Origin of the sequence: Rhizobium redzepovicii (genome assembly GCF_019793435.1) — a bacterium.
Taxonomy (GTDB): domain Bacteria; phylum Pseudomonadota; class Alphaproteobacteria; order Rhizobiales; family Rhizobiaceae; genus Rhizobium; species Rhizobium redzepovicii.
In genome coordinates this window covers 112,533-225,338 of sequence record NZ_JAILYH010000004.1, presented here as the reverse complement: position 1 = coordinate 225,338, position 112,806 = coordinate 112,533, and the positions used below count along the sequence as shown (strand labels likewise).

Annotated in this window: 114 protein-coding genes, 3 tRNA genes and 2 pseudogenes (2 of these 119 running past the window's edge); 51 read left to right on the top strand and 68 right to left on the bottom strand. The window is 60.3% G+C overall.

Annotated features, from left to right (window positions below):
• The 6 genes from K6N12_RS08180 to K6N12_RS08155 form a co-directional block, all read left to right on the top strand.
• On the top strand, positions 1-746 hold the 3' portion of the coding sequence (locus tag K6N12_RS08180) for a DsbA family protein (protein ID WP_097625329.1). 13 nt of this gene lie to the left of the window's left edge; only the last 746 of its 759 coding nucleotides appear in the window; its start codon lies off the left edge, out of view; its stop codon occupies positions 744-746.
• A 160-nt stretch (positions 747-906) separates the two neighbouring features.
• Positions 907-1,344 carry a type II 3-dehydroquinate dehydratase gene (aroQ, locus tag K6N12_RS08175; RefSeq protein ID WP_003578965.1) on the top strand — a complete coding sequence of 146 codons (438 nt, stop codon included), beginning with the start codon at positions 907-909 and terminating at the stop codon, positions 1,342-1,344.
• Between the two features lie 20 nt (positions 1,345-1,364).
• Positions 1,365-1,838, top strand: a complete 474-nt coding sequence (gene accB / locus K6N12_RS08170) for an acetyl-CoA carboxylase biotin carboxyl carrier protein (RefSeq protein WP_097625328.1) — start codon at positions 1,365-1,367, stop codon at positions 1,836-1,838.
• Between the two features lie 4 nt (positions 1,839-1,842).
• Positions 1,843-3,198, top strand: coding sequence for an acetyl-CoA carboxylase biotin carboxylase subunit (gene accC / locus K6N12_RS08165; protein ID WP_179867103.1), 1,356 nt, complete (start codon positions 1,843-1,845; stop codon positions 3,196-3,198).
• A gap of 7 nt (positions 3,199-3,205) precedes the next feature.
• A complete protein-coding gene (aat, locus tag K6N12_RS08160; protein ID WP_097625327.1) occupies positions 3,206-3,820 on the top strand; it encodes a leucyl/phenylalanyl-tRNA--protein transferase in 615 nt (204 codons plus the stop codon).
• Between the two features lie 76 nt (positions 3,821-3,896).
• The gene (locus K6N12_RS08155) at positions 3,897-4,826 is read left to right on the top strand and encodes a DUF2167 domain-containing protein (protein WP_179867106.1); all 930 of its coding nucleotides are present in this window, start codon (positions 3,897-3,899) and stop codon (positions 4,824-4,826) included.
• A 37-nt stretch (positions 4,827-4,863) separates the two neighbouring features.
• Here the strand turns inward: K6N12_RS08155 and K6N12_RS08150 are convergent, their stop codons facing one another.
• The 5 genes from K6N12_RS08150 to gatB form a co-directional block, all read right to left on the bottom strand.
• Positions 4,864-5,304: a DUF2155 domain-containing protein gene (locus K6N12_RS08150; protein WP_097625325.1), complete on the bottom strand. Its 441-nt coding sequence runs from the start codon at positions 5,302-5,304 to the stop codon at positions 4,864-4,866.
• 115 nt (positions 5,305-5,419) lie between these two features.
• A complete protein-coding gene (locus tag K6N12_RS08145; RefSeq protein WP_003586900.1) occupies positions 5,420-5,818 on the bottom strand; it encodes an NADH:ubiquinone oxidoreductase subunit NDUFA12 in 399 nt (132 codons plus the stop codon).
• A gap of 103 nt (positions 5,819-5,921) precedes the next feature.
• The gene (locus tag K6N12_RS08140) at positions 5,922-6,395 is read right to left on the bottom strand and encodes a GNAT family N-acetyltransferase (protein WP_097625324.1); all 474 of its coding nucleotides are present in this window, start codon (positions 6,393-6,395) and stop codon (positions 5,922-5,924) included.
• Between the two features lie 3 nt (positions 6,396-6,398).
• Positions 6,399-6,902, bottom strand: a complete 504-nt coding sequence (locus tag K6N12_RS08135) for a GNAT family N-acetyltransferase (protein WP_097625323.1) — start codon at positions 6,900-6,902, stop codon at positions 6,399-6,401.
• Positions 6,903-6,905: 3 nt separating this feature from the next.
• Positions 6,906-8,408 carry an Asp-tRNA(Asn)/Glu-tRNA(Gln) amidotransferase subunit GatB gene (gene gatB / locus K6N12_RS08130; protein ID WP_097625322.1) on the bottom strand — a complete coding sequence of 501 codons (1,503 nt, stop codon included), beginning with the start codon at positions 8,406-8,408 and terminating at the stop codon, positions 6,906-6,908.
• Positions 8,409-8,676: 268 nt separating this feature from the next.
• Between gatB and K6N12_RS08125 the strand changes: the two genes are divergently transcribed.
• On the top strand, positions 8,677-8,853 hold the full coding sequence (locus K6N12_RS08125) for a hypothetical protein (RefSeq protein ID WP_003586904.1): 177 nt from the start codon (positions 8,677-8,679) through the stop codon (positions 8,851-8,853).
• A 6-nt stretch (positions 8,854-8,859) separates the two neighbouring features.
• The gene (locus K6N12_RS08120) at positions 8,860-9,234 is read left to right on the top strand and encodes a VOC family protein (protein ID WP_097625321.1); all 375 of its coding nucleotides are present in this window, start codon (positions 8,860-8,862) and stop codon (positions 9,232-9,234) included.
• 94 nt (positions 9,235-9,328) lie between these two features.
• Here the strand turns inward: K6N12_RS08120 and K6N12_RS08115 are convergent, their stop codons facing one another.
• Entirely contained in the window at positions 9,329-9,814 is a 486-nt protein-coding gene (locus K6N12_RS08115) for a GNAT family N-acetyltransferase (RefSeq protein ID WP_097625320.1), read from the bottom strand.
• A gap of 298 nt (positions 9,815-10,112) precedes the next feature.
• On the opposite strand from K6N12_RS08115, the gene K6N12_RS08110 reads away from it, so the two are divergent.
• Positions 10,113-10,370: a YjhX family toxin gene (locus tag K6N12_RS08110; RefSeq protein ID WP_003586907.1), complete on the top strand. Its 258-nt coding sequence runs from the start codon at positions 10,113-10,115 to the stop codon at positions 10,368-10,370.
• 48 nt (positions 10,371-10,418) lie between these two features.
• Here K6N12_RS08110 and K6N12_RS08105 read toward each other — a convergent pair whose 3' ends face one another.
• From K6N12_RS08105 to K6N12_RS08090, 4 genes are all read right to left on the bottom strand, one after another.
• Positions 10,419-10,694, bottom strand: a complete 276-nt coding sequence (locus tag K6N12_RS08105) for a hypothetical protein (protein ID WP_097625319.1) — start codon at positions 10,692-10,694, stop codon at positions 10,419-10,421.
• Between the two features lie 102 nt (positions 10,695-10,796).
• The gene (gene gatA / locus K6N12_RS08100) at positions 10,797-12,278 is read right to left on the bottom strand and encodes an Asp-tRNA(Asn)/Glu-tRNA(Gln) amidotransferase subunit GatA (RefSeq protein ID WP_097625318.1); all 1,482 of its coding nucleotides are present in this window, start codon (positions 12,276-12,278) and stop codon (positions 10,797-10,799) included.
• Between the two features lie 57 nt (positions 12,279-12,335).
• A complete protein-coding gene (gatC, locus tag K6N12_RS08095) occupies positions 12,336-12,623 on the bottom strand; it encodes an Asp-tRNA(Asn)/Glu-tRNA(Gln) amidotransferase subunit GatC (protein ID WP_003578934.1) in 288 nt (95 codons plus the stop codon).
• Between the two features lie 69 nt (positions 12,624-12,692).
• A complete protein-coding gene (locus K6N12_RS08090) occupies positions 12,693-13,397 on the bottom strand; it encodes a metal-dependent hydrolase (RefSeq protein ID WP_097625317.1) in 705 nt (234 codons plus the stop codon).
• Positions 13,398-13,624: 227 nt separating this feature from the next.
• Between K6N12_RS08090 and ruvX the strand changes: the two genes are divergently transcribed.
• Positions 13,625-14,116: a Holliday junction resolvase RuvX gene (gene ruvX / locus K6N12_RS08085; protein WP_097625316.1), complete on the top strand. Its 492-nt coding sequence runs from the start codon at positions 13,625-13,627 to the stop codon at positions 14,114-14,116.
• Here the strand turns inward: ruvX and K6N12_RS08080 are convergent.
• The 3 genes from K6N12_RS08080 to K6N12_RS08070 all read right to left on the bottom strand — a co-directional run bounded on the left by K6N12_RS08080 (position 14,056) and on the right by K6N12_RS08070 (position 15,347).
• A complete protein-coding gene (locus K6N12_RS08080) occupies positions 14,056-14,385 on the bottom strand; it encodes a DUF6105 family protein (RefSeq protein WP_097625315.1) in 330 nt (109 codons plus the stop codon). The genes ruvX and K6N12_RS08080 overlap by 61 nt on opposite strands.
• Positions 14,382-14,555, bottom strand: a complete 174-nt coding sequence (locus K6N12_RS08075) for a hypothetical protein (RefSeq protein ID WP_003586917.1) — start codon at positions 14,553-14,555, stop codon at positions 14,382-14,384. The genes K6N12_RS08080 and K6N12_RS08075 overlap by 4 nt, the downstream gene beginning before the upstream one ends.
• A gap of 132 nt (positions 14,556-14,687) precedes the next feature.
• On the bottom strand, positions 14,688-15,347 hold the full coding sequence (locus K6N12_RS08070) for a TetR/AcrR family transcriptional regulator (RefSeq protein WP_097625314.1): 660 nt from the start codon (positions 15,345-15,347) through the stop codon (positions 14,688-14,690).
• A 248-nt stretch (positions 15,348-15,595) separates the two neighbouring features.
• Here K6N12_RS08070 and map point away from each other — a divergent pair, with 248 nt between their 5' ends.
• Both map and radC read left to right on the top strand, forming a co-directional pair.
• Positions 15,596-16,432 carry a type I methionyl aminopeptidase gene (map, locus tag K6N12_RS08065; RefSeq protein ID WP_097625313.1) on the top strand — a complete coding sequence of 279 codons (837 nt, stop codon included), beginning with the start codon at positions 15,596-15,598 and terminating at the stop codon, positions 16,430-16,432.
• Between the two features lie 7 nt (positions 16,433-16,439).
• The gene (gene radC / locus K6N12_RS08060) at positions 16,440-17,267 is read left to right on the top strand and encodes a RadC family protein (protein ID WP_097625463.1); all 828 of its coding nucleotides are present in this window, start codon (positions 16,440-16,442) and stop codon (positions 17,265-17,267) included.
• Positions 17,268-17,331: 64 nt separating this feature from the next.
• Here the strand turns inward: radC and K6N12_RS08055 are convergent, their stop codons facing one another.
• The 8 genes from K6N12_RS08055 to iolG form a co-directional block, all read right to left on the bottom strand.
• Positions 17,332-18,204 carry a MurR/RpiR family transcriptional regulator gene (locus K6N12_RS08055; RefSeq protein ID WP_097625312.1) on the bottom strand — a complete coding sequence of 291 codons (873 nt, stop codon included), beginning with the start codon at positions 18,202-18,204 and terminating at the stop codon, positions 17,332-17,334.
• 118 nt (positions 18,205-18,322) lie between these two features.
• Positions 18,323-19,522, bottom strand: coding sequence for a sugar ABC transporter permease (locus K6N12_RS08050; protein ID WP_097625311.1), 1,200 nt, complete (start codon positions 19,520-19,522; stop codon positions 18,323-18,325).
• Between the two features lie 34 nt (positions 19,523-19,556).
• The gene (locus tag K6N12_RS08045) at positions 19,557-20,372 is read right to left on the bottom strand and encodes an ATP-binding cassette domain-containing protein (protein WP_097625310.1); all 816 of its coding nucleotides are present in this window, start codon (positions 20,370-20,372) and stop codon (positions 19,557-19,559) included.
• Positions 20,373-20,448: 76 nt separating this feature from the next.
• Positions 20,449-21,525 carry an ABC transporter substrate-binding protein gene (locus K6N12_RS08040; protein ID WP_097625309.1) on the bottom strand — a complete coding sequence of 359 codons (1,077 nt, stop codon included), beginning with the start codon at positions 21,523-21,525 and terminating at the stop codon, positions 20,449-20,451.
• 286 nt (positions 21,526-21,811) lie between these two features.
• Positions 21,812-22,780, bottom strand: a complete 969-nt coding sequence (locus K6N12_RS08035) for a hydroxyacid dehydrogenase (protein ID WP_097625308.1) — start codon at positions 22,778-22,780, stop codon at positions 21,812-21,814.
• Positions 22,780-23,589: an HpcH/HpaI aldolase family protein gene (locus tag K6N12_RS08030; RefSeq protein WP_097625307.1), complete on the bottom strand. Its 810-nt coding sequence runs from the start codon at positions 23,587-23,589 to the stop codon at positions 22,780-22,782. The genes K6N12_RS08035 and K6N12_RS08030 overlap by 1 nt, the downstream gene beginning before the upstream one ends.
• An 11-nt stretch (positions 23,590-23,600) precedes the next feature.
• Entirely contained in the window at positions 23,601-25,037 is a 1,437-nt protein-coding gene (locus tag K6N12_RS08025) for an NAD-dependent succinate-semialdehyde dehydrogenase (protein WP_097625306.1), read from the bottom strand.
• A 3-nt stretch (positions 25,038-25,040) separates the two neighbouring features.
• Positions 25,041-26,051 carry an inositol 2-dehydrogenase gene (gene iolG, locus K6N12_RS08020; RefSeq protein WP_206099934.1) on the bottom strand — a complete coding sequence of 337 codons (1,011 nt, stop codon included), beginning with the start codon at positions 26,049-26,051 and terminating at the stop codon, positions 25,041-25,043.
• 102 nt (positions 26,052-26,153) lie between these two features.
• Here iolG and iolD point away from each other — a divergent pair, with 102 nt between their 5' ends.
• The 7 genes from iolD to K6N12_RS07985 all read left to right on the top strand — a co-directional run bounded on the left by iolD (position 26,154) and on the right by K6N12_RS07985 (position 35,503).
• Entirely contained in the window at positions 26,154-28,004 is a 1,851-nt protein-coding gene (gene iolD / locus K6N12_RS08015; RefSeq protein WP_097625304.1) for a 3D-(3,5/4)-trihydroxycyclohexane-1,2-dione acylhydrolase (decyclizing), read from the top strand.
• A 1-nt stretch (position 28,005) separates the two neighbouring features.
• Entirely contained in the window at positions 28,006-28,824 is an 819-nt protein-coding gene (locus K6N12_RS08010) for an SDR family oxidoreductase (RefSeq protein WP_097625303.1), read from the top strand.
• A gap of 9 nt (positions 28,825-28,833) precedes the next feature.
• Positions 28,834-29,889: a sugar phosphate isomerase/epimerase family protein gene (locus K6N12_RS08005; RefSeq protein WP_097625302.1), complete on the top strand. Its 1,056-nt coding sequence runs from the start codon at positions 28,834-28,836 to the stop codon at positions 29,887-29,889.
• A gap of 8 nt (positions 29,890-29,897) precedes the next feature.
• The gene (locus K6N12_RS08000) at positions 29,898-31,073 is read left to right on the top strand and encodes a Gfo/Idh/MocA family protein (protein ID WP_239620335.1); all 1,176 of its coding nucleotides are present in this window, start codon (positions 29,898-29,900) and stop codon (positions 31,071-31,073) included.
• A 225-nt stretch (positions 31,074-31,298) separates the two neighbouring features.
• The gene (gene sthA, locus K6N12_RS07995) at positions 31,299-32,705 is read left to right on the top strand and encodes a Si-specific NAD(P)(+) transhydrogenase (RefSeq protein WP_054183296.1); all 1,407 of its coding nucleotides are present in this window, start codon (positions 31,299-31,301) and stop codon (positions 32,703-32,705) included.
• A 60-nt stretch (positions 32,706-32,765) separates the two neighbouring features.
• Positions 32,766-33,569, top strand: coding sequence for an endonuclease/exonuclease/phosphatase family protein (locus K6N12_RS07990; RefSeq protein ID WP_097625301.1), 804 nt, complete (start codon positions 32,766-32,768; stop codon positions 33,567-33,569).
• Between the two features lie 158 nt (positions 33,570-33,727).
• A complete protein-coding gene (locus K6N12_RS07985) occupies positions 33,728-35,503 on the top strand; it encodes a B12-binding domain-containing radical SAM protein (protein ID WP_097625300.1) in 1,776 nt (591 codons plus the stop codon).
• A gap of 52 nt (positions 35,504-35,555) precedes the next feature.
• On the opposite strand, the gene K6N12_RS07980 is transcribed toward K6N12_RS07985, so the two are convergent.
• From K6N12_RS07980 to K6N12_RS07960, 5 genes are all read right to left on the bottom strand, one after another.
• On the bottom strand, positions 35,556-35,993 hold the full coding sequence (locus K6N12_RS07980; RefSeq protein WP_097625299.1) for a nuclear transport factor 2 family protein: 438 nt from the start codon (positions 35,991-35,993) through the stop codon (positions 35,556-35,558).
• Between the two features lie 156 nt (positions 35,994-36,149).
• Positions 36,150-37,637, bottom strand: a complete 1,488-nt coding sequence (gene tig / locus K6N12_RS07975; protein WP_097625298.1) for a trigger factor — start codon at positions 37,635-37,637, stop codon at positions 36,150-36,152.
• A gap of 174 nt (positions 37,638-37,811) precedes the next feature.
• Positions 37,812-37,896: transfer RNA gene (locus tag K6N12_RS07970), tRNA-Leu, on the bottom strand.
• 152 nt (positions 37,897-38,048) lie between these two features.
• Positions 38,049-38,639 carry a GDYXXLXY domain-containing protein gene (locus tag K6N12_RS07965; protein ID WP_097625297.1) on the bottom strand — a complete coding sequence of 197 codons (591 nt, stop codon included), beginning with the start codon at positions 38,637-38,639 and terminating at the stop codon, positions 38,049-38,051.
• A complete protein-coding gene (locus tag K6N12_RS07960) occupies positions 38,636-39,739 on the bottom strand; it encodes a DUF2157 domain-containing protein (protein WP_097625296.1) in 1,104 nt (367 codons plus the stop codon). Before K6N12_RS07960 ends, K6N12_RS07965 begins: the two co-directional genes overlap by 4 nt.
• Positions 39,740-40,581: 842 nt before the next feature.
• Here K6N12_RS07960 and K6N12_RS07955 point away from each other — a divergent pair.
• The 3 genes from K6N12_RS07955 to trmFO all read left to right on the top strand — a co-directional run bounded on the left by K6N12_RS07955 (position 40,582) and on the right by trmFO (position 42,713).
• The gene (locus tag K6N12_RS07955; protein WP_003586937.1) at positions 40,582-40,728 is read left to right on the top strand and encodes a DUF1127 domain-containing protein; all 147 of its coding nucleotides are present in this window, start codon (positions 40,582-40,584) and stop codon (positions 40,726-40,728) included.
• Between the two features lie 300 nt (positions 40,729-41,028).
• Complete coding sequence (locus tag K6N12_RS07950) at positions 41,029-41,172, top strand: DUF1127 domain-containing protein (RefSeq protein ID WP_003539017.1); 144 nt, start codon at positions 41,029-41,031, stop codon at positions 41,170-41,172.
• Between the two features lie 107 nt (positions 41,173-41,279).
• Positions 41,280-42,713 (top strand): methylenetetrahydrofolate--tRNA-(uracil(54)-C(5))-methyltransferase (FADH(2)-oxidizing) TrmFO, encoded by a 1,434-nt coding sequence (gene trmFO, locus K6N12_RS07945; RefSeq protein WP_222148799.1) that lies wholly within the window; start codon positions 41,280-41,282, stop codon positions 42,711-42,713.
• 8 nt (positions 42,714-42,721) lie between these two features.
• Here the strand turns inward: trmFO and K6N12_RS07940 are convergent, their stop codons facing one another.
• The 5 genes from K6N12_RS07940 to yajC form a co-directional block, all read right to left on the bottom strand.
• The gene (locus K6N12_RS07940; RefSeq protein ID WP_097625294.1) at positions 42,722-43,189 is read right to left on the bottom strand and encodes a hypothetical protein; all 468 of its coding nucleotides are present in this window, start codon (positions 43,187-43,189) and stop codon (positions 42,722-42,724) included.
• Between the two features lie 71 nt (positions 43,190-43,260).
• On the bottom strand, positions 43,261-44,118 hold the full coding sequence (locus tag K6N12_RS07935; RefSeq protein ID WP_097625293.1) for a phytoene/squalene synthase family protein: 858 nt from the start codon (positions 44,116-44,118) through the stop codon (positions 43,261-43,263).
• A 2-nt stretch (positions 44,119-44,120) separates the two neighbouring features.
• A complete protein-coding gene (locus K6N12_RS07930; RefSeq protein ID WP_097625292.1) occupies positions 44,121-44,507 on the bottom strand; it encodes an Mth938-like domain-containing protein in 387 nt (128 codons plus the stop codon).
• A gap of 4 nt (positions 44,508-44,511) precedes the next feature.
• Positions 44,512-47,052: a protein translocase subunit SecDF gene (gene secDF, locus K6N12_RS07925; protein ID WP_097625291.1), complete on the bottom strand. Its 2,541-nt coding sequence runs from the start codon at positions 47,050-47,052 to the stop codon at positions 44,512-44,514.
• 44 nt (positions 47,053-47,096) lie between these two features.
• Positions 47,097-47,444, bottom strand: coding sequence for a preprotein translocase subunit YajC (gene yajC / locus K6N12_RS07920; RefSeq protein ID WP_003573534.1), 348 nt, complete (start codon positions 47,442-47,444; stop codon positions 47,097-47,099).
• A gap of 203 nt (positions 47,445-47,647) precedes the next feature.
• Between yajC and K6N12_RS07915 the strand changes: the two genes are divergently transcribed.
• On the top strand, positions 47,648-48,520 hold the full coding sequence (locus K6N12_RS07915) for an ATP-binding protein (protein ID WP_097625290.1): 873 nt from the start codon (positions 47,648-47,650) through the stop codon (positions 48,518-48,520).
• A 123-nt stretch (positions 48,521-48,643) separates the two neighbouring features.
• Here K6N12_RS07915 and K6N12_RS07910 read toward each other — a convergent pair whose 3' ends face one another.
• The 13 genes from K6N12_RS07910 to K6N12_RS07850 form a co-directional block, all read right to left on the bottom strand.
• Entirely contained in the window at positions 48,644-50,236 is a 1,593-nt protein-coding gene (locus K6N12_RS07910; RefSeq protein ID WP_097625289.1) for a peptidoglycan DD-metalloendopeptidase family protein, read from the bottom strand.
• A 139-nt stretch (positions 50,237-50,375) separates the two neighbouring features.
• Positions 50,376-51,029 carry a protein-L-isoaspartate(D-aspartate) O-methyltransferase gene (locus K6N12_RS07905; RefSeq protein WP_003573541.1) on the bottom strand — a complete coding sequence of 218 codons (654 nt, stop codon included), beginning with the start codon at positions 51,027-51,029 and terminating at the stop codon, positions 50,376-50,378.
• Positions 51,026-51,799 carry a 5'/3'-nucleotidase SurE gene (gene surE, locus K6N12_RS07900; RefSeq protein WP_097625288.1) on the bottom strand — a complete coding sequence of 258 codons (774 nt, stop codon included), beginning with the start codon at positions 51,797-51,799 and terminating at the stop codon, positions 51,026-51,028. Before surE ends, K6N12_RS07905 begins: the two co-directional genes overlap by 4 nt.
• 4 nt (positions 51,800-51,803) lie before the next feature.
• Positions 51,804-53,087: a serine--tRNA ligase gene (gene serS / locus K6N12_RS07895; protein WP_097625287.1), complete on the bottom strand. Its 1,284-nt coding sequence runs from the start codon at positions 53,085-53,087 to the stop codon at positions 51,804-51,806.
• A gap of 99 nt (positions 53,088-53,186) precedes the next feature.
• Complete coding sequence (gene tatC / locus K6N12_RS07890; protein ID WP_097625286.1) at positions 53,187-54,014, bottom strand: twin-arginine translocase subunit TatC; 828 nt, start codon at positions 54,012-54,014, stop codon at positions 53,187-53,189.
• A complete protein-coding gene (gene tatB, locus K6N12_RS07885; protein WP_097625285.1) occupies positions 54,011-54,637 on the bottom strand; it encodes a Sec-independent protein translocase protein TatB in 627 nt (208 codons plus the stop codon). Before tatB ends, tatC begins: the two co-directional genes overlap by 4 nt.
• Positions 54,638-54,688: 51 nt before the next feature.
• Positions 54,689-54,880, bottom strand: a complete 192-nt coding sequence (locus tag K6N12_RS07880; protein WP_003538990.1) for a twin-arginine translocase TatA/TatE family subunit — start codon at positions 54,878-54,880, stop codon at positions 54,689-54,691.
• 187 nt (positions 54,881-55,067) lie between these two features.
• Complete coding sequence (gene scpB / locus K6N12_RS07875) at positions 55,068-55,784, bottom strand: SMC-Scp complex subunit ScpB (RefSeq protein WP_097625284.1); 717 nt, start codon at positions 55,782-55,784, stop codon at positions 55,068-55,070.
• A complete protein-coding gene (locus K6N12_RS07870) occupies positions 55,781-56,638 on the bottom strand; it encodes a segregation and condensation protein A (RefSeq protein ID WP_097625461.1) in 858 nt (285 codons plus the stop codon). The genes scpB and K6N12_RS07870 overlap by 4 nt, the downstream gene beginning before the upstream one ends.
• Before the next feature lie 18 nt (positions 56,639-56,656).
• Positions 56,657-57,670, bottom strand: coding sequence for a beta-N-acetylhexosaminidase (gene nagZ, locus K6N12_RS07865; protein WP_097625460.1), 1,014 nt, complete (start codon positions 57,668-57,670; stop codon positions 56,657-56,659).
• A gap of 114 nt (positions 57,671-57,784) precedes the next feature.
• Positions 57,785-61,114: an SPOR domain-containing protein gene (locus K6N12_RS07860; RefSeq protein WP_097625283.1), complete on the bottom strand. Its 3,330-nt coding sequence runs from the start codon at positions 61,112-61,114 to the stop codon at positions 57,785-57,787.
• A 61-nt stretch (positions 61,115-61,175) separates the two neighbouring features.
• Entirely contained in the window at positions 61,176-62,933 is a 1,758-nt protein-coding gene (argS, locus tag K6N12_RS07855) for an arginine--tRNA ligase (protein ID WP_097625282.1), read from the bottom strand.
• Between the two features lie 64 nt (positions 62,934-62,997).
• Complete coding sequence (locus K6N12_RS07850; protein ID WP_097625281.1) at positions 62,998-64,215, bottom strand: deoxyguanosinetriphosphate triphosphohydrolase; 1,218 nt, start codon at positions 64,213-64,215, stop codon at positions 62,998-63,000.
• 222 nt (positions 64,216-64,437) lie between these two features.
• Between K6N12_RS07850 and erpA the strand changes: the two genes are divergently transcribed.
• On the top strand, positions 64,438-64,770 hold the full coding sequence (erpA, locus tag K6N12_RS07845; protein WP_097625280.1) for an iron-sulfur cluster insertion protein ErpA: 333 nt from the start codon (positions 64,438-64,440) through the stop codon (positions 64,768-64,770).
• A gap of 124 nt (positions 64,771-64,894) precedes the next feature.
• Entirely contained in the window at positions 64,895-65,686 is a 792-nt protein-coding gene (xth, locus tag K6N12_RS07840; protein ID WP_097625279.1) for an exodeoxyribonuclease III, read from the top strand.
• A 179-nt stretch (positions 65,687-65,865) separates the two neighbouring features.
• On the opposite strand, the gene exoR is transcribed toward xth, so the two are convergent.
• From exoR to K6N12_RS07805, 7 genes are all read right to left on the bottom strand, one after another.
• Entirely contained in the window at positions 65,866-66,669 is an 804-nt protein-coding gene (gene exoR / locus K6N12_RS07835) for an exopolysaccharide production regulator ExoR (RefSeq protein WP_097625278.1), read from the bottom strand.
• Between the two features lie 19 nt (positions 66,670-66,688).
• Positions 66,689-67,159 (bottom strand): hypothetical protein, encoded by a 471-nt coding sequence (locus tag K6N12_RS34065; protein WP_097625277.1) that lies wholly within the window; start codon positions 67,157-67,159, stop codon positions 66,689-66,691.
• Between the two features lie 231 nt (positions 67,160-67,390).
• Positions 67,391-68,656, bottom strand: a complete 1,266-nt coding sequence (locus K6N12_RS07825) for an OmpP1/FadL family transporter (protein ID WP_097625276.1) — start codon at positions 68,654-68,656, stop codon at positions 67,391-67,393.
• A gap of 399 nt (positions 68,657-69,055) precedes the next feature.
• Positions 69,056-71,899, bottom strand: coding sequence for a valine--tRNA ligase (locus tag K6N12_RS07820; RefSeq protein ID WP_097625275.1), 2,844 nt, complete (start codon positions 71,897-71,899; stop codon positions 69,056-69,058).
• A gap of 115 nt (positions 71,900-72,014) precedes the next feature.
• Positions 72,015-72,908 (bottom strand): DUF2497 domain-containing protein, encoded by an 894-nt coding sequence (locus tag K6N12_RS07815; RefSeq protein ID WP_097625274.1) that lies wholly within the window; start codon positions 72,906-72,908, stop codon positions 72,015-72,017.
• Positions 72,909-73,213: 305 nt separating this feature from the next.
• Positions 73,214-73,879 carry a protein-L-isoaspartate O-methyltransferase family protein gene (locus K6N12_RS07810; RefSeq protein WP_179867102.1) on the bottom strand — a complete coding sequence of 222 codons (666 nt, stop codon included), beginning with the start codon at positions 73,877-73,879 and terminating at the stop codon, positions 73,214-73,216.
• A 399-nt stretch (positions 73,880-74,278) separates the two neighbouring features.
• Positions 74,279-74,352 (bottom strand) — tRNA-Cys (locus K6N12_RS07805).
• Between the two features lie 192 nt (positions 74,353-74,544).
• Here K6N12_RS07805 and K6N12_RS34060 point away from each other — a divergent pair.
• Complete coding sequence (locus K6N12_RS34060) at positions 74,545-75,576, top strand: hypothetical protein (RefSeq protein WP_246645441.1); 1,032 nt, start codon at positions 74,545-74,547, stop codon at positions 75,574-75,576.
• A gap of 1,062 nt (positions 75,577-76,638) precedes the next feature.
• On the opposite strand, the gene ligD is transcribed toward K6N12_RS34060, so the two are convergent.
• Positions 76,639-77,688: a non-homologous end-joining DNA ligase gene (ligD, locus tag K6N12_RS07795; RefSeq protein ID WP_222148798.1), complete on the bottom strand. Its 1,050-nt coding sequence runs from the start codon at positions 77,686-77,688 to the stop codon at positions 76,639-76,641.
• A 134-nt stretch (positions 77,689-77,822) separates the two neighbouring features.
• On the opposite strand from ligD, the gene K6N12_RS07790 reads away from it, so the two are divergent.
• From K6N12_RS07790 to K6N12_RS35180, 6 genes are all read left to right on the top strand, one after another.
• Positions 77,823-78,053: a hypothetical protein gene (locus K6N12_RS07790; RefSeq protein WP_222148797.1), complete on the top strand. Its 231-nt coding sequence runs from the start codon at positions 77,823-77,825 to the stop codon at positions 78,051-78,053.
• Positions 78,040-78,549, top strand: a complete 510-nt coding sequence (locus tag K6N12_RS07785) for a hypothetical protein (RefSeq protein WP_222148796.1) — start codon at positions 78,040-78,042, stop codon at positions 78,547-78,549. The genes K6N12_RS07790 and K6N12_RS07785 overlap by 14 nt, the downstream gene beginning before the upstream one ends.
• 27 nt (positions 78,550-78,576) lie before the next feature.
• Complete coding sequence (locus K6N12_RS07780) at positions 78,577-78,951, top strand: thermonuclease family protein (protein ID WP_222148795.1); 375 nt, start codon at positions 78,577-78,579, stop codon at positions 78,949-78,951.
• Positions 78,952-79,214: 263 nt separating this feature from the next.
• Positions 79,215-79,520, top strand: a complete 306-nt coding sequence (locus K6N12_RS07775) for a hypothetical protein (protein WP_222148794.1) — start codon at positions 79,215-79,217, stop codon at positions 79,518-79,520.
• A gap of 261 nt (positions 79,521-79,781) precedes the next feature.
• Entirely contained in the window at positions 79,782-80,153 is a 372-nt protein-coding gene (locus K6N12_RS07770; protein ID WP_183782543.1) for a COG4315 family predicted lipoprotein, read from the top strand.
• A gap of 106 nt (positions 80,154-80,259) precedes the next feature.
• Positions 80,260-80,535: a sunset domain-containing protein gene (locus K6N12_RS35180; RefSeq protein ID WP_485064270.1), complete on the top strand. Its 276-nt coding sequence runs from the start codon at positions 80,260-80,262 to the stop codon at positions 80,533-80,535.
• A gap of 51 nt (positions 80,536-80,586) precedes the next feature.
• Here K6N12_RS35180 and K6N12_RS07765 read toward each other — a convergent pair whose 3' ends face one another.
• Positions 80,587-81,042, bottom strand: coding sequence for a hypothetical protein (locus tag K6N12_RS07765; protein WP_222148793.1), 456 nt, complete (start codon positions 81,040-81,042; stop codon positions 80,587-80,589).
• Between the two features lie 216 nt (positions 81,043-81,258).
• A pseudogene (locus K6N12_RS07760) lies at positions 81,259-81,411 on the bottom strand (DUF7940 domain-containing protein); the annotation flags it as partial.
• Positions 81,412-82,360: 949 nt separating this feature from the next.
• Between K6N12_RS07760 and K6N12_RS07755 the strand changes: the two are divergent.
• A complete protein-coding gene (locus K6N12_RS07755) occupies positions 82,361-82,618 on the top strand; it encodes a hypothetical protein (protein WP_222148792.1) in 258 nt (85 codons plus the stop codon).
• Positions 82,619-82,963: 345 nt separating this feature from the next.
• A complete protein-coding gene (locus tag K6N12_RS07750; RefSeq protein WP_097625273.1) occupies positions 82,964-83,296 on the top strand; it encodes a KTSC domain-containing protein in 333 nt (110 codons plus the stop codon).
• 1 nt (position 83,297) lies between these two features.
• On the opposite strand, the gene K6N12_RS07745 is transcribed toward K6N12_RS07750, so the two are convergent.
• Positions 83,298-83,636: a hypothetical protein gene (locus K6N12_RS07745; protein WP_097625272.1), complete on the bottom strand. Its 339-nt coding sequence runs from the start codon at positions 83,634-83,636 to the stop codon at positions 83,298-83,300.
• Positions 83,637-83,647: 11 nt separating this feature from the next.
• Positions 83,648-83,965, bottom strand: a complete 318-nt coding sequence (locus tag K6N12_RS34050) for a hypothetical protein (RefSeq protein WP_097625271.1) — start codon at positions 83,963-83,965, stop codon at positions 83,648-83,650.
• Between K6N12_RS34050 and K6N12_RS07740 the strand changes: the two genes are divergently transcribed.
• Positions 83,885-84,082 (top strand): hypothetical protein, encoded by a 198-nt coding sequence (locus tag K6N12_RS07740; RefSeq protein WP_165503884.1) that lies wholly within the window; start codon positions 83,885-83,887, stop codon positions 84,080-84,082. The genes K6N12_RS34050 and K6N12_RS07740 overlap by 81 nt on opposite strands.
• A tRNA-Asn gene (locus K6N12_RS07735) sits at positions 84,083-84,157 on the top strand.
• A gap of 319 nt (positions 84,158-84,476) precedes the next feature.
• On the opposite strand, the gene K6N12_RS07730 is transcribed toward K6N12_RS07735, so the two are convergent.
• Positions 84,477-84,791, bottom strand: coding sequence for a hypothetical protein (locus K6N12_RS07730; RefSeq protein ID WP_097625270.1), 315 nt, complete (start codon positions 84,789-84,791; stop codon positions 84,477-84,479).
• A 250-nt stretch (positions 84,792-85,041) separates the two neighbouring features.
• On the opposite strand from K6N12_RS07730, the gene K6N12_RS07725 reads away from it, so the two are divergent.
• The gene (locus tag K6N12_RS07725; protein ID WP_097625269.1) at positions 85,042-85,284 is read left to right on the top strand and encodes a hypothetical protein; all 243 of its coding nucleotides are present in this window, start codon (positions 85,042-85,044) and stop codon (positions 85,282-85,284) included.
• Between the two features lie 463 nt (positions 85,285-85,747).
• On the opposite strand, the gene K6N12_RS34045 is transcribed toward K6N12_RS07725, so the two are convergent.
• Positions 85,748-85,927 (bottom strand): hypothetical protein, encoded by a 180-nt coding sequence (locus tag K6N12_RS34045; RefSeq protein WP_003586986.1) that lies wholly within the window; start codon positions 85,925-85,927, stop codon positions 85,748-85,750.
• A gap of 340 nt (positions 85,928-86,267) precedes the next feature.
• Between K6N12_RS34045 and K6N12_RS07720 the strand changes: the two genes are divergently transcribed.
• The 3 genes from K6N12_RS07720 (at position 86,268) to K6N12_RS07710 (ending at position 89,943) form a co-directional block, all read left to right on the top strand.
• Positions 86,268-87,179: a hypothetical protein gene (locus K6N12_RS07720; protein WP_097625268.1), complete on the top strand. Its 912-nt coding sequence runs from the start codon at positions 86,268-86,270 to the stop codon at positions 87,177-87,179.
• Positions 87,180-87,336: 157 nt separating this feature from the next.
• Positions 87,337-89,451 carry a catalase gene (katE, locus tag K6N12_RS07715; protein WP_097625267.1) on the top strand — a complete coding sequence of 705 codons (2,115 nt, stop codon included), beginning with the start codon at positions 87,337-87,339 and terminating at the stop codon, positions 89,449-89,451.
• 141 nt (positions 89,452-89,592) lie between these two features.
• Positions 89,593-89,943, top strand: a complete 351-nt coding sequence (locus K6N12_RS07710; RefSeq protein ID WP_097625266.1) for a low affinity iron permease family protein — start codon at positions 89,593-89,595, stop codon at positions 89,941-89,943.
• 24 nt (positions 89,944-89,967) lie between these two features.
• On the opposite strand, the gene K6N12_RS07705 is transcribed toward K6N12_RS07710, so the two are convergent.
• Positions 89,968-90,375, bottom strand: coding sequence for a low affinity iron permease family protein (locus K6N12_RS07705; protein ID WP_097625458.1), 408 nt, complete (start codon positions 90,373-90,375; stop codon positions 89,968-89,970).
• A 210-nt stretch (positions 90,376-90,585) separates the two neighbouring features.
• On the opposite strand from K6N12_RS07705, the gene K6N12_RS07700 reads away from it, so the two are divergent.
• Positions 90,586-91,677 (top strand): extracellular catalytic domain type 1 short-chain-length polyhydroxyalkanoate depolymerase, encoded by a 1,092-nt coding sequence (locus K6N12_RS07700; protein WP_097625265.1) that lies wholly within the window; start codon positions 90,586-90,588, stop codon positions 91,675-91,677.
• 72 nt (positions 91,678-91,749) lie between these two features.
• Here K6N12_RS07700 and K6N12_RS07695 read toward each other — a convergent pair whose 3' ends face one another.
• Positions 91,750-92,049 (bottom strand): DUF6074 family protein, encoded by a 300-nt coding sequence (locus K6N12_RS07695; protein ID WP_003586992.1) that lies wholly within the window; start codon positions 92,047-92,049, stop codon positions 91,750-91,752.
• A 200-nt stretch (positions 92,050-92,249) separates the two neighbouring features.
• Between K6N12_RS07695 and K6N12_RS07690 the strand changes: the two genes are divergently transcribed.
• A complete protein-coding gene (locus tag K6N12_RS07690) occupies positions 92,250-93,515 on the top strand; it encodes a glycerate kinase type-2 family protein (protein WP_097625263.1) in 1,266 nt (421 codons plus the stop codon).
• Between the two features lie 5 nt (positions 93,516-93,520).
• On the opposite strand, the gene K6N12_RS07685 is transcribed toward K6N12_RS07690, so the two are convergent.
• The 5 genes from K6N12_RS07685 to K6N12_RS07665 form a co-directional block, all read right to left on the bottom strand.
• A complete protein-coding gene (locus K6N12_RS07685; RefSeq protein WP_097625262.1) occupies positions 93,521-94,468 on the bottom strand; it encodes an NAD-dependent epimerase/dehydratase family protein in 948 nt (315 codons plus the stop codon).
• Positions 94,469-94,564: 96 nt separating this feature from the next.
• Entirely contained in the window at positions 94,565-95,521 is a 957-nt protein-coding gene (locus K6N12_RS07680; RefSeq protein ID WP_097625261.1) for a lytic transglycosylase domain-containing protein, read from the bottom strand.
• Positions 95,522-95,670: 149 nt separating this feature from the next.
• Complete coding sequence (locus K6N12_RS07675) at positions 95,671-96,330, bottom strand: peroxiredoxin (RefSeq protein WP_049734242.1); 660 nt, start codon at positions 96,328-96,330, stop codon at positions 95,671-95,673.
• A gap of 289 nt (positions 96,331-96,619) precedes the next feature.
• Positions 96,620-97,618 carry a TRAP transporter substrate-binding protein gene (locus tag K6N12_RS07670; protein ID WP_097625260.1) on the bottom strand — a complete coding sequence of 333 codons (999 nt, stop codon included), beginning with the start codon at positions 97,616-97,618 and terminating at the stop codon, positions 96,620-96,622.
• 14 nt (positions 97,619-97,632) lie between these two features.
• On the bottom strand, positions 97,633-99,459 hold the full coding sequence (locus K6N12_RS07665; protein WP_097625259.1) for a TRAP transporter large permease: 1,827 nt from the start codon (positions 99,457-99,459) through the stop codon (positions 97,633-97,635).
• A 261-nt stretch (positions 99,460-99,720) separates the two neighbouring features.
• On the opposite strand from K6N12_RS07665, the gene K6N12_RS07660 reads away from it, so the two are divergent.
• From K6N12_RS07660 to K6N12_RS07635, 6 genes are all read left to right on the top strand, one after another.
• Positions 99,721-100,308 carry an ANTAR domain-containing response regulator gene (locus K6N12_RS07660; protein WP_037073146.1) on the top strand — a complete coding sequence of 196 codons (588 nt, stop codon included), beginning with the start codon at positions 99,721-99,723 and terminating at the stop codon, positions 100,306-100,308.
• Positions 100,309-100,342: 34 nt separating this feature from the next.
• Positions 100,343-101,626: a CmpA/NrtA family ABC transporter substrate-binding protein gene (locus tag K6N12_RS07655; RefSeq protein ID WP_179867101.1), complete on the top strand. Its 1,284-nt coding sequence runs from the start codon at positions 100,343-100,345 to the stop codon at positions 101,624-101,626.
• Positions 101,627-102,022: 396 nt separating this feature from the next.
• Positions 102,023-103,264, top strand: a complete 1,242-nt coding sequence (locus tag K6N12_RS07650; RefSeq protein WP_097625257.1) for an MFS transporter — start codon at positions 102,023-102,025, stop codon at positions 103,262-103,264.
• A 17-nt stretch (positions 103,265-103,281) separates the two neighbouring features.
• Complete coding sequence (gene nirB, locus K6N12_RS07645) at positions 103,282-105,732, top strand: nitrite reductase large subunit NirB (RefSeq protein WP_097625256.1); 2,451 nt, start codon at positions 103,282-103,284, stop codon at positions 105,730-105,732.
• Positions 105,733-105,736: 4 nt separating this feature from the next.
• Positions 105,737-106,072: a nitrite reductase small subunit NirD gene (nirD, locus tag K6N12_RS07640; protein ID WP_097625255.1), complete on the top strand. Its 336-nt coding sequence runs from the start codon at positions 105,737-105,739 to the stop codon at positions 106,070-106,072.
• Entirely contained in the window at positions 106,072-108,729 is a 2,658-nt protein-coding gene (locus tag K6N12_RS07635; RefSeq protein WP_097625254.1) for a nitrate reductase, read from the top strand. The genes nirD and K6N12_RS07635 overlap by 1 nt, the downstream gene beginning before the upstream one ends.
• A 22-nt stretch (positions 108,730-108,751) precedes the next feature.
• Here K6N12_RS07635 and K6N12_RS07630 read toward each other — a convergent pair whose 3' ends face one another.
• Both K6N12_RS07630 and K6N12_RS07625 read right to left on the bottom strand, forming a co-directional pair.
• Positions 108,752-109,429, bottom strand: a complete 678-nt coding sequence (locus K6N12_RS07630; protein ID WP_097625253.1) for an HAD family hydrolase — start codon at positions 109,427-109,429, stop codon at positions 108,752-108,754.
• Positions 109,430-109,560: 131 nt separating this feature from the next.
• Positions 109,561-109,980, bottom strand: a complete 420-nt coding sequence (locus tag K6N12_RS07625) for a DUF2000 domain-containing protein (RefSeq protein WP_097625252.1) — start codon at positions 109,978-109,980, stop codon at positions 109,561-109,563.
• Between the two features lie 138 nt (positions 109,981-110,118).
• Here K6N12_RS07625 and K6N12_RS07620 point away from each other — a divergent pair.
• Positions 110,119-110,598: pseudogene (locus K6N12_RS07620) on the top strand (Lrp/AsnC family transcriptional regulator).
• A gap of 55 nt (positions 110,599-110,653) precedes the next feature.
• Here K6N12_RS07620 and K6N12_RS07615 read toward each other — a convergent pair.
• Entirely contained in the window at positions 110,654-110,968 is a 315-nt protein-coding gene (locus K6N12_RS07615; protein WP_097625250.1) for a hypothetical protein, read from the bottom strand.
• 198 nt (positions 110,969-111,166) lie between these two features.
• Between K6N12_RS07615 and K6N12_RS07610 the strand changes: the two genes are divergently transcribed.
• Positions 111,167-111,493: a hypothetical protein gene (locus K6N12_RS07610; RefSeq protein ID WP_097625249.1), complete on the top strand. Its 327-nt coding sequence runs from the start codon at positions 111,167-111,169 to the stop codon at positions 111,491-111,493.
• A 183-nt stretch (positions 111,494-111,676) separates the two neighbouring features.
• On the top strand, positions 111,677-112,806 hold the 5' portion of the coding sequence (locus K6N12_RS07605; protein ID WP_097625457.1) for a cryptochrome/photolyase family protein. Its footprint extends 322 nt past the window's final position; only the first 1,130 of its 1,452 coding nucleotides appear in the window; its start codon is at positions 111,677-111,679; its stop codon lies beyond the right edge, outside the window.

The window sequence follows — 112,806 nt, the reverse complement described above, 5'->3', positions numbered from 1 at the left end:
CGAAAACCTTCACCGCACTGGCGCTTGCCGCATCGATCGCCCTTCCCTTTCCGGCAGCAGCGCTCGACGACCAGCAGAAGAAGGAGTTCGGTGAATTCATCAAGCAATATCTGATCGAAAATCCCGAGATCATGCTCGATGTCCAGGACGCTTTGCAGAAGAAGCAGGAAGCCCAGCGGCTGGTGAAGGCCAATATGGCGATCGAAGAGAACACCAACGACATCTTCGATTCGAAGAACGACGTCACGCTCGGCAATCCCAAGGGCGATGTCACCGTCGTCGAATTCTTCGATTATAATTGCAGCTACTGCCGTCACGCGCTTCCCGACATGCAGGCAATGCTGAAGAAGGACAAAAACGTCCGCTTCGTGCTCAAGGAATTTCCGATCCTCGGACCGGATTCGGTCGCTGCCCACAAGGTGGCCGACGCCTTCCGCAAGCTGGCGCCTGAAAAATATTCCGATTTCCATGTCGCCCTGCTCGGCAGCGAAGGCCGCGCTTCGGACGAAACGGCGATCGCGGTTGCCGCTTCGCTCGGCGTCAGCGAGGACAAAATCCGCGCCGAGATGGCGAAGAACCCGAATGACGGCATCGTCCAGGCTACCTACCAGCTCGCCTCCAGTCTCGGCATCAGCGGCACGCCGTCCTATGTGATCGGCACCGAACTGGTGCCGGGCGCCGTCGGGCTCGACGATCTCGAAACCAAGGTCAAGAACATGCGCAGCTGCGGCAAGACCGCCTGCTGAGCACGTCAGCCGCCGGACGGCTGCCCATCAAATCGCCAAAATCGAAGCGTTTCAACCATGTGGACAAATGTGGCGCGATTCCTGCCGGCAATCCGTAAGGGCTTTCATTCGGCCTTCGCGGAGTCTATAGGTTGCCGTCGTACATTTTACGGAACATTCGATGACGCAAACGATTTTTGTCCTGAACGGCCCTAACCTCAACATGCTGGGCAAACGAGAGCCCGGCATTTATGGCGGCAAAACGCTGAAGGACATCGAGGCGGACTGCAAAGCCGCCGGCCGCGAACTGGGCTTCGACATCGATTTCCGCCAGAGCAACCACGAAGGTACGCTCGTCGACTGGTTCCATGAGGCCGACGAGAAAGCCGCTGGCGTCGCTATCAATGCGGGCGCCTATACGCATACATCGGTTGCGCTGCATGATGCGATCCGCGCTATTTCCATTCCCGTCATCGAACTCCACATATCCAACGTCCATGCACGGGAAGAATTTCGCCACAAATCGATGATCGCGCCGGCATGCAAAGGCGTGATCTGCGGTTTCGGGCCTCACAGCTACATCCTGGCGCTGCAGGCGCTGAAGAACATCACGGCATAAGAAGAAGACAGGGCAACACCATGGTTGAAAAGAAATCGGGTATCGATCAGGCACTGATCCGCGATCTCGCCAATATCCTCAACGAGACCGACCTGACCGAGATCGAGGTCGAGCAGGACGACCTGCGCATCCGCGTTTCGCGCGCCGGCACCCAGCAATATGTCCAGGCGCCGATCGCAGCGCCTGCCTATGCCGCACCCGCAGCGGCCACTCCGGCAGCAGCAGGCGCTGCACCGGCCGCAGCTCCCGCCCGCAACCCCGCCAATACAGTCAGCGCACCGATGGTCGGCACCGTCTACATGGCGCCGGCACCGGGCGCGCGCCCGTTCATCGAAGTCGGCGCCACCGTCAAGGAAGGCCAGACGCTGATCATCATCGAAGCGATGAAGACGATGAACCAGATCCCTTCGCCGAAGTCAGGCAAGGTGACCGAGATCCTCGTCGATGACGGACATCCCGTCGAATACGGCCAAGCCCTCGTCGTCATCGAATAGGCCGATGCCCATGATTTCGAAAATTCTCATCGCCAATCGCGGGGAAATCGCCCTTCGCGTGCTCCGGGCCTGCAAGGAGCTCGGCATCGCCTGCGTCGTGGTGCATTCGACCGCCGACGCCGATGCCATGCATGTGCGGCTTGCCGACGAAAGCGTCTGCATCGGTCCGCCCTCCTCGCGCGAGAGCTACCTCAATATCCACCAGATCGTCGCCGCCTGCGAGATCACCGGCGCCGATGCCGTGCATCCAGGCTACGGCTTTCTGTCGGAGAATGCCAAGTTCGCCGATATTCTCGAAGCCCACGGCATAACCTTCATCGGGCCGACGGCGGACCATATCCGCATCATGGGTGACAAGATCACCGCCAAGACGACGGCGCTGGAGCTCGGCATTCCCGTCGTTCCGGGCTCGGACGGAGAAGTGAAGACCGAAGAGGACGCGCTGAAGACGGCCGCCGAAATCGGCTATCCAGTGTTGATCAAGGCAACGGCCGGCGGTGGCGGACGCGGCATGAAGGTCGCCAAGAGCGAGGTCGACCTGATCGAGGCCTGGTCGACGGCGCGCACGGAAGCGGCAGCCGCCTTCGGCAACGATGCCGTCTATATGGAAAAATATCTCGGCAAGCCGCGCCATATCGAAATCCAGGTGTTCGGCGACGGCGAAGGCAATGCCATCCATCTCGGCGAGCGCGACTGCTCGCTGCAGCGCCGCCACCAGAAGGTCTGGGAAGAGGCGAATTCGCCGGCGCTCAACGTCGAGCAGCGCATGAAGATCGGCCAGGTCTGCGCCGACGCCATGAAGAAGCTGAAATATCGCGGCGCCGGCACGATCGAATTCCTCTATGAGAACGGCGAGTTCTATTTCATCGAAATGAACACCCGCCTGCAGGTGGAGCATCCGATCACGGAAGCCATCACCGGCATCGATCTGGTGCACGAGCAGATCCGCGTCGCCTCCGGCGGCGGTCTCTCGGTGACGCAGGATGAAGTGCATTTTTCCGGTCATGCCATCGAATGCCGCATCAATGCCGAGCACCCGCGCACTTTCGTGCCCTCGCCCGGCACGATCACGCATTTCCACGCGCCGGGTGGTCTCGGCGTGCGCATCGATTCCGGCGCCTATCAGGGCTACAAGATCCCGCCCTATTACGACAGCCTCATCGGCAAGCTGATCGTGCACGGCCGTACCCGCGTCGAATGCATGATGCGGCTGCGGCGGGCGCTCGACGAATTCGTCGTCGACGGCATCAATACGACGCTGCCGCTGTTCCAGGATCTCGTCTCCAACCAGGATATCGCCAACGGCGACTACGACATCCACTGGCTGGAACACTACCTCGCCAACGAACCGGCGGCATAGGGCAGGAATGGCGGGATCGCGCAGGAAGTCACCAGGCATTACCCCTGAAATTCTCCTGCGCGCCTACTCCATCGGCCTTTTCCCGATGGCTGAATCCGCCGACGACCCGGAGATTTTCTGGGTCGAGCCGGAATTGCGCGGTGTGCTGCCGCTCGACCATTTCCACCTGTCGAAGAGTCTTGCCAAGACGGTGCGCAGGAAACCCTTCGAAATCCGTTTCGATCACGCTTTCGAGCAGGTGATCGCTGCCTGCGCCGAGGAGACATCCGGTCGCCCGAGTACCTGGATCAACAAGACGATCAGGTCCCTTTATGCGACGCTCTTCGACATGGGCCATGCCCATACCGTCGAAGCGTGGGACGGCGACGAGCTGGTCGGCGGCCTCTACGGCGTCTCGCTCGGCTCGGCCTTCTTCGGCGAAAGCATGTTCTCACGCCGCACGGACGCTTCGAAGATCTGCCTCGTGCATCTGGTCGAGCGACTACGGGAAAGAGGCTTCACGCTGCTCGATACACAGTTCACCACCGAGCACCTGAAGACGTTCGGGGCGATCGACGTTGCGAAGGCCGATTATGGCGTGCTGCTTGAAGCCGCGATGGTATCGCCACACCTGAAGTTTTAAGCGCGATCATTTCATCCCTGCGTTGATTTTCCAGCCGATTTGAATAGGTTCGGAAAATGCAATGGGGGATAGAATTTTGAGACGATATTTTGCGGCGGCGGTCCTTTTCGCCTTGTTCACAGGCCAGGCCGACGCCCGACCTTACCAGGAGATGTTCCCGGACAGGAGCGATTTTTCCGAAGCGGAAAAACCGTTGCTGGAGAAGCTCGATTTTCAGCAGGGTGCGATCAAGCTGCCTGAGGCAAAGGCGACGCTGAACGTGCCCCAAGGCTTCTATTACCTCAATTCCGCCGACACGAAAAAGGTGCTCGTCGATATCTGGGGAAATCCCGCGGCTGCGGCGGAGGGAAAGATGGGGATGATCTTCCCGGCGAAATACGCGCCGACCGATATCGAGGCCTGGGGCTCCGTTGTGGAATACAGCGCGGACGGCTATGTCTCTGACGCCGATGCCGCCACGACGAATTACGACGAACTGCTGCAGAACATCAAGGATTCCATCCGAGAAAACAACGTCGAGCGCGAAAAGCAGGGTTTCGAGAAGATCACGCTTGTCGGCTGGGCCTCGACACCGCATTACGACAAATCGGCGCATGCGCTGCACTGGGCGCGCGATCTGGTCTTCGGCGATGATGCACAGGGGCAGCACACGCTGAACTATTCCGTGCGTGCGCTCGGCCGCGAGGGTGTCTTTCAATTCAACTTCGTCGCTGCCCTCGACCAGTTGAAGGAGATCGAGGACGTCATTCCGACAGTCACGAAGCTCGTGCAGTTCGACAAGGGAATGGCCTATGCCGACTATGTCGAAGGCGACAAGATCGCGGCCTATGGGATGGCGGGAATGATCGCTGCGGGCGCCGGCGCCAAGATTGCCGCGAAGGTGGGATTGCTGGCCGTTGCCCTCGCCTTTTTCAAAAAGGCCGGCATCCTTGTCGTCATCGCGGCCGGCGCTGTGCTTCGCTTCGCCAAGGGCCTTTTCAACAGGAACAAGACGCCCACTGCATAGATCCTGCTAGGGCCAAGATCACCGCCGGCGACACGCGTTAGCGCGCTGTCGCCTTGGCGTTGTCAGGCGCGGGGACATCCGAGTTTGCCTTGCAGTCCTTCAGCCAGACGTCGTAGATCGGATGCTCGACGGCGTTGAGGCCGGGGCTGGCGGCAAACATCCAGCCGGTGAAGATGCGGCGGATCTTGCGGTCGAGGGTGATCTCGTCGACTTCGACGAAACCGTCGATCTTCTGCGCTTCGGCCTGGTCGCGCGAGTAACAGGCCTTCGGCGTTACCTGCAGCGCGCCGAACTGGACGGTCTCGTTAACGTAGACGTCGAAGGTGGTGATGCGGCCGGTGATCTTGTCGAGGCCAGAGAAAACGGCTACCGGGTTTTCAATGCGTGCAGCACGTGCCGCAACCGGCGGAAGCAGGACCGAGAGCGCCAGCAGCGACCCGGCGGCACGCAGCGCCCTGTTTCGCGTGAAGAGCTTCATGTGTACCCGTCTCCAGATATTCTTCGTTCACGGCCGCGGTCAAGCGCGGCCAACCTGCGGGTAAAGGTCAATTGTGGCCAAAAGCCGGGTTTGGGATTGCCCCGGTCGAGCCGTCTCAGTTGCCCGGCGTCCAGGCGTCGTAATCGCCGGTGACCCGCGGACGCTCGCCCGGAACGGCGATGGATCCTGGCGGACGGTAGGCCTGCGGAGAACCGGTGAAGTTGGGACGATGCGCCTTCTGCCATTCCTTGGCGACGTAGTTTTCCTTGGACGGCGGAACATCGGTGCGGTGATGCATCCAGCCATGCCAGCCCGGCGGGATGGCGGAGGCATCGGCATAACCCTTGTAGATCACCCAGCGCTTCGGCAGACCGTAGGACGACATGCCGCCTTCATAATAGACGTTGCCGAATTCATCCTCGCCGACGCGCTTGCCGAAACGCCAGGTCGCAAAACGCGTGCCCATCGTCTGACTGTTCCACCAGGTAAAGGTCTGAACCAGAAGATTCCACATGTCTTTTCCTTGTGCCCGCCAGATGCGGGCCAAACCAGAATTCGTTTTCTCGCTTATGCCGCCGCCAAGCCGAATTGTCCAGCGATTCCGCGACAGCCAAAGGTCATTTCAAAGCCATCTTGAAGCCGAGATGCGAGGGCTTGAAGCCCAGTCTTTCATAGAAACGATGCGCATCCTTGCGGATCGCATTCGAGGTCAAAGCTACCCGCTTGATCCCGCGGCTTTTTGCCTCGGCAATGGCGAACTCGATCATCCCGGCGCCGATCCCCTGCCCACGAATGTCGGCCCGCGTCTGCACCGCCTCGATGATCATCGCCGACGAGCCTCGGCCAGTCAGCGTGGTCGTGACCATCGTCTGGAACGTGCCGACAACCTCGCCGCCGCGCTCCGCGACATACAGCACCTGGTCGGGCGAAGCCTCGATGGCCGCGAAGGCCCTGACATAATCGGCAAAGGCCACTGGATCGGTGGTGTCGCCATGACCGCCGACGGCGTCGGCGGCAAATATTGACACGAGAGCGTGCAAATCCTCCCTGCGCGCCTGGCGAATGCGAATGTCGGGCAATTCGCCTTCCACGCCTCAATGCCCCTCGAGCGTTTTTTCGAGGATCACCGCCGGGATGCCGGATTGCCCAGGCGCGCTATTCTCGTTGCGTCCGACTTCGGCAAAGCCGTGCGCCTGATAGAAGGCGATCGCCGCTGCATTTTGCGGCTCGACTTCGAGGCGCATGATCTCCGCATCCGGAAAGCAGGTTTCGAGCTCGGCGAAGAGATCGCGGCCGATGCCCTGGCGCTGTAGCGCCGGAGCGACATAGAGCAGATGCAGCATGACCGTCTTCGTCAGCTCCTGCGACATCGCCGCATACCCCATGCCGCCGATTTTGCGGCCGTCGTCGGCAACGAGGAATTCGGCATCCTTGCGCACCAGGCGCGTTTTCAGCGCCTCCGGCGAAAACAGCTGGGCAGTGAGCTCCTCCACCCTGGCTCTGCCGTGGAGACTGTCATAGGTCGCGTGAAAACTTTCCACCAGCAGGGCGCGGACCTTCTCCAGGTCGCGCTCGCCGGCAGTGCGGACGAAATACACCGCTTATTCCTCGATGCCGAGCTTCGCCTTGACGAGCGCCTGGACGGCCTGCGGATTGGCCTTGCCGCCGGTCGCTTTCATCACCTGGCCGACGAACCATGCGGCCAAGGTCGGCTTCGCCTTGACCTTCTCCACCTGATCGGGATTGGCGGCAATGATCTCGTCCACGGCCTTTTCGATGGCGCCCGTATCCGTCACCTGCTTCATGCCGCGCGCTTCGACGATCTCGGCGGGATCGCCGCCCTCGGTCAGCACGATCTCGAAGAGATCCTTGGCGATCTTGCCGGAAATGGTGCCAGCCTTGATGAGATCGATGATGGCGCCGAGCTGGGCCGGCGAAACCGGCGTCTGCTCGATATCCTTGCCGGTGCGGTTCAGCGCGCCGAGCAGGTCGTTGATCACCCAGTTTGCCGCTGTCTTGCCGTCGCGGCCTGCAGCCACGGCTTCGAAATAATCGGCGATCGCCTTTTCGGAGACGAGCACCGAGGCGTCATAGATCGACAGGCCGAGCTCGCGCACGAAGCGCTCCTTCTTGTCGTCAGGCAATTCCGGCAGATCGACGGCGAGCGCCTGGACGAAGGCGTCGTCGAATTCGAGCGGCAGCAAGTCCGGATCGGGGAAATAACGATAGTCGTGCGCATCCTCCTTAGAGCGCATCGAACGCGTCTCGCCCTTGTTCGGGTCGAACAGCCGCGTCTCCTGCTCGATCGTGCCGCCATCTTCCAGAATGCCGATCTGGCGGCGGGCTTCATATTCGATCGCCTGGCCGATGAAGCGGATGGAGTTGACGTTCTTGATCTCGCAGCGCGTGCCGAAACCTTCGCCGGGGCGGCGGACGGAGACGTTGACGTCGGCGCGCATCGAGCCTTCGTCCATGTTGCCGTCGCAGGTGCCGAGATAACGCACGATCGAACGCAGCTTGGTCATATAGGCCTTGGCTTCGTCGGACGAGCGCATGTCGGGCTTGGAGACGATCTCCATCAGCGCGACGCCGGAGCGGTTCAGATCGACATAGGACATGGTCGCATGCTGGTCATGCAGCGACTTGCCGGCATCCTGCTCCAGATGCAGGCGCTCGATGCCGATCTCGATATCCTCGAACTGGCCCTGGCGGTCCGGCCCGAGCGAAATGACGATCTTGCCCTCGCCGACGATCGGATCCTTGAACTGCGAGATCTGATAGCCCTGCGGCAGGTCGGGATAGAAATAGTTCTTGCGGTCGAAGAGCGAGCGCTTGTTGATCTGGGCCTTGAGGCCGAGACCGGTGCGCACGGCCTGCCTGACGCATTCCTCGTTGATGACGGGCAGCATGCCGGGCATGGCGGCATCGACCAGCGAGACGTTCGAATTCTGCGGCTTGCCGAATTCCGTCGAGGCGCCGGAGAAGAGCTTCGAATTGGACAGCACCTGGGCATGGACTTCCATGCCGACGATGACTTCCCAGTCGCCGGTGGCGCCGGGGATGAAGCGTTTCGGATCAGGCGTGCGGACGTCGACAAGGGTCATCTGATACTCTTTGCAGGCTGTTCTTTTCCACTGGTGAGGTAACGGAAATGGGATGTCGGTGCAAGGCTTTCGCGGAATTGTGTAGCAGTGGCCGTTGCCCGCTTCCGCCCAGATCGAGGCGGCTTTGCACCTGAAGCGCGACGGCTCAATATTTGATCATGCTAATGGACATGAGTTTAGCCCGCTCCCGGTTGTCGTCAGCATCAGGATCTCTATCTTCAGCCACGATGCCGCTTTGATTTGAGATCTTCGCACGACGGAGGCAGTATTGAAGGATTATCTTCCCTATCTGGCCGGAGCCTTGGCGGGAGTGCTGATCGCGTTGACCATTTCCGCCCTGTTGACGCTGCAGGGAACACCACAACTCATTCTTTTCGCATTGCTGCCGGCAATCGGCGGAGCGATCTTTGAGCGCGTTCTCCAGCGTCGATCGGATAAGTTGTAAAGCGTTATGGCAAAGCTGAAAGAAATCGTGGTTGATTGCGACGTCCCCTCACGGGTTGCTCGTTTCTGGGCGGCTGCGCTCGATGGCTACGAAGTGATGCCCTATGACGATGCGGAGTTGGCCCGCCTCGCCGCGATCGGACTGACACCTGACACGGACCCGACCGTGATGGTCGATGGTCCGGGCCTGCGCTTTTGCTTCCACCTTCGTCGGGGAGAACGTCCCATCCGCAACCGCGTACATCTCGATATCGCCGCTCCAGATCGAGAAAAAGAAGTTCAGCGGCTCTTATCCCTCGGTGCGACATTCGTCCGCGAAACGAATAGCTACAGCGTATTGTATGATCCCGAAGGCAACAATTTTTGCGTGACGTCCGAATAGTCCGCTATGGGCTGAACACTGATATTCGCAAAGCGAGCAATCTTTCGCTTTCCGCCTGACTTTCGAAATGTCAGAATTCCTGCCCGTACCCACCCTAACCGTCCGAAACCAGCGATTTCGTCAGCCCGACCGAGGGCACGTCGCGGTCGAGCTTCGGATTATAGGCGACCGAGAGCCAGTGGATGCTGTAGCCGTGCTTGCGGAAGAAGCCGATCGCCTCGTTGTTGCCGGAATGGGTTTGCATCGCCGCCTTTTCCAGGCCCTGCTCGGCAATCTCCTTTTCGATCCGCTCGAGAAGGGCGGAGCCCAACCCCTGGCCGATGAAGGCCGGATCGATCCAGAAATCCGAGATGGTTTCGTCCAATCCCTCGCGCGCTGCCCAGCCTGCGACCTGGCCGTTCTGCTCGACGACGGTGATGGTCAGCCAGTCGTTTTCCACGAAGTTGCGAAAGGCGTTGCGGGCTGCATCGATCATCGCGTCCGATTCGCCGATCGACGCCATCGCTTTTTGCCAGGCCCTCAGCCCGATCTCGCTCAACAGCTCCGCTTCGCCGTCGCGGGCATTGCGAATGTGGATCAACGACACCTCCGCGTTACCCCGCAACTAGACCATTGAGTCGGGGAATTTACCAGTACCCCCCAGCGGGACGATGGCTGGAAACTGGAGTTTTCGACCGGTTTGATCGGCGATCGCGGTCTTGACCGCCTTTTGCGATCGAAATAATAAACTCCTTATGTTGAGCCAGTCACAGACCCGGTAAAGGCCCTGCCCGCAAGTCCGCTTGCGCGCATGGCCCGAAAAAACGAAGCCCTGACGTTCGAAGGAGCGCCAGATCGTTTTTGTGCGCCCTGCCGGGCGCGATACCGGATCTCAACAGATGGACATTTCCCGCACGGAGCAGCGCATCCTGCATCTCATGGCCCAAGGCGGCCGCATCGAAATTTCCCGCGACGACGACAGGAAGATCGAGGCGGTCAGCTGCTTCACCCGCGATGGCTGGCTCTATCCCGGCGTCGACCTCGATCTCTTCCGCAGGCTGAAGCGGCTGAGAGCGATCAAGTCCTCCAGTGGCCAGCCCTACCGGATCACCGAAAGAGGGCTGAAGCTGGTCAGGTCGCAGCTGAACAACAGATAGCAACCAACCATCCTGGCCGCGTCTCGAACGGCGCGGTCAGGACTAGTCTCAGGCCTTTGCAGAGAGTTCCGTCCGCATCGCCGACCATTCCTCGGCCATCGTGCCCGTGCCGCGTCGCTTGCCGGCGCGGCGATACCAGTAGTCGGCATTCCAGTCGTCGCCTTCGATGCGATGGCAGAGCGCATGGCCCCAATCGAACGGTTGCTCGCCCTCGTGGCGCTGACAGATTTCGTGAACCGCCTGCCAATCCGCGCCCATGGTGAAGCCGCCGGCTGCAAGGCGATCAGTTGCCTCGATCAATCGCGCAAGATCATTGGTCGCCACACGCTCCTCCTGATTCCCGTTATCGATCAGCCAACAGCTTCTTAAGATGCACCTTTTCGCATTCGACGCCCATGCTCTGGAAGAGCGGGATCGTGCGGCCTGTTACCACCACTTGGCCGGCGTGAACCGGCCGGCTGCCTGCTCGATGACGTGAGCAGTCTTGAAGAGGGTTTCCTCGTCGAAGGGCTTGCCGATCAGCTGCAGGCCGAGCGGCAGGCCCTTCTGGTCGAGACCGGCGGGCACGGCGATACCAGGCAGGCCGGCCATGTTGACCGTGACGGTGAAGATGTCGTTCAGATACATCTTCACCGGGTCGGCAGCGAGGTTCTCATCGGCGACGCCGAAGGCGGACGACGGGGTTGCCGGCGTCAGGATGGCGTCGACGCCGGCGTCGAAGGCGAGTTCGAAATCGCGCTTGATCAGCGTGCGGACCTTCTGGGCGCGGATATAATAGGCGTCGTAATAACCGGCCGACAGCACATAGGTGCCGATCATGATACGGCGCTTGACTTCCTGGCCAAAGCCGGCGGCGCGCGTCTTCTCGTACATGTCGACGATATCCTTGCCGTCGACGCGCAGGCCGTAGCGCACGCCGTCGTACCGCGCCAGATTCGATGATGCCTCGGCCGGAGCGACGATGTAATAGGCCGGAAGTGCGTATTTGGTGTGCGGCAGCGTGATGTCGACGATTTCGGCGCCGGCATCCTTCAGCCAGGCGATGCCCTGACGCCAGAGGGTCTCGATCTCCTCAGGCATGCCGTCGACCCGGTATTCGCTTGGAATGCCGATCTTCATGCCCTTCAGCGACTGACCAAGGGCTGCCTCATAATCCGGAACGGGCAGATCGACCGACGTCGTGTCCTTGGCGTCGACGCTGGCCATCGACTTCAGAAGGATGGCGGCATCGCGCACGTCACGGGCGATCGGGCCCGCCTGGTCGAGCGAGGAGGCGAAGGCGACGGTGCCCCAGCGTGAGCAGCGGCCATAGGTCGGCTTGATGCCGACGGTGCCGGTAAAGGCGGCGGGCTGGCGGATCGAGCCGCCGGTATCGGTTGCGGTGGCGCCGGCGCAAAGATGCGCGGCAACGGCCGCGGCCGAGCCGCCGGAGGAGCCGCCGGGAACGAGCTGCTGGTTGGACCCTGCTGCACGCCAGGGGTTGATCACCGCGCCATAATGCGAGGTCTCGTTGGAGGAGCCCATGGCGAACTCGTCCATATTCAGCTTGCCGAGCATGACGGCGCCGTCATCCCAGAGGTTCTGCGTGACGGTCGATTCATAGCGCGGCTCGAAACCATCGAGAATATGGCTGCAGGCTTGGGTGTGGACGCCTACCGTGGCAAAGAGATCCTTGATGCCGAGCGGGATGCCTTCGAGTTCGCCGGCCTTGCCGGCAGCGATGCGCTCGTCGGAGTTCTTCGCCATCAGGCGGGCGAGATCCGGCGTCACCTTGATATAGGCGTTAAGATGACCATTGGCCGCATCGATCGCCGAGATATAGGCCTCGGTCAGTTCGAGTGCGGTGATTTCCTTGGCGCGCAGCTTGCGGCGGGCTTCGGCAATGGTCAGGCTGGTGAGTTCGCTCATGATGTTTTCGCTTCAGATCTGAAAATGGCAACAGGGGTCGGAAAGAGGCTTGAAGCCCTATTCGACGACTTTCGGCACCAGGAAGAAATTGTGATCGGTGACGGGCGCATTGGCAACGATATCGGCGGCCTTGCTGCCGTCGGTCACCTCATCCGTCCGCTTCTTCATCGCCATCGGGGTGACGGATGTCATCGCTTCGACGCCATCGACATTGACTTCGGAGAGCTGCTCGACGAAGCCCAGGATACCGTTCAGCTCGCCGACCATGCGATTTGCCTCGTCCTCGGAGACGGCAATACGGGCAAGGTGGGCAACGCGCTTCACGGTGGCAAGGTCGACGGACATGGCATTCTCCGGATGGGATTTTTCCTACCCGCTATAAAGGCCATGTCCGCCCGGTGCAACGGGATTTCGTCAGATCGACAGGCTCTCCGCGGGCTTCAGCGCCTTCACATCCGTCTTCGATCCCTCCATGCCGGCAACGAATTTATCGGCCGTCTGCTCGATGATCGGGAAGGTGCCGTAATGGCAGGGAATCGCGGTCTTAAAGTTGAAATAGCGCCGGCAGGCAAGGGCCGCCACGGCGCCGCCCATGGTGAAGCGGTCGCCGATCGGCACGAGGCCGATATCGGGCTGGTGCAACTCATTGATCAGCGCCATGTCGGCGAAGATGTCGGTATCACCCATGGCGAGGATCGAGGCTTCATCCTCGAAATGCAGCATCAGGCCGTTGGCATTGCCGAGCGCATGCGAGACGCCGTCTTCGGTGATCTGGGCAGACGAGTGCAGCGCATTGGTGAAGGTCGCCGAGAAACTGCCGAGCGCGATCGTGCCGCCGGTATTGCCCATCTCGAGCCTGTCGAGACCCTTGGAGCCGAGCCAGGCGGCAAGATCGGCATTGGCGAGAACGACGGCGCCGGTTTCCTTGGCAAGCGCCACTGTATCGCCGACATGGTCGCCGTGCCCATGCGTCAGCAGGATATGAGTAACGCCTGCAGAGACATCCTTGATATCCTGGCCGGAGAAGGAAGCGTTATGGCTGAGGAACGGATCGAGCAGGATCGTCGCTTTTCCGATCTCGATGCGGAAGGCGGAATGGCCAAGCCAGGTGATCTTCATCAAATCTCTCCTTTATTACGTGATGCAAAAGCCCGTTCGGGAAGGTCCAGATGATTTCAGGCCGGATCTGCCTAAAATCTGAATCCGCATCTCAATCAAACAATTGGAGCATGATGTCATGAGAAAACCGCTCACACTTTTCGGCATCATGCTCTATGGACATATCTCATGCGGCCGCAAAGAAAAGCGGTGGCGACTTCAATTTCTTTTGACGGGATGAAATGGCGATGACGGTGCTGACGATCGAGGAAATGGCCGAGACGCTTGCCCCGCGGCAGGCCATTGCCGGCCTCGATCTCGGCACCAAGACGATCGGGCTTTCGATGTCCGATCTCGGGCGGCGTTTCGCCACGCCCCGCCCGGTGATCCGGCGCGTCAAGTTCACCATCGATGCGCAGGCGCTCATGGATTTTGCACAATCGGAAAAGGTCGCGGGTTTCGTCATCGGTCTGCCGATGAACATGGACGGATCGGCAGGTCCGCGGGTGCAGGCGACGCGCGCCTTCGTGCGCAATATGGAGCAGAAGACGGCGCTGCCCTTTGTCTACTGGGACGAGCGGTTATCGACGGTGGCGGCTGAACGGACGCTGCTCGAAATGGACGTCTCGCGCGCCAAACGGGCCGAACGGATCGATTCGGCCGCCGCGAGCTTCATCCTTCAAGGCGCGCTCGACAGGCTTTCCTTGCTGGCGAGATCCGATGGAGACGAATTCAGCTGACGCGCCTTCCACCAGGCGACGATCGACCTGCGTTTCCGGAAGCCGAGGATGGCGAAGACGACGAGACTGTCGACGGCGATGGCGCGGGCAACGAGCGGCGGAATGTTTTCCGGCGGAATGCCGAGCGCCTCGCCATAGAGCTGGAACGTCAGGTCATGGACCTGCCGCGACAGCATGAAGATGCCGAAATTCATGTCGTAATAGGAGAGCCAGTACCATCCGCCCAGAAAGACGATGGGGCCGGCCCAGAAGATCAGAAACCACTTCATGCGGCCTCACCTCCATGCTTGCGCGCGACGGGCAGATCGAGGGAAACCAACCGGGTCGACAATGCCATGATGCACAGCACCAGCGTCGGAATTGCGATATCCAGCGCCAGGACCGCGAAGAACATCATCGCAGTCACGAGAAAGGCGGCTTTGGCGATCCTGGTTCCCATTGATGTCAACTCGGGGGCTCTTACTCATTCCATCTCTGCTCCCCTTCACACTGTCGGGTTAACCCAGGCCAGGCAACGTAAACCATTCATTAAGGTTAACGCGGCAGCCGCTGCCTGTGGATGAATGAGCTGTCAGCCGTAGACGCCGCGCACGATGCGCTTCAGCGCCATCGCCGCCTTCTCCCAGTCCTTCGGCGTCTTCAGCGACAGACCGGCGCACTGCCCGCCGCTTGCTGCGGCAAGCACGAGATGCTGGATCGCGGCGATGATGACGGCATTGACGGCCGCGGCATCAACACCTTTCGGCGGCGCCAGCGAGCCGCGCATGCGCTCCAGCCAGAGAGCCAAAGCCTTCGAACGCGCTTCGGAAAGCCGCCTCACCTGCTCGGTGTTCTCAGATATCTCCCAGGCGAGGATGCGGCGCATCAGCGGATCGTTTCTCAAAGCGTCGAGCAGGAGAAGCGACAGCCGCTCCATCAGGTCGCCATAGGTCAACAGGAACATGCCGCCGGCATCTTCGGGAATGCGATCCTTCACCCAAGTGCCGAGATCGGCGCCGATCGCCTCGACCAGACCGTCAAGACCGCCGTAATAACGATAGATCAGCTGCTTGTCGCAACCGGCGCGGCGGGCGACCGCATTGATGCCGAAATTCTGGAAGCCCTCCTCGGCCAGCAATCCCTTGGCGGCGGCAAGGATGGCGCGCTCGGTGGCGCCCCGATCGCGCACTCGCCGCTCCGGCTCGCCGCCGGCCTCAGGCAAATTTTCAAGTTTTACCGCTTCATCAAGCACGAACGACCCTTCCCCACTGTCACCAATCGGTGAGTAGCGAGGAGGCTTCATGCAATCAATCCTATCCTCTTGAGAAGATTGTGGATATTCCATCCTGTCCGAGGATTTGACGATGAGCCGATGCGGGAGGCTGCCCGCTATGCGATTAGGATCTGCTGAGAAATCTCGTCCCGACGGTTGATCGCGATGGACGAACCCGGCATAGCTACATTATGAACAATTCTAATATTCTCCGCTAAGGCCCTGCAATGGTGAACTATATCGAAGCCTCTTCCGCGCCCTCGAAGAATACGGGCGCCATCCGGCTTTACGACGCGCAAGCATTCGAAGGCATGCGCAGGGCATGCCAGCTGACGGCGCGCTGCCTCGATGCGCTGGCCGACATCGTCAAGCCGGGGCTGGTGACCGATGACATCGACCGGTTCGTCTTCGATTTCGGCATGGATCACGGCGCCCACCCGGCGACGCTGAATTATCGCGGCTACACCAAATCGACCTGCACCTCGATCAACCACGTTGTCTGCCACGGCATTCCGAACGACAAGCCGCTGCGTGAGGGCGATATCGTCAATATCGACGTCACCTTCGTGCTCGACGGCTGGCACGGCGATTCCAGCCGGATGTATCCGGTGGGAACGATCAAGCGCGCCGCCGAGCGACTGCTCGAGGTCACCTATGAATCGCTGATGCGCGGCATTTCCGCCGTCAGGCCCGGCGCCCGCACCGGCGCAATCGGCGAGGCGATCCAGACCTATGCCGAGGCCGAGCGTTGTTCGGTGGTGCGCGATTTCTGCGGCCACGGCGTCGGCCGGCTGTTCCACGATTCACCGAATATCCTGCATTACGGCCGCGCCAATGAAGGGCCGGAACTGCGCGAAGGCATGATCTTCACCATCGAGCCGATGATCAATCTCGGCCGGCCGCATGTGAAGGTGCTGGCCGACGGCTGGACGGCGGTCACCCGCGACCGGTCGCTTTCGGCGCAGTACGAACACACCATCGGCGTCACCTCCGACGGCTGCGAGATCTTTACGCTGTCGCCAGGCGGGCTCGACCGCCCGGGCTTGCCATCGTTTGCCGGGTGACGATCCGATGGCGAAGAGGCCGGTTGCGACATCTTCCGACGACGAGCTGCCTTTTGAGACCGAAGAGCCTGTTGCCGCCGACGAACGCTCGTTCTTCGGCGGACAGCCGCAAAAACCGGCCGCGCCGAACGCCAAGGCCGCCCTGCCCGCTTCGCTCGCCGCTCAGGAGCATTATCACGGCCATCGCGAGCGGCTGCGTGACCGCTTCCGCGAACAGGGCGACATCGCCCTTGCCGACTATGAAATCCTTGAACTCCTGCTTTTTCGCCTGATCCCGCGGCGCGACACCAAGCCGATCGCCAAGGCGCTGATCGAACGCTTCGGCTCGCTTTCCGGCGTTTTTGGCGCGCCGGCGGCGCTGCTGACCGAGGTGAAGGGCGTCGGCGAGGCCGTGGCGCTCGACCTGAAACTGATCTCGACGGTGGCCCACCGGACGCTGAAAAGCGAGATCAGAAGCAAGCAGGTGCTCTCCTCCTGGTCTTCGGTCATTCAATACTGCCACGCCGCCATGGCGCACGAGACCCGCGAACAATTCCGCATCCTCTTCCTCGACAAGCGCAATGTGCTGATCGCCGACGAGGTGCAGGGCCGCGGCACGGTCGACCATACGCCGGTCTATCCGCGCGAAGTGGTCAAGCGCGCGCTCGAGCTTTCGGCAACGGCGATCATCCTCGTCCACAACCACCCGTCCGGCGACCCGACGCCCTCACGTGCCGACATCGACATGACCAAGGTGATCATCGAGGCGGCCAAGGCGCTCGATATCACCGTCCACGACCACGTCATCATCGGCAAGGACGGCCATGTCAGCCTGAAGGGGCTGAAGCTGATCTGAAAGCACAGGGCCGGCGGAAGCGGCAGTCGAATCGACGGATTGGATTTTGAGGGAAATGGGCGCGCTATTGTCCGGTAACGATCGGAATACGAGGATCATCCTTGCTGCCCTGGAGGCGGCTTGCCAACGCAACAGTCAAAGCCTGGGCCAGGCACATCGGAGCAGCAAGAGAGCGCGAGAACGTGTATTCATGCTCCGGGACAGGGAAGAGAACCGTCGCAGACTTGGCCAAAGGTGAAAGTGTGCTGTCGGAAATGGCGACGATAGAAATGCCCCGGGCGGCCGCATCTTCCACCACGTTCACAACTTCAGTCGCATAGAAACGAAACGATACGGCAAAGAGGAGATCCGTATCCTTCATCGTACGCCCCATATATGTGGCAAGCCCACCACCTGGGTCGAGAAGAACACATCGCTTTCCAAGCATGGTAAGAACGTACCGTAGCAATTCAACCACTGGCGCTGAACGCAGCTGACCGATTAAGAAGATTGTCTCGCTTTTTTCCAGAAGGTCGACCGCTGTGGCCAAGTCCTCACCGGAAATTTGCGCAAGAATGTCCTGTAAGGACGCTATATCGCGCACCACGAGGTCGCGAAGGAATCCCGCCTCGCTTCTATCCGTCCGCGCACCGAGCTCCGTCTCCAATGCCTTCTTTCGCGCTTCGAAACCAGGAGCGGCGGTGGAGAGCCGGCGCTGAAACAAGCCTTGCAGATCCTTGAAGCCCTCATAGCCGAGGTACTGGGCGAAACGGACGAAGCTGGAGGCGTGAATGCCACAGCGCTCCGCGATCGCATTGACAGAGAGGACTGCCACATCATTCGGGCTCTGGGTAAGATAGACTGAGATTTTCTGATAGGTTTTGCTCATGTCGCCGTAGCGGTCATGAACCAGACGAATGAATTCCTCGTAATCTCGCGGTGGTTCGATCTTCGCCATTTCCTAAACCTGCAAATCTCATTGCATCATGCGCTGAACAGCAAAAGATTGGCAATGTCAAATCGATCTGCCTTGCCGGGCGGCTACCGGAGCCGCCCGCAACCCTTGCAGCGCAAGATCAAAAGGACTGTTGTCCCGTCAGCTTTTCAATGATCTTGTCTATGGAAACGGCGAGGACCAGCAGAAGCCCGGTGACGATCAGACGAACTTCGTTCTCCACACCCATGAGATTAAGGCCGTTTTGGACCGTGCCGATGACCAGGGCTCCCAAGAGTGCTGCGTGGATAGCGCCTCGCCCCCCGAACAGGCTCACGCCACCGATGACCGCCGCCGCGATTGATTCCAGCAACAGTGTTCCACCGCCGACGCCGCCGCCAGAGAAGACACCGACGCCGAGAGTTCTCGACGATGCAACGATCCCAGCAATTGCCGCAATACCGCCGGCGATTGCAAAGGCAGCCATTCGAATGAGTGGCACGTTGATGCCGGCTCGGCGTGCCGCTTCGTCATTATTTCCAACCGCATATAGATAAAGGCCGAATTGAGTTTCGCCTAAGACATAGCCGCCGATACCAAGGAGAAACACAAAGATCAGAACGGGCAACGGAATGCCTTGACTGGCATTGAGGACGAGCACAACCAGTGCCCCCAGAATGCCTGCTCCGAGGAGAGGAAGCAGCACGCTATGAAGAATCGATACTTCAAGGCCTGCTCGCTGTCGCCGGACGACGCCAGAAAAAATCAACCCTCCGAGCAGTATCAACCCAACTGCCCAGGCGATCCAGGCGCTGGCGCCTGCGACAGTCGTCTGCGCTATGTATTCAACCCCTGTCCCCATCAAGGCATAACGCGCGGTCGCAGGAAGCAGAAGCAATTGAATGCCGTTGAGTGCAAGCCCCAGGCCCAGGGTGACGACGAACGATGGCACTCCCACCCAGTTTACCCACCGCGCGGAACAAGACCCGATCGCTGCGCCGATCACAATTGCAACAGGCAGCGCCAGCCAGGGCGAGAAACCATAATCGACGATCAGCTTTGCGCTGAAGACTGCCGTGACCCCATGTATTGCCGCGATCGAAAGATCGATCTCCTTAACCAGGAGGACAAACATCAAACCGAGCGCCATCATGCCGACGACCGTCGATTGCTGAAGCAGGTTCGATAGATTTCGCGGCGTGAGGAAAATATCGCTCTGAGTGGCAAAGAAGATCCACAGCGCGATCAGCGCGATGACCACGGGCAGCGCCCGCAGATCGCTGTTGAGAAGCTCTCCGAAAGTGCGTCGCTTCGGCGCGGCGGTTGTGGAGATGGAGGCCATGGTATTCGTTCCTTGACTATGGAAAGAGTTCTGGTCAGCCGGCAAGATTGACACCCTCGTTGCCGCCGACCATCGCGTTGACGACCATTTCCCCGGTCACATCCTTGGAGCGAAAGCTCGCCGCATTCGCGCCAAGTCGCATGACTTCGATGCGGTCGGTCGAATTCACGACAAAGTGGTGGATGTCGTGACTGACAATGACGATACCCAGTCCATCATCGGCCAGGCCGCGGATAAGGTCTGCGACCTGTTGCGCCGCCGAGTGGCTAAGGGCTGCGGTGGGCTCGTCGAGGATGACCACCTTGGGCTTCCAAAGAATGGATCTTGCTATCGCGATGTTCTGACGTTGGCCGCCGGACATGGCGCCAACGGGCCGGGTCAGCGAAAGGTTGCCCAGACGCATTCTCGTCATGACTTCGCGGGCGCGCACTTCGCATTCCGCGCGGCGGATGCGGCGGCCGAAAATGCCCGAGCCGGTCAATTCACGACCGAGAAACAGATTCTGGACAGCGTCCAGATTGTTGCAGAGCGCAAGATCCTGATAGACCGTCGCAATGCCTTGCGCAGTGGCATCCGCCGGGGTTCGGATCGTAACCGGCTTACCTTCGATCTCATATTCTCCGGAGTCAGCCGCGTAGACGCCTGCCATCACCTTCACGAGCGTCGATTTACCCGCGCCGTTATCGCCCACCATCGCGACGATTTCGCCGGCATGGACTTCAACGGAGGCTCCTCGCAGGGCGTGAACCGAGCCGAACGATTTGTGAATGTTGCGCATCGAAATGAGCGGAACAGACTTTTTGGTTGAAAGGGCTTTATCCTGTGAACGCCCTGAATCGGTCACGGTCATGTCATCCTCGGAAGGGTCTTGATCCTGCAACGGAGGAAGACGGCCGCGCCGCCCTCCCCCGCAACAACCGATCAAATTAAAGATTTTTCTTGCAGACGTCGGCCGTTTCGATGCCTTTGCAGATTTCTGCCCAGGTCCAAACGCTTTTCGAGACCACGTCGCCAAGATTGTCCTTCGTGATGTTGCTCACCGGCAGGAACACGGCCGGGACGTCCATGAAGGTGTTGTTGACCTTGCCGTTGACCAGGTCTTTCGGCACCCCCTTGCCCGCAACGATCGATGCGACGACTTCCGCGGCTTCGTTTGCCTGGACCTTCAGGTCCTTGAGAACGGAGTTGTCCTGCCAGCCTTGCGCGATGTAGCGGAGCGCCTCTACCGTGGCATCCTGGCCGCCGGTGACGAGCTTCTCTCCCGGCTTTGCTCCCTGGGAGATCAGCGCCGCAACAGACCCACCGGTAGTGCCGTCATTCATGCCGAGAAAGACGTCGACGTCGCCACCATTCTTCGTCAGGCAATCTTCGGCGAAGTTCTGAGCCAGCACCGGATCCCAGTTCTGCGTGTACTGTTCGCAAACGACCTTGACCTTTCCGGAGTCGATCAGCGGCTGAAGAAATTCATTCTGGCCTTTTTCGTATTGCCCGGTGCCGTACTCGCCCTGGTTACCCTTGACGCGTGCAACCTTGACCGGCGATTTCGACATGGCCTTGATCAGTTCCGCAGCGCGTTTGCCCTGCGCCTGACCAACCGCCAGCGAGTCGAAGACGATGTGGGCTTCGGCCTTTCCGCCGACAGCATCGTGATCGTAGAGAACGACAGGAACATTCGCCTTGGCCGCCGCGGCAAGCTCACCGGCGGCAAGGTTCGCGTCTGCAGACGTGAGCAGAATGACCTTTGCCCCCTGAGCGATCGCATCTTCGACCTGAGCCTGCTGTTTATTGGGATCGCCCTGCGCATTCTGAACCACGACTTCAACGTCGGGCGCCTTTTCCTTCATCGCCTGAACGAAGAACGGCGCATCGCGGCTTTCGAAGCGAATTGTCGTTTGATTTGGCAACAAGAAGAAGACTTTCGCCTTGTCCTGCGCGACTGCCACGCCGCCCATTGCGACTGCGATAACTGTTGTGGCCATAAGGCCACGGATCAGACGTTCCATCTCTTACCTCCCATGGAACAAAGTGCATCCAGGACCGACAGATTTTCTAGGAACGACGCCTCCCAGCGCCAAACTTCTGCCTGCCCATGATTGCTGTCGAGAACCTCAATTGCAACAACCATTGCAAAATAAACTAATCAGCAATAATCACTGAGTCAAACCATATTTCAATGCTTAATGTCATTTTTAATACGTGCAATTTTCATTGCTAGTTACGCATAGAATTTCGTGGGCGCGGAAGCCAGGCCCTCACAACATTCAGATTGTAACTTATCGGCTTGCTGGCCTAGGTCGCTTGCAAGTACTGGGCGTTCACAACGAGGCTCGGATCTATTCTTCCGGCAAAAAAATCGAGCACATTTTGAACCGATGCTACGGCCATCCGCTCACCGCATTCACGGGTCAGTCCGGCGATATGCGGTGACAGCACCACCTGATCGAATGCTAGAAGGCGGCAATCCTCAGATGGTGGTTCGTCGTCAAAAACGTCGAGCCCTGCTGCGCCGAGACGACCGGATTGCAGTGCTTCGATCAAAGCTGCCTCATCGACAACACCACCGCGGGCTGTATTGACGAGGATGGCACCGGGGTTCATCGCGGCAAGTTCATCTTTGGCTATTATCGGTCGATCGGCCTTTGGAACATTGACCGAGACTACGTCAGCCCACCGAAGGCCATTGAGGAGGCTGCCCTCGGGCAAGACCGCCCCCCCGGGCCAGCCTTGGGCCTGCAGATAAGGATCAAAAGCTCGGATCTCCATGCCAAAGCCGGCGGCCATTCTGGAGAGATGACGCCCAATGCGACCGAACCCGATGATCAGCAGGCGCTTTCCCGAAATCTCTTCCGCCTCCAGCCGATTCCGCCATCCCCATTCCGATGGATTGCGCACGGCACGATCGCCGCGAAGAACCCGTTTCGCCGCCGACAGGATCAACATCATGGCGTGTTCCGCCACCGACACCGAATTCACGTCGCCGACTACTGCAAGTGCAATGCCTCTTTCATTGAGCGATGCCAGATGTACGGCATCGTATCCAACGCCATGGCGTGAGACGATCTTTAAGCGGTCCGCATTCGCAACAGTCGATGCTGAAAGCGGCTGCGTGCGCAACACCAGGGCGTCAGCCTTGCTGATAAATGGATGATAGGATTGCTCCGACACTTCTTCCACGTAGTCGAACGTCACGCCCGGAGCGCTTTTCAAGAGCGCCATGCCTGACGGATGCAACTTTCCCGCAATGAGAATATGGGGCATCAGTAGGCCCCCTTTTCAGCTATACCCGCCGTCTGTCCTACGAGGTCGCGGAACTTCGCGACGCTCGCCGCCGCTGCAGCCGCCAACAGTCTGGTGTCGCCGGACACAGTTGTCATATCGAAACCCCACTGAATGGCGCGGGCGGCATATTCCGGCGTGCCGCAATGAAGGGCGGCGCGAATTCTATTCTTCTTGCAAACAGCGACGATGCGCTGGAGAGCGTCGATCATTTCCGGCTCTTCGCGATCGAAGGCCGGCGCAAGCCGACCGTCGGTCAAACTGAAGGTCAGATCGGCTGGACCGACATAAATGCCATCCAACCGTGGCGTTGCGGCAATTGCATCGAGGTTCTCCATCGCTTGCTTGGTTTCGACCATGGCGAAAGCAAGGACTTCTCCATTCGCCTCAGCCGCATAGTTCGGCCCGGCGGCGAAGCTGACGCGTGTCGGCCCGAAACTGCGCTGACCGTGAGGCGGATAGCGTAGATAGCTGACGAATTCGGCCGCCTGTACGGCAGTGTTGACCATCGGGCAGATCACGCCATAGGCGCCTGCATCCAGCACCTTCATGATAATGCCGGGCTCCAGCCAAGGCACGCGTGCCATTGGCACGACACCGGAGGCGCGCATGGCCTGAAACATCGGCAGCACCGAACCGTAGTCCAGCGCACCATGCTGGATGTCGATCGACACTGAGTCATAGCCTTGAGCTGCCATGATCTCCGCCGTGAACGCATTGCCGATTGACAGCCAACCATTGATCGAGGGGCGACCTTGAGCCCAGATTTCCTTCAACCTGTTCTTGATCATACCGGCAGCCCTCAAAACACGATCTGGGCAAGCTTGGTGTCGAGATAGTCGCCAATGCCTTCAATCCCGCCCTCTCTGCCCATGCCGGAATGGTTGGTGCCGCCAAACGGTGCCTCGGACGCCGCCAGCGCAAAGCTGTTAATACCGACCATCCCTGCCTTCAGCGCCGATACCGTTCGCCGCGCCCGATCCGGCGACCGGGTAAAAGCGTAGGCCGACAGTCCCATGTCTGAAGCGTTGGCGCGCGAAAGAACTTCATCCTCCTCGTTAAACCGTGTGATTGCGGCAATGGGGCCAAAATTCTCGTCGGCGAAGACTTTCATATCGTCGGTGACATTGGTCAGAACGGTTGGCTTGTAGAAATGACCAGCGTTGAATTCCGACGCGCGTTCGCCGCCCGCCGCAACGTGCGCACCTGCTTTCACAGCATCCGAGACAATCGACTCAATCTCCGATAGGCGTCCGCCATTGATCAGAGGCCCCATTTGCACGGAAGGATCGAGGCCGTCGCCGAGTTTGAGCGCGTTTGTGCGGGAAACGAACCCGTCAACAAACGCGTCGTGCAAGCGTTCATGCACGAAGAAGCGATCCGGGGTCACGCAAACCTGGCCAGCATTTGCAAACTTTGTCGGCACGGACACGTTCAGTGCGAGCTCGAGATCGGCGTCGTCATAGACGATCAGCGGAGCGTTGCCGCCGAGTTCCATCGATACTTTCTTCACTGTATCGGCGGCATCGCGGATCATCTGCTGACCAACGCGTGTCGAGCCGGTCAGGGACACCTTGCGCACCGACTTGTCCGCCATGATTGGCACGTAGGTCGTCGCTGTCGGACCGACGACGAGATTGACGACGCCATCGGGCAAGTTGCCCGCCCGCATGCAATCGACCATGACCATGGCAACGCCCGGCGTCTGGGTCGAAGGTCTGATAATGATTGCACAACCCGCCGCAAGCGCCGGTGCCGCCTTGCGCGCGACGAGTGCCGCGGGAAAATTCCAAGCGGTAAAGGCGCCAACGATGCCGACCGGCTCACGTGACACCTCGAAGCGACCACCCGGCACGCGCGATTCAATGATCCGGCCATAGATGCGGCGTGCCTCTTCCGCGAACCACCGAAACTGATCGATGGACAGTCCCCATTCGCGCTCTGACTGCGCGATCGGCTTGCCGGTCTCGGCGGAAATCATCCTTTTCGCCTCATCGGCACGGCGGAGCATCTCGTCGGCAATCCGATGCAGGGCGTCGGCACGTGCGAAAGCGGCCGTCGTCCGCCAAGCCGCGAAGCCTTTGCTGGCTGCAGCCAGGGTTTCCTGCGTGTCGGCGGTCGTCGCTACGGGAACTGCGCCAAGAGCGCTCTGAGTGACGGGGCTTAGGACGTCAGCCGTTGCGCCGTCGGAGGCACGGCGCCAGTTGCCGTCGATATAGAGTCCAAACTTCTGATACATGGGTCACCCAATTTCGCTGGTTTTTATGGCGCGGCCTTCGGCCGCCGATTTGATTGCCGCTTCGGCCAGGATCAGAGCCTGACGACCATCCTCAAATCCAACCTCCGGAGCCTTGCCGGCGCCAATCGCATCGACGAAAGCGCTGATTTCAGCCATGAAGGCCTCGGCGTAGCGATCGATGAAGAAGTTGAGAAGCGGCGCGCCTTTGCCGGTGAAATCGGCACCGTGCAGCGTCGTCATGTTTGGGCGGCGATTTTCGGAGACGACCATTCCCTTTGTGCCGAGCGCCTCAACCCGCTGGTCATAGCCGTAGACGGCCTGGCGAGAATTATTGATGATGCATTGCTTGCCCGATGTGGTCTTGAGGACGACCGTCACGGTGTCGTAGTCGTCCAATCGCTGCATAAGAACCGGATCGACAAGACGGCTACCCACGGCCGAAACCTCGATCACCTCTTCGCCGAGCATGAACCGTGCCATATCGAAGTCATGGATGGTCATGTCGCGAAAGATGCCGCCGGATGCTTCGGTATAGGCGACCGGCGGCATTCCGGGGTCGCGCGAGGTTATAACGACCTGATGAAGGTCCCCGATATCGCCTGCACGGATAGCATCGCGCGCCGCCCTGTGGCCGGGATCGAAGCGGCGGACAAAACCGAGCATGATCGGTACCCTGGTCGTCCCAATTGCCTCCGCACATTGCTGGACACGCTTGAGGCTCAAATCGATCGGCTTCTCGCATAATATCGGCTTGCCGGCCGCGACGGCTTTCTCGATGAAATCTGCGTGTGTCGGTGTCGACGTGGCGATCAGGACCGCATCAACGGCGCTGCTGGAGAACAATCGCTCGGCAGAATCAAAGACGGCCACACCGTGTTTGCTCCCAACATCGTCTGCCGCAGAGCGATGAACGTCGAAGACGCCCGCAAGCGTCGCCCGCGGATGGGCAGCTATGTTTTCGGCATGCATGCGGCCAATACGGCCGCAGCCGAGAACGGCAATTTTCAACATCAAGATCCTCTCATTTCTATTTTTGCAATGATTGTTGCGGAACTATTGCTTTGTCAATTAATATTTCGTAACGTCGAAAAAACATGATCCATGGGAGGAGACCGGATGTCCCGGAAGACCGTACGCCTGACGATGGCGCAAGCGCTTGTGCGCTACTTATGCAATCAATTCACGGAGATCGATGGCGAGCGCTTACCGCTTTTTGCCGGCGTGTTCGGCATTTTCGGTCACGGCAACGTGACTTGCTTGTCGGAGGCGCTGGAGTCGGTGCAGGATCAGTTGCCAACCTGGCGCGGTCAAAATGAGCAGTCGATGGCACTCGCAGCGATCGCTTTTGCCAAAGCCAAACGCCGACGCCAATTGATGGTCGCGGCGACCTCGATCGGACCCGGTGCGGCCAACATGGTGACAGCGGCTGGCACAGCCCATGCCAACCGCCTGCCGGTGCTCCTGATCGCGGGAGATACGTTCGCAAACCGAATTCCCGATCCAGTTCTTCAGCAGGTTGAGCATTTCAGTGACCCGACCGTGACGGTCAACGACGCCTTCAAGTCAGTCACCAGATATTGGGATCGCATCGTTTTGCCTGAACAGATCATCTCATCCTTGCCGCAGGCAATCGCCACGATGCTTGATCCCGCAGACTGCGGTCCCGCATTCATTGGCCTTGCACAGGATGCTCAGGAAGTCGCGTTCGACTATCCCGCCGCGTTCTTCGAGCCCGCTGTATGGTCCATACCCCGCCCCCGTGCCGACAGAACAAGGCTTGTGGAAGCAGCCGCATTGCTCCAGGCCGCGAAGAGACCGCTGATCATTTCGGGAGGTGGCGTCCGCTATTCGTCGGCCGAAGAGAAGGTCGCGGAATTTGCTGTCAAACGCGGCATCCCGATCGTCGAAACAATCGCCGGCAAAGGCGCGATGACGCACAACCATCCCGCTCACGCCGGCCCCATCGGGATCGTTGGATCAACCTCGGCGAATGCGCTTGCCGGTGAGGCGGATGTCATTCTGGCGATCGGTACACGATTGCAGGACTTCACAACCGGTTCATGGACCGTGTTTCAGCAGGATGCAAAGTTCATTTCGATCAATGCCGCGCGCTTTGACGCGGTAAAGCATCGCGCACTTGCCGTCGTCGGGGATGCTCTCGAAACGGTGATTGAACTGGACGAGGCTCTCGGTGACTGGAAGGCCGATCCGGCGCTGCTTCCGAAGGCGCAGTCGCTATTTGCCGATTGGAACAAGCTCCTCGATCGGCATCAAGCGGTCACGAATGGGCCGATCCCGACCTACGCGCAGGTGGTCGGCATCGTCAACGAAACTTCAAAGCCGAACGATACGCTGATCGCAGCGGCAGGCGGCACACCCGGTGAGGTGACCAAGGGCTGGCGCGTCAAGAATCCCAACACGTTCGACTGCGAATTCGGCTTCAGTTGCATGGGATACGAGATCGCCGCAGGTTGGGGCCATGCGATGGCGAAAGCCGGTAACGGCACGCCGATCGTGATGATCGGCGACGGCACCTACATGATGATGAACTCCGACATCTATTCGACGGTATTGACGGGCCACAAGATGATAGTCGTCGTCTGCGACAACGGCGGTTATGCCGTCATCAATCGTCTCCAACAGTTCAAGGGCGTGCCTGGTTTCAACAATCTCATCAAAGATTGCCGCGTCAAGGAGCCTTTTGCCGTCGACTTCGTCAAACATGCTGAATCGATGGGTGCGCTCGCCCGGCGCTGCGAAAGCCTTGCCGATCTGAAAACCGCAATGGAGTGGGCACAAACGACCGACCGGACGACGGTCATCACCCTCGTCACCGATGCCCATGCCTGGGTGCCGGGCGATGCGGATTGGGACGTCGGCGTTCCTGAGGTCTCGGAGCGTAAATCCGTTCAAAAAGCACGCGCTGATCAGGAAAAGATCCGCCAGAAGCAGCGCGTAGGTGTTTGAGATGAACAGTATCGAGGGAAAAATCGCCGTCGTCACGGGTGGGACGCAGGGACTGGGTGCGGCAATTGCGCGACTTTTCGCCAAAGCAGGTGCCGCCGGCATCATCACCTGCGGACGAAATGCCGGGAAAGGCAACGCCGTTGCGGCCTCGATAACGAGCGAAACCGGGGTGCCGGTGACATTTGTCCCGGCGGATCTTGAGAAGGTCGAAGATTGCCGGTCGATCATCGCCAAAGCGGACTTCGAATTCGGCAGAGTCGATATTCTGGTCAATGCCGCGGGCCTCACTGACCGAGGCAATCTTTTGAATTCGTCTCCAGATCTTTTCGATCGAATGTTCGCCGTCAACGTTCGGGCACCGTTCTTTCTGATGCAGGAAGCGGCGAGACTGATGATCCGTGGTGGCGTCAAGGGCAGTATGGTCAATATCGGCTCGACATCGGAGCATGCGGGCCAGCCATTTCTAGCTCCCTATTCTGCGTCGAAGGGTGCGCTGGCGACGCTCACCCGGAACTCCGGCTACGCCCTGATGCGCAACCAGATCCGCGTGAACCAGCTCGATATCGGTTGGATGGCGTCTGACGGCGAAGATCGCATTCAGCGCGAATACCACGGGGCCGACCCCAACTGGCTCGCCACGGCCGCGGCGGCGCAACCCTTTGGCCGCATTCTGGCGCCCGAAGAAGTCGCCCGGGCCGTCCTCTTTCTCGCATCGAACGATTCGGGAATGATGACAGGCTCCGTCGTTCATTTCGATCAATCGGTCTGGGGAGCCTATGACGGCGGCCCCCCGGCGCCGGCAGAAGCCTTATCCGAATAGGAAAAAAGCATGAAAACGATCAAGGGACCGGGCATCTATCTCGCCCAATTCGCAGCTGACGAAGCCCCCTATAACTCGCTTTCCAGCCTCTCCAGGTGGGTCGCGGCCAGAGGTTTCGCCGGCGTTCAAATCCCGACCTGGGATAATCGCCTGATCGATATGAAGATGGCAGCCGAAAGCAAGACGTATTGCGATGACCTCAAGGGGGTGCTGGCGGAAAGTGGCCTTGAAGTGACCGAACTGGGCTCGCATATCACGGGCCAGCTCGTTGCCGTCCACCCTGCCCATGACCGGATCATGGACAGTTTCGCCCCCGCCAATGTCCACAACAATCCGGCCGGGCGCCGAGCATGGGCTGAGGAACAAATGCGTTTTGCTGCCCGCGCCTCGCGGAATCTCGGTATTGATCGCCATGTTAGCTTCACCGGATCGCTGCTGTGGCCCTATCTCTACCCCTATCCGCAATGGCCGGAGGGCCTGGTCGACGAGGCTTTCGATGAGCTTGCAAGGCGCTGGATGCCAATTCTGAACGACTTCGATGAACAGGGCGTCGATCTCTGCTTCGAGATCCATCCCTGCGAGGATGTCCACGACGGACTGACCTTCGAGATGTTTCTTGAGCGCGTCGGCAATCATCGCCGCTGCAACATCCTCTACGATCCGAGCCACTTCGTCCTGCAGGCGCTCGACTATCTAGAATTCATCGATCACTACCACGAGCGCATCAAGATGTTCCACGTCAAGGATGCCGAGTTCAGGCCGAACGGCAAAACGGGCGCCTATGGCGGATTCCAGCCTTGGTCGAAGCGCGCCGGACGATTCCGGTCACTCGGCGACGGTCAGGTAGATTTCGGCGCTGTCTTCACCAAACTGGCAACCTATGACTTCGATGGATGGGCGGTACTGGAGTGGGAGTGCTTCATCAAACATCCGGAGGACGGTGCCGCGGAAGGCGCAAAGTTCATCCGCGAGCACATTATCAGGGTAGCGGACCGTGCGTTCGATGACTTCGTGAAATCCGGCGCCAACAAGGACGCCAATCGAGCCATGCTCGGACTTGATTGAGGACAGCCATGACGACAAACTCTTCTTCGCAAATGCCGCTCCGCCTCGGAATGGTGGGGGGCGGCAACGGCGCCTATATCGGCAATATTCATCGTATCGCGGCTCGCCAGGACAGGGCGTGGGCCTTGGTCGCTGGCGCATTCGACGTCGATGCTGCCCGCGGTCACGCCTTCGCGGCAAGCGAAGGTTTGGATCGCACGCGCTCCTATGATGATTTCAAGGCGATGATCGCGGGCGAAAGCCGCCGTGAGGATCGGATCGATGCCGTTGCGATCTGCACGCCCAATTTCACTCATTTCCCCATCGCCAAGGCTTTTCTGGAAGCAGGTTTCGACGTCATCTGCGAGAAACCTTTGACCGCAACTTTGGAAGACGCTGTCGCGCTCGAAAACTTGGTTCGCAGTAGCGGCCGGTTCATGGGGGTCACATATACCTATTCTGGCTATCCGATGATACATGAAGCCAAGCATATGGTTGCGACCGGTCAGCTCGGAAAGATCCGTACCGTCCAAGTTGAATACCCGCTGGAATGGATGGCAACCGCCATTGAGACAAAAGGCAATGCTCAGGCCGCCTGGCGCACTGATCCGAAGAAAAACGGTCGTGGTGGCTCGATCGGCGATATCGGCACGCATGCCTACCATCTGGCTGGCTTCGTCTCAGGCCTCAAGCTTCAATCGTTGACCGCGGATCTCGCCACCTTTGTTGAAGGGCGCGCCTTGGATGACAACGCTCATGTCATGCTGCGCTATGAAGGCGGCGCCCGTGGACTTCTCTGGTCTTCACAGGTAGCGCTTGGATCATCAAATGGCGTGCGGCTCCGGGTGTTTGGCGAGCAAGCCTCGCTAACGTGGTTCCAGGAGCAACCGAACGAGCTCGTGCACGCTCGGCTGAACGGAAGGACTGAAATCATCAAACGCGGTGCGGACGACCTTAGCGAAGGCGCCAAAGCGCGGATCCGCACACCTCCCGGCCATCCCGAGGGTTATCTCGAGGCATTTGCGAATCTGTATGCCGGCTTTGCTGAAGCAATCCGTGCCAAGCGCGAAGGACGCGAACCGACAGCGATCGGACGCGATATTCCGACTGCACATGATGGGCTCAAGGGTGTCGCATTCGTCGATGCCGTTGCTGACTGCGCAGCGGCAGCCAATCAGCCTTGGTTTACGCCAATTGCCGTTTAACCATTCAAGCCCGTCAACGCGGCCAAGGCGCTCCGGTATCCCCGTCCACGACGACGGCATCATCGGCGGGGATGGCCATGTCAGCCTGAAGGGGCTGAAGCTGATCTGAAAAGCACAGGCGGGCTTGAATCGACGCTCGTAAAACAATCTGTAACATTGACCGGCTACCGATAGAGGGGCGACATTTCGCGGCGCAATGATTCCTTTCCAATCCGGGGCCAGATGATGCTTCAGTACGATCTTGTTGTGGTGGGCAGCGGTCCCGCAGGGCGCCGCGGCGCGATCCAGGCTGCGAAACTCGGCAAGAAAGTGCTTGTCATCGAGCAGGGCAAACGCGTCGGCGGCGTCTCCGTGCATACCGGCACCATCCCCTCCAAAACGTTGCGCGAGACCGCCCTCAATCTTTCAGGCTGGCGCGAACGCGGCTTCTACGGCCGGTCTTACCGCGTCAAGGAGGAGATCAGTGCGGATGATCTGCGCCGCCGCCTGCTGATCACGCTCAATCACGAGGTCGAGGTGCTGGAACATCAGTTTGCCCGCAACCGCGTGCAGCATATTCGCGGCAAGGCGAGCTTTATCAATGCGTCGACGCTGCAGGTGATCAAGGATGACGGCGAGATCACCCAGGTCACCGCCGCCAGCGTGCTGCTTGCCGTCGGCACAAAGCCGTTCCGTCCGGATTACATCCCCTTCGACGGCAAGACCGTTCTCGACAGCGACGAGTTGCTCGATATCCAGGAATTGCCGCGCTCGATGGTCGTCATCGGCGCCGGCGTCATCGGCATCGAATATGCGACGATCTTCAGCGCGCTCGACACGGCCGTCACCGTCATCGACCCTAAGGCGACGATGCTCGACTTCATCGACAAGGAAATCGTCGAGGACTTCACCTATCAGCTGCGCGACCGCAACATGAAGCTGCTGCTTGGCCAGAAGGCCGACAAGGTGGAGACGCTTGAGGGCGGCAAGGTCGAGCTGACACTCGACAGCGGCCGGCGCCTGACAACGGATATGGTGCTGTTTGCCGCCGGCCGCATGGGCGCAACCGACGCGCTGAACCTTCCGGCGATCGGCCTCGAAGCCGACAGCCGCGGCCGCCTCAAGGTCAATCCGGAAACATTCCAGACATCGGTTGCCAACGTCTATGCCGCCGGCGACGTTGTCGGCTTTCCGAGCCTTGCCTCGACCTCGATGGAACAGGGTCGCATCGCCGCCCGCGTCGCGATCGGCGCGGTTGCCAAGGAGCCGCCGAAATATTTCCCCTACGGCATCTATGCCGTGCCGGAAATTTCCACCTGCGGTCTGACCGAAGAGGAGATGAAGGAGCGCGGCATTCCCTACGAATGCGGCATCGCTCGTTTCCGTGAAACCTCGCGCGGTCATATCATGGGCCTCGACACCGGGCTTTTGAAGTTGATCTTCTCGCTGAAGACACGCCGCCTGCTTGGCGTGCATATCGTCGGCGAAGGCGCCACCGAGCTGGTGCATATCGGCCAGGCGGTGCTCAATCTCAAAGGCACGGTCGAATATTTCGTCGAAAACACCTTCAACTATCCGACGCTTGCGGAAGCCTACAAGATCGCCGGCCTCGACGCCTGGAACCGGATGGGCGACATCAAGTCGGAACTCTGAGGGCGTCTCATAAGCGGCGGGCTCGTCTAGATCCGGCCGCCAAAACGGAGCCGAACGCTATTGCGCATCATTTCGCTGAACGCCTGGGGCGGCAGGCTGCACGAGGCCCTCATTGACTATGTGAGACGGGCCGATGCGGATGTGCTGTGCCTGCAGGAGGTGTTGCGGGCGCCGGGGGCGAATGAGGGATGGTCGATCTATCGGGATGGGGAGCTGGAGCTGCCTCAGCGCGCCAATCTGTTTGCAGAGATCGGCGCCGCCCTGCCCGGCCACGACGGCTTCTTCTGCCCGACATCGAGAGGTGAGCTGTTTAACGGCGATAGCGCCATTGCCGCCGAATTCGGGCTGGCGACCTTCGTGCGCAAATCGCATTCGGTCATCGCCCAGGGGCTGGACTTCGTGCATGGCAGGTTTTCCGCCAATGGCTGGGGTGAACATCCGCGGCCGCGGAACGCCCATTGCATCCGCGTCTTCAGCCATGAGCACGCTTCCAGCCTGACCATCGCCCACATGCATGGCCTGCGTGATCCGGCCGGCAAGGGCGACACGGCCGCCCGCGAGAAGCAGGCGGCCGCACTGGTTGCGCTTGTCGAGCGGGTCTGGCCCGGCAACGAAGGGCTCGTCATCTGCGGCGATTTCAACATATTGCCCGACAGCGAGACTTTCACGATTCTCGCCAGACTCGGGCTTTCCGAGCTGGTCACCGGAAACGGCCTTGTAGACACGCGAACCTCCTACTATCTGAAGCAGGGCCGCTTTGCCGATTACATGCTGGTCACACCGGAGGTGAGGATTGCCAGTTTCGAGGTGGTCGAGGCGCCCGAGGTCTCCGACCACCGCGCATTGCTGCTCGATATCGGGTAGTATATTGAGGAATATGCTGCGAGAAGCGTTTTGCGTGCAGCGCCGTTTTTTTTACGCCTTAGTTTGACCGCCTGAATCGTATTGATACGCAATGCCTGATAGATGCATTCAACGCCATTTTGCCTCCGGCAAAAGCTTCTGAAGAAAGATAGATAATCTTGTCCCATGTCTTGGAAGCTGCACGCCGACGTTTTCAGCTGATCCTGATCAAGCCGTCGCATTATGACGACGACGGCTATGTCATCCGCTGGTGGCGGGCGATGATCCCTTCCAATTCGCTCGCGGCTCTCTATGGCATCGCTGCCGAATGCGCGGAACGCAAAGTGCTCGGGCCCGATACGGCGATCGACATCACCGTGATCGACGAGACCAATACGCGGATCGACTTCGCCGGGCTACTCGCACAGTTCAAGCGCCACGACAATTTCGGCATGATCGCGCTGGTTGGCGTCCAGACCAACCAGTATCCACGTGCGCTCGATATTGCCCGGCCCTTCCGCGATGCCGGCCTGCAGGTTTCGATCGGCGGCTTCCATGTTTCCGGCTGCCTGTCGATGCTGGACGGCAAGGCGGTCGGGCTCGAAGCCTGCCGCGATATGGGCATCTCGATGTTCGCCGGCGAGGCCGAGGGCCGGCTGGAAATGGTGCTGCGCGATGCCGCAGGCGGCGAGCTGAAGCCGCTCTACAATTTCATGAACGACCTTCCCGGCATCGGCGGCACGCCGGTTCCCTTCCTGCCGAAGGACAATATCCAGCGCACGCTCGGGCTCAGCACCAGCTTCGATGCCGGGCGCGGCTGTCCCTATCAGTGCTCGTTCTGCACCATCATCAACGTGCAAGGACGCAAGTCGCGCTTCCGCTCGGCCGATGACGTCGAAAAGCTTGTGCGGATGAACTGGGCGCAGGGCATCCACAAATTCTTCATCACCGACGACAATTTCGCCCGCAACAAGGATTGGGAAGCGATTTTCGACCGGCTGATCGAGCTCAAGGAGCGGGACGGCATTCCGCTCGGTCTGATGATCCAGGTCGACACGCTCTGCCACAAGATACCGAATTTCATCGAAAAATCCCGGCGCGCCGGCGTCACCCGCGTCTTCATCGGCCTCGAAAACGTCAATCCTGACAATCTGACGGCCGCCAAGAAGAACCAGAACAAGATCACCGAATATCGCAAGATGCTGCTCGCCTGGAAGGCGCAGGGCATCATGACGCTCGCCGGTTATATCCTGGGCTTCCCCGCCGACACGCCGGAATCGATCCGCCGCGACATCGCAATCATCCAGGAAGAGCTGCCGCTCGATGTCATCGAATTCTTCATCCTGACGCCGTTGCCCGGCTCCGAGGATCATCAGGTCCTATGGAAGAAGAATGTCGAGATGGACGCCGATCTCAACATCTACGATGTCGAACACGTCTGCACCGCGCATCCAAAGATGAGCAAGCAGGAGTGGGAAGATATCTACCACGAGGCCTGGGCGCTCTATTATTCGCCTGATCACATGAAGACGCTGCTACGCCGGGCCGTGGCGACCGGGGTACCGCTCGCAAGACTTGTCAAGGTTCTCGTCTCCTTCGCAACCACCGTGCCGCTGGAAAACGTGCATCCGCTGCAGAGCGGCCTCCTCCGCCTGAAGACGCCTTCGGAGCGGCGCCCTGACCTGCCGCGCGAAAATCCGCTGGTCTTCTGGCCGCGCTTTGCCTGGGAAACATTCAGAAAACACGCTTCGCTCGCCGGCACCATCATCGGCCTGACCATTTCGGCATTCCTGATTTCAAGGGAAGCGAAGTCGAAGACCTATATGGATCAGGCCCTGACGCCGGTCGCCGACGATGAGGAAGAAACACTCAGCCTCTTCACCAAAACAGCAGGCGGCACTGCTGCCGTCAGCCATGTGAGAAAAGTCGCGGAGCTGACACGGACCGCGCATTGAATTGCAATTCCGCTGAAGCGCGTCGCATGAATCAAGTTTGATGCGACGCGCTTTAGCGGCTTGAGGTTTGAGCGTCCTGGTTTATCTGGATGATCTCAGCTACTTGCAGCGTGTCGACGAATTCGACGATCTTGACTGGTTTCCCATCCTTGAAATGGATTTTGTCGACGAATTCCGTATGGAAGCTCACGCCCGATGGAATGTGCCGGACCTCACCTTCGCGATGGGCGAAGACCATATGCTCGTCTTCGTCCACATAAATGCCGGTTGTCTTGATCTTGGATAGATCCCAGACAGTGATGAGCTGCTCTATCACCTGACGAAAGGCAGGCCCGCCGGATTCAGTCGAAAGAGGCGACATCCGTGCATTGCCGGCCATCCGAAAGGTACAATCCTCCCCGAACAGCGCCAGCGTGCCCTCGATATCGCCGCGGCCACGCACAGCATAGATATCCTCTACCAGCTTCTTCATGTCGTTCTTTGCGGTCACTTTCAGGTCCCTCCACCCACCAGCAAATCTGCACCGAATTATACTTTATTGCAACTATTTGTTGTTTCCGATGAAGACGAGGGACTGCCGGATGCTCCGTAAAAGAAAAGGCCCCGCACGATGGCGGGGCCTTCAAACATCAAAACCGGGAAGCGATTATTCGGCGCTTTCGTCGGCTGCCTTCTTCTTCGGAGCGGCCTTCTTCTTCGGAGCGGCGGCTTCTTCGCCTTCGCCGGCGTCGGCAGCTTCAGCTTTGGCGGCAGCCTTCTTCTTCGGGGCGGCCTTCTTGGTTTCAGCCTTCGCCTCGCCCTCTTCCTCGGCGAGCAGTTCTTCCTTGGTCACCTTCTTGTCGGTGACGTCGATTTCGGTCAGCAGATGATCGATGACCTTCTCTTCGAAGATCGGCGCGCGGATCGAAGCTGCGGCGCCCGGCTGGCTGCGGAAGAATTCGAGGATCTGCTTTTCCTGGCCCGGATACTGGCGCAGCTGATCGTAGATGGCGCGCTGCATCTCGTCTTCGGTGACTTCGACGCCGGCCTTTTCACCGATTTCGGAGAGAACGAGGCCGAGGCGGACGCGACGCTCTGCAAGCGTCTTGTATTCCTCACGTGCCTTCTCTTCGGTGGTCTCTTCGTCCTCGAAGGTCTTGCCTGATTGAGCGAGGTCGTTGTTCACCTGGCTCCAGATGCCGTTATATTCGGCGTCGACGAGCGAGGTCGGGGTCTCGAACTTGTACATCTCATCGAGCTGGTCGAGGATCTGACGCTTCAGCTTCTGGCGGGTCAGCGAGCCGTACTGCGATTCGATCTGGCCACGGACGATCTCCTTCAGGCGATCGGCGGATTCGATGCCGAGCTTGGAGGCGAGTTCGTCATTGATCTCGACGGCGCCGGGGGCTGCAACATCCTTGACCGATACGTCGAAGGTGGCTTCCTTGCCGGCAAGGTTCTTGGCCGGATAGTCGGCCGGGAAGGTCACGGTAATGGTCTTCTCGTTGCCGGCCTTGACGCCGACAAGCTGGTCTTCGAAGCCCGGAATGAAGCGGCCGGAGCCGAGCACCAGCTCGGCGCCCTGGTCGGTGCCGCCTTCAAAGGCTTCGCCGTCGACCTTGCCGACGTAATCCATGGTGATGCGGTCGCCGTTGGCAGCCTTGCCGGTCTTGGTCTCGTAAGCGCGGGCGCTTTCGGCAACCTTCAGGACCTGCTCGGTGACTTCGTCGTCAGAGATGTCGATGACTTCGCGGGTGACCTTGATGCCCTTGACCGACTTCAGCTCGATCGGCGGCAGCACTTCATAGGAGAGCGTGAATTCGAAATCCTGCTCGGCGGCGAGGATCTTGTCGGCTTCGTCCTTGTCCTCGGTCATGGCAATTTCCGGCTGCGTGGCAGACTTCTCGCCGCGGCTGGAGAGGATGGCGGACGGCTGCTCGCGGACGATCTCGTTGACGAGTTCGGCCATGATCGACTTGCCGTAGACCTTCTTCAGGTGAGCAGCGGGTACCTTCCCCGGACGGAAGCCGTTGATGCGGACCTTGTCCTTCACATCGGCAAGACGCTCGTTCATCTTGTCTTGCATGTCCTTGGCCGGGATAACGACCTTGATTTCGCGCTTCAGCCCTTCAGCGAGCGTTTCGATAACCTGCATGTCTTCCTACCTTCATGTCCTGGCGGCCGTGCCCAGACGCCGTTCGTTTCAATGAGCACGACGCCGGCAGCGTGCCGCGCGTGGCTTTTCCCAATTCCTGTATCATTCCACCCAAAGGGGAACGGCACTCGCTTCCGGGTATTCGGGACGACTATCTCCCGCCTGCAAACAGCTTGGTGCGGGTAGAGAGACTTGAACTCCCACGCCTTGCGGCACCAGAACCTAAATCTGGCGTGTCTACCAATTTCACCATACCCGCGTTCACAAAACCGCATGCCTATGCCTGCGCATGAGGCCTTCCGGAGCGCGGCGTCTCTATATCACCCGATTTGGTCGAGGCAAAGGAAAAATGAACGGGAAATGACAGGGATTTGCGGCCCGCAAACCGCGCTCATCCGACGACCCGCCGGATCAGTAGAGCGGCTCGTCGTAAACCGGCTTGCCGTCAACGAGAAGACCGCGGATCTGCGCGCTTCCCGCCGGCGAGACGCGCACGGCGATTGCGACATTGCCGCCGTTGCGGGCCTCCTCGATCGGCTTGCCCTGACCTTCGGGAACGTAGTAGCGCTCGATGCCGTATTCGACGCGGATGCTGTCGCCGGCGGCAAGTCCACCGCTGTAGAAGGGCTGGCTGCGCAGGATCACGGTTTCCGGCAGCGGCGGCAGTTGGTGAAAGGACGATTCGATCACCGTCCAAAAACCGTCTTCCTGCTTCTTCAACCGAACCCATAACGTGCGCTCGCCGGGTTCTGCCGGAATGCCGCCCGAGACCGTCTGCACCGGCACCGAGGAAATGTCATAGTTCAAGACGACATAATCACCGCGCAGGAAATCGCGCGGGTCGACGGGCGCGGTCTTCAGCAGCACTTCAGCGCCATTGTTGAGGATCGACGCGCGGCTTTGGATGATCGTGCCGAGGATCACGGTCTGCAGGCCGGCGACGATGATTGCCGAAAGCAGATAACCCTTGCCGGATTGCAGCCTTGCCATCAGCGAGTTCATGCGCCCTCCCCCTGTGCATTCGCCGAAAAGCGCCGTTCAAGACGAATGACGATCCAGGCAACCAGCGCGACGACGAGACCGGAGAACAGGAAGAGGCTCGACGTGCCGAGGATCGAGCCAACGGTGACGGAAGCGAGATAAAGCATCTCGGCGGCAAAGGTCGTATAAGCGAGATAACGCACCGCGCCGTTGTCCCGGCCATGCAGAGCGATCGCCAGCACCGAGGCGGCAAGCGTCGCCACGCCCAGCACCACCAGCCGCCAGCCGTCCTCGATTTCGATATGCAGCAGCAGGAAGCCGATCGCGGCGACGAGGAAGCTGTAGAAGGCCGGGGCCGCACCGGCGCTCCGGACCAGGGAGGCGACAGACCGGGTAGGCAACGCCGTCAGGACGAAAGCCACCATGCCGCCGATCGCGAAGGCAAGCGCCACGGCGATCTCCTCGTAAAGCGTATAGAGCCAGGCAAGCCAGCCGATCAGCAGCAGATAGGCGAGATGGCGGGCCCGCTCGGCGCCAGTATACCGCACCAGCCCGATGACGATCGCCGCCATGACGGGCGCCATCCAGGGATCGAGCCCTATCCAATGCGTGTCGTAATTCTCGAGATAGACAGCAAAGGATGCCCAGGACAGGAAACCCGCGACGACGGCCACGGCACCCGAGCGGAACAGGATCGCCGAGATCGTCGCGATGGCGAACCAGAGATACATCACCGTCTGCTCGTCGCCGGAGAGATGATACATCTGTCCGACCAGAGAGATGGCGCCGCCGAAACTCATCGCGCCGATGATCAGCAAGCCGCTTGCCGCCGCTGACGCACCGCGGGCAAGCATTCGGGCGGCGGCAAGGTGTACCCCCCAGATCAGGGCAAGGATCACGCCGACGCGGATAAGCCGCGGAATGGCCTCCCAGTTGGAGGCGACGACCAGCAGGATGGCGGCTGCCAGCAGCACCGCCGCCAGCGCCATTAGCACCCGCCCAAGGCTGAAGCTTGCCGGGCGGCTGTCATATTCGGCAAGAAGCGTGCCTGCCGTTTCCTGCCCCAGCAGGCCTTTGCCCACCCAGAGGGAGAGATCCCGCTCCAATCTTCCGCGATACATGCTCCCACCCTTATTTCCGCGACGCTCGTTCCGGCGCTGCGGCTTTCGTCGTTATAGACGCAGCATCGAGGTTCGCAAACGTCCTCCCGACAAATATACAAATTCCTCATTGGTCTAAATTGGGGCGAGTATTAACCGGCCGCTAACGTCATTAGCGCTATTATAAGTGCATGTTCGAAGAGGTATGCATACTGCGCATATCCCTCATGAATTTATTGCACTGCAAAAATCCAATTAGTCATACTATTTAGAGATAACATCGAAGCACGGGGATGGCGCCCCGGCCCGGTTCTGCCGGATGCCCGCGGAATGATTGTCCGTGTCGAGATTCGCAGCCGCGCACTCCTCCTCCCAAGCGCGCTGCGATAAGACTGGCGACACTCCTCCTCCCGGTTGCCAGTCATCATAATGCGCCCGCCGGATCCTCCCCCGGCGGGCGTTTTATCGCGCAAGAACGCATTAAAGCATTGGGTGCACCCCCATCGTGCCACACTGCCGCCACACCGCCCTGACGAGGCTGTGAACAGTTGGGCGGCTATCGATCGAAGCGAAACACTTCATTACGGTGGACGCACGGGCGGAACCGCCGGAGAGAACAGCGTTTTGACGCGAGAACGCCCGTTCGGTGAGATTGCTTTCCTCGGAATCATTCTGCCTATTCATTGACCAAAAAAAGGTAAGTCTTGGTCAATCACCCTTTGAGCATTGCATACTCCGCATAGGTGATCTGAAAACTTGTCTGTTTTCCTCTTTCGCGCCGCAACATATATTCGGGTCATCAAATAGAGGTCAGCGCCGATCAGTGGCTGCTGGCAGATCAAACCCTCGGAAAGGGGCTTAACATGAACTTCTCTCGCTCTTTCAATAACTGGCGCAAGTACCGTCAGACCGTCACCGAACTCGGCCGCATGAGCAACCGCGAATTGCACGACCTCGGCATCGACCGTTCGGACATCCATCGTGTCGCCCGTGAGGCTTCCGCCCGCTAGTTCAAGGCGATCGCTGCATCCTCCCAAGCAGTTCGTCCTCGATCGAAACGCCCGCTGTACCAACAGCGGGCGTTTTCTTTGTCCTACGCACTGCCGCTGCGGTTGCACGCCGTTAGCGGTTTCCTTAGCCCGCTCAAAAAGTATCCACCGCCTAATTGGCAAGCATCACATTGCACAATTGCATAGCAGACGCCTTTTATTTGCACTGCACAAAAGCGCGGTTCTCGCCTATATAAACATCAACCGCAGAGTGATAGGCGATCCCGCCATCCAGCGGACATTTGTTTGAGGAAAAAGACAATGAACCCGATCCGCATTGCAAGAAGCTGGCTCAGCTACCGCCGTACGCTCAACGAACTCGGCGGCCTCTCGAACCAGACCCTGTCCGATATCGGCGTCAGCCGTTACGACATCCGCAACATCGCATCCCGCTCGTTCCGTTAATAGCCAGTCGCTAACAACGGGCTTGATGCTTCCAAGACGGCGCCTCAAGGCGCCGTTTTTGATTCCCGGGTGTTGGATCGCACCTGCCGACATGGTATCAGCCCGGAATGAACACGATCTCTTCCTATTCCCCCATCCACGTTGTCGGCGGCGGACTTGCCGGTTCGGAAGCCGCCTGGCAAATCGCCAGTTCCGGTATTCCCGTCATCCTGCATGAAATGCGCGGGGTGCGCGGCACGGAGGCACACAAGACCGACGGACTTGCCGAGCTGGTCTGCTCCAACTCCTTCCGCTCCGACGATGCGACCAGCAATGCCGTCGGCGTCATCCACGCCGAGATGCGCATGGCGGGCTCGCTGATCATGGCGACTGCCGATCGCCACCAGGTGCCGGCCGGCGGCGCGCTCGCCGTCGATCGCGACGGCTTTTCCGAAGCCGTGACCCGGGCAATCCACGACCACCCGCTGATCACGGTCGTGCGTGAAGAGATCACCGGCCTGCCGCCTGGTGACTGGGATCTCGCCATCGTCGCCACCGGGCCGCTGACCGCACCGTCGCTCGCAAGCGCCATCCAGGCGCAAACGGGCGAGGATTCGCTCGCCTTCTTCGATGCCATCGCGCCGATCGTCTACCGCGAGAGCATCGACATGGATATCTGCTGGTATCAGTCGCGCTACGACAAGGTCGGTCCCGGCGGCACCGGCAAGGATTATATCAATTGCCCGATGGACGAGGCGCAGTACAATGCCTTCGTCGACGCACTGATATCGGGCGACACGGTCGGTTTCAAGGAATGGGAAGGTACGCCTTATTTCGACGGCTGCCTGCCGATCGAGGTGATGGCCGAACGCGGCCGCGAGACGCTGCGCCACGGGCCGATGAAGCCGATGGGGCTGACCAATCCGCATAACCCGACGGTCAAGGCCTATGCCGTCGTGCAGCTGCGCCAGGACAATGCGCTCGGCACGCTCTACAATATGGTCGGCTTCCAGACGAAGCTGAAATATGGCGCGCAGGCGGAAATCTTCCGCATGATCCCCGGCCTGGAAAATGCGGAATTCGCCCGCCTCGGCGGCCTGCACCGCAACACCTATATCAACTCCCCCACCCTGCTCGACCCGTCGCTGACCTTGAAATCGCGGCCCGGCCTGCGTTTCGCCGGCCAGATCACCGGCTGCGAGGGGTATGTGGAAAGCGCCAGCGTCGGGCTGATGGCCGGGCGTTTCGCCGCCGCCGAACGCAAGGGCGAGGCGATCTCGCTGCCGCCGGCAACGACGGCGCTCGGCTCGCTGCTCGGTCATATCACCGGTGGGCATATCGTCACCGACGAGGAGCCGGGCAAACGCTCGTTCCAACCGATGAACATCAATTTCGGGCTGTTTCCGGAACTTCAGCCCGGATCGATCGTCAAGCCCGAGGGCGTCAAGCGTTTCCGCGGTAAGGACAAAACGATCATGAAGCGGCAGTTGATCGCGCGGCGCGCGCTTACGGACTGCGCCGCCTGGCTGGGCCAGAACTCGCCGCTCGCCGAAAGCGCCTAACTCGCTATTTAGTGCTTGTTCGCCGCCGAAATATGGTCGAACGGCAGATCCTTATCCGGCCCGGCGATATAGTTGCCGAGCAGCCAGAGCGCGACTTCCGCGGACTCCTTGGCGGAAGCGAATTCGAAATCGCCGTTGTGATGCGGCGCATCGAGGAAATCGATCACCAGGCCCCTGCCCGTTTGCGAGCTGACGACGCGCACCCGGCCCGGCTCGATCAGATGACAGGCGAAGTGGCGCGACATGTTGCGCATGAAGCCGGCCTTGTTGTCATGCAGGCGCACGAAAATGGCCTGGCCGTTCTCCGTCGCCTGCAACTGGCGGATCGCTTCGTTCGGAAATGCGCGGCCGAACTCGATGATGGCGAGGCCCGTGTCATGCAGGCCGTCTTCCTTGTTCTGCGCAGCCATGCGCGTTACCACGAAGGCAAAGAAGATGACGATGGCGAATAGAACGCACCAGACGATAATGCCCACGCCGAGTCTCCGTTCAAAAGGTAGCGGTTCAAGCCTTGTAACGCGCGAGACTTGCGCGAGTTTGACCGGTGTCAGATTTTTCTGCGGACGGCCGAAAGGGCCATACCGAGCTGGCGGCGCCATTGCGGCGGCTGCAGCGGCCGGTCGAACAGGACGGCGCCGAGCTTCTGCGCCCTGAAAAGCACGGGTTCGGCAAGCGTCGCCGGCAGGAAGGCCGGAAAGACCGCGGGCGCGATCGGCCCTGCCGCCCTTGCCTTTGCCAGATGTTCGCGACCGAGGCCGGCAAAGGCTTCGATGGCGGCGGAAATGCGCGGCCGGTCTTCGCCGGCAAGGAAGGTATCGCGGTTGAGACCGGTGGCGGACAGGATCTGCAGCGGAATATAGACCTGGCCGCGGCGGCGATAGAGCGGCATCAGCAGCAACAGGCCGGCGACCGCCTGGGCTACACCGGCATGACCGGCGGCGTCGGCCGATCCTGCGGCTTCCTCGGGCGAAAGCACCAGGCTTGCAAGCTGAATGAGGGCCGATGCGGTCTCGCCGGCATACCCTTCGAGCGACAGACGCGTTTCCATCGGATCGTCATAGAGATCGAAGGTGCGGGCCTCGATCATATCGATCAGCGTCTTGCGCGGCAGGCGGTGCGTTTCGATCGCCGTCAGAAGTGCTGAAGCGACGGGATTGGCCGCCGTCGAACCGTGGGCGCTGCCTTCCAGCAGGTCGCGCCAGTATTGCAGCCGCACCTCGCCGGGCAACGGCTCGTGCACGAGATCGCGAATGCGGGCAAGCTCGGCATTGAAGGCATAGAGGGCTGCAAGCGCGCCGCGCTTGTCCTCCGGCGACAGCAGGCAGGCAAGGTAGCGGTCGCGATCGCTGTCGCGCAGCATCGCCAGACAGATCTCCTGGTTCGTCGCCGTCTTCGCTTCAACCATCGTCAGACCGCAATCAGAGCCGCGGCGACGGCGCGCTGCTCGGCGAGCATGATATTGAAGGTGCGTACCGCAGCACCTGTGCTCATCGGATCGGAGGCGATGCCGCGCGCCTTCAACGCCTGCTTCAATGCCTCCGGCAAACGGCGAAGCTCGGTTCCGGTCCCGACGAGCAGAACCTCGATATCATCGGCCTCATCAAGCGCACGGCGGAAATTTTCCGGCGATAGCGGTTTCGACATGTCCATGTCCCAGCCGTGAATGCCGGAGGGCAGGCAAAGGATCGAGCCGCGATGCGACATATCGGCAAAACGGAAGCCGCCATTGCCGTAAGTATCGATCGGCGCGCGCCCTGGAAAATGCGCGGCGCGGATTTCTATGCCTTTTGCCATGTTTTCAAACCACCGTGCCGGATTTTACACCAGCATCCGTCTTGTTGCTCTCTTCCCCGTCAGGGCTTTCCGGCCGCAGCCGGAAGACGATCAGCACAGGAGCGGCGATATAGATCGAAGAGAAAGTGCCGAGAGCGACGCCGAAGAGCATCGTAAAGGTGAAGGAGCGGATGACCTCTCCTCCGAAAAGATAGAGCGCGAGCAAGGCTAGCAGCGTCGTCGCCGCCGTCAGTATGGTGCGCGACAGCGTCTGGTTGATCGACGCATCGATCAGGATCGGCAGCGGCATCTTCTTGTATCGCTTCAGATTCTCGCGCATTCGGTCATAGACCACGACCGTGTCATTCAGGGAATAACCGACAACGGTCAGCACGGCGGCGACGCTCGTCAGGTTGAATTCCATGCCGGTCAGGACGAAGAGACCCAGCATGATGATGACATCATGCAGCGTCGCGACGATGGCGCCGACCGCGAACTGCCATTCGAAGCGGATCCAGATGTAGATCAGGATCGCCGCCAGCGCTGCCAGAACGCCGAGCGTCGCCATCAACGTCAATTCGCCGGAGATGGCGGGGCCGACGACCTCGACGCGGCGAAAATCATAGTCCTCCTGGAGCTCGCCGCGCACCAGCGTCGCCGCGGACTGCTCGGCATTCTCGCCGCCGCCTTGGGAGGCGATGCGGATCCGTGCGTTCGACGGCCCGCCGGCGCGCTCGACGCTGACCTCACCGAGATTGAGATCGTTGAGGCGCGATTGGAGATCGGCGAGGTCGGCATTGCCCTGCTTCGCGGTCACCTCGATCAGCGAGCCGCCGGTGAAATCGATGCCGAGACGCAGGCCGGCGGTGGCAAAGGCGGCCATGGCGATCAGCGAAATGATCGCCGATGCCGTAAATACGTAACGGCGGATCCCCATGAACCGGATATTGGCGTGTTCGAAAAGATGGGTCAGAACACTTTTCGGCAGATGCCGGGGGTGGTGCCGCCACAGCCAGACGGCAACGATCGAGCGCGTCAGCGTGAAAGCCGTGATGACGGTCGTGAGGATGCCGACCGCCAGCGTCACCGCGAAACCGCGGATGGATTCGCTGCCGAGGAAAAAGAGGATGATTGCGGCGATGAAGATCGTCACATTCGCATCGACGATCGTTGCGAAGGCGCGCGAGAAACCGCGGCCGGCAGCCTCCGCAAAGGAATGGGCAGTTTTTTCCTCTTCACGGATACGCTCGTAGATCAGAACGTTCGAGTCGACCGCCATGCCGACGATGAGTACGATGCCGGCAATCCCGGGTAAGGTGAGCGTCGCGCCGGCTAGGCTTAGCACCGCGACGATGAGGATCAGGTTGAAGACGAGCGAGACGACGGCGATGACGCCGAGAATGCGATAGAGCGCGATCATCAATGCCGCGACCAGCACGACGGCGACGAGGCCGGCAATGAAGCCGGAGAAGATGGAGTCAGCGCCAAATCTCGGGCTGACACTGCGCTCCTCGACGCTCGTCAGCGTCGCCGGCAGAGCACCGGCGCGCAGCATGATCGCCAGGTCGCGGACGCCATCCTCGGAGAAGTTTGCCGAAATTGCCCCCTCGCCGCCGGTGATCGCCGCATCGATGGCCGGTGACGACATCACCTGGTCGTCGAAGACGATGGCAAGGTGCTTGCCGACATTCTGCCCCGTCACCTCAGCCAGCCGCCGCGTTCCTTCGGCATCGAGGCGGTAGGCAATCGAGCTATCCTGGGTCTGCGGATCGACGACCGGCTCGATACCGACCATGTTGCTGCCCGTGACGAAAGCCGTGCGATCGACGAGATAAGGAACCGGCGGATCGTCCAGCGAATAGAGCACCTGCGATGTCGCCGGCCAGCGGCCGTTCAGCGCTTCCTGCCCCGACATGCTTGCGTCGATCAGATGAAAGGAAAGCTTGGCCGGCTGGTTGAGGAGGTTTTTCAGCCGTTCCGCATCGACCGATCCCAGCACCTGCACGACGATCCGGTCGGCACCATCGGGGCGAACGAGGAAATTCGCATGGCCGAATCCAGCGATACGGCGGGCAACGATATCAAGCGACCGAGTCCGGGCGGAAGCGACGTCGGCGGTAATGCCGGCGTCGGAAATCTGCAGCGAGAGTTGCCCGTCCTCGTCCTGCCGCAGCGCGACCTCCGGTCCGGCACGTCCGCCGGGCGCCGTCAAAGGCTTCAGGAGATCGACCGCCTTTTGCGTCTCAGCCGGATCGGTGATCCGGACGGTGACGGTCTGGTCGTTGCCGGTCAGCCCGGTATAGCGGATGCCGGCGCCGCGCAGCGTGTTGCGGACATTGGCGACCGCCTCTTCCAGGCGGTCCTTGACGATATCGGAACGCTCGACCTTCAGAACAATATGCGAGCCGCCCTGCAAATCGAGACCGAGCGTTAAGCGGTCCTGCCGCAGCCAGCCCGGCAGCGAGGAACGCTGTGCCTCGCTCAGCAGATTGGGCGCAGCGAGGACGATGGCAGCAAACGCGGCCAGCCAGATCAGAAGTGTTTTCCAGCGGGAAAAATGCAACATTCTCTCGACGATCTTCCGATCCGGCGGTGCCGCCGTTTCGCTTGTTACGCTGCGTCGGCCTTGACGGGTTCACCCTTGACGCGCACATCCGAAATACCGCTGCGGACGATGCGCACACGAACACCATCGGCAATCTCGACTTCGACTTCCTTATCGTCAATAACTTTGGTGACTTTACCGACGAGACCGCCACCGGTGACGACCTGATCGCCGCGACGGATCGCCTTCAGGGTTTCCTCACGCTTCTTGGCCTGTGCGCGCTGCGGACGGATCAGCAGGAAGTACCAGACGACCATCAGCGGCACGAACAGGATGATCATTTCGAAACCGGAGCCGCCGAAACCGGTTGCGGTATCGGTGGCACTCTGGGCGAATGCCGGGGTGATGAACATGCTAAACTCCTCAGGCTTGGCGGCGGAACTCCGCCTCATTTTTCAGGTTGCCGGACTATAATTGCCGCTTCGATGAATGCAACAGAAACAGCCCGAAACAGTACCGATTCCGCTGCCTCATAACCTTTCCGCCGGCAAAACGCCATGCTACCCCGCATCGAAAGATAAAGCGGATTGCCGCAGCAAGAAATCAGGAGCTTGCGATGACCGAGGAAATCAACACCGCGCTTCTTGCCGAGCTGAAGCGGCTTGCGAATGCCGTCGAGCGCCTTGCCGGACCAGCGCCTGCCGTCAACGATTGGGATGCGGCCGACTGTTTCGTCTGGGCGCCATCGCGCCTGCATCTGCAGCCGGTGAAGAAGCCGAATCGAGTGGCGCTGAAGCTCATCCGCGGCGTCGATCATGTGCGCGACATCCTGCATGAGAATACAGTGCGCTTCGCCGAAGGTTATGCGGCGAATAATGTGCTGCTCTGGGGTGCGCGCGGCATGGGAAAATCCTCTCTGGTCAAGGCCGTGCACGAGGATGTCAGGCGCGAAAGCGGCTCTGCGCTGAAGCTGGTCGAGGTCCATCGCGAGGATATAGCGAGCCTGCCCAACCTGCTCGACCTCCTGAAGGACACGCCGTACCGCGTCATCGTCTTTTGTGACGATCTCTCCTTCGACCACGACGACACCGCCTACAAGTCGCTGAAGGCGGCACTCGACGGCGGCGTCGAAGGGCGGCCGGACAATGTGCTCTTCTACGCCACATCGAACCGGCGCCATCTGCTGCCTCGCCACATGATGGAAAACGAGCAGTCGACGGCGATCAATCCGTCTGAGGCCGTCGAGGAGAAGGTTTCGCTATCCGACCGCTTCGGTCTCTGGCTCGGCTTCCACAAATGCAGCCAGGAAGATTATCTCGGCATGATCGACGGCTATGCCGACCATTTCAAGCTCGGGCTCGAACGCGACAGGATGCACGCCGAGGCACTGGAATGGGCAACCACGCGCGGCGCCCGCTCCGGCCGTGTCGCCTGGCAGTATATCCAGGATCTGGCCGGACGCATGCGCGTCCATATCGAGCGAGGTTGAAGCGCGTCGCGCTCTTTCAGATCCGTCGTTGCCGCAAAACCGCAGCACACTTTTGCGCGACATGCCTTAAATGACAAAAGCCCGGCGGGTGGCCGGGCTTTTGCGCTTCCTGGGACGCTGTACCTATTCCAGGAAAGTCATCGGGTTGACCGGGGATGCGTCCTTGCGCACCTCGAAATGGACCTGCGGCTGCTTGACGTCGCCGCTCATGCCGGAGACGGCGACGGTCTGGCCGCGCTGGATCTTCTGGCCTCGGGCGACGCTCAGCGTATCGGCATTGCCATAGACGGTGACGGTGCCGTCGTCATGACGGACGAGAACAGTGTTGCCGAGTTCCTTCAGGCCGTTGCCGGCATAGATGACAACACCGTTTTCGGCAGCCTTGATCGGCGTTCCCTGCGGCACCGAAATGTCGATGCCGTCATTGCGGTTGCCGTTGACGTTGGCGCCGTATGAAGCAATGACCTGGCCGCGGACCGGCCAGCGATACTTGCCGATGCCGGTCGATTCCGGTGCGGCGGAGCTGACATCGGACTTCTTTTCGACATCGTCGACCGTCTGAGTGGCGACCGGCGCCTTGTAGGGTGCGGGCTCGACGGAGGCCGTCTGCTGGGCGGGCGCCGTTTGAGCTGGCTTCGGATCGACCTTCTGCGGCTGGATCGATGCTGTCTTGATATTGTCGGCGGTGCCGTTCGGGATCTTCAGCGCCTGACCGACCCTCACCGAGCTGGCCGACAGATTGTTGGCGGCCTTGAGATCGTCGATCTTGGTGCCGGTCGCCTTGGCGATCTTTGCCAGCGAATCGCCTTGCTTGACGACATAGGTGCCGGCAGGCGCTTTCGGATCCTTGCCGGCGCCCGGCGGAAGCTTGCCGGTGGCATCGGCGCTCGCCATGGTCTTGTCGCGAACGGAATTGGCGCCGGGAACGACAGCGACGTTCTGCTCAGGCGCCCTTACCGGTTCCGGCATCTTGCCGGGCTTGGAGAGGTCAGCCGCCTGCGACGCTGCCTTGGCAGCGTTGCCGCCATTGAAGGTCGGGATCAGGATCGCCTGGCCGGGCATGGCGGCGGAAGCCGTCTTCAAGTTGTTGACCCGCAGGATTTCCTTTTCTGGAACACCGAAGCGCCTGGATAGCGTGGCAACGCTTTCACCCGGACGCAGCGTCACGGAAGGGGCATTGGTCCCGGACCAGCCGGAAACCTTCGGCGTCGTGCCCGTCGTAAGGGTATCAGGCGTCAGCTTCGGCGCGGTCGGGGCCACCAATCGGTTTTTTTCGGCCTGGGGCGCTGAAGGGAAAGGCTGGGCGAGCGCGACTTCCTTTTCCCGTTGCCGGACCGGCGCAATGGCGCTCGGAGCTGCAAGCTCGGAACGCTGCACCGCAACCGGCGCGGAAGCCATACGGGCGCTCGACGTGCGGACCGGATCATAACTCGGGTTCGGCGGGTAAGGCTGGTTCAGTGCGCCATTGCCGCCGCCATAACCCGACTGACTTGCAACGGCGGAGCCGCCGAGATCGGCGCGCGGCACCGGATCAGCCTGAGCGCCGCCCCTGCGCGGAATGGAACTTGTGGTGATCTGATCCTGCCCTGAGGAGGAAAACAAGCCGCCAAACCGTGTCACATCGGAACTGCAGCCCGTTGCGGCACTTGCCAGCAGGCCCACAACCAGAAGATTACCGGCCGACTTCCCGAACTTCGGCGAAAGACTGAAACGCATTGACTCGACCCACTGAGAACGCAACCATTTGTGAGTCTATTAAAACGCGTTAGTATTACCACGCAGTTAAGATGCTGGAATCAGTGCGATATTTTTGAGAAGTTGATAACCATAGCTTACGGGTGAAAAATCGTAGAGCTTATAGCAGCGAGGCAAGGCGCGGAACGATCGGCAGATAAGGGGCTTCGAACAGTTCCTCGCGTTCGAAACGGCTGCCGGTTTTCGTCAGCCGCACCATGCGGCATTCGTTCTCGGAGATCATCAGCGGCGCGATCATCGAACCGCCGGAAACAAGCTGATCGGTATAAAAGCGCGGCATCGCATTGAATGCCGCCGTCACCAGAATGCGGTCGAAGGTGCCCTCGCCCTGCATGCCGGCACTGCCGTCGGCGTGGCGGATGATGACGTTGCGCAGACCAAGCGATTCCATGCGCCGCTGCGCAGCCGATGTCAGCGTCTTATAGCGGTCGATGGACAGAACACGCTCGGCCATGCGGCCCATGACGGCGGCCGTAAAGCCGCTGCCGGTGCCGATTTCCAAAACGCGCTGACCGGGTTTGAGCTTCAGGTGATGCAGGATGCGGACGACAAAATCGATGCCTTCAAGGAAGGAGCCGCATTCGATCGGGATCGTCCGGCTCGAATAGGCGTCATCCGAAAATTGCGGCGGCACGAAGAGCGAGCGCTGCGTCTGCTCGACCGCGGTCAGCAGATCGAGGTCGGAGATGCCTTCGGCACGCAATCTGAGGACGAGCGCCGCAAAGCCCTCTTTCTCGGCCAGTCTTGCCGTCAAACCTGTGCTCCGTATCCCAAGGCCCGCGCCACGCGGTCCGTTACGGAATAATCGGTCAGATCCAGTTTCAAAGGCGTTACCGAAATCTTGTTATGCTTCAAGGCGTGAATATCGGTGCCTTCGATGAAGGCGCCGGCGCGTTCGCCGAACTTCAGCCAGTAATAGGGAAAGCCCCGGCCATCAGAGCGGGCATCGACCTGCAGGTTGAAGGCGAGCTTGCCCTGCATGGTCACCTCGGCGCCGTCGACCTCGCCCGGACGGCAGTTCGGGAAGTTGAGATTGAGGAACGTGCCCTCCGGCAGGTCCAGAACCATCAGCTTTTCCAGAAGAGCCGGCGCATGCGTCTCGCAGACCTCCCATGGCACAATGCGCGCACCATCTTCATAGAGATAGGCTTGGCTCAGCGCGAAGGAGCGCACGCCCTGCATCGTGCCTTCGATGGCGCCGGCGATCGTGCCGGAATAGGTTACGTCGTCCGCGACGTTGGAGCCCGAATTGACGCCTGACAGCACGAGATCGGGCCTGATGTCCATCACCTGCCGGATGCCCATGATCACGCAATCGGTCGGCGTGCCGCGCAAGGCGAAATGCTTGTCGGAAATCTTGCGCAGCCGCAAAGGCTCGGACAGGCTCAGCGAATGGGCAAGGCCGCTCTGGTCGGTCTCGGGCGCCACGATCCAGACATCGTCGGACAGCGTGCGGGCGATCCGCTCCAGCGCGGCCAAGCCTTCGGCGTGAATGCCGTCGTCATTCGTAAGCAGGATGCGCATTGCCTTAGGCCGCCCGTTCGATCTTGGTCAATCCGCCCATATAAGGCAGCAAAACGTCCGGAATCGTGACGGAACCATCGTCGTTCAAATAATTTTCAAGCACGGCGATCAAGCAGCGGCCGACAGCGGTTCCGGAGCCGTTCAGCGTGTGCACGAACCTGTTGTTCTTGTCGTCCTTGCCGCGGTAGCGCGCATTCATCCGCCGGGCCTGGAAATCGCCGCAGACCGAGCAGGAGGAGATTTCGCGGAAGGCATTCTGTCCCGGCAGCCAGACTTCGAGATCGTAGGTCTTGCGCGAGCCGAAGCCCATGTCGCCGGTGCAAAGCGTCATCGTGCGGAAATGCAGGCCGAGGCGCTTCAGTACTTCTTCGGCGCAGGCGGTCATCCGTTCATGCTCGGCGATAGCATTCTCGGCGTCGGTGATCGAGACCAGCTCGCATTTCCAGAACTGATGTTGGCGCAGCATACCGCGGGTGTCGCGGCCGGCCGAGCCCGCTTCCGAGCGGAAGGACGGCGTCAAAGCGGTGAAGCGGAGCGGCAGCTTTTCCTGGTCGAGGATTTCCTCGCGCACCAGATTGGTCAGCGTCACCTCCGCCGTCGGAATGAGATAGCGGCCATCCGTCGTCTTGAAGAGATCCTCTTCGAACTTCGGCAGGCTGCCGGTGCCGAACACTGCTTCAGCGCGAACCATCAGCGGCGAGCTGACTTCGGTATAGCCGTGCTCGCGGGTGTGGAGATCGATCATGAACTGGCCAAGCGCCCGCTCGAGCCTGGCGAGCGGCCCTGTGAGAACCGTGAAGCGCGAACCGGAGAGCTTGGCGGCGCGCTCGAAATCCATATAGCCGAGCGCCTCGCCGATTTCGAAGTGCTCCTTCGGCGTGTGGTTCCAGAGCGGCTTTTCACCGACGATGCGGGTGACGACATTGTCGTGCTCATCCTTGCCGACCGGAACGTCGTCGAAGGGAATGTTCGGGATGCGCGACAGCGCGTCGTTAAGTTCGGCCGTCAGTTGACGGTCCTCTTCCTCGACCATCGGCAGCATAGCCTTCAATTCGGCGACTTCGACCTTCAGCTTCTCGGCGAGTTCGCCGTTCTTCTGCGACAGCGCCGCGCCGATCTCCTTGGAAGCGAGGTTGCGGCGGGACAGCAAATCCTGCGCCTTCTGCACGGCGGAGCGGCGCTTTTCATCGAGGGCAACGAGATTTTGGGCCAGAGGCTCCGCACCGCGTTTGGCGAGGGCGGCATCGAGCGCTTCGGGATTCTCACGGATCCATTTGATATCGAGCATCGTCGTTCCAGGTCGTTGCAACAGAAGTGACCCGGCCAAAGCCTGACCGGGCTTCGACCGGATGAGACGGCGTTCGTGAAAGGATTTCCGGATTGCCGCTCAGACGCTGTCCGTCTTGGCAACGTCCGCGGATTCGGTGTCCTTTTCGACCGCCTGCCGGGCACGCTGGCGCTCTACGAGTCGCGCCGCATGGATGGAAATCTCGTAGAGAAGGATCGTCGGTATCGCAAGGCCGATCTGGGACATAGGATCGGGCGGCGTCAGTACGGCGGCGACGATGAAGGCGAGGACGATGGCGAACTTGCGCTTTTCGGCGAGCCACTGCGACGTCAGCAGGCCGACGCGGGCAAGCAGCGTGGTGATGACCGGCAGCTGGAAGACGAGGCCGAAGGAGAAGACCAGCGTCATGATCAGGCTCAGATATTCCGAGACCTTGGGCATAAGCGAAATTGCCACTTCGTCTTGCCCCGGCGCCTGCTGCATCGACAGGAAGAACCACATGACCATTGGCGTGAAGAAGAAATAGACGAGTGCCGCGCCCATCAGGAACAGCACCGGCGAAGCGATCAGGAACGGCAGGAAGGCCTGGCGCTCATTCTTGTAGAGGCCCGGCGCGACGAACTTGTAGACCTGTGCTGCAATGATCGGAAACGCAACCACGAGGCCGCCGAACATCGCCACCTTCACCTGCGTGAAGAAGAATTCCTGCGGCGCGGTGTAGATCAGCTGCGCCTTCTCAACGTCGAGATGCGCCCATATTACGGCCGTCTTGTAGGGAATGACCAGGTAGTTAAAGAGATGCTTGGCAAAAAAGAAGCATGCGATGAAGGCGACGAAAAATGCGCCGATCGACCAGATCAGCCGCGTGCGCAGCTCCATCAAGTGCTCGATCAACGGCTGCGGCTTGTCTTCGATATCACCGCTCATGCCTCGTCCTTTTTCTTCATCTGCGCCGGCGTCTTCGGCGCTGCGGGCTTCCTGGCAGCAGTCGTGCGCTTAGGCTTTTCCGCAGGCACGTTTTCCACGGGCGCGGCGATGGCAAAGGCCGCCTTATCCGCAGCCTTGGCCCGCGGCTTGCGCACCGCTTTCGGCTTGGCGGCTACCGCATCGGCCGTGGCGACCGCGGCAGCAACGGGCTCCGGCGTCGGCGCAGGTGGCGGCACCAACGGCGGCGTTTCCGGCAGGCCCATCGACGGCGTCGGCGCGGAAACGGCAGCCGGCGGCACCTCGGTCTTGTTTTCCGGGACTGCGGTCGCCTTCTGCAAGTCGGCCTTGATCTCGTTGCCCATCTGGCGAAGCGGGTTCATCGCCTCGCGCAGGCTGTTGACCGGGTTGAGCTTCTGGGCGTCACTGAGCGTCTGGCGGACATCGTCAAGCTCGGCCTCGCGCAACGCTTCGTCGAACTGCGCACGGAATTCACCCGCCACCTTGCGGGCGCGCTGCGTCATCTTGCCGAAAGCGCGCAGCATCGGCGGCAAATCCTTGGGACCGACGACCACGATCAGGACGACCGCGATGACCAAAAGCTCGGTCCAGCCAATATCGAACATGCAAGGCTCCTGGACGGGAAGCGCGGGGGCTGCGCTTTTTCCCGCACTTGGTTACTTCGTTTCGTCGGCCTTGTGATCGACGGTCTTGGCCGTGTCGGGCGCATCTTCGTCCGTCATGCCCTTCTTGAAGCTTTTGATGCCCTTGGCGACATCGCCCATCAGTTCCGGGATCTTGCCGCGGCCAAACAACAACAGCACGATGACCAGAACGATCAACCAGTGCCACATGCTAAAAGAACCCATCATTTGCACTTACTCCCTTTATTCGATGTTCCCATGATGTAAGAATTTCCGACAGCGTTTCCAACATCAAGCCCTTTGAACTGCGCTTAATGTCACGGTATCGCCCTTTGTGACAAGCCACCGAACCGCCGAAAAATGGTGAGCACCATTGTTTTCGTCATGCATGGCAAAAGCAAGACGAAGTCCTTCAATCTTCGGAGGTAGAACGCGGGGCGAGCAACCCAAGTTCTTCGAGATCCATCTGGGTAATGGGATCTTCGTCCTCGCTTAGCTCGTCGTTCATCAATGGCGAGGGAATGTTGAAATTCGCAGGAATGCGCCCCGAGAGCAGGCCAGCGCCCTTCAATTCTTCGAGACCGGGCAGATCGCGCAGCTCCTCGAGACCGAAATGGTCGAGAAAATCGCGGGTGGTGCCTAATGTCACCGGCCGGCCCGGCGTGCGACGGCGACCGCGAAACCGTACCCAGCCCGCCTCCATCAGCACGTCGAGCGTGCCGCGCGAGGTCTGCACGCCGCGGATATCCTCGATCTCGGCGCGCGTCACCGGCTGGTGATAGGCAATGATCGCCAGCACTTCCAATGCGGCGCGCGAGAGCTTCTTGACCTCGTTGTCATCGCGGCGAATGACGAAGGAGAGATCGGCGGCGGTGCGGAAGGCCCAGGCACCCTCGATCTGCAGGAGGTTGACGCCGCGCGGTGCATAGTGTGCCTTCAAGCGCAGCATGATGGCGCGAACATCGGTCTTCTCGGGCAGGCGCTCTGCGAGGAAGCCTTCGGACACCGGTTGCGAGGAGGCAAAAACCAACGCCTCGGCGATGCGTTCTGCCTCGATCTCGGCCTGCAGGTCGCGGCTCCTGCCTTCGAAATCGTCCTCGAAATCCTCGTCGCTCTTCGGATCGATCAAGCCGGCTGCTCCTGTTCCACCACCTGCAGCGTGGCGTGTTTTGGTCCGCGGCGCATGTATATCGGTTGAAAGGCGCCGTCCTGGCGGATTTCCAGCTTGCCCTCGCGCACCAGCTCCAGCGAGGCGGCAAAAGCGCTGGCAATCGCCGTGACGCGTTCCTCGGGCGCAGCGAGATAACGCAGCAGATAATGCTCCATCGCCGTCCAGTCGCCGATCTCGCCGATCATTTGGGTCAGCAACTCACGCGCATCGGTCAGCGACCAGACGTTGCGCCTCTCGATCGTCACCTGGGTAACGGCATTGCGCTGGCGCAGCGCCGCATAGGCGGTCAAAAGATCATAGAGGCTTGCCGCGTAGGCGGATTGCTGCCGGTCGGGAATATGCTCGGGCGCGCCGCGCACGAAGATGTCGCGGCCGAGGCGGTTGCGGTTGACGAGGCCTTCGGCGGCCTGGCGCATGGCTTCGAGGCGCTTCAGCCGGAAGGCGAGCGTTGCCGCCATCTCTTCGCCCGACGGACCGTCATCCTTGATCTGCTGGGGTATCAGCAGCCGCGACTTGAGATAGGCAAGCCAGGCTGCCATGACGAGATAATCGGCGGCAAGCTCGATGCGGATACGCCGGGCGCTTTCGACGAACTGCAGATATTGCTCGGCCAGTGCCAGCACCGAAATGCGCGACAGATCGACCTTCTGGTTGCGGGCGAGATAGAGCAACAGATCGAGCGGCCCTTCGAAGCCGGCGACATCGATCACCAGCGCCGGCTCGTGGCTGGCGCGCTCGGCGCCGTTCTCCTGCCACAACTTGTCCATCGGCGTTGCCGCCTGCGGACGCTCCGTGCCCTTGACCGTGATCACCACCCTGCTCCTCAGCGATCACACGATCGCAAACATCGCCTCGAATTCCGCCCGCAATTCCGCCTCATCGGCGGCATCCGGCGCTGCAAAACCTGCTTCCACCGCTTTTGCACGGGCAAGCGATTGACCGGCGAGCGGCGGAACATTTGCCACGACATCCAGCATCTCGTCCATATGGCCATTGCAATGCAGCACGATATCGCATCCGCCTGCAATAATATTCGCCGCACGTTCGCCGATCGTGCCGGAAAGTGCATTCATCGAGCTGTCGTCGGAGAGAAGCAGACCGGTAAAGCCGATTTGCTCGCGGATGACGCCGTCGATCACCTTTCGCGAGGTCGTCGCCGGATTGTCGGGGTCGATGGCGGTGAAGACGACGTGGCAGGTCATCGCCATCAGCTCGTCCTTCATGGCGATAAAGGGCGGGAAATCATGAGCCTCCAGCTCATCGCGCGAGACGGTGACGACAGGCAGTTCCAGGTGTGAATCCGCAAAGCCGCGGCCGTGCCCGGGCATATGCTTCATCACCGGCAAGAGGCCGCCGGCCTTCAACCCTTCAGCAGCCGCCCGGCCCATGACGATGACGGTCTGGGGGTCGTCGCCATAGGCGCGGTCGCCGATGACGCTGCTGCTGCCCTCGACCGGCACGTCGAGCACCGGCAGGCAATCGACATCAATGCCGAGGCTCGAAAGGTCGAAGGCGTGCAGCCGCGACATCGCCCAGGCAGCGCGCAGCCCAAGCGCCGGGTCTCGGCGATAGAGATCTCCGAGCGCCTGGCCGGAGGGATAACGTGCGAAAACCGGCGGACGAATGCGCTGAACGCGGCCACCCTCCTGGTCGATCAGCACCGGCGCATGCCAGCCGACGCTGTCGCGCAGTTCGGCGACCAGATCGGCAATCTGCCCTGCTTCGGAGATATTGCGCCCGAAGAGGATGAAGCCCCAGGGCCGTTCGCCCCGGTAGAAGGCTTTCTCTTCGGATGTGAGGGCAAGGCCGCTGCAGCCAAGGATCATCGCTTTTGATTCGGTCATATCGGAATCATAGACGGCGCCCGGCCAAATGCGAGCAAGCTCGGGCGCCATGCACAAAAAAGAGCGGCGGGCCGATCCGGCCCGCCGCTCCTGTTATTTCGTTGAAAACCGATGCTACTTGGAGATCAGGCAGCTTCCGCCCGCCGCGCGATACTGTTCGCAGAGCGCTGCGGCCTCGTCCTTGGAACCGGCCGGAATACGGACACGGTAGAAAGTGCCCTTGCCGGCGATATCGGCCCTGCGGATTTCATGAGCGCGGCCACCAAGCACACCGGCGAATTTCTTCGACAGGTTGGCATAGGACTTGGTCGCCTCGTCCTGCGATGGCAGCGAGGCGATCTGGATGCCGTAGCCGCCGGCGGAGGCGGCCTGCGACTGCGGCTGGGCGGCGGCGGGTGCTGCAGCAGCGACTTCAGTCGTCTTCGGCGGCTGCGCGGGCTTCGGCTGCTGTGCGGGAGCGCGAACGTTGCCCTTTTCGGTCACCGTGCCGACGACGTTGACGGGCTGATCGACCGGGCGCGCGATCGGAACCGGAGCGGTATCGGTGAGCGCCGTGGTCTTGACCGGGCGCACCGGCGTATCGACCGGGGCGGGATTTGCGGCCTGCGCATCGGCGTCGGCTGCAAGCGGCGGCTTAGCCGGTGCGGTTTCGGCAGGCGTTGCGGAGCGGGCATCGGCTGAAGCAACCTCAGCGCTCGCCGGGAAGCTTGCGGCCGTTCCGGCGACCGGCGGCACGGGTGAAGCCGATTGCGCCGCCGGGGCCGTCAAGGCCGGCATCGGCTGAGCGGCCTGTGCGGACTGCGTCGCCGGCACAGAGGGTGTCGCCTCGGCAGCCGGCTGGTCGACGGGTGCTGGTTCCTCGCGGGCGACCAGCGTGCCGTCAGGCTTGACGATCATCGTGCGGACCTTGCGCGGTGAAACCGATGGCGTCTTCTCGGCATCGCCGGCGGCAGCGTTGTCGGCGCTGTCCTGGTTCGGCAGCAAACGCGGATCTTCCGTCTCACCGACTGCGGTCGGCGAGACCTGATCACTGGCGTTGGCGTTATCGTCGTCCTCGGGCAACGATTCCGGTGTCAGCGTCCGCTGGACGACATCGACCGGTGCCTCATCCGAAGAAACCAGCGCCTTCTGCTTCGGTTCCTCGGCAGAACCGGCAACACGATCGTAGACGGCCTTGTCCTGGTTCGGCACGGTCTTGCCGCCGGGATTTTCCGGAACGACCTTGACCGGCTCCTTGTCGGCCGTGATCACGCGCGGCTCGCCGGATGCGACGATGCCAAGCCCCTCGCCGTTCCAGACGGAGGAATAGACACCAAAAGCGACACCGGCGAAGACCACGAGCACGACGGCTCCGGCCAGCAGCCGGCGCATCGACCGGGCACGGCTGAAATCGGCCGCCTGGCTTGCCGATTCGATGCGGACCTCAGAGGTCTCACGGCGCTCGACCGGCTCGCGCACGCTGCGGCGGAAATCTTCTTCCAGCGCCCGTTCGAAATCATCGAGGCCGTCGGCGATGGTCGGCTTGACCGGCTTTGCCGCTGCGGCAGCAGTATCGCGAACCGGGGCCGGCGTTTCCCGCGGCTTGGCCGGTTCAAAGAAGCTGGCAATCTCCGCATCGAGATCGAAATCGAAATCCTGCGTTTTCGCGACCGGCGCGGGCTGCTCGACCGGCGGCAGCGCCGGCACGTGCATATCCTCGACCGTCTCGGGACGATCCTCCGGATCGGAGATCATCGCCGGATCAAACGGCAGGTCTTCGGTCGAGTCGGCGACCGAAGACCAGTTGACGGCCGGAGTCGGAGTTGGAGCCTGGGGCTCTACGAAGGCCGGAGCAGGCCGCGCATCGGCCGATGTCGCCTGCTGGAAAGCAGGATTTTGCGGCTCAGGCGCAAGACCGGAGGCAGATCGGGGAGAGACGGCAGCGGCCGGCTGGGCGGCACGGATTGGCGGCTCCGGCTGCGGCGCGGGCTCAGCCGGAGCCAGCTCGGATTCGGAGAAATCGAGATCGGCAAGTTCCAGCTCGATACCGGCAAGATCCAGCTCGAAATCATGACCGGCGAAGGGATCGTCGGCTTCCGGCACAGGCTGCGGCGCCCGCGAATATGCCATTGCGGCGGGCTGGGGTGCAATAACCTCGGCTGGCTGCGGTACGACCGGCCTTGCGGCTTCGGCAGCATAGACCGGCGCCGGTTCGACAGGAGCAGGCTGAACGGGGGCTGCGGCGAGCGGCGCTGGCGCGATCACCTGCGGCCCGGCAAATGCGGCGACCATAGGCGCGACAGCAAGGGGAGCGGCAGCAACGGGCGCAGCCTCGATCGATGCGGCCTGCGGCGAAACGGGCGCCGTATTGGGACGTTGCGGCACCGGATAACGCGAGACGTCGGCGAGCAGATCGTCCAGATCGAAAGTGCCGACAGTGTGCGGAACTTCAGGCACGACCTCGGTCAGCGCTGCATCGGCCTGGATCTCGCCTTCGACGGCAGCGGCGATGAGATCGAAACCGGCGTCGGATCCGAAATCTTCGAGTTCCTCTTCGATTTCGACGAAGTCGTCGGCCTCGGCAATTTCGTCTGACGCGATCACCTCGTCATGGCGATCGTGCTCGGCGGGGAAGCCAAGGGACGGAGACGCGGATTCGAATTCCTCGGACGGCTCGACAGTGACGACCGGGGCCAATTGCTCGACGACCGGGGCGGACGGCTCGATCGCGAGTTGCGGCTCTGCCGCGGCAAGATCAGCAGACGGCGCTTCAGCCGCTGGCGCTACGACCGCTTCGGCCACAGGCGCTTCTGCCGCTGGCACTTCTGCCACTGGCTCTGGCGAAACAACCGTTTCCTCGCGTTTGGCGGCGTGGAAATTGGCAAGCGGCAGCCTGATGCTGGCGGCCGACCATTGCGGCGCCTTGGCGGGCTGCGGCAGCGAAGAGACCGGAGCGGAGCCGATCGACAGCTCAAGCTCCTCGATCAGATCGCGTGCGCCGCCGAAGGCCGATTGCACCGGCGCCTCGGAAGCGGGCTCGACGGAAAGCTGCTGCGGCCAGGCCGCCTCGTCGGCGGGCGCATCCCATTTGCTTGCAGCCGGCGCAGCTTCTTCCTCAGCCTCAACGGAGGCGACGGAAACCGGCTCGGCCACCTCAGCTGTCTCGGCAGCGGGAGACACATCGAGAACGGGCTCGATGTAATCTTCTGGCGTGTCGTTATCGGAGATCGGTTCGGCAGGCCGGTCGAGCTCTGCGAGCGGACGTGGCGAATCGTAACGGTCGAACTCGCGCCCGAGCTCGTCCTCGAGATCGAGGGCGGGCTCGTGCCGCGCGGACTCGGTTATCGTGTTTGCTGCAACACGCGGCTCGAAGCCGACGATACGGGCAAGTTCGGCCAACGGATCATCGTCGGCAAACAGGTCATCTTTTCCGCGCGTATCATACGCAAGTTGTTTATCAGCCATGCCTATCCCACTCGCAAACGCCAACTCTGAGATGCCAGCGCATTGTGGGGAAATGGTGACGTTATCGCATTTCGTCCGGTGCGGCAGTGCCTGTAATGGCAAGTCCCGACTTCAAAACCGACGCGACGGCGTACACCAGCCCAAGTCTGGCAATAGTTGATTCTCGGTTTTTATCATTAACAAATCGTAATTCCGGCTGATCTTTACCTTTGTTCCAGTGGGCGTGGAAAGAACTAGCGAGGTCGTAGAGGTAAAAAGCGAGCCGATGCGGCTCCTGCGACTGGGCCGCCGCTTCGACGATCCGCGGGAATTCGGCGAGCTTGGCGACGAGCTGCAATTCGGCCGGATCGCCAATGCCTGCAACGGTTTGCGCGAGTTCTTCAGGGGAAACATCGAGGTCGCCGAAAGCCTCCCTCGCCTGCCGGAACACCGACATGCAGCGGGCATGCGCATATTGCACGTAAAAGACCGGATTATCTTTCGACTGCTCCGTCACTTTGGCGAAATCGAAGTCGAGCGGCTCGGAATTCTTGCGGTAAAGCATCATGAACCGGACCGAATCACTGCCGACTTCCTCGACGACGTCCCGAAGCGTGACGAAATCGCCCGAGCGTTTCGACATCTTCACCGGCTCGCCGTTGCGATAGAGCTTGACGAGCTGGCAGAGCAGCACCGTCAGCTTCGCCTTACCATCCGAAACACCGCGTGCAACCGCTTCCAGACGCTTGACATAGCCGCCATGGTCGGCGCCGAGCACATAGATCATCTCGTCGAAACCGCGATCGAACTTGTTCTTGAAATAGGCGACGTCGGCGGCGAAATAGGTGTAGGAGCCGTCCGACTTGATCAGCGGCCTGTCCATATCGTCGCCCACTTCGGTCGAGCGGAACAGCGTCTGTTCGCGGTCTTCCCAATCCTCAGGCAGCTGGCCTTTCGGCGGCGGCAAGGTGCCCTTGTAGACATAGCCCTTGAAGGTCAGATCGTTGATCGCCGTGCGGATCGCGGCCGCGCCATTGGCATGCAGGGTGCGCTCGGAAAAGAAGATATCGTGATGGACGTTCAGCGCCGCCAAGTCTTCGCGGATCATCACCATCATCGCATCGATGGTGCGGTCCTTGACGATCGGCATCCATTGGTCTTCCGGCATGTTGTGCAGCCGCACGCCATAATCGGCGGCAAGCGACTGTCCCACAGGTACGAGATAGTCGCCCGGATAGAGACCCGAGGGAATTTCGCCGATCTTTTCGCCGAGCGCTTCGCGATAACGCAGGAAGACGGAACGGGCGAGCACGTCGATCTGCGAGCCGGCATCGTTGATGTAATATTCCTTCTCGACGCCGTAGCCGGCAAAGGCGAGCAGGTTGGCGAGCGCGTCGCCGACGACGGCGCCGCGGCAATGGCCGACATGCATCGGCCCGGTCGGATTGGCCGAGACATATTCGACATTGACCTTCCGGCCCTCGCCGAGCGTCGAGCGGCCGTAATCGGTGCCGGCGCCGATCATCGCGGCGAGCAGCCGCTGCCAGTAGCCGACGGAGAGACGGATATTGATGAAACCAGGACCGGCGACCGAAACATCGGCAACGTCGGCATCCTCCCTGAGCTTGGCGATGATGATGTCGGCCAGCGCGCGGGGATTGGTTCCAAGCGGTTTTGCCAGCACCATCGCGGCATTGGTCGCGACGTCGCCGTGGCTCGCGTCACGCGGCGGCTCGACGGCAATGCGGCCGAAATCGAGCTCGGATCGCTTTTCCCTGACCAGATCGATCTGTTCAAGGGCGGTTTTGATCCTGGCTTCGAAGTCGGTAAAAAGGTTCATCGCACTCTTCCATGCATAGGCTGTGCCAAAGGCCCAAATCGGCCCTTGGCGGGGCGACCGCTGCCTATCGCAAATCCGGAGTGTGGTCAAACAATCGCCTGTGGGCGCTGATCGCATAGGTGTCGGTCATGCCGGCCAGATAATCGCCGACATGGCGGGCCTTCGGCGCATCGGCGAGGCCGGCGATATGATCGACCCAGTAATGGCTCTGCATCTCCTTGGGATTGGCCATATAGGCGGCAAAGAGATCGGTGACGATTTGGGCGGCGCCGGCGCGGATGCGCATGATATCGGGATTGCGATAGATGCGTTTGAAGAGCATCGCCTTGATCTGGCTATCGGTTTCGGCCATGCGACCCGAGAACGTGGCGATGACCCGGTCGGCAGCGCGGACGTCGGCGGCGCTCTCCGGACGCAGCAGCGAAAGGCGCTCCTGCGCAACGGCGATCACGTCTTCGACCATGCGGGTGATCTGCCGCCGCATGATCTCATGGGTGAAGCGGCTCGGCTCCAGGTGCGGATATCGCCCCCTCACCTCGGCCATCAGCCCGGCAAGGAACGGGATTTCCTCCAGCATGTCGAAAGTCAGGTAGCCGGAACGCAGGCCGTCGTCGATATCGTGGGTGTTATAGGCGATGTCGTCAGCGATCGCCGCGACCTGGGCCTCGAGGCTGGCATAGGTAGCCAGTTCGAGATCGTGCAGTTCGCAATAATCGAGGATCGGCTGCGGAACCGGGCCGCGTGTGCCCACACCATCCGGCGTCAGCAGCGGACCATTGTGCTTGACCAGGCCTTCGAGGCTTTCCCATGTCAGGTTGATGCCGTCGAATTCGGCATACCGCCGCTCCAGCTTGGTCACGATGCGCAGCGATTGGGCATTGTGGTCGAAGCCGCCATAGGGCAACAGCACCTCGTGCAGCGCGTCCTCGCCGGTGTGACCGAACGGCGTATGGCCGAAATCGTGCACCAGCGCCACGCCCTCGGCCAGATCCTCGTCGAGCTTCAGGGCGCGGGCAAGCGCGCGGGCAATCTGCGCCACCTCGATCGTGTGCGTCAGCCGGGTGCGGTAATGATCGCCGTCCTGGGCGATGAAGACCTGGGTCTTGTGCTTCAGCCGGCGGAAGGCGGTGGTATGGACGATGCGGTCGCGGTCGCGCTGGAAATCGGAGCGCGTCGGGCTGCCTTCCTCCGGATAGAGCCTCCCGTGGCTCGTCCAGGGGTCTGCCGCATAGACCGCTCTTTCACTGCTGCCGAAACCTAAAGCACGCGTATCGATCGTCATTCTTCACCGTCATCCTGCATGTTGCCGCATCTGCCCATTGACGCCGCTTTGCGCTCTTCATACCTATAGCCCGAAGAAACGGCAAAGAGGCGCTTTCTCAACCACCTCGGCGCATCATGGCCTTTTTCCGAGGATCATGATAAGTTTGTTTGATATCAGGCATTTGAACATTCAAGTGCCAAAACCCATTCTCTCCGGATCTTGACCCCGGCAGGAGGAAACATGACGGATACGAGTGTAACCCTTTCAGATGCCGCCGCAAAGCGTATCGCTGCGATCGTCGGCGCCGAGACCGGCAAGAGCGCGTTGCGCGTCTCCGTTGAAGGCGGCGGCTGTTCGGGCTTTTCCTATAAGTTCGATCTTGCCGACAGCGCCGGCGATGACGACGTCGTCGTCGAGAAGAACGATGCCAAGGTGCTGATCGACAGCCTTTCGCTCGTCTACATGGCGGGTTCGGAGATCGACTTCGTCGACAATCTGCTCGGTCAATCCTTCCAGATCAAGAACCCGAACGCAGTGGCAAGCTGCGGCTGCGGCACCAGCTTCTCGATCTGAATATTCAGACGCATCGCACTGTCCTCATGAACTGGCCGACGAAGTGCCTCCGGCCAGTTTATCGTCTTGTCCTGTTATGGAAGACCACGATAAAAGAAGCGCACGAAGCGAACAGGACAGAGAGATGAAGATCGCGACCTGGAACATCAACGGCGTCAAGGCGCGCATCGACAATCTCACGCAATGGCTCAAGGATTCCGATCCGGATATCGTCTGCCTGCAGGAGATCAAGACGGTCGACGAAGGTTTTCCCAGGCTGGAGATCGAGGCGCTCGGCTATCACGTCGAAACACACGGCCAGAAGGGCTTCAATGGTGTGGCGATCCTCTCCAAGACTTCGCCGTCGGAAGTGAACCGCGGCCTGCCGGGCGATCCGCTGGACGAACAGTCGCGTTTCCTCGAAGCCGTATTCACGCTGCCCGACACACGCATCCTGCGCGTCTGCTGCATCTACCTACCGAACGGCAATCCTGTCGACACGGAGAAATATCCCTACAAGCTCGCCTGGATGGAGCGCCTGCGGAGCTTTGCCGCCGAGCGGCTGGCCTATGAGGAGATGCTGGTGCTTGCCGGCGATTACAATGTCATCCCGGAACCGCACGACTGCTTCGATCCCAAAGTCTGGGAAAGTGATGCGCTGTTTCTGCCGCAGACGCGGGAGGCGTTCCGCCGGCTGGAAAATCTCGGGCTGACGGATGCTGTGCGCGCGACCACGGATGCGACGCAGTTCTATTCCTTCTGGGATTATCAGGCCGGCGCCTGGCCGAAGAACAACGGCATCCGCATCGATCATCTGCTGCTGTCGCCTGAGGCCGTCGACCGGATGACGTCGGCTGCGATCGAAAAACATGTGCGGGCCTGGGAAAAGCCTTCCGACCACGTGCCTGTGATCGCCTATTTCGATTTCGCTGCCTGATTTTTCCCTGTCTTAAAGCGCGTCGCGATCTTTCAGATTCGCTGCTCGCGCTTTAACTCCTTGTTTTGCGCATGTCGTTATCCCGGAACCGCTGCACACTTCCGGGCGACATGCTTTAGCTCTCTGTTTTGATGCATGTCGTTATCCCGGAACCGCTGCACACTTCCGGGCGACATACATTAGTCGTCGGAGCCGCTGGCGATGCTATGCGAGAGGGATACAGCCGTGCGGCGGTCGGCCTCGTTGGCAACCGAAAAGGCCTGCTCCTGCAACGCTTCCATCCAGCCGCAATCCTTGGGCTTGCAGCGGTCGAGTGCGGCCGTCATCATCGCCAGGCCGCGGGCCGACTGGCCTTCGTCGAAAAGAATATTGCCGAAGACCGCCATGGCGCCGGGATGACCGCTCTTGCGGGCCTGGTTCAGCCATTTCTTCGCCTGCTGCGGGCTGGCATTGCCGCCCTCGCCGGCCAGCATCATCTGCGCTAGCTGGAACTGCGCCTCGGGGACGCCAAAGGTTGAGGCCACCTGAAAATAAAGCTGGCGCGCCTGGGTGAGGTCGATCCGGACCGGACTGCCTGATATGCCGTGTTTGTAATAATTGGCGAGCGACAGCAGCGCGTTGACGAAGAAGCCGGTATCTTCCGAGCCGGGCTCGACGCCCTGCTGGGCGATCTCGCTGTAAATCTTGAAGGCTTCGAAATCGTCCTGCGTTACGCCGTCGCCGTCGGCATACATGTTGGCAAGCGCCCAGCGCGAGCCGGTGTGGCCCTTTTCGGCAGCGTATTTATAGGCTTCGACCGCCTCTTCCTTCTGCCCGTTCTTATAGGCTTTGAAGCCGAACTTGAAGAGATCGAAGGGGCCGGATTCCTTGCTGACGCCCGCCTTGATGTCGAATGCGCGGACCGGGCCGGACAGCGACAGCGCTACGGCCATAGACATGCCCATCAGCATGAATTTGAACAGTTTGAACTCGGACGTCACCATTTCAACCGATTTCTTTCGCTCATCGCAGGCAGGAAGCAGCAGGGCTCGCGCCGTGCATTCCGCGGATGTATTTCGTCGAGGCGAGCGATCCCGCGGCGAGCTCCATGGCTCCTTTGCCCGCGTCGCATCCAGCCCAGTGGCCTTCTCTCGAAGGCCTAATTCTCAGCGCATCATTCAGAACCACCCGGCTCCCGGCATGGTCCGACTGCAATCTCCGTGGCACTCTTTCGGCAGGCGCGGCATCCGCCTTCCCGCCTTCACCATATTCGTAAACAGCAAATGTGACGAAAGCGGTATCGACATCTCCGGCAAAGCCGGGCCGCGCATCCGAGCGGGCCGAAAACGACAACAACCAACGGTTCGACGGCGCCGCCGCGAAGTCGGATTGGCGGCCGGAACAGCCTTGTCCAGAAAGCGAAACGACCACAATCAAACGACTGCCGCCAATCGTCCTGCGCGATCTCGTGTTACCGGAAAAAAATCGACCCATGCTACTATTTACACGCACCGTAAGCCTGCCCATCTCCTCGCCTGCCAATAGCGCTGCGCTCTCTTTGTGGCGGGAAATGGACAATTTCACCCCGCTGCCATCTTACGCCAATCGTCGTAAAAAAGTGTTGCGGAATCGTCACAAAACGGGATCAGAAAATGGCATGATTAACGGCCGTGAATAAAGAAGAGCCCGGCGGTGCCGGGCTCCTCAATTCTTCACATCGGGGAATTAGAACTTGATCTTTAGGCTCGTCGACAGTGCCGCGACCAGATCGTTGCCAAACGAATAGGAGACATCGTCGCCATAGGTCTGGCCATTATACTCGAAGGTGCCGGACGAACCGCTCGTCAATACGCCAACGGCTCCGGCAAAACGCCATTCGATATGTTCAGTCGGCGTGTAGGCGGCGCCGAGACCGAGCGTCCAGCTGTCGGTCTGTGCGCCATAACCCTGACTGGTGCCGCGGTCCCACGTGACGCTGACTGCGCCGGCCCACTGATCGTTGAACTTGTGGCCCACGCCGCCGGAGATGGTCCAGCCGTCACGATAGAGAAGGTCGAGCGAAGTGAGTTCCGTAGCGCCGCCCGCTGTGCAGGCAGCCACGCCCTTCGTCGACGTCGGGCAGAAAGGCACGGATTGCAGAACACTCCAGTTCGTCCACTTGACCGATCCGAAGGCAAGCCAATCCGGAGCGATGCCGCTTTGCAGCTTCATCTCCAGCGAATCCGGTGCTTCTGCGGAGCCGAAGACGTTGGTGATTTTGCCGCCATATATCGGCACAACTGGAACCTGACGGAGATCAACAGTCCCCGTCAGGTTGTCGTACTTGACGCGGCTGTTGTAGACGAGGCTCGCGCGCATCGCATATTCCGGAATCTCGTAAGCCAGACCGGCGCGCCAGCCCCAGCCGCTGTCTTCGAGATCGAGGCGGCCAACGCCGGTGCCGGTGCCGAGCAAAAGTGGGAGCGTTGAAACCAGACGCTCTTTGAAACCTTCAACTTCCTGATAGAAAGCGCCGCCAATGAAGCGAAGCTGTCCAGGGCCCATATCAAAACGATAGGAGCAAGTGCCGCCATAGTTGCGGGTTTTGATTTCCGTCTCGATATTGTTGTTGGCGCCAGCCCAATTCGAACCCGGGTCGGTATGCCCGCCAAAGGGTTCGGAATAGTCGACAAGGCAGTCGACTGCATCGGCGAAACCGGCCTTAAAGCCGATGTAAGGAATGGTGTAATTCGAGGTGTCGTCGGCACTGTTTGGGCGGGTGTTGAGATTGCCACCCCCCGTTAAGACGGAGGTATTCGTGTCACGGACATCCTTCAGCTTGCGCTGCGGCGTGACATAGGTAACGCCCGACTGAAACGAGAAAGGCGAGGTATCGAACAGCTGATCGATATTGTAGCCGCCGCGCTCCAGGCCGCCGGCGAAGGCCGGCGATGCAAGCGACGAAAGAAGGACGAGCGACGTTACGCCCTTGGAAAACCTACGCGATGCCATTGTGTCTCCCCCACTCCAGCAATTGATGTGACGCCACTCTAGTAAGTGTTCGCTCGACATGGCAACGCGCCCCATGGCGGCATTCCCAGGCATTACATTGGCCAACTTACGTAAAGAAATTGACGGACACGTCAAAAAATCTGGTTAATAAAATTTTATTCCAGAGTTACCGGTTTTGAGATGGGCTTTTGGGTTTTCATTCCACACATTGTGGAAGCTGTATCAATCCGACAACAGTGACAGTTTTCGCCCGCGGGAGGCCATTGGAGTCACAATCCACAGGCTCAGCGCCGGCAATCAGCCGCTTTTCAAGACCGAATCACGCGTGCCCAAAACGATAAAGACGCGCCCTTCTCGGAGCGCGTCTTTGAAATAACTTACCAAAACGGGCTATGAAACTTATCCGGCTTCGCTCACCCTGGAGAGTGCGGTCTTCAAGCTGGCGATCTGCCCCTTCAGTTCCTCGAGGCGCTCGCGTTCGGCCTCGACCACCTCGGGATTGGCATTGGCGACGAACTTCTCGTTGGAGAGCTTGCCGTCGATGCGCGAGATCTCCCCTTCCATTTTTCCGATCGCCTTTTCAAGCCGAGCCTTTTCAGCGGATAGGTCGATCAGATTGCCGAGCGGCAGGCAGATGGTGGCCTCGTCGACGACGATCTGAGCTGCCCCCTTCGGCGCATCGTCGGCCAGCGATATCGCCTCGACACGCGCAAGCCGCTTGATGGCGGCGTCGTGGCGGAACAGCCTTTCGCGCGTCAGGTTGTTGGCCTTGACGACGACGAGCGGCGCTGTCGCTGACGGCGGCACGTTCATTTCGGCGCGCACCGAGCGGATGCCGGAGACGAGGTCGATCAGCCAGTTGATCTCGTCGGCGGCACCGTTATCGGCATAGGAGGGAGACGGCCATTCGGCATGGCAGACCAGCGTATCGCGCTCTTTGCCTTCGCCCGCCGTATGCGCCCAGAGCTCTTCGGTCATGAAGGGCATGAAGGGATGCAGCAGCTTGTAGATCTCTTCGAGGATATAGGCGCTGCAGGCCTGAGCCTCGGCCTTGGCGCCCTGGTCCTCGCCGTTGAAGACCGGCTTCAAAAGCTCGAGATACCAGTCGCAGACCTCGTTCCAGACGAAGCGATAGAGCGCGCCGGCGGCATCGTTGAAGCGGAAGGCTTCGAGTGCTTCCGTAACGTCACGTTCCGTACGGGCAAGTTCCGTCAGGATCCAGCGGTTGATGGTGAGTTCAGCGGCCTCCGGCACGAAATGCCGATCGCTTTTCGCCCCGTTCATCTCGGCGAAACGCGTGGCGTTCCAGAGCTTGGTGCCGAAATTGCGGTAGCCGGCGATGCGGGCCGGATCGAGCTTTACGTCACGGCCCTGCGCCGCCATGATCGCCAGCGTGAAGCGCAGCGCATCGGCGCCGTATTCGTCGATCAGCTCAAGGGGATCGATGACGTTGCCCTTCGACTTCGACATCTTCTGCCCATTCTTGTCGCGCACCAGCGCGTGAATGTAGATCGTGTGGAAGGGTTCGACGGGATCGCCATTCTCGTTCTTCATGAAATGCAGGCCCATCTGCATCATGCGAACGACCCAGAACGGGATGATATCGAAACCGGTGACCAGAACACTCGTCGGATAATAGCGCGCGAGTTCCGGCGTCTGGTCGGGCCAGCCGAGCGTCGAGAAGGGCCAGAGCGCGGAGGAGAACCATGTGTCGAGCACGTCCTCGTCCCGCGTCAGGATCTCGCCCGGCTTGAAGTTTTCGAGCAGGTCCTCGACATAGGCCTTCATCGGCCCCTCATGCGACAGGTAATGCTGAATCGCCGCCTGCAGCGCCTCTTCCTCGGTCTGTTCGACGAAGACCTGACCGTCCGGGCCATACCAGGCGGGAATCTGGTGCCCCCACCAGAGCTGGCGGGAAATGCACCACGGCTCGATGTTCTCCAGCCAGTTGAAATAGGTGTTTTCCCAGTTCCTCGGAATGAACCTGGTTTTTCCCTCGCGTACGGATTCCAGCGCGGGCTGTCCCAATGTCTTGTTGTCGACAAACCATTGTTCGGTCAGCCGCGGCTCGATCGGCACGCCGCCGCGGTCTCCGTGCGGCACCATATGCTTGTGCGGCTCGATCTTGTCGAGGAGCCCGGCCTCTTCGAAAATCTCGACGATGACCTTGCGCGCAAAGAAACGGTCCTGTCCTTCCAGACGGTCCCAGGCGCCATGCAGTGCGGCAGGATTGTCGAGGCCTTCGAGGAAGTCCTCGTTGTCCTTGATGGTAATCGTGGCATCGACGTTCATGACGTTGATGGCCCGCAGCTTCGCGCGCTTGCCAACCTCGAAGTCGTTGAAATCATGCGCAGGGGTGATCTTCACCGCACCCGTGCCGGCCGTCGGATCGGCATAAGAATCGGCGACGATCGGAACCTTGCGGCCGACGATCGGCAGAATGACATGCTTGCCGACGATCGATTTGTACCGCTCGTCTTCGGGGTTCACGGCAATGCCGGTATCGCCGAGCATCGTCTCCGGCCGCGTCGTCGCGACGACGATATAGTCGCGCGTCTCGAATTCGGTCGGCTTGCCCTCCTCATCGAAGGCGATCGGATATTGATAGGTGATGCCCGGCTCGAGCGGATAGCGCAGATGCCAGAGATGGCCCTTCACCTCGTGCTGCTCGACTTCCATGTCGGAGATAGCCGTCAGGAGCTTGGGGTCCCAGTTGACGAGGCGCTTGTCCTTGTAGATCAGGCCTTCCTTGTAGAGCGTGACAAAAACTTCGAGGACGGCCTTCGACAGGCCTTCGTCCATGGTGAAGCGTTCGCGCGACCAGTCGCATGAGGCGCCCAGGCGCTTCAGCTGGTTGAAGATCAGGCCGCCCGATTCAGCCTTCCACTCCCAGATCTTGTCGATGAAGGCGTCGCGGCCCATTTCGCGACGGCCGGGCAGCTGCTGTTCCATCAGCTTGCGCTCGACGACCATCTGCGTGGCGATGCCGGCATGGTCCATGCCGGGTTGCCAGAGCACATCTTTGCCGCGCATGCGCTCGAAGCGCACCATGATGTCCTGCAGCGTGTTATTCAGCGCATGGCCCATGTGCAGCGAACCGGTGACATTCGGCGGCGGGATCACGATGGTGAAGGTCTCGGCGCCGGGCTTGGCGTTCGCGCCGGCGCGGAAAGCGTCCTCCTCATCCCATTTCGCGGCGATTTTGGGTTCGACGGCAGCAGAATCATAGGTCTTGTCGAGCATTTTCTGACCAATTTCGAGGTTCGAGGATGGCGTTTGTAAATAGGATGGGCACGGGCAAGTCAATAAAAAAGCCGCCCCGGAGACCGGAGCGGCTTTTCAGGAAAAAGCAATCCGATCAGCGGCGCGGGCCGCGCGCCACGCGCTCGATTTCCTCGCGCACCAACCGCTCGACCAGCGTCGGCAGATTATCGTCAAGCCACTCGCGCAACATCGGACGCAGCATATCCTCGGCGATCTCGTCCAGCGAGCGGCGCTCCGCACCGTCGATCGCGGCGGCGAGCTCCTCGAAGGAGCGGCTGATCTGCAGGCCGGCATTCTCCGAAAGCAGGGTCGGCTGGACCTCATCCATAAGGCTCGGCAGGAAAGCTTCGGCCGAGGACTGAGCGGGTTCCAAAGGCGGCAACGTCGTTTCAACCGCGGCGGCGGGTTCGGCGACTGAAGGCGCCGATGCGGCGACTTGGCCCCGTGGTGCCTCCGCGAATACCGGCTCGACCGGCGGCTCGATCACGGCCTGCGGAACCGGCGCTACAGCAGCCGGAGGGAAAACAGGCTGTGTCGGCTGCGGCTGCGGTGCAGCCGCGCGCGGCGGCTCCGGCATAACCGCCGGCTGCGGTTCGGGCTGGCGGAAGCCGCTCGGAATTTCACGCAATGCCTGACCGGCCTGCACGGCGCTGCGCTCGGAAGCGGCGCGCACGCGGGCGGCGACATCGGCAAGCGACAGGGCGCGGGCCGGTACTTCAGCTTCGGGGGCAGTGCCAGCCGAGTTGGCGGCGACGAAACGCGGATCGGAGGAGCGCATGGCCGGTTCGGGGAACTCCACGCCGGCATAAGTGTCATCCACGGTCAGATGGATTTCGGAACCGTTCTCATCCTCATCGGCGCCGTAAACCGGCGGCAGGGATGCGGAAATCGCCTTGCCGGCGCCGGGCTCATTGCTTTCGATGATCTGGCGGATGGAGGCCAGAATTTCTTCCATGGACGGTTCACGCGCTACACTTGGCTGAGCCATTTCTATCCCCGTTATCCAAAAACAACGACCGGACGATGTGGAGCGGTCATCCGAATCACCGCGACCTTAGAATACCTCAGACGGGAAAAAAATCATCGCGAATCAAATGAATGCGGCCATGCACAGTTTTGTTACCCCATGTTTTCGACCTGGCAGTCTCAGGATAAATGATGTTTGTGAAGGCTTTCAGGCGATGCGTGGATTCAAACTGTTGCAGCGTCCTTTGGGCGTCGGAGAAGACGCTGCTGCGCTGTTATAAAAACGGGCGCCAGTGGCGCCCGTTGCTGATTCATCGACAAACGGCGTCAGAAAACGAATTCGCGTGCCTTGGCGAAGCCCGGCAGGGGCTTGACGGAGGCATTGAAGAAGACGTTTTCCGAAACGGCGCCCCGCTCGGCGACGAACACCTTGGCGCGGGCGGCATTGCCGTAACCTTCGACCGTGATCAAACGACCGCCATCGCGCAATTGATCGAGAAGGGCCGCGGGCACCTCCTCCACTGCGCCGTTGACAAAGATCAGATCATAGGGAGCGCCGGCAGCGTAGCCCTTTTCGAGCGGTCCGGTGACCACCTCGACCTTGGCGTAGCCGGCGAGCTGCGTCTTCGCCTCGGCGGCCAGCGCCTCGTCGCATTCGAGCGCGATGACCGAGCCGGCAATGATCGACAGCAGCGCCGATGTGTAACCGGTGCCGCAACCGACTTCGAGGACGAAATCATCCTTGGTGATTGCGGCCAGCTGCAGCAGCTTGGCGAGCGGCGATGCCTCCATCAGGAAGCGCGCCGGCTTTCCGGGTGCGGCGGCCGATATCTCGACATCGTTGTCGATGTAAGCCAGCAGCTTCGCCTTCTCCGGCACGAATGCCTCACGCGGGACCGTGAGAAACGCCGTCAGCACGGAATGCGAGGTAACGTCCGTCGTGCGAACCTGGGTGTCGACCATCTTTACGCGCGCTGCTTCGAAATCCATCATGTCCTCTCGCTCTTGAAAGCGGTTCCTGTCTCTCGTCTCTTAATCCCCGCCACCGATGCTTTCAAGGCTTGGCAGCCGCCGGCGAAAAGAATCCGGCAGGCGCTTCTTCCGCGCAACAGAGGCAATGAGGCTCTGCACGCAAACGTGGAATTCCCTGCCCCTTCATGTTATGATCTTCAACGGAGGAAATAGGAGGAGCAGGCCATGTCTGCGATTTTCGAATATCTGACGCTGTTCGATTTTTTCATCGTCGCAGCGCTCATCGGCATCTTCTGCTGCGGGCTGCTGGACGGCGAAACGACCCTGAAGTGATAAGGGCGCGGAAGCGTGCAGACCACTCATGGGGTCTGCGACGATCTTATGCCGACGGACGGCAGGGCATGCGATGGTGGGAGATGTTGGAGGCCTCGCCCGGAATTGAACCGGGGTACAAGGATTTGCAGTCCTCTGCGTCACCACTCCGCCACGAGGCCTCACCTCTGACCGATATGTCTAAATATCGTGTGGTGGCGCGGATTTAGAATGATCCTAGCTTAAGTGCAAGAGGCTTCATTCTGAATTCGGTCCTTTTTTCATTCTGAATGAACGTTGCCAAAGCGTTCCGTCCCCGTTTGAAAAGAAACACGCCGTCACGGCTTCTGTGAAAATGTCGCAGAAGCTGACCTATGCCGTATAAATCGCAGCCTATCACTTTCCAGACTCGCGCCGGTGTGCATTGGTTCTGCAAGAGGATGGAAGTAGTTACCTCCTTGGCCCAGAGTGAGGTAGGCTGCAGTGATCCGAATTTCTATTCCGTGGGTGATCAACGTCGTCACTGTGTCGACGGGCTCAGCAACATCGTAGAAGGGGCAACGAGAGCATCTTGTTGGGGATTTGCTTACACCGCCTCGTCACAACTCGACGCACTCGTGGGCCAAAGCCTGTACCGCGACTCTCTTGTCGCGTGTCGACAAGCAGCAGACAAGTTGAGGGAGCAACTCGGTGCATTGATAGCGCCGCCTATGGAAGCAATCTCATTGCGATGTGGTCTCCCGTTGATTGAGTTTTCAGGAATAATCCGGAGACAAAGGCTGGATATAAATATGTTTAAAATGCTCGCCGGGGTTGATCTTTTCTTTCGCCTTCAGAATCACGTTTTCATCAAAAGATACGAGAGCCATATTAGCGGCCCACCGCTCGATATGGCTGTTTTGTCTGTCTCGATCTTGTTTCTTTGGTTAATCAGAGCAGACTTACTGGATCAACTCGCCCCGAACCTAAGATACATTTTGGTTATGTTACCGAAATACCACTATGAACTGCCATGGCTGGCGGAGAACCATCCAGGACAGATCGCCCTTTACATATGTCTCTCGTTTTCTCTAATCACATTCATGGTTGCAAAGACACTATTGTTTTCGGTTTATATCATTTCTTCCAAATTTAGCCGCGAAATTATAGTTACGGATTTAAAGAGCGTTGTGAAGCAAGACTTAGTATATTCGCTCACATTCTTTTCTTTTATTTTTCTCATCCCTTTGCCGGTCTATGGCGAGGGGGCTTCGACTACCGTCTTAGGGAATGCGTACTTTCTCACCTTTTTCAATATAGTTTGTCTATGGATGCTGAGCGGCGGAGTCTTGGCAACAGTTTTGCTGGCCAAGAGAATCAAAACGCCGAAAGGAGGGCATCCGGCGGAAGTCCCTAGCAACGACTGAGGACTCTGAGCCCCTTATGTGTGTACCTGAGCGTGAGCTGCCGCCCTGTCAGCTGTCTCGGTTCTGTGATCAGGCTATTTGCCTTGCCAAAACGGCGCCAGTACAATGCACTCATGGAGTTTCCGCGAAGGCGGAGTGCAGAAGAGGTGAGCGTGATCGATGAAAAATTATCCCGCTTCTGACGGTATCGTATTCGCCATAATACTGTTGGGGGTGGTCGTTTTGTTTCTGCTTGTTGTAGAAATAAGAGAGCTTCTTTTTTATAAGAGAAACAATTGGAATTTCAATTCCGACAGCAACGTCGGATTTAAGATGTATAATGGCGACTCCACCTCTGAAGGAGATCTGACTTCGAATAGAACAAGGGTTTGCTATGGAACTCCGCTCATGATTTTAGGTTTCTCATTACTTTTAGCTTCGGTCGTCGCGATCCATTTGTAGATGTAGGGTATGCAGCGAACTCGTGCTGACGCGCGAAGATGCGATCGGTAGTAGTTGTCCGCGACTGGCGGAGAAGAACACCTATCTGCCGGTGCATGAGCTGGATGAAGACGGCGACGCCGATGGGAACGCCTAATGCGCAACGAATTGATGATACATCAACCTGCAATTGGACCGATGAATGAGCATTTGGAAGCAGAAGGCCGTAGCCGTTTACTATTTGGCCGTTTCGTTGATTGCGTATTTTCCGGTTAGGGAGGCTTACTTTTCTGCCACGCGGATCGATGTTGATGGTCCCTTCGCGAACTGCGGAGCGAGTTACCTAACCTTCGGCCTTCTGTGGTTGTCAATGGCGATGCTCTCGGTACTGTTACATATGGTAATCGGCTATTTTTACTATTCCTCAAACGGGGAAGGGCCGTACGGTCCGCTACCGGTTGCCAGGCAGCGAAAGCCCCCACCAAAGAGGCGGATTGTCCCGTACGTTGCGAACCTCGCTGTTATCGCGAGCATTGGTTTTGCTGGAGTGATGACGTATCCAAAATGTCGAGCTCCGAGCGACTCGTCCCAGAAACTCACCTCCCGTAACGATTCAATCAGAGCCGTGGCGGTGCCACCGGATCATTCGACCACATAGGCAGCAGTATTATCAGCAGCATCGCGCAGCCCTTTATATGAGGCGTGGCGCAGCTTCCCATCGTGCGTCCAAGCTCGATACTCGATTTCGGCAACAAGCTCCGGGCGGACGAACACTGCGCCTCTCTTCCTTCCGGTGTCGACTGCCGGCTTGGCGATTTTCAGCTTGTCCATCTGCTCTCGAAGCTCGGTCGCGGAACGCTCGTTGAAGCCGGTCCCCACTCCCCCGACATAGACAAGCTCGTTTCCTTTGTGCGCAGCGAGCAGCAGCCGGCCGATCCCGCCGAATGATGCCGTCGACTTCTCATACCCCACAATCAAGAAGCCATCGCTCTGGACGCATTTGATCTTTACCCAATCGCCGAGGCGGCCGCTGCGATACGGGCTGTTGCGGTCTTTCGCGATGATGCCTTCGAGCCCATGATCGCATGCAATGCGCAAAAGTTTTTCGCCGTCAGCATCAATCTCTTCAGAAAGCCTGATAGCCTCCTCACCGTCGGGCGGCACCAGGCCCTCTAGGAGATGGCGCCGGGAGACGAGCTCGGTCCCGGTGAGGTCGTGGCCGTCGAAATACAGAAGATCGAACGCCATGAAGATTGCGTCTCTCGACGTCCTCTTGCCGCCTCGCCCACCAAGGGACTGTTGAAGCATGCCGAAATCAGAACGGCCTTCGACGTCGAGCACGACGGCTTCGCCATCCAATATGGCTGTTGAGACAGGAAGTCGCCTCGCCTCCGCCAGGATCGCAGGAAAACGCTCGGTCCAGTCATGGCCGCCGCGCGTCAGGATACGAACGCCGGACGGCTCGATGTGAACGGCAACGCGGTAGCCATCCCATTTCACCTCGTATGTCCATTGAGGGCCTTTCGGCGGCCGCCGCTTCAGCAGCGCCAAGCATGGCTCGATCCGCGCCGGCATGGGGTCAAGGAGGAGTTGGGACTGGGCGGGATCGCGACGGCGGCGCGCCCGGCTGCGGATTGGTGCGTCAACGTCACCGAGCAGCGGCTGTGAAGGTTTGCGAGGCGGCTTCGTCATGCTGGCACTTCATCAGCAATGCCTTAAAAAGCAATTGACCAAGATTGATTATTGACTCGCACCGTGCGTAGAACATAATAAGAACATCGGCGAGCCGGCCGCCAATCTTAAAACAGCAAATATGGAGCACGGATATGCGCGAGCAGCCGACCGGCGAAGCCGTGGACAATGACGAGCGGGGTCCAGGCGCGATGAACCGGCGCGAGATTGAAGCCGTCCTCGCCTATCACCATCAGGACGCCCAAGCAGCGATTGGCACGCTGCTGGGAGACATACAGCACCTGCGGCGTCAGTTGGCCCTCGCCGAAGGCGTGATGAGCAAAGGCATGGTTCGCGGATGGCTGCCGGATTATGAGCGTCGATGAATGGAAGCCATCCGACGCCGGCACAGGCTTGAAATCCCATGCCGGCAAGCGAGTTGGGGTGATTTGCGAGGACTGCGAGATCCTGAAGTTCTTCGAAGGGGATGCCCTGATCGCAAAGCATGGCAACGTCCCATTGCCGACGCTCCTCGAGACAATCGCAAAAGAGGACTTGGGCTGTCAGCGCATCGAAAACAAATATTATGAACGGTGCAAACTCACCTATCACCACAGTCCGGAAGAATGGGCGCGGCGGCGCGGGTATGTGAAGCCGGAGGACGCACGCAAAGACGACAGAGCCATCGGCGAACTGGCCGAGTGGGAGGGGATGGTGGCATTTTGCGGTGACCCGAAATGCAAGCGTAAGCAGCCGCTCGATCGGTGGGCATTGCAGAAGCGGCTTGGCAAACATGCGAAGATTTCGACAATCGGCCCGCGACTTAAATGCAAGTGCGGTCACCGCGGCGCTAGGATCGTCATCGGCTATGTCTCGCGCTAAGGCAGGATACCTGAAGGGGAACATTGAATGATTGCTGGACTGATCATCTGCGCCTCGCTAACGGCGGTCGACGGCGACACCGTAAAATGCGACGGGCAGAACATGCGGCTGCTGGGAGAAGGTGTTCCGTTCGTCTCGGGCATCGACACGCCGGAGATCGGATCGCACGCGAAGTGCATCAAGGAACGGAAGCTGGCGCTGATCGCCAAGGGAAGGCTGAAAGAGCTTTTGGCTGAAAAGGGATTGCGGATCGTGTCGAGCGGCGCGGTCGACCGGACGCCTTCGCACCGGCCGCTCGTCAACATCTATCGAACAAATGGGGAAGAGATCGGAAAGAAGCTGCTTCGTGAAGGATTCGCCAGGACGTGGAGCCCGAAGCAGCGAAATGATTGGTGCGACTGACGTCGCAGCCGCCTTTCCGTCTGTACAAACTAGCCCCGCCAACCAGCGGGGCTTTTTTTGTTCGCGGTGAACTCATGATCCGGGAACCTGTTCAGGCCGTTATGGGTTCTAAGAACGGGCCGCACGGCTTCAGTATCTTGTACTGCTGCACCCCTGTTCGCAGTGGCCGTGCGGTCCACCGAGGCCGCTCTGGGAACCCCTCATAGCTTAAAAGCCAATTCACCCGGATTGATTATTGGACTGGCTAGGGCGATGTTCCGGATATGCCCACTCGATACCAACCACTCTACAAATGGCGCGGCACGAATATCGACGAACGCGACCAGCCGACGGATCTCGACTGGCTGGGCTATGACGAACAGATAATCATCGGGAGGATACGAATGGAGAGCGGCGGCCCGAAAAACGGCCTGTGGCAATGGAGCGTCCTTGGCCCAGATGTGCGTCAAAGGCTGACGCCCCACCAAGGCTTCGAAGTTCAACCGCGCGAGGCTATTCGAAGGGTCGAGGAATACTATCACCGGCTGATGCGTTTAAACGGAATGCGAGGAAGCAAGGATGATCGCTGAATTGATCTTCTGCACATCGCTGACTGCCGTCGACGGCGACACCGTCAAATGCCGCGCGGGCCTTTTTTTATAGGCGGGTTCATCAGTTAATCTTCAGCTAATGCCGCAGCCAAGCTACAGCCCCGTCGCTCATCCACACAAAACAAATCCGAATCTGTATCGCCGCCAGTTAGATCACGGAACCGTCACCTCGTCGGAGCGTTTCTTGCTCACATCGGACGCCACCAGCATCCCGCTGGCACTCCCGAACTGGAGGTATTCATGAAAACGCTGATCGTCTCCATGGGCCTATTGGCTGCAACCGTCTTTTCGGCCTTTGCAGCGGAACCGGCCAAAATGGTCGACACGAAGATGGGTAAGATCCTGGCAAACGCTAAGGGTATGACACTCTATACGTTCGACAAGGACGCCATGGGCAAATCAAACTGCGACGATGCCTGCTTGAAGAAATGGCCGGCCTTCCACGCCGCCGCCAAGGCCAAGGCCGAAGGCGAATGGTCGCTCGTCAAGGCGGCCGACGGCAAGGAGATGTGGGCTTACCAAGGAAAGCCGCTTTACACCTTCGCCGGAGACAAGAAGCCTGGCGATATGACCGGCGATGGCGTCGGCGGAGTTTGGCATGTCGCCAAGTAGTCCGGCGCACTGGATCCCTTCAGGGCCGCTCAGCCCAAGCAGGCCCAGATAAGCCTTTTGGATAGATCTCCGCCGTGCTCTGACGCAGTTACAATCTTCGCGCGAAATGACGGAGATGGGGCGTGCGTCGCAGTTATCGCAATCCGCAAATCGGGGCTGCTCAGGGCCCCGGGCCTGTTCATCGCCGCGCTCGCGTTTGGCGCAGCCGGGGCTCAACCGGTCAGCGATCTGCTCGCTTCACATCGAAACCGGCGAGCGCATCTTCCACGTGCCGGGGCAGAAATACTACGCACAAACGAAGATGAGTCCCCAGTATGGAGAACGTTGGTTCTGTTCGGAATTTGAAGCTTGGGCGGCCGGCTGGCGGAAAGCGAAAGCGTAAATGAAAAGGCCGCCCATCCGAGGCGGCCCTCCATATTCTCGGAATCTTGGCTCAGCCGGCACCCTTGATGCTCGTGTTGCAAAGGCTCCAATAGCCGCCGCCCTTCTGGATCCACTTCAGATCGCCAAGTGTGCCGGCATCTTTGGCCGAATGATAGGCGTCGACGCAGGTATGGAGGCGACCCTTTCCAGGCGTCTCGCTCGAATATTTCTTATCGATCGCCTTCGGGAACTTGACGCTCTTTGGCGCTGCGGTTGTCGGCTTTGCAGGCTCTTTGTCGGTTGTTTTTGCGACGTCCGCCTCGTCTTCCTTATCGGCGGCAGCAGCATCCGCGCCGCAGAATTTGGCGCGGAAATCATTCCACTTCATGTCTTTGGCGGAGCCGTCGGTTTTGGCCGCCTGATACTTTGTGCTGCATTCCTTCATCGTCAGCGCGTGCGCCGGCGTCGACATGATAAAAGCAGCAAGCAACGATCCGGCAGCGGAGAGAAGCAATTTTTGCGACATGTGATTGGCCTCGGTCGATGATGTTGATGTTTCAGTCTCCCTCTTCCGCCTGAGCTGTGACACCGATGACGGAAGGGTGCTATTGGGGCTCCTGCACAATGAACCTTCGATGAACAGCCATTACATGTGACCATTTGTCGGCGTTGCCGAAGCAGAGGAACGATTGGTGCGATTTAAAGCCTAAGCGCGCCTCAAATTAAAGCGCGCTTTAAGCGCCGACATTGCGAGGCGGACATAGAAGCTCTTCGCCACCCATTCCGCAGCGAAGAACAGATAGACGGGCTCGGCGGCTATGATGAAGAGCAGAAAGGCAAGCAGGCGCACCGACCAGGCGCGTTTAAGCACCTCGCGCCAGTTATGGACGAGCATGGAGATCTCCGATTTTGGATGTGAAAATGCGGCCCGGAGGCGGCTTGGCTTTTAGCGCGGCCGCGCATCAAATGATGTCAGCGAGGTGGGCTAGCCAAGACTCGACATCTTCGCCCTTCGCCATATTTCCTTAACACCATCAAGGAGGGAAATATGTTTCGAGCACTAGCCGTTATTCTATCTGTCAGTGCCACAGCTATCCTGTGCCAGCCCGTTTTTGCAGCTGACATGATCGAGGGTTATCGCCCGCCAGCGGCTACGCGCCATGTCGTTTATCACCCCAAAAAGGTGTATGTCAGGAAGACCTTTCGCGAGTGCGGTCAGGTATTGGTGGAGTACCGTCCGCCGTATCGTCCTCACACGGAGATTGTAACCATCTGCCATCCACGCAAGTATGTCGTTACCCGATACTGACGGCCGATGTTTTCAGGAAGGCTGCAAGCCTGGCTACCTTAAGCTTACGCGATAACCGCGGCGTTCGGGCCGCATTGACTTGCCTGCGCCGGGTGATGCGTGCGACAAAGAAATAGGCGGCTCCGAAGAACCGCCTGGAAGATCAGAGAGTTGCGCTCAAACGGCCTGCTTTAGCCGGAGATCGTCGCTGCCTATTTGCTGAGGACGTAGCAGTGAAACGCGTTGGCCGGATTGTTGCGCGTCTCAGTTGCTGCGAATGGCACCGCGAACCGTTTCATCGATTCTACCCATTCCGCCTTCACATCAGCCAGCTTATCAGCCGGGATGGCTTCCACGGCCTTGAGGAAAGCCGGAAACATAGGTCTGAAGCCAATATCCCATGCCTGAATGATGTGCTTCGACAAGTGGGTAGAGTGGCGATGCACCTTCAGGCTCGCGGACTCGAAGATCTCTCGCCATTGTTCGTCGCTCGCCGCCTGCTTGATGTTGTCGCTTATTCGGGGATGGAACCTTCCTCGCCCATGAGGTCCGCGAGATGGCTGACAAGCTCGAGATCTACGGCTTCAGCCTGGACAAATGCCGGCACGGCGGAATGACAGAGTTGGAAGAGAGCGGCCTAACCGAGGGGCAGGGTCGAGTGCTGTCGAAGCACAAGACAGCGGCGGCTTACCGTGGCTATGCAAAAGAGACGGAAAAGCGCGTCCTGGAAGCCACGAAAAAGCGCTTCGGCCATTCTGAACAGCCGAAAAATCTGAACAAAAACAATGTGCGAAAAATCAAGGAAAACGGCTGAATGACCGGCGCTTATTCAGAACGGCCGCTGATTTTGCTAGGTTTGCTGGGGATTTGCAGTCCTCTGCGTCACCACTCCGCCACGAGGCCTCACAAGCTCGTTATCTGAGCCGTGGCGAGCGTTTAGAATGATCGTAAGGAAATCGCAAGAGGGCATTTCGGAAAAACGCCATTCCGCGGCAGCCGAAAAGTCCATTTTTCAGTGCCGGCCGGCACGAGCGCAGGCTCGAATTCCCTCATCGTAGCGGTGCCCTTCCCGGCAGTGATCGCATTTGAAACAAATTGTTAGCTTGACGATCGTCCTGCGGGCTTCATATTGGCCCTGGGAGGGCGATAGGAGCTGCAAATGGAGTGGGCTGCCCTCAAATCGAAGCACGTGCATGCGGCCTATGATGCCGACAGCCGCGATCTTCATGTTAAATTTCCGGGTTCTCCACCGATGAAGCATGTGGACATTCCGCCGCATGTCTACGAGAACCTGCTGGAAACGACTGATCCATACTTCTACTACAACTATTATATCGCGCCTTCCCGCGTCTCACAGAGCAGCCGACATGTCTCCCTATCCTACGCGCTGAAGCTCGTCCTCCTCCTTGCCGTCAGCAGCTTGTTGATGGTGACCAGCCTCGATCAGGGTCCCAACGGCGTTTTTGAAGAAAGCGAACTCAGGTCCAACTAGATTAGGTTCGCGTGGGCGATACACCCGGCTCAACGGCGATAAGACCTGCCGCCACACGGTTGGTCAGGCCATCGAAATTGTCGCTTCTGTTCTGATTGCGAGAGCGGCGATCGTTCCGGTCGCGATCGTTATTGCCGTCACGCTCATTGCGGCCGTTGAAGTTGCGGTAGTTGCGAGGCCCGTTATAGCTGCCGCCCTGGCCGTGATCGACCACGCAGCCTTCAGGACGGCGGCAGATGCCGCGAGCGTCAAAACCCCGGCTGTCGACAGCCTGGGCTTCAGCGGGAACGCCTGAGAGAATCGTCGCCACTGACAGGGCGACAACAAAAAATGCCTTCATGTCCTCACCTCTCAGCCAGCCGGTTTCCCACGCCTGTGCCACCAGACCGCTAGGCGGCGGCGGAGCCGGCGCGCGACAGGAAGATCGTGCGAGAGCACAAGGAAGCCGAGCGGCAACATCCAGAAGCCCAGTATCGGCAGGAAGCCCAGGAAACCGCATAGAATGAGGGCGACGCCGATCGCCATCCGCGCGATGCGGGAGCGCGGCATACCGATGCTGAAAGAGCCGAGCATGAGCCTGCCGCTTGCATGATCGATGCCGAAGCGCCCTGCCCGCTTCCTGGGCTTTTCGCCGCCCCTCGTCTCTTCTCGCTCATTCCGGTTCGTCATTCCCCAGAGATGGGCACAGACAACCCAAATACAAGTTCATTTCATTTTTTTGAAAAAACTGCTTGGCAAATCGAACAAGCATTTGTATTAGCCCACTCACACCGCGCCAAGCAGTGATCCCTGGTAGCTCAGCGGTAGAGCATTCGACTGTTAATCGACAGGTCGCCGGTTCGAATCCGGCCCGGGGAGCCATTTTCAAGTTAATCGCCTGTTTCGTTGAGAAATCCGAAGACAGGCGTTTTCTTCTCACTTTTAGCCCTAAATCAGCATCCCCTAATCCTTGCGAAAATTCACAAGGCGCTTAAATTCGATCCATCGGATAGCTTTTGCCGGTGACCACGGATGTACTGGCACCGAGCTGATGCAATCAAAGAAGGTCGGCGCGAGCGTTCGCCCCGACCTTTTTCTTTGTTCAGGCGCCAGACACAAAACGCTCGCCGAGTTGGAGCTTGGCGGGCTGCTGTGGTTGTGGGGTGAGGTCGACGGCTTCAAGAGATCGGAGCGATGCCGACTAAAAATTGAAATACACGGTCACGCCTGATCGACGACGATAGGGGTAATCGTCGCGATAGCCGTAATAGTCGCGATAGCCGTAGTGCCGAGGACGGTAGCACGAGCCGTAATACCGGCAGTCGCGGTAAGCGTACCGGCTTTTCTTCCAGTGGCCATACGCATGTCCATTGCCGTGGCGACGGTCTTTGACCTGCTCGAAGTCGGCGGTGTGCATTGCTACCGGTTTCGGCACGAAAATCGGCGTGGCGTTTAGCGGCAGAGCGAAACATGCAGTCAAGACTGTGGCTGCGACTACGGGAAAAAGCTTTTTCATCGGCGCATCCTTTCAGGCCCCGAGTCTCGGTTAATACGCATTAACCTGGCATGAACGGCTCTCCTCTGTGGAATTTCCAGAAAGACCCGCCGCCGCGCCCCAGTGTCGGAAGGGGTGGTGATCGCGCCGGTCATCGGTGTTGGAGGAGCGGAGGTCACGTCAATGTGGCGCGGATTGCGCGACTCGAAAACAGCGGCGGCGCTTCACGTGCGGTAGCCAAAGAACCACCAAAGGTGTAGAGCCCATCGACATGGCCCTAGACCCGCTCAAAGCACTCTCCGACTATTCCGAAGCCGATTGTACCGTGCAGTTCTGGATCGCCGGCGCGCCCGCAGTTGAATTCAAATCTCTACAGGCCGCCGTGAGTTACGCTAGAAATAATGGCGGACGATGGCAGGAGATCGAAATCACGGTGCATTTGCCGCGCGAGGATATCGTCTACGCAACCGACAAGGTGCACCAGTTGATCGATGCGTTGCCCCGCGGCCAGTGACATTGTTGGAATCGGCCCAAAGATCCACCTCGCAAGAGAATCAGCGTCGCCGCGGTCGTGTGCGCCCACGGGGCGCCCGGCCTTTATCGATGGTGATTGCTCAGGGCCTGTGTCCTGGCGTTCGCCTTTAACGAAAGCAACAAGCGACGAACCGGTCATCTTTGCGTTGCCGGTCTGATGGTATAGAGACTGCGGCAGGACGCGACCGCCATTAAATTAAGAATGGGGTCGGGCGGCAGATTGACGTCACGTCGCTGCCACGAGATCACGTGGCCGTTCTTTCTTGATCGTTAGAGCGTGGGAACCGTGCCCTCGGCTCCCTTCAAACATATACTATCGCCAAAACCATCAAACGGGAATGACGCCAGGAGCGGATCACGAATCCTGCCGGCCGACCTGCGCGACCGCTCACGAAGCACCTCCGCCCGCAAGCTGCCGTTATAATCGGACGAGCCGACCGCTTCTAATAGCTGCACGAACGGCCATCGCCGGGTCGGAAGCCATCGGCGCAGGCCGGATTCAAGGAATCTCCCGGTTGATATCCCGACGCCGAGCCGTATGAATTCGGCGCCGTCGAGCAGGCGGAAGTGATAAAGGCAAGACTGATTGCTCCGGCCGCTACAAATGCCCGAAATCTGTTCATCGATGCTTCTCCGATTCACGCTGTGATGCAGCCATGAGTTTCTGCCTTTGGGAGTAACGGGAGAATTTCCCCACCTTGAACCCAAGATATAGGTGCGCTCCCCGGCTGGCGTTAGCGCGAGCGCCCTAGATTTCGTCAATCTTATAATCTGCGTCTGAAGATCGTCGATGATCAAGCGGGCCGGGAACAAACACCGCGGTTAAAAGTTGAGTGGCATCAACAACGTAACGTCAGCTTTGACAGGAGGTCTCTCATGGGTCGCGGTATTCTACTTTGGCTGCTCGGTGTTCCACTGCCTATCATCATCCTTCTTGCTCTGTTTATGCGATAGGAACAGATCATGTCGGTTTCAATGACAGGTTCCGGAGAGGTTGCCACTCCGGTTGAATCCTCCAAATCGGCCATGACATGGGGGCCTATCTTCGGGGGCGCCGCCGCGGCCATTGGCGTCACCCTCATTCTACTGCTGCTTGGATCCGGGCTCGGGCTGACCATGGTGTCGCCCTGGTCGGGGCAAAGCAGTTCGCTCGGGACACTCGGCGTGACGGCGGCAATCTGGCTCGTTCTCGTGCAATGGCTCTCTTCGGCGCTCGGAGGCTACATTACCGGCCGGCTGCGGACGAAATGGGCGGCTGTTCACACGGACGAGGTTTTCTTCCGTGACACGGCTCATGGTTTCCTAAGCTGGGCGCTGGCGACCGTCTTCGTCGCCGGGTTTCTCGCATCATCGTTGACCTCGCTGGCCGGCGCGGGTGCACAAGCCGCGGGATCGGTCGTGGGATCGACCGCCACGGCCGCCGGCACGGCAGCAGCTTCGTCGGCAACCTCGCCGGTGGATCTGTCCACGTCCTATTTTACCGACGCATTGCTGCGCCCTGACAAGGCTCGCGCCGCGGCGACGTCCAATGATGCCGCGGCAACGTCCGAGGTGTCCCGCATCCTCCTCAACGGCGCTGCCCAGGGCCAGGTTCCCGATGACGACAAGGCCTATCTTGCCACCATCGTATCGTCCCGAACGGGTCTTTCCGAAGCCGATGCACGCACCCGCGTCGATACGGTGCTGAAGCGGATCGACGACGCCAAGGTCGCCGCCCAGAAAGCTGCCGATGAGGCACGCAAGGCGGCCTCCACGACGGCCCTGCTCGGCTCGCTGTCGCTTCTGATCGGGGCTTTCATCGCCTCTGCTGCCGCAGCGTTTGGCGGATCGCAACGCGACGAAGAGGAAGATCTCATCGTTGCACGCCGGCTCTGAAAACCGCCGGAAACCGGGGGCGCGGGGTCGAAGGGCCCCGCGCCCTATTTTACGTTTGAACGCAACCCTTCGCCAGGTTGCAGTTTATTTCGCGGCGAGCGGAACATGTCGCCATTTTTGAGCTTCGGTTAGGTCACACCCTTTCCGGAGAAGATAGATGGCCAAGAAGACGAAGACCTCGCCCTCGGACAACGCGACGATTCATGATCAGAAACTGCACCGCGGTGCAGGCGGTGAGTTGCATCAGTTTGCCGAGCACGGCATGCCGGTGCTGACCACAGCACAAGGCGGCCCCGTTTCCGACGATCAGAATACGCTTCGTCTCGGCGCCCGCGGCCCCGCCCTCATCGATGACTTCCATTTTCGCGAGAAGATCTTCCATTTCGACCACGAGCGCATCCCCGAGCGGGTCGTGCATGCGCGGGGTTATGGCGCCCATGGCTATTTCGAAACCTATGAATCGCTGGCCGCCTACACCCGGGCCGATCTGTTCCAACGGCCCGGGGAAAAGACGCCGGCCTTCGTGCGGTTTTCGACAGTCGCCGGCAGCAAGGGGTCCTTCGATCTGGCGCGCGACGTGCGCGGTTTCGCGGTGAAGCTCTACACGCAGCAGGGTAATTGGGATCTGGTCGGCAATAACATTCCCGTCTTCTTCATTCAGGACGCGATCAAATTTCCGGACATCATCCATTCCGTAAAGCCGGAACCCGACAGGCAATTTCCGCAGGCGCAGTCGGCGCATGACAATTTCTGGGACTTCATCTCGCTCACCCCGGAAAGCATGCATATGATCATGTGGGTCATGTCGGACCGCGCCATCCCGCGCTCCTTCCGTTTCATGGAGGGGTTTGGCGTTCACACCTTCCGCTTCGTCAACGCGGCCGATGAATCGACCTTCGTCAAATTCCACTGGAAACCAAAACTCGGCCTGCAGTCCGTCGCCTGGAACGAGGCGGTCAAGATCAATGGTGCGGATCCGGATTTCCATCGCCGCGACCTTTGGCAGTCGATCCAGTCAGGAAACTTCCCGGAGTGGGAACTCTGTGTCCAGCTTTTCGATCAGGATTTCGCCGACACGTTCGACTTCGACATCCTCGATCCGACAAAGATCATTCCCGAGGAGATCCTGCCGGTCAAACCGATCGGCCGTCTGGTGCTCGACCGAATGCCCGAGAACTTTTTCGCCGAGACCGAGCAAGTCGCGTTCATGACGCAGAACGTTCCGCCCGGCATCGATTTCAGCAACGACCCGCTTCTGCAGGGACGGAACTTCTCCTATCTCGACACGCAGCTAAAACGTCTGGGCGGCCCGAATTTCACCCATCTGCCGATCAACGCGCCGAAATGTCCCTTCCACAATTTCCAGCAGGATGGCCACATGGCGATGCGCAATCCTGTCGGACGGGTCAATTACCAGCCGAACTCCTGGAATCAGGGACCGCGAGAATCGCCGGTTCAGGGCTATCGTCACCTGCCGGCCGAGGAGCAGGGTGCCAAGGTCCGGTTGCGGCCGGAAAGCTTTGCCGACCATTACAGCCAGGCCAGGCAGTTCTTCATCAGTCAGACTCCGCCGGAGCAACGCCATATTGCAGCAGCGCTGATCTTCGAATTGAGCAAAGTCGAAACACCGGTCATTCGCGAGCGGATGGTCTCGCATCTTATGAACATCGATGAGACTTTGGCCAGCAAGGTCGGCCACGCACTCGGCTTCAAATCGATGCCGAAGCCTGCCGATGCCGCCATGCCGACGCGCCAGGATCTCGAGCCGTCGCCGGCGCTCAGCATTATCGAGCGCGGTCCGAAGCGGTTCGAAGGACGCAAGCTCGGTATTCTTGTCACCGATGGGAGCGACGCCGCGATCTTCAAGGCGCTGCTTGCCGAGGTCACCGAGCAGAAGGCAACATTCGAAGTGATCGCGCCAAAGATTGGCGGCGTGACGCTCTCGGACGGCAATTGGATCGAGGCGCATCAGATGATCGACGGCGGACCTTCGGTGCTTTACGACGCCGTCGCGCTACTGCCCTCGTCGGCGGGAAGCAGTGATCTGCTAAAGGAGGCAACGGCCCATGATTTCGTTTCGGATGCCTTCGTGCACTGCAAGTTCATCGGCTATGTGGAAACAGCGCTGCCCCTCATGCAAAGGGCCGGAATTGCCGATTCCCTGGATGAGGGCGTGCTTGCGCTTAGAGCGGCCGGGGATGTCGCGGCCTTTGTTAAAGCGCTTGGCAAACTGCGTGTCTGGGGCCGCGAACCGTCGGTCAAACTGAATTGAACATAGGGTGGCCATAAGAATGGCTCGTCGTCTAAAACCCGCGGAAACGCGGGTTTTAAACTGTTCGCAGCACTTAATGTATTGAGCTTGGATTAGGGAAACATCTGCTCCCTCTTTCGTTTATGCGCTGTGGAGAGCCGTATGCGCTGGCGTTTTCGACAGATTTCCGACTTGGCCGTCTTGTGGGCGGGGCATCGCGTGGTCCCTGTCACGCTGGTCGCGTTGGTCGCCATATGGGCGGCGGCGGGCGTCACTTTTTCTTTCCCACGGCAATGGTTTTTGCTGACCAACGTGATGGGGACGCTCATCATATTTTTTATTCTTCTGCTGGTGCAGCACTCCCAAAATCGGGACATGGTGGCGCTCCAAACCAAGCTCGACGAACTGATCCGATCAAGCAAGGCCGGAAATCACTGGATTGCGGCTGAGAAGAAAGAGGTCGAGGCCATCGAGGAAATGCGCCAGCAACACCATGACAAGATGACAAACTGAAAAGTCGCATCGAGGCGATATGCATCAGGTGGAGGCTGCCTCCGCGGCAGATTTCTCATCCGCTTTTTCCTCGACGCATTCGGCTTGCGCGGCAAGCGTCTTGCTCATTTCTCTGAGTTCACCCTCGTCCAACTTTTCGATGCCGACGAACTTGTTGGCGGCCTGGCTCGTCAGGATGAGTTCGTCCAGCTTGGCCTGAACCGCTTTGCCGTCACGGTTCTGGCTGTTCTGCAACACGAAGACCATCAGGAAAGTGATAATGGTCGTGGTTGTATTGATCACAAGCTGCCAGGTTTCAGAATAGCCGAAAAAGGGTCCCGATACCGCCCAGGCAATCACGAGCGTCAGAGCCGCGACAAAGGTGAACGGCTTTCCCGAGAAATCGGCGACGATGGTTGCAAAGGAAGAGAAGAAGTTGGGTTTGTTCGACATCTGAAAAGCCTCGCTAATTGCAGCGACAATGCTGTCAATCGACAACATCAACGTCATTTCCGGACCGAAGTTCCTCGCCCGGCGAGCCTACCCGCGCTACCGGAAATCCAGCCTGCTCAGAAAATATTGTGCAGCGCAGCAACTTTCCGCCGACTGACGCGTTTACGCAGGCATCACCGCCATCCCGGCTGCTGATTGGCGGAGACTTTCATGAGATCTATGTCCGACACGCTCGCACGCCTTGCTGCGTTGCGAGGAACGCTTCGCCCCCGCCCCACGCAGGAAAATCCCGATCTGATTGCCCTGGGCACATTTGGTGCAAACCCGGGTGCTTTGGGAGGTTACATCTTCCTGCCGTCGAAGCGCGCAAAGAACATGGCGCTGGTCACCGTCCTGCACGGCTGCACTCAGACCGCCGCCGGCTATGACATCGGGTCGGGGTGGTCGCGATTGGCAGAGGATTATGGTTTCGCGCTGTTGTTTCCCGAGCAGCGAAGGGCAAACAATCCCAACCTCTGCTTCAACTGGTTCAACCCGGAGGATATAGGCCGGGATCATGGCGAGGTCTTTTCCATTCGCCAGATGATCGCAAAGGTCGTTGCGGAACACAGCATCGACAGCAGGCGCGTATTCGTGACCGGGCTTTCGGCCGGTGGCGCCATGACCGCCGCCATGCTTGCCACCTATCCGGAGATTTTTGCCGGAGGCGCCATCATTGCAGGCCTGCCCTATGCCAGCGCCGCGACCATTCCCGAGGCGTTCGACCGAATGCGCGGTCATGGCGGCCCGACCGCCAAAGAACTGCAACTGCGGTTGAGAAACGCCTCAACCCACAAAGGCCCGTGGCCGACTTTGTCGCTCTGGCAGGGAAGCGCGGACAGAACCGTCGTGCCATCGAATGCAAATGCAATCGTCGACCAATGGAGAAATATCCACGGCATCGACGTATCGCCGTCGCGCGTGGAAAATATCGGACGCCATCAGCGAAGGGTCTGGACCGACGCTCACGGGGTGGAGGTGATCGAGCTCTATACGATTGCCGGAATGGATCACGGCACGCCGCTCGACGTCGGCACCGGCTACGGGGCGAGCGGCCCCTTCATGCTTGACATCGGAATTTCCTCGACCGTCGAAATCGCCAGGTCCTGGGGCCTGGTTCCCTCGTTTGAAAAGCGGCGCAATGTAAAACCCGCTACTGCGCAACCGGAAAACGTCGCAGGTTCATCTGCCATAGGGGATGATCGCGGCGGCATCCAGAAGGTCATTGAAGACGCCCTTCGATCTGCCGGGCTGCTGCGGTAAAGCGACAGAACGGGAGCAAACTGGTTGCCATGCCATTCGCCGGGGGACCGTCCAGATTCAGCGAGAGCGCCGCTATCGGTTCTGAGACTTGGGCAGCGGCCCGTTTTGATGGCTGAGGACGAGTTCGATCTGGACATCCTGCTGAAACTGCAGCACCCGCTCGCCGACGTCGCTCTCCGGCATTCCGGCTGCCAGAAGCTGATCGGCGAGCCTGCGGCATTCAGCCCTCCAGAATGCAATCGCATCCGCGCCATGCCTGCGGCCGAGTTCACGGGCGCAGCGCTCGATATTGGCGGTTCCGGTTCCGGAGGGAAAGGCAATCACCACGCCTTCACTCTGGGCGGCGGGGCGGCAGGTCATTTCAGTAGCCATCGAACACAGGTTCCTTTGATCCTGTTCGTTGTCTACGGGACTATGGTTAATGCTTTCTATCGTTCTTATCCGTTCCTTTCGATGAAGCAGAATTTGCAGTCGACAACCGTCACACTGCTTCGTCTTCGACCTTGACGCCGGCACGGGGATGCGTCGACTGTCGGTGTGACGATCGACACTCCAGGCAGCAGAGACCACCGATGACGATAAGCGCTCCCCGCGATTTCCTGAAAAGCCTGTTCGACGCGGCTGTTCGCGCCGCCGATCCGCTGACCGGCATCAAGGCAAACCTGCCTGACAGGCCGCAGGGAAAGACCGTGGTGATCGGCGCCGGCAAGGGTGCCGCGCAGATGGCGCGAGCGCTCGAAAGCGTGTGGGACGGGCCGCTTACGGGTCTGGTGGTCACGCGCTACGGCTATGGCTGCGACACACGCGACATCGAGATCATCGAGGCTGCCCATCCTGTTCCCGATCCGGCGGGACTTGCAGCGGCAAGACGGCTGACGGAGACGGTGAGCGGACTGACGGAAGACGATCTGGTGATCGCGCTGATCTGCGGCGGCGGCTCGGCGCTGCTGCCCGCCCCGCCGGTGGGGCTGACACTCGAAGACGAGATTGCGCTCAACGAAATCCTGCTCGCCTCGGGGGCGCCGATCTCGGCGATGAACGTCGTGCGCAAGCATCTCTCGACCATCAAAGGCGGGAGACTTGCGGCAGCAACCAGAGCAAGGGTCGTCAGCCTGATCGTCTCCGACATTCCCGGCGACAACCCGGCTCATGTCGCCTCCGGGCCGACAGTGCCTGATGGTTCGACGCGGCACGACGCGCTTGAGATCGTCAAGCAATATGGATTACAGCTGCCGCAGGCAGCCCTCGACCATCTGAACTCACCCAAGGCCGATGCGCCGCGGCCCGACGATCCGGTCTTCCGACGCCACGCGCATCACATCATCGCCTCTGCCGGCGTCTCGCTGGAGGCAGCCGCCGCCCTGGCGAAGTCGCAGGGGATAGTGCCGGCGGTCCTTTCGGATGCGATCGAGGGAGAATCGCGTGACGTGGCGCTGGTGCATGCGGCGATCGCCCGCGAGGTGCTCGGCCGGAACAGGCCGTTTTCGAAGCCGGTTGTCATCCTGTCCGGCGGCGAAACGACGGTGACGCTTCGCGCCAAGGGCGGCAAGGGCGGACGCAACGGCGAATTCGCGCTCGCCATGGCGCTAGCAATCGACGGACAGGAGGGCATTCATCTCCTTGCTGCAGACACGGACGGGATCGACGGCTCCGAGGATAATGCGGGTGCCTTCGCCGATGGCGGCACGGTCAAGCGCCTGCGCGCTGCCCGGCTCGATCCGCGCCGGCTGCTCGACGGCAATGACAGCTATTCGGGCTTTGCCGCCGTCGGCGATCTCTTCGAAACCGGCCCGACCGGTACCAACGTCAATGATTTCAGAGCTATCCTGATCCGTTAGTGGGTCTAGATCCTTCCCTGCCCGATCAGCCAGTCCACAGCCTCCTGCACTGCCTGCAGAGACGTGTATCTCGGGGAGTAACCGAGCAGGCGCCGGGCTTTGGCGATCGAGCAATTCGGGCTGCGGGCGATATGCTCCCATGTCGCCTCCGTATCTTCGGCCGTCTGGCTTTCGGCCCAGACATCGAATGGGGCGAAGCTGAGTTTCGGCTCCCGCCCAAACCAGTGCGACATGGCTTCGGCATAACCGCGAAGCGTCAGCGCCTGCTCCGAAACCGCGTGGAAGCTTTCGCCGGTCGACGCATTCCAGTTGGCGATCGCATCCATGAACATCGCCGCCACGTCATCGGCATGGACGTGATGGACCGTCTCCAGGCCGAAGTTGGGCAGCGCAAGGGCGTCTCCGCGGGCGAGGGTCGAAAAGACCTGCAGGTTGAAATTGCCTGCAGGGTTGAGCGGCGCCCATCCGCGACCGACGATGTGGCCGGGATGAATGATGGTGGCCGGAAAGCCGCGAAGCCTTGCCTGCTGCAGCATATAGGTTTCGATCGCCGCCTTCTGGATGCCGTAGTCACCGAAGGGAGACTTCGGCGCCTCTTCGAGTGTCGGCACGGTGCGGGGGTAGCCATGGGTCCAGATGGTGCCGGTGTGCAGGAAATGACCGACATGCCCGGATAGCGCGGTCACCAGTTGCTCGGCACTCTCGAGCGTGAAGCAGATCATGTCGATGACGATATCGGCTTTCACTTCACGCACGGCCGGGCCGAATTCGCCGGTCCGTTCCATCTCGGCCCGATCCATCTGGCGCTGGTCGACGGAGGCCCAGGCGCGATTTTCGGTGTAGGGCTTTGCCGCGCCGCGGCTGATGGTAACGACGTCGTGCCCCGCCTCGACCAGACGAGGAACGAGATAGGTTCCGACATGGCCCGTCGCTCCGATGACCAAAACCCGCATTGTCGTTCCTCCCTTTGCATGATCCGCGCCGACTATGCTGCGCCGTGTCGCGATCCTGCAAGCGGAGTTTTCGCCGCGAATGGGAAAGCGGCCCCGTTATCGATTCTTGAAAACAAGGCAGGTGCCGCCGTGAGTGCGGATCTGGTTGCAGAGGCTGTTGGCTTCCAGGCGCGTCTGCCGGCCGATGCGGGCGGCATAACGCGGGCGAAAGCCGAAGCTGCGATCGCGCTGGCGCAGGATCAGCGGCTGTTCCGCATTGAGCGGCGCAGGCAGATCCTGCACCGCATCGAGAAACATGCGCCGGGCCACCGCGACATCCGCGTTCGCGGCAAGCTGGACACCCCAGGGCGCCCAGTCGCCCTCCTGACGCCACGGCGTGTCCTTCAACGTCCGGCGTTCGGCAAGCGCCACGCAGCCGTCGAAAAAGGGCTTGTCCTTATCGAGCGGGGCTGCCGCAGTTTCCGGTGGCTTTTCCTTCCACTCCTCCACCGTATGGGCGGTGATCGCCATCACGTAGCTGCGCGTCTCGTAAGGCAATCTTCCTGACGCTAGGTAAGAAGCAAGACCGTTTTCGCCGGCATTATAGGCGGCGGCGGCAAGGCCGAGATTGCCGAAACGATTGCGCAATTCGTCGAGATACTGCGCCGATTTCCGGAGCGCCTCCAGCACCTGATAGCTGTCTTCAAGACCGCGCAGTTTCGCCGTTCCGGGCATGAACTGGGCAATACCCTGCGCGCCTTTGAAACTGACCGCGTCGGGGCGAAAGGTGCTTTCGCGCCAGATGAGGCGGGCGAAATATTCCGGCGGCAACTGATTGGCCTCGGCGAAATGCTCGATCGCGGCGCAGAGATCGCGATTGAAACTGTCCTTGCGGATGCAGAGCGTCTCATCCGATCCCGACGCAGAAGGCCCGGAATAGAGACAGGCCGGCTCGGCAGCGCTTACTTCCGGCTGGGCCTTTGGCGTGTCTATGACGGTAAACAGAAAGCAGAGCGAAAGCAGGGCCTTCGCCGCTCTCTTCCCCATGCCGGACTGACGCTTTCGCCCTCTCATCGGATCTCAGCAGGTTCGACTTCCATCGCGACGCTGATCATAGATAGCATCGTTCACGGCGCGACGCTTCCCCATTTCGGCAATGGCGCATGAAAAAGCCGCCGGGGGCAATGGCCGCGGCGGCTTCCAGAACGGCTTGAAAGCAGCGGTCAGGCCGTCGGCTGCTTGGTCTTCCGGAGATAGGGCAGAACCGTATCGAAGGAGCCGAAACGCGTGATCGCGTCTTCATTGGAAACCGCGGCGGTGATGATGACGTCTTCGCCCTGGTTCCAGTTCGCCGGTGTCGCCACCTGGTGCTTGGCCGTCAGCTGGATGGAATCGATGGCACGCAGGATCTCGTTGAAATTCCGGCCCGTCGTCATCGGATAGGTGAGGATCAGCTTGATCTTCTTATCGGGACCAATGATGAAAACCGAACGCACCGTGGCGTTGTCGGCGGGCGTGCGGCCTTCCGAGCTCTCGCCGGCGCCGGCCGGCAGCATATCGTAGAGCTTGGCGACCTTGAGATCCTTGTCGCCGATCAGCGGATATTCGACATCGAAGCCGGTGGCGGTCTTGATGTCGTTCTTCCACTTGGCATGGCTTTCCACGGGATCGACGGAGATGCCGATGATCTTGGCGCCACGCTTGGAAAAATCGCCCGCCAGGCCGGCCATGGCGCCGAGCTCGGTCGTGCAGACCGGCGTGAAATTCTTCGGATGCGAGAACAGCACGGCCCAGCCATTGCCGATCCACTCATGGAAGCTGATCGGTCCCTGGGTGGTGTCGGCGGTAAAATCGGGGGCAATATCGTTGATGCGTAAGCTCATGGTCGGCCCTCCAAAGCCTTGTGTTTAATGTTGTTTGTTTCAAATCGAGGCCATGGGATCCGTCCGCCGGAAGCGGTCGCGAGATTGCGGTCAACAGGATCGCACCGGCCGAAGGTTAAGAACTTCCCATTCCAGGATTTTAAGTAAGTCATATACCACGATCGCCGAAGGCATGCTCTTTCGATTTCAGGCCTGCGGCGGCATTATTTTTCCGATACATCCGAGCGATGATAAGGCCGATTTTTCAGTCGCCCCTATCGGACCGTCAGCGGTCCGCCCTTCCCCCGCTTCAGGCCGCCTGAACGGTTTTGATCCTGTCGATGCCACCGACGACAGGCGCGAAATCGGCCCAGACACCCTGCGCGCCCTTCTGCCATTCCTCCAAGGCTTCCGGCTTCAACAGCTTTCCGCCATGGCCAAGCGCCGTCTCGACGGACTTCGCCTCGTCGTCGACGATCAGTTGGTTGAAGTAAGCGGCCCCTTCGCTGGAGGCCTGCTCGAATACCGCCTTCTGATCGCCGTTGAGGCCGGCCCAGAAGGCAGAGGAATAATAGATGACGCCTGATGCCCAGATATGGCCGGTCTCGGTCATATCGGGCACGACCTCATAGAGCTTGAAACCTGAGTAGGCCGATTTGGTCAGGTCCATCGCGTCGGCGACGCCGGTTGCGAGCGCATTATAGGTCTCGGTGATCGGAATGCCGATCGGCGTGGTGCCGAATGCGCTCCAGAGCTTGGTGTGCAGCGGGCTCTGGATCACACGGATGCGCTTGCCTTTGAGCTGCTCGGGCCGGGTCACCGGTTCCTTGGTCAGGAGATGGCGCGCGCCGTAATTGATGAAATCGCCGACGACGAAATTCTGCGCCTGCAGCTTCTGTTTGAGATCGGCGCCGACATCGCCGCCGACGGTCCTGCGGACATGGTCGGCATCGCGAAAGAGGAAGGGCAGATCGAGGATCTGCAGCTCCGGTGCCCAGCCGGAAAGCGACGAGGCCGTCGAGAGGCTCGCCTGGATCGAACCGAGGCGCACGCCCTCGGCCACTTCCTTCTCGCCGCCGAGCGCACCGTTCCTGACGATATTGAACTTGAACTGGCCTGGAAGCCTGGCTTCGACCAGCTCGCCGATTTTCACCCAGATCTTGGTTTCCGGCTTGTCGTCGCCGAGCAGCGAGGCGATCGTGATCGTCGTCGTGCGGGCGGCGGCCGTGCGGACGAAAGCGGGCGCTGCGAGCGCCGTTCCGGCGAGCGCTGCGAACTTCAGGAGATTGCGTCGGTTGAGATTGTCCATGGATTGTCCGTTCGTTAGACGATGATGGCCCAGGCGCAGAGGATTGCGAGCGAGACCAGGAGAGCGAGCAGATAGGGAACCACCGCCCGGAAGAGTTCCGAGGCGGGAATGCGGGTGACGCCGCTGACGACGAAGATCAGCATGCCGAGCGGCGGCGTCAGCCCGTGGATCATCAGGTTGACGACGATGATGACGCCGAACTGGATGGGATCGATGCCGGCGGCGATCGCTGCCGGCAGCAGGATCGGACCGAAGAGCAGGATCGCGGCCCCGATGTCGAGAACGAGACCGACGGCGAGCAGAATGACGTTCGACAAAAGAATGACGGCCAGCGCGCTGCCGCCGAGCGCCGTCGTCAGATGGGCGATCAGCGAAGACACGTCGTCGACCGCCAGCAGGAAGGCGAAAGGGCCGGCCGTGCCGATCAGCAGACCGATCGCCGCCGCTTCGACCGCCGCCTGGCGGAAGATGGCATAGAGCGAGAGGATACCGAGACGGGCGCCGATGCCGAGCAGCAGCGTATAGAAAGCGGCGAGCGCTGCCGCTTCCGTCGTCGTGACGATGCCGATGCGGATGCCGACGACGACAATGACACCCAGCCCGAAGGCCGGGATCGCCTGGACCGCCGATTGCCAGCGCTGCCTCGCGGTTGCGCGCGGCAAGGGCACCTGCTCACGCACGGTCAGATGGATGGCGACCGCCAGGCATATGGCCATCAGCCCGCCGGCGAAAAAGCCGCCGACTAGCAGTGCGCCGACGGAAAGATTGGTCGCCGAGGCGAGGATGAGAAAGGCAATCGACGGCGGGATGATGTTGTCGAGAACCGATGTCGAGGCGATGATCGCCGCAGCCCGCGCCGGGTGATAACCGTGCTTGACCAATTCCGGTTGGAAGGTCGATGCGCCGAAGGCGGCATTTGCGACCGAGGAACCGGAAGCGCCGGAAAAGAGAACGCTGGTCAGAAGCGTGGTCTGCGCCAGTCCGGCCCGGCGATGACCGACCATGGCGGCGGCAAAGCGCACGAGCTGATTGGCGACGCCTGATGCCGTCAGCAGGCCGCCGGCGAGCAGGAAGAAAGGAATGGCGAGCAGCAGGAATTTCGAGATACCGGTGACGGTCGCAGAAACGATCGCCGGCTCGGGCAGGCTGCTGCCGAAGGCGATGGCGGCATAGGCTGCGGCGAGAAAGGCGTGCGGCAGCGGTGCGGCAAGTACCAGGCCGATCGCCGCGATCAATCCGAGGAAGATGCTCGGCGGCCAGTCGAGATCGAGCAAGATATGCGGGATGCCAGCATAGAGCGCGATGCCGAGGGCCAGCGAAAGAGCAACCGGCAGGACCCGGCGGTCGGCGATTCGCTGCAGAAGCAGCACGATGAGGATCAGCGCGCCGCCGGCACCGAGGAAGCTGAAGCGGATCCATTCCGGCAGGCCGAGCGTCGGCGAGACGCCGCCAAGCATCGTCATGATCTCGCGGCCGCCGAAAGCGAGGATCAGCGCCGAAAGCACGGTGAAGACATCGGCGCCGATCCGCGTCAGCTTCTGCAGGCCTTCCGGCAGCATCCTGACGAAAACGTCGAGACGCATGGCAAGGGCGCTATTGAGGCTGAGCGGCGCGCCGAGCGCGACCAGCGCCACATTCAGCCAGATGCCGAAATCCTCGGCGCCGATGAAGCCGGTACCGAAGAAATAGCGCAGGCAGACAGTGACTAGCACCATGACGAGCAGCACGGCGAGAACGAGCGCTGCGGCAACGCCGAGAACGGCCTCAATTACCCGCAGTGCCCGCGCCGCAAGCCCGTCATCCCTTGCCCGTTGGATCGGATGAAATTCGCTGGTGGCCAATAAAACCTGCCTTCTGCCCCGAGGATCAGGCGCTGCCGACACTCGAAAAGATCGAGGTCGAAAGCGCCACGCCTTTTCGCCCAAACGGAGCGCTTCCTCAAGCGTCAATGGGGCTGGAAAAGTTCGCTGTCGATATCGGCCTCGCGCTGTAGAGACGCCTGAAAGTGCGGCAGTATGGTCAATTTTTAAGCACGATAGCTTCTGCACATTTATGAGGCGCAAACCTTGCCAAAATTGCTGCGCTGCGTCATAAATATAATCATGAAGCATCTCGATCTGACGATTCTGGTGATCGACGAAAATGCCATCCGCGCCTCCATCATTGAAGAAGGGCTGCGCGAGGCAGGGCATGCGCGCGTCACCGTCGTGCATGAGGTCAACGGCATCGCGCGAACGATCGAAACGCTGATGCCCGATGTGATCATCATCGATATCGAGAACCCCAACCGCGATATGATGGAGCATCTGTTCCAGCTGACTCGTACAGTCAGCCGTCCGATCGCCATGTTCGTCGATCGCTCCGACACGGCCTCCATCGAGGCTGCGGTCGATGCCGGCGTCTCGGCCTATATCGTCGACGGATTGAAGAAGGAACGCGTCAAACCTATCCTCGACATGGCCGTCAGCCGCTTTAATGCCTTTAGCCGGCTGCGGCGGGAGCTTGCCGATGCCCGCTCGGCGCTGGAGGAACGCAAGCTTATCGAGCGCGCCAAGGGCATCTTGATGAAAATGCGCGGACTGTCCGAGGAAGAGGCCTTCGCCCTGTTGCGCCAGACGGCGATGAACGAAAAGAAGAAGATGTCGGAAATCGCCCAGAGCGTTGTCACCGCCGCGGGACTTTTGATGTGATCGCGGGGCTCCTCAATTTCCGGAGGAAACCGGAGTGGATATGATGACGAACACCGCCAGTTCCAGCGGAGGGCTGCCCTCGCCCGCGCATGTCAACAGTGAAGGGCCGAAGGTGCTACGGGCCGGTTATATTCCGCTCGTCGATGCATCGGTACTGATAGCGGCGGCGGAATTCGGCTTCGCGCAGAAGGAAGGCTTGACGCTCGATCTCGTCAAGGATGTCTCCTGGGCGAATGTGCGCGACCGCCTAGCATTCCGCCAGTTCGACATCGCCCATATGCTGTCGCCGATGCCGGTCGCCTCCATGCTCGGTCTCGGCTCCAATCCCTCGCCGACGATCACACCGTTTTCCCTTGGGCGCGGTGGCAATGCGATCACGCTGTCGACGCGGCTCTTCGACAGGATGCGGGATGACGCCCGATTGCCGGAGATGGCAAGCGCGCTGGATAACGCCCATGCCCTGGCCCAAACGATCGCGGCGATAAAGGCGCGCGGCGCGCCGCTGCCGACGTTCGGGGTTACCTATCCCTTCTCCTCCCACAATTACGAATTTCGCTACTGGCTAGCGGCCGGCGGCATCGATCCCGACAGGGACGTCAAGCTCGTCGTCGTGCCGCCGCCGCTCACCTCGGACGCACTGGCAGCCGGCGCGATAGATGGCTTCTGCGTCGGCGCGCCGTGGAACATGGTCGCCTCGGAGCGCGGTGTCGGCCGCATCGTCGCCGCCAAACAGGACATCTGGCCCTCGGCCCCGGAGAAGGTGATCGGTATGCGGCCGGATTGGGCGGAGAGCCATCCGGAGACCGTTTCCCGGCTGATCGTGGCGCTCGACGCGGCAGCCCGTTGGTGCGACATGCCGGACAATCACGACGCGTTGGCGGCGGTCCTCGCCGATCCGCGCTATATCGCCGCCCCTGTCGGCATCATTCGCCGCGTTCTCGCCGGCGAATTCAACCTCGATGCGAAGGGCAACCGGCGCATTATCGCCGATTATTTCCAGTTTCATTCCGGCTTCGCCAATTACCCGAGACCAAGCCATGCGCTGTGGATCTACAGCCAGATGATCCGCTGGGGACAGGCCGAGACCAGCCTCAACAAGGCGCGGGCCGCCGCCTCCGCCTACCGTCCCGATCTCTATCGCAGAGCGCTCGGCGACGCCAATGCACCTGATGACGCCGACATCCGCATCGAGGGCAATGATGAAGGCGATTGCTTCATGGACGGCCACGTCTTCGATCCGGCGGAACTGCCGGACTATGTTGCGAGCTTTGCCGTCAAAAGCGCCCTGCCCTTCGCCTCCCACAGCGATGAGACCTGATCCATGCCGACCTGCACAAAACGCCAGCAATGTTCGATGCCCACCATCACCGCAACGCACAAAAGATTTGCACGTTTTTTGGCAGCCGCAAAAACGTACAGACGACCAGTTTTTAGAAATTCCATTTCTATTCAGTCACTTAAAGAAACAACACTAAACTGGCACGCAGTTTGCAAGGATACTGGTGCACAGATCAATGGCGATCAGCGCAGTATGAGGGCGCAATAGTCGCTCCGAGAAGACCATGAATTCGGCGTCCAACGGCGGGCGCCACCAGCAAAGCCGCTGATCAGGATATTTCGCGCGCCTCGTGCATGCGCAGCCTGACCAGCGGCTTTTTGTTTTTAACCCCCCCAGCAATGGATCGGCACGACCTTGTCGCGCTACGGAGAAGCCATGTCTGTCATCGAGAAAGCGCAGCCCATGTCCGCCGGCGAACCAGCCAAAGCATTGTGGATTTCCACGGTCGCCTTCACGCTCTGTTTCGCCGTCTGGACGATCTTTGCGATCATCGGCATCCGCATCAAACAGGACCTCGGCTTGAACGAGGCGGAGTTCGGATTGCTGATCGGCACCCCTGTTCTGACCGGTTCGCTTGTGCGCATCGTCCTCGGCATCTGGACGGGACGTTACGGCGGCCGTCTCGTTTACACCCTCACCATGCTTGCCGCCGCGGTGGCGACCTTCCTGCTCTCCTACGCCCAGACTTATACGCAGATGCTGATCGCCGGCCTCGGCGTCGGGCTTGCCGGCGGCTCCTTCGCGGTCGGCGTTGCCTATGTCTCGCCTTTCTTCCCGGCGGAAAAGCAGGGCACGGCGCTCGGCATCTTCGGCGCCGGCAATGTCGGCGCGGCTGTGACCAAATTCGCTGCTCCCTTCGTGCTGCTCGCTTGGGGCTGGCAGGCGGTTGCCGAGATCTGGGCCGTCTGTCTGGCGCTGATGGCCATCGTCTTCTGGTTCACCACGTCAGATGATCCGGCCTTTCGTCTTCGCCGCGAGCGCGGCGTCGCCTCCAAGAGCCTCGCTCAGGAATTCGCGCCGCTGCAGAACGTCCAGGTCTGGCGTTTCTCGCTCTACTATTTCTTCGCCTTCGGGGGCTTCGTAGCCCTGTCCTTGTGGCTGCCGCGCTATCTGGTCGGCGTCTACGGCTTCAACCTGGAAACTGCCGGCATGATTGCGGCCGCCTACTCCATCCCGGGCAGCATCTTCCGCGCTTTCGGCGGCGTGCTGTCGGACAAGAAGGGGGCGCGCAGCGTGATGTATGCGATGTTGGCCGTCTCGGCCGTAGCCACTCTCATCCTGTCGCTGCCGGCTACGACCATCACGCCTGTTATCTTCATCGTCGTCATCTTCGTGCTCGGCTTCTTCATGAGCCTCGGCAAGGCCGCCGTCTACAAGCACATTCCGGCCTATTACCCTGAAAGCGTCGGCGCCGTCGGCGGCATCGTCGGGATGATGGGCGGTCTCGGCGGCTTCATCCTTCCGATCGCCTTCGGCCTCCTCAAGGACATGACCGGCCTTTGGTCCAGCTGCTTCCTGCTGCTCTTCGCAATCGTCGCGATCTCGCTCGTCTGGATGCACCTGTCCGTCAAGCAATTGTCGCGCCAGGGGGCCTCGGCGCCCGTGGCTGCAACCTGATCTAAGGACTAGGAAACATGACAGAAAAACTCGTCATCATCGGCAATGGCATGGCGCCCGGGCGCATGCTGGAGCACCTCCTCGAACGGGCGCCCGGACGCTATGAAGTTACGATCTTCAATGCCGAGCCGCGCGTCAATTACGACCGCATCATGCTGTCGCCGGTTCTCTCGGGAGAAAAGGACTACGAGCAGATCATCATTCACGGTGACGGCTGGTACATCAAGCACGGCATCATGCTCTACAAGGGCCACAAGATCGTCAACATCGACCGCGATGCCAAGACGGTCACCTCTGACCACGGCGTAACCGAAAGCTACGACAAGCTGGTGATCGCCACCGGCTCCGTGCCCTTCATCATCCCGGTTCCCGGCAAGGATCTGCCCGGCGTCATTACCTATCGCGATCTCGACGACGTGCAGGCCATGCTGCTTGCCGCCCAGTCGCGCGAAAAGGCGGTCGTCATCGGCGGCGGTCTTTTGGGCCTCGAAGCGGCAGCTGGCCTCGCCCAGCGCGGCATGGACGTCACCGTCCTGCACGTCATGCCGACGCTGATGGAGCGCCAGCTCGATCCCGCCGCCGGCTATCTGTTACAGAAGGCGGTCGAGGAACGCGGCATCAAGGTCATCTGCAAGGCCAATACCAAGGCGATCATCGGCAATGGCAAGGTCGAAGGCATCGAACTCGACGACGGCCGCATCATCCCGGCAACCCTCGTCGTCATGGCCGTCGGCATTCGTCCGAGTGTCGGCCTGGCGAAGGACGCCGGCCTTGCGGTCAATCGCGGCATCGTCGTCGATGCCGGCATGCAGACTTCGGATGGCGATATCTTTGCGCTCGGCGAATGCGCCGAGGTGGGCGGCATGGTCTACGGCCTCGTCGCCCCGCTTTACGAGATGGCCCGCATTGCCGCAGCACATCTCTCGGACGACCATTCGCCGGCTTTCGTGCATGCGGACACGCCGACCAAGCTGAAGGTCACCGGCATCGAACTCTATTCGCTCGGTGATTTCGCCGATGGTGACGACCGCGAGGAGATCGTGCTGCGCGATGCCAGCGCCGGCGTCTACAAGCGCCTGGTGCTGAAGGACAACAAGATTATCGGCACCGTGCTTTACGGCGAGACCGCCGACGGCGCCTGGTTCAACGATCTGAAGAAGAAGGCGACCGATATTTCGGAGATGCGCGAGACGCTGATCTTCGGTCAGGCCTATCAGGGAGGGTCGCCGCTGGACCCTATGGCGGCCGTTGCAGCCTTGCCGGATGACGCGGAGATTTGTGGCTGCAACGGCGTATGCAAGGGCAAGATTACCTCGACGATCACCAGCAAAGGGCTGACGTCGCTCGACGACGTGCGTGCTCATACCAAGGCATCCGCCTCTTGCGGCTCCTGCACCGGCCTCGTCGAACAACTGATGGCGCTGACGCTTGGCGACGGCTACAATCCGGCCGCCGTGCAGCCGATGTGCACCTGCACCGAACTCGGCCATGACGATGTTCGCCGCCTGATCAAGGCGAAAGGCCTGAAGAGCATTCCTGCCGTCATGCAGGAACTGGAATGGAAGACCTCCTGCGGCTGCGCCAAGTGTCGGCCGGCGCTCAATTATTACCTCGTCTGCGATTGGCCGGACGAATATGCCGACGACTACCAGTCGCGCTTCATCAACGAGCGCGTCCACGCCAACATCCAGAAGGACGGCACCTATTCCGTCGTTCCCCGCATGTGGGGCGGCGTCACCAATGCGAACGAGCTGCGCGCCATCGCCGATGTCGTCGACAAGTTCGAGATTCCGATGGTCAAGGTCACGGGCGGCCAGCGCATCGATCTGCTCGGCATCGAGAAGGAAGATCTGCCCGCCGTCTGGGCCGATCTCGGCAAGGCCGGCTTCGTCTCCGGCCAAGCCTATGCCAAGGGCCTGCGTACAGTGAAGACCTGCGTCGGTTCGGACTGGTGTCGCTTCGGCACCCAGGACTCCACCGGTCTCGGCATCCGCATCGAGAAATTCATGTGGGGCTCGTGGACGCCGGCCAAGCTGAAAATGGCCGTGTCCGGCTGCCCGCGCAATTGCGCCGAAGCAACCTGCAAGGATATCGGCGTGATCTGCGTGGATTCCGGTTTCGAGATCCATTTCGCTGGCGCAGCCGGTCTCGACATCAAGGGCACCGAGGTGCTCGGCCTGGTGAAGACCGAGGACGAGGCGCTGGAGCATATCGTGGCGCTGACGCAGATGTACCGCGAGCAGGCCCGCTATCTCGAGCGCATCTACAAATGGGCCAAACGCATCGGCCTGGATGAAATCCGCCGCCAGATCATGGACGATGCCGAAAAGCGCAAGGCCTATTACGACCGCTTTGTCTTCTCCCAGAAATTTGCCCAGGTCGATCCCTGGTCGGAGCGTGTTTCCGGCAAGGACAAGCACGAATTCAAGCCGATGGCGACGATCGGCTATCCGCAGGCAGCCGAATAAGGAGATGGACATGAACTGGATCGCAATCGGTGACATCTCCGATATTCCCCTGCGCGGCGCGCGCTGCGTGAAGACGCCGCAGGGCAAGATCGCCGTCTTCCGCACGGCCGAAAACGAGGTCTTCGCCATCGAGGATCACTGCCCGCACAAGGGCGGCCCGCTCTCCCAGGGCATCGTGCATGCCAAGGCGGTCACCTGCCCGCTGCACAATTGGGTGATCTCTCTGGAAACTGGCAAGGCGCTCGGCGCCGACCAGGGCGAGGTGCGGACCCTACCGGTCCGCAATGAGGACGGCGCCCTGTTCATCGCGCTGGAAAGCCTGTTGATGGCGGCTGAATAATGGCGGCTGAGGTCAAGACCACCTGCCCCTATTGCGGCGTCGGCTGCGGCGTCATCGCCACGGTCGACGAGGCCGGCGCCGTCACCGTCAAAGGAGATCCCGAGCATCCGTCGAATTTCGGCCGGCTGTGCTCGAAGGGTTCGGCGCTTGCCGAAACCATCGATCTCGACGGCCGGCTGCTTTACCCCGAAATCGCAGGCGCGCGCAGCGGCTGGGACGAGGCGCTCGATCTGGTTGCCCGGCGTTTTTCCGATACGATCGCCGAATACGGGCCCGATTCCGTCGCCTTCTATGTCTCCGGCCAGTTGCTGACCGAAGATTACTACCTCGCCAACAAGCTGATGAAGGGTTTCATCGGCTCGGCCAATATCGACACCAATTCCAGGCTCTGCATGTCCTCATCCGTGGCCGGGCATCGCCGCGCCTTCGGCGCCGATACCGTGCCTGGGACCTATGAAGATATCGAACTTGCGGATCTGGTGGTGCTCACCGGCTCCAACCTCGCCTGGTGTCATCCCGTCATCTACCAGCGGCTGGCCGCCGCAAAAGCGGCGCGGCCCAACATGCGCATCGTCGTCATCGATCCGCGCCGGACGATGACGTGCGATATCGCCGACCTGCATCTGGCCATCCGTCCGGACGGCGATGTCGCGCTGTTCATGGGACTGCTTGCCCACCTCGCGACAAGCCCTGCGATTGACCAGAATTATATCGCCTCCCATACGGAAGGCTTCGCCAGCGCCTTTGCTTCAGCCGCAGCACTCGATATCAACGATCTGCTGGAACGAACCGGCCTGCCGGCCATGCAGATCCGGGAATTCTTCCGCCTTTTCGAAACGACGTCGAAGGTTGTGACCTGCTACAGCCAGGGCGTCAACCAATCCTCGTCCGGCACCGACAAGGTCAATGCCATCCTCAACTGCCATCTGGCGACCGGCCGCGTCGGCCGCCCCGGCATGGGCCCCTTCTCGCTGACCGGCCAGCCGAACGCTATGGGGGGGCGCGAAGTCGGCGGTCTCGCCAACATGCTTGCCGCCCATATGGCGATCGAAAATCCTGAAGACCGCGACCGCGTTCAGCGTTTTTGGGAATCGCCAGTAATCGCCGCCAAGCCCGGCCTGAAGGCGGTCGACATGTTCCGCGCGGTGGCCGACGGGCGCATCAAGGCGCTCTGGATCATGGCCACCAATCCTGTTGTCTCGATGCCGGACGCCGATAGCGTCGAAAGCGCGATCGCCGCCTGTCCCTTCGTCGTCGTCTCCGACATTCTGAGAGAGACGGATACGGCCCGGCACGCGCAGGTGCTTCTGCCCTCGCTCGGCTGGGGCGAGAAGGACGGCACCGTCACCAATTCCGAACGGCGCATTTCCAGACAGCGGCCGTTTCTCGACATGCCCGGTGATGCCAAGGCCGACTGGTGGCAGCTTGCGGAAGTCGGACGCCGCATGGGATTTGCCGCCGCCTTCGATTTCGACGCACCGGCCGAGATTTTCGCCGAACACGCCGCCCTGTCCGCCTTCGAAAACAACGGCAGCCGCGACTTCGACATCGGCGCCCGCGCCGGTATCTCGGGCAACGCTTACGAGGAGCTGTCGCCCTTCCAGTGGCCGCAGGCGGCAGGGACAGAACCCGGCATCACCCGCTTCTTCGCCGATGGCGGTTTCTACCATGCCGACGGCAAGGCGCGCTTCGTCGCGGTGGAACCGCCGGCAACGGATCGCACCAATGCCGACTTCCCCTTCACGCTGAATACCGGGCGCATCCGCGACCAGTGGCACACGATGACGCGAACCGGAAAGAGCGCCCGGCTGTCCGCCCATATCGCCGAACCCTTTGCCGAGATCCATCCGCGCGACGCGATCGAGACCGGCATATCGAGCGCCGGCCTCGTCGAGATCGACAGCCCCCACGGCAAGGCGATCGTCCGGGCGCTGGTGACCGATCGCCAGGCCCGCGGCGGCATTTTCGCGCCGATGCACTGGAACGACCAGTTCGCGGCAAAAGCGCGGATCGACGCCGTGGTCGCGCCGATCACCGATCCCTTTTCCGGCCAGCCGGCGTCGAAGAACGTCGCTGTCGCCGTCCGGCCCTTCCCCGCCAGCCATTACGGTTTCGCCGTCTCGGCGACAAAACCCGTAACACCTGACGCGGCCTATTGGGCGCTGGCGAAAGCCGAGGGCGGCTGGCGGCTGGAGCTTGCCTTCGACCGGACCGTCGAAGACTGGACGGCCTGGTGCCGGGCGGTTTTCGCCATTCCTGATGAGATCGAACCGCTGGGTTATGCCGACCGGCAAACCGGCGACCTCCGGCTCGCCTTCTTCGATGGCGAGACGCTGCTCGCCGCATTGTTCCTTGCTCGCGAGCCGGTCGCCGTGGCGCGCAACTGGGCGATCTCGCAGCTCTCCGCCGCACATGATGATCTGAGGAAACGTTTTGCACTCGTGGCAGGCCGTCCCGGCGCCGGCAGGCCGGATCCGGGAGCCACCGTCTGCTCCTGCTTCAGCGTCGGGGTCAACCAGATCGCCGCCGCCGTGCGCGGCGGATGCCACAGCGTCGAGGCGGTCGGCAAGGAAACGAGTGCCGGAACCAATTGCGGCTCGTGCCGCGGCGAAATCGGCAGGATCATCGATCGCTGTCTTGCCGCCGCCGCGGAGTGAGAGGCCGGAAACGCGGCTGATGTCAGGCCGCGTTCGGCACGATAAACATCTTGTGGTCAGCTGAGATGCAGACCGAGATCTCGTCATAGGATGCGAAGGTCGGGTGCGGCGTTTCCATCTTGTCATGATGGGTTGCCGTGACGACCATGACATCGGCGCCCGCCGCCTCGCCGGCAGTAATGCCGGCGGCGACATCCTCGAACACCAGGCAGTCCTGGGTGCTGACGCCGAGGCGTTCGGCGCCGAGAATATAACATTGCGGATCGGGTTTTCCGACCTTCACATCCTCAGCCGTCACCATGAATTTCGGCAGCGACAGGCCCGCCGCCTCCAGCCGCCGGTGGGCAAGACGCAAGGGCGAAGAGGTGACGATCGCCCAGCGATCCGGCGGCAGCGAGCTCAGGAATGCCGCGGCACCCGAAATGGCAACGACATCGCCGACATCGGCGATCTCGGCCTCGGTCACCAGCCTGGCTTCATGTTCGGGATCGACGCCCGGCAGGTTCAGCCGGGCGATCGTGTCGACGCCGCGCGATCCATGCATCTTCGGCAGAAAGTCGGCGACATCGAGCCCCTGACGCCTTGCCCAGTCGCTCCAGACACGTTCGGCAGCACGGATGGAATTGAGGATGGTGCCGTCCATATCGAACAGGAAGGCGGCATAAGGCTTCTCGAAGCCGCGGGGCATCGGTTGGGACAAAAGGCTGAATCCTTCAGGAAAAGAGTCGGACGGTGGTCGCTATCGCCCGATGAAGCGGCAAATCATCGCCTTTTGCAAGCTTTCGCCGGGACAGGTCAGCTATACCAGGCGGCAAGCCCTGCCTGCACGCATCAACGCAGCAGCTTCAGCGAGCCAGTCAGCGAACGGATCCACTTCGTCGGGCCGGCGAGCCCGATGCCGTCGATGATTTCCGAGGAGAGGTCGCGCGCTGGTATCGAAGCCTCATAATCGGCATAGACATGCAGGGCGCGGGCAAAACGCGGGAATGGCACGACCAGTGCGCCATCGGGCGCCGGCAACGCCTTGTGCAACAGCGATCTCAGATCGGCGGCCGCCGCCTGCAGCACCGGGACCGGCTTGTTGGCACTGACATGAAATATCCGGCCGGTCAGGTCGGTCAATTGCGCGCCGGCAAGCGCCGGCGCCGCAGCGCCGAGGCCGATCGACAGCACTGCGATTGTATTGGCGAGTTCGCCGGTCGGCAGCGCCGGCTCGACAATCACTGCGACACGCCAATCCTCACCCGTCATCCCTCATTCTCCACGCTTGGTTCGGTTTTCCCAACCTATCGTAAGGCATAGAAATATCCTGCCTATTCCTGTCGCGACCCGGGCGATTTTGGTAGGATCTTCCTATCTATCGATGAAGCTAGAAAGGATTTACCGATCATGGAATTCGAGCCGGGAGATATCCGAATTTTGAAGGCGCTCCAGAGCGAGGGACGGCTGACGAACCAGGAACTTGCGGAACGCGTGGGGATGTCGACCTCGCCCTGCTGGCGCAGAGTAAAACGGCTTGAAGAGGCCGGTGTCATCCGCAGCTATCAGGCTCTCGTCGATCGTCGCGCCGTCGGCCTCGGCGTCCTCGCCTTCGTGCGTGTGCAGATCGACACGCATTCCCATGACGAGGCCCAGCGCTTCGAGCGCGAGGTCGGCGAACTGGAGGCGGTCATCGCCTGCTATTCCGTTGCCGGTGAGGCCGATTTCCTGCTGCAGGTGGTCGCTGCCGATCTCGACAATTATGCCGAATTCGCCATGACGGTGATCCGTCGCCTGCCCGGCATCAAGTAGATGCATACGATGTTCGTGCTGAAGGACATCAAGGCATCGACGATCCTGCCCGTGCAGCTATCGAGCGCCAGCCGTTAGCGGTGAAGCGCAGAGATCGTCGCCAAAACCGCTACACAGTTTTGCTGGAATTGCTCTAAAAGGCTGTGCTGCTGGTGGCAATCAAATTGCAGGAGAGGCGCAGGCCAATCGGGTCATGGCAGGGCTGTTCGGCGCTGGCGGCAAGTTCCGGCCCGGCCCGCGCGTCGGCGCGCAGATAGGCCTGTGTCGTCGGATCGATACGCGTCGGAATGGCAGTCCACAACGAGGGGCGGCCGACGTCGATCGCTGATATGCCGGCCTTCTCGCGGCCCATGGCAGAGGACGCGATTGCCATGCCACTGGCCGTCAGGGCGAGTGCAAGGGCAATCTGCAGACCGAGATCTGCGGCCTCGCGCGGGGAAACGAACATTGCGGCCTCATGCTGCGGATTGGCGTTTCGTCATGCACTAAGGCAGGTGGCAGAGGCGATCCAGCAGCTTCCGCCGTTAAGGTTTATGCGTAACCATGCAAGGCCTGCGTGCAGATTTTTCGCAATTTTCGGAACAATGATTCCGGCAGGCGGTTACCCCAGGGTCATCCAAGATGAAAATCAAAGGAGGATATCCTCATGAACAAATCCCTTATCGCCGCTTCGCTGCTTGCGATCGGCATGGCATCGTCAGCCTTTGCCCAGTCGAATCCCGATCCGATCGGGCCGACCAACGGCGGCTCGACCGATCCGAGTTCGGGTAGCTATTCATCCGATTACACCAACAGTAACAACGGCATGTATCCGGTGCGCGTCGCGCCGGTTGATCCGATGACAACACAGAGCATCGGCCAGCCGCAAACGATGGAATGCGCCGGCATGCCGCAGCAGAGGTCGGGCGTCGATACACGCGGCGGCGAAAGCGGCGCCTCGATCAGCGAAGCCTGCCGCGAATACGACAACTGACAGGCACTTTCGCTCCCTACATGTCGCGCGAACGCGCGCCACATTTGGAAAAGGCCGGTTCACGCCGGCCTTTTTCATGTCGTCGCCACCACGATGAAAAGCTTTCCCTCCGATGAAACTTTTGATCCGAGCGTTCCGTACATCCGTAGCAGGGTGCAAAGACAAGAGCAGGGAATGGCTTCATTGGCAAAGGACGCGATAAAACCTGTCATTTTATGGTTTCGCAGGGATTTGCGCCTTGACGACAATCAGGCGCTGAATGCCGCCCATCTCTCCGGGCGACCGATCATCCCCCTTTATATCAACGAGCCGGCGTCAGCCGGCACGGGTCCGCTCGGCGCTGCGCAGGCCTGGTGGCTGCATCATTCGCTGGAAGCGCTTGATAGATCATTGCACGAGCGGCAGGGCAGGCTGGTGCTTGCCAGCGGAGAAGCGCTGGAGGTGCTCCGCGCCGTCATCAAAAAGAGCGGTGCCAAAGCCGTTTTCTGGAACCGGCGATACGATCCCTCGGGCATTTCGGTCGACACCCACATCAAGCAGGAATTGGAAAAACAGGCGATCGAGGCGAGAAGTTTCGGCGGCCAGCTGCTGCACGAACCGTCCAGGCTGATGACCGGCAGTGGCACGCCCTATCGGGTCTATACGCCGTTCTGGCGCGCGCTGGAGGGTGCGGGCGAAGCCGAGCCGCCGCTAGAGGCGCCGGCGAAGCTGCGGCTGGCATCGCAGCGTCCGGCATCGGAAACATTGAAGAGCTGGAAACTGCTGCCGACAAAGCCGGACTGGGCGAAGGACTTTACCGATCTCTGGACGCCGGGCGAGCAAGGCGCAAGAGAGAGGCTCAGCGCCTTCGTCGAGGAAGAACTCAAGGGCTACAAGGAAAACCGCGACTATCCTGCGAAACCGGCGACCTCGATGCTGTCGCCGCATCTGGCGCTCGGCGAAATCTCCCCTGCCCGCATCTGGGATGCTACGCGCGGTCTGTCGAACCGGGTGCCGGCGGCCGACATCGTGCATTTCCGCAAGGAGATCGCCTGGCGGGAATTCTCCTACCACCTGCTTTTCCATTTCCCGCGTCTTGCCTCGGAGAACTGGAACGATCGTTTCGACGGCTTCAAATGGCGCTACGACGACGGCGATTTCGAGGCGTGGCGCCGTGGCATGACCGGCTACCCGATCGTCGATGCCGGCATGCGCCAGCTCTGGCGTCACGGCTGGATGCACAATCGGGTGCGCATGATCGTCGCCTCCTTTCTCATCAAGGATCTGATGATCGACTGGCGCGACGGCGAGGCCTGGTTCCGCGATACGCTGGT

Excerpts from the sequence above, each read along its gene's own strand:
- aroQ (WP_003578965.1), top strand. The coding sequence starts at position 907 with ATGACGCAAACGATTTTTGTCCTGAACGGCCCTAACCTCAACATGCTG.
- accB (WP_097625328.1), top strand. The coding sequence starts at position 1,365 with ATGGTTGAAAAGAAATCGGGTATCGATCAGGCACTGATCCGCGATCTC.
- accC (WP_179867103.1), top strand. The coding sequence starts at position 1,843 with ATGCCCATGATTTCGAAAATTCTCATCGCCAATCGCGGGGAAATCGCC.
- aat (WP_097625327.1), top strand. The coding sequence starts at position 3,206 with ATGGCGGGATCGCGCAGGAAGTCACCAGGCATTACCCCTGAAATTCTC.
- K6N12_RS08150 (WP_097625325.1), bottom strand. The coding sequence starts at position 5,304 with ATGAAGCTCTTCACGCGAAACAGGGCGCTGCGTGCCGCCGGGTCGCTG.
- K6N12_RS08145 (WP_003586900.1), bottom strand. The coding sequence starts at position 5,818 with ATGTGGAATCTTCTGGTTCAGACCTTTACCTGGTGGAACAGTCAGACG.
- gatB (WP_097625322.1), bottom strand. The coding sequence starts at position 8,408 with ATGACCCTTGTCGACGTCCGCACGCCTGATCCGAAACGCTTCATCCCC.
- K6N12_RS08120 (WP_097625321.1), top strand. The coding sequence starts at position 8,860 with ATGGCAAAGCTGAAAGAAATCGTGGTTGATTGCGACGTCCCCTCACGG.
- K6N12_RS08110 (WP_003586907.1), top strand. The coding sequence starts at position 10,113 with ATGGACATTTCCCGCACGGAGCAGCGCATCCTGCATCTCATGGCCCAA.
- gatA (WP_097625318.1), bottom strand. The coding sequence starts at position 12,278 with ATGAGCGAACTCACCAGCCTGACCATTGCCGAAGCCCGCCGCAAGCTG.
- gatC (WP_003578934.1), bottom strand. The coding sequence starts at position 12,623 with ATGTCCGTCGACCTTGCCACCGTGAAGCGCGTTGCCCACCTTGCCCGT.
- K6N12_RS08090 (WP_097625317.1), bottom strand. The coding sequence starts at position 13,397 with ATGAAGATCACCTGGCTTGGCCATTCCGCCTTCCGCATCGAGATCGGA.
- ruvX (WP_097625316.1), top strand. The coding sequence starts at position 13,625 with ATGACGGTGCTGACGATCGAGGAAATGGCCGAGACGCTTGCCCCGCGG.
- K6N12_RS08080 (WP_097625315.1), bottom strand. The coding sequence starts at position 14,385 with ATGAAGTGGTTTCTGATCTTCTGGGCCGGCCCCATCGTCTTTCTGGGC.
- K6N12_RS08075 (WP_003586917.1), bottom strand. The coding sequence starts at position 14,555 with ATGGGAACCAGGATCGCCAAAGCCGCCTTTCTCGTGACTGCGATGATG.
- map (WP_097625313.1), top strand. The coding sequence starts at position 15,596 with ATGGTGAACTATATCGAAGCCTCTTCCGCGCCCTCGAAGAATACGGGC.
- radC (WP_097625463.1), top strand. The coding sequence starts at position 16,440 with ATGGCGAAGAGGCCGGTTGCGACATCTTCCGACGACGAGCTGCCTTTT.
- K6N12_RS08055 (WP_097625312.1), bottom strand. The coding sequence starts at position 18,204 with ATGGCGAAGATCGAACCACCGCGAGATTACGAGGAATTCATTCGTCTG.
- K6N12_RS08050 (WP_097625311.1), bottom strand. The coding sequence starts at position 19,522 with ATGGCCTCCATCTCCACAACCGCCGCGCCGAAGCGACGCACTTTCGGA.
- K6N12_RS08045 (WP_097625310.1), bottom strand. The coding sequence starts at position 20,372 with ATGACCGTGACCGATTCAGGGCGTTCACAGGATAAAGCCCTTTCAACC.
- K6N12_RS08040 (WP_097625309.1), bottom strand. The coding sequence starts at position 21,525 with ATGGAACGTCTGATCCGTGGCCTTATGGCCACAACAGTTATCGCAGTC.
- K6N12_RS08035 (WP_097625308.1), bottom strand. The coding sequence starts at position 22,780 with ATGCCCCATATTCTCATTGCGGGAAAGTTGCATCCGTCAGGCATGGCG.
- K6N12_RS08030 (WP_097625307.1), bottom strand. The coding sequence starts at position 23,589 with ATGATCAAGAACAGGTTGAAGGAAATCTGGGCTCAAGGTCGCCCCTCG.
- K6N12_RS08025 (WP_097625306.1), bottom strand. The coding sequence starts at position 25,037 with ATGTATCAGAAGTTTGGACTCTATATCGACGGCAACTGGCGCCGTGCC.
- iolD (WP_097625304.1), top strand. The coding sequence starts at position 26,154 with ATGTCCCGGAAGACCGTACGCCTGACGATGGCGCAAGCGCTTGTGCGC.
- K6N12_RS08010 (WP_097625303.1), top strand. The coding sequence starts at position 28,006 with ATGAACAGTATCGAGGGAAAAATCGCCGTCGTCACGGGTGGGACGCAG.
- K6N12_RS08005 (WP_097625302.1), top strand. The coding sequence starts at position 28,834 with ATGAAAACGATCAAGGGACCGGGCATCTATCTCGCCCAATTCGCAGCT.
- K6N12_RS08000 (WP_239620335.1), top strand. The coding sequence starts at position 29,898 with ATGACGACAAACTCTTCTTCGCAAATGCCGCTCCGCCTCGGAATGGTG.
- sthA (WP_054183296.1), top strand. The coding sequence starts at position 31,299 with ATGCTTCAGTACGATCTTGTTGTGGTGGGCAGCGGTCCCGCAGGGCGC.
- tig (WP_097625298.1), bottom strand. The coding sequence starts at position 37,637 with ATGCAGGTTATCGAAACGCTCGCTGAAGGGCTGAAGCGCGAAATCAAG.
- K6N12_RS07965 (WP_097625297.1), bottom strand. The coding sequence starts at position 38,639 with ATGAACTCGCTGATGGCAAGGCTGCAATCCGGCAAGGGTTATCTGCTT.
- K6N12_RS07960 (WP_097625296.1), bottom strand. The coding sequence starts at position 39,739 with ATGTATCGCGGAAGATTGGAGCGGGATCTCTCCCTCTGGGTGGGCAAA.
- K6N12_RS07955 (WP_003586937.1), top strand. The coding sequence starts at position 40,582 with ATGAACTTCTCTCGCTCTTTCAATAACTGGCGCAAGTACCGTCAGACC.
- K6N12_RS07950 (WP_003539017.1), top strand. The coding sequence starts at position 41,029 with ATGAACCCGATCCGCATTGCAAGAAGCTGGCTCAGCTACCGCCGTACG.
- trmFO (WP_222148799.1), top strand. The coding sequence starts at position 41,280 with ATGAACACGATCTCTTCCTATTCCCCCATCCACGTTGTCGGCGGCGGA.
- K6N12_RS07935 (WP_097625293.1), bottom strand. The coding sequence starts at position 44,118 with ATGGTTGAAGCGAAGACGGCGACGAACCAGGAGATCTGTCTGGCGATG.
- K6N12_RS07930 (WP_097625292.1), bottom strand. The coding sequence starts at position 44,507 with ATGGCAAAAGGCATAGAAATCCGCGCCGCGCATTTTCCAGGGCGCGCG.
- secDF (WP_097625291.1), bottom strand. The coding sequence starts at position 47,052 with ATGTTGCATTTTTCCCGCTGGAAAACACTTCTGATCTGGCTGGCCGCG.
- yajC (WP_003573534.1), bottom strand. The coding sequence starts at position 47,444 with ATGTTCATCACCCCGGCATTCGCCCAGAGTGCCACCGATACCGCAACC.
- K6N12_RS07915 (WP_097625290.1), top strand. The coding sequence starts at position 47,648 with ATGACCGAGGAAATCAACACCGCGCTTCTTGCCGAGCTGAAGCGGCTT.
- K6N12_RS07910 (WP_097625289.1), bottom strand. The coding sequence starts at position 50,236 with ATGCGTTTCAGTCTTTCGCCGAAGTTCGGGAAGTCGGCCGGTAATCTT.
- surE (WP_097625288.1), bottom strand. The coding sequence starts at position 51,799 with ATGCGCATCCTGCTTACGAATGACGACGGCATTCACGCCGAAGGCTTG.
- serS (WP_097625287.1), bottom strand. The coding sequence starts at position 53,087 with ATGCTCGATATCAAATGGATCCGTGAGAATCCCGAAGCGCTCGATGCC.
- tatC (WP_097625286.1), bottom strand. The coding sequence starts at position 54,014 with ATGAGCGGTGATATCGAAGACAAGCCGCAGCCGTTGATCGAGCACTTG.
- tatB (WP_097625285.1), bottom strand. The coding sequence starts at position 54,637 with ATGTTCGATATTGGCTGGACCGAGCTTTTGGTCATCGCGGTCGTCCTG.
- K6N12_RS07880 (WP_003538990.1), bottom strand. The coding sequence starts at position 54,880 with ATGGGTTCTTTTAGCATGTGGCACTGGTTGATCGTTCTGGTCATCGTG.
- nagZ (WP_097625460.1), bottom strand. The coding sequence starts at position 57,670 with ATGACCGAATCAAAAGCGATGATCCTTGGCTGCAGCGGCCTTGCCCTC.
- K6N12_RS07860 (WP_097625283.1), bottom strand. The coding sequence starts at position 61,114 with ATGGCTGATAAACAACTTGCGTATGATACGCGCGGAAAAGATGACCTG.
- argS (WP_097625282.1), bottom strand. The coding sequence starts at position 62,933 with ATGAACCTTTTTACCGACTTCGAAGCCAGGATCAAAACCGCCCTTGAA.
- K6N12_RS07850 (WP_097625281.1), bottom strand. The coding sequence starts at position 64,215 with ATGACGATCGATACGCGTGCTTTAGGTTTCGGCAGCAGTGAAAGAGCG.
- erpA (WP_097625280.1), top strand. The coding sequence starts at position 64,438 with ATGACGGATACGAGTGTAACCCTTTCAGATGCCGCCGCAAAGCGTATC.
- xth (WP_097625279.1), top strand. The coding sequence starts at position 64,895 with ATGAAGATCGCGACCTGGAACATCAACGGCGTCAAGGCGCGCATCGAC.
- exoR (WP_097625278.1), bottom strand. The coding sequence starts at position 66,669 with ATGGTGACGTCCGAGTTCAAACTGTTCAAATTCATGCTGATGGGCATG.
- K6N12_RS34065 (WP_097625277.1), bottom strand. The coding sequence starts at position 67,159 with ATGGGTCGATTTTTTTCCGGTAACACGAGATCGCGCAGGACGATTGGC.
- K6N12_RS07825 (WP_097625276.1), bottom strand. The coding sequence starts at position 68,656 with ATGGCATCGCGTAGGTTTTCCAAGGGCGTAACGTCGCTCGTCCTTCTT.
- K6N12_RS07820 (WP_097625275.1), bottom strand. The coding sequence starts at position 71,899 with ATGCTCGACAAGACCTATGATTCTGCTGCCGTCGAACCCAAAATCGCC.
- K6N12_RS07815 (WP_097625274.1), bottom strand. The coding sequence starts at position 72,908 with ATGGCTCAGCCAAGTGTAGCGCGTGAACCGTCCATGGAAGAAATTCTG.
- K6N12_RS07810 (WP_179867102.1), bottom strand. The coding sequence starts at position 73,879 with ATGATGGATTTCGAAGCAGCGCGCGTAAAGATGGTCGACACCCAGGTT.
- K6N12_RS34060 (WP_246645441.1), top strand. The coding sequence starts at position 74,545 with ATGCCGTATAAATCGCAGCCTATCACTTTCCAGACTCGCGCCGGTGTG.
- ligD (WP_222148798.1), bottom strand. The coding sequence starts at position 77,688 with ATGACGAAGCCGCCTCGCAAACCTTCACAGCCGCTGCTCGGTGACGTT.
- K6N12_RS07790 (WP_222148797.1), top strand. The coding sequence starts at position 77,823 with ATGCGCGAGCAGCCGACCGGCGAAGCCGTGGACAATGACGAGCGGGGT.
- K6N12_RS07785 (WP_222148796.1), top strand. The coding sequence starts at position 78,040 with ATGAGCGTCGATGAATGGAAGCCATCCGACGCCGGCACAGGCTTGAAA.
- K6N12_RS07780 (WP_222148795.1), top strand. The coding sequence starts at position 78,577 with ATGATTGCTGGACTGATCATCTGCGCCTCGCTAACGGCGGTCGACGGC.
- K6N12_RS07775 (WP_222148794.1), top strand. The coding sequence starts at position 79,215 with ATGCCCACTCGATACCAACCACTCTACAAATGGCGCGGCACGAATATC.
- K6N12_RS07770 (WP_183782543.1), top strand. The coding sequence starts at position 79,782 with ATGAAAACGCTGATCGTCTCCATGGGCCTATTGGCTGCAACCGTCTTT.
- K6N12_RS35180 (WP_485064270.1), top strand. The coding sequence starts at position 80,260 with ATGACGGAGATGGGGCGTGCGTCGCAGTTATCGCAATCCGCAAATCGG.
- K6N12_RS07765 (WP_222148793.1), bottom strand. The coding sequence starts at position 81,042 with ATGTCGCAAAAATTGCTTCTCTCCGCTGCCGGATCGTTGCTTGCTGCT.
- K6N12_RS07755 (WP_222148792.1), top strand. The coding sequence starts at position 82,361 with ATGGCTGACAAGCTCGAGATCTACGGCTTCAGCCTGGACAAATGCCGG.
- K6N12_RS07750 (WP_097625273.1), top strand. The coding sequence starts at position 82,964 with ATGGAGTGGGCTGCCCTCAAATCGAAGCACGTGCATGCGGCCTATGAT.
- K6N12_RS07745 (WP_097625272.1), bottom strand. The coding sequence starts at position 83,636 with ATGAAGGCATTTTTTGTTGTCGCCCTGTCAGTGGCGACGATTCTCTCA.
- K6N12_RS07740 (WP_165503884.1), top strand. The coding sequence starts at position 83,885 with ATGATCGATGCCGAAGCGCCCTGCCCGCTTCCTGGGCTTTTCGCCGCC.
- K6N12_RS34050 (WP_097625271.1), bottom strand. The coding sequence starts at position 83,965 with ATGACGAACCGGAATGAGCGAGAAGAGACGAGGGGCGGCGAAAAGCCC.
- K6N12_RS07730 (WP_097625270.1), bottom strand. The coding sequence starts at position 84,791 with ATGAAAAAGCTTTTTCCCGTAGTCGCAGCCACAGTCTTGACTGCATGT.
- K6N12_RS07725 (WP_097625269.1), top strand. The coding sequence starts at position 85,042 with ATGGCCCTAGACCCGCTCAAAGCACTCTCCGACTATTCCGAAGCCGAT.
- K6N12_RS34045 (WP_003586986.1), bottom strand. The coding sequence starts at position 85,927 with ATGAACAGATTTCGGGCATTTGTAGCGGCCGGAGCAATCAGTCTTGCC.
- K6N12_RS07720 (WP_097625268.1), top strand. The coding sequence starts at position 86,268 with ATGTCGGTTTCAATGACAGGTTCCGGAGAGGTTGCCACTCCGGTTGAA.
- katE (WP_097625267.1), top strand. The coding sequence starts at position 87,337 with ATGGCCAAGAAGACGAAGACCTCGCCCTCGGACAACGCGACGATTCAT.
- K6N12_RS07710 (WP_097625266.1), top strand. The coding sequence starts at position 89,593 with ATGCGCTGGCGTTTTCGACAGATTTCCGACTTGGCCGTCTTGTGGGCG.
- K6N12_RS07705 (WP_097625458.1), bottom strand. The coding sequence starts at position 90,375 with ATGTCGAACAAACCCAACTTCTTCTCTTCCTTTGCAACCATCGTCGCC.
- K6N12_RS07700 (WP_097625265.1), top strand. The coding sequence starts at position 90,586 with ATGAGATCTATGTCCGACACGCTCGCACGCCTTGCTGCGTTGCGAGGA.
- K6N12_RS07695 (WP_003586992.1), bottom strand. The coding sequence starts at position 92,049 with ATGGCTACTGAAATGACCTGCCGCCCCGCCGCCCAGAGTGAAGGCGTG.
- K6N12_RS07690 (WP_097625263.1), top strand. The coding sequence starts at position 92,250 with ATGACGATAAGCGCTCCCCGCGATTTCCTGAAAAGCCTGTTCGACGCG.
- K6N12_RS07685 (WP_097625262.1), bottom strand. The coding sequence starts at position 94,468 with ATGCGGGTTTTGGTCATCGGAGCGACGGGCCATGTCGGAACCTATCTC.
- K6N12_RS07680 (WP_097625261.1), bottom strand. The coding sequence starts at position 95,521 with ATGAGAGGGCGAAAGCGTCAGTCCGGCATGGGGAAGAGAGCGGCGAAG.
- K6N12_RS07675 (WP_049734242.1), bottom strand. The coding sequence starts at position 96,330 with ATGAGCTTACGCATCAACGATATTGCCCCCGATTTTACCGCCGACACC.
- K6N12_RS07670 (WP_097625260.1), bottom strand. The coding sequence starts at position 97,618 with ATGGACAATCTCAACCGACGCAATCTCCTGAAGTTCGCAGCGCTCGCC.
- K6N12_RS07660 (WP_037073146.1), top strand. The coding sequence starts at position 99,721 with ATGAAGCATCTCGATCTGACGATTCTGGTGATCGACGAAAATGCCATC.
- K6N12_RS07650 (WP_097625257.1), top strand. The coding sequence starts at position 102,023 with ATGTCTGTCATCGAGAAAGCGCAGCCCATGTCCGCCGGCGAACCAGCC.
- nirB (WP_097625256.1), top strand. The coding sequence starts at position 103,282 with ATGACAGAAAAACTCGTCATCATCGGCAATGGCATGGCGCCCGGGCGC.
- nirD (WP_097625255.1), top strand. The coding sequence starts at position 105,737 with ATGGACATGAACTGGATCGCAATCGGTGACATCTCCGATATTCCCCTG.
- K6N12_RS07635 (WP_097625254.1), top strand. The coding sequence starts at position 106,072 with ATGGCGGCTGAGGTCAAGACCACCTGCCCCTATTGCGGCGTCGGCTGC.
- K6N12_RS07625 (WP_097625252.1), bottom strand. The coding sequence starts at position 109,980 with ATGACGGGTGAGGATTGGCGTGTCGCAGTGATTGTCGAGCCGGCGCTG.
- K6N12_RS07615 (WP_097625250.1), bottom strand. The coding sequence starts at position 110,968 with ATGTTCGTTTCCCCGCGCGAGGCCGCAGATCTCGGTCTGCAGATTGCC.
- K6N12_RS07610 (WP_097625249.1), top strand. The coding sequence starts at position 111,167 with ATGAACAAATCCCTTATCGCCGCTTCGCTGCTTGCGATCGGCATGGCA.